The 115,343-nt window shown below is 61.5% G+C and carries 95 protein-coding genes and 1 pseudogene (1 of these 96 running past the window's edge); 38 read left to right on the top strand and 58 right to left on the bottom strand.

What is annotated here, in order from left to right; genetic code table 11:
• The 3 genes in view from ACZIRK_RS09470 to ACZIRK_RS09460 are tightly spaced (at most 46 nt apart) and all read right to left on the bottom strand, a layout consistent with a single transcriptional unit that may run on beyond the window.
• On the bottom strand, positions 1-293 hold the beginning of the coding sequence (locus ACZIRK_RS09470) for an ABC transporter permease (protein ID WP_463327234.1). Its footprint begins 526 nt before the window's first position; only the first 293 of its 819 coding nucleotides appear in the window; the start codon lies at positions 291-293; the stop codon falls past the left edge of the window.
• Positions 290-1,168, bottom strand: coding sequence for an ABC transporter permease (locus ACZIRK_RS09465; RefSeq protein WP_463327233.1), 879 nt, complete (start codon positions 1,166-1,168; stop codon positions 290-292). The genes ACZIRK_RS09470 and ACZIRK_RS09465 overlap by 4 nt, the downstream gene beginning before the upstream one ends.
• A gap of 46 nt (positions 1,169-1,214) precedes the next feature.
• Entirely contained in the window at positions 1,215-2,264 is a 1,050-nt protein-coding gene (locus ACZIRK_RS09460) for an ABC transporter substrate-binding protein (protein ID WP_463327232.1), read from the bottom strand.
• Between the two features lie 483 nt (positions 2,265-2,747).
• Between ACZIRK_RS09460 and ACZIRK_RS09455 the strand changes: the two genes are divergently transcribed.
• Positions 2,748-3,230 carry an N-acetyltransferase family protein gene (locus tag ACZIRK_RS09455; protein WP_463327327.1) on the top strand — a complete coding sequence of 161 codons (483 nt, stop codon included), beginning with the start codon at positions 2,748-2,750 and terminating at the stop codon, positions 3,228-3,230.
• A gap of 64 nt (positions 3,231-3,294) precedes the next feature.
• Here the strand turns inward: ACZIRK_RS09455 and ACZIRK_RS09450 are convergent, their stop codons facing one another.
• Complete coding sequence (locus ACZIRK_RS09450) at positions 3,295-4,017, bottom strand: isochorismatase family protein (RefSeq protein ID WP_456641196.1); 723 nt, start codon at positions 4,015-4,017, stop codon at positions 3,295-3,297.
• A 161-nt stretch (positions 4,018-4,178) separates the two neighbouring features.
• Here ACZIRK_RS09450 and ACZIRK_RS09445 point away from each other — a divergent pair, with 161 nt between their 5' ends.
• The gene (locus ACZIRK_RS09445) at positions 4,179-5,081 is read left to right on the top strand and encodes a LysR family transcriptional regulator (RefSeq protein WP_463327231.1); all 903 of its coding nucleotides are present in this window, start codon (positions 4,179-4,181) and stop codon (positions 5,079-5,081) included.
• 18 nt (positions 5,082-5,099) lie between these two features.
• Here the strand turns inward: ACZIRK_RS09445 and ACZIRK_RS09440 are convergent, their stop codons facing one another.
• The 9 genes from ACZIRK_RS09440 to ACZIRK_RS09400 form a co-directional block, all read right to left on the bottom strand.
• Positions 5,100-6,971 carry a gamma-glutamyltransferase family protein gene (locus ACZIRK_RS09440; RefSeq protein WP_463327230.1) on the bottom strand — a complete coding sequence of 624 codons (1,872 nt, stop codon included), beginning with the start codon at positions 6,969-6,971 and terminating at the stop codon, positions 5,100-5,102.
• A 12-nt stretch (positions 6,972-6,983) separates the two neighbouring features.
• Positions 6,984-8,276 (bottom strand): serine hydroxymethyltransferase, encoded by a 1,293-nt coding sequence (gene glyA / locus ACZIRK_RS09435; RefSeq protein ID WP_463327229.1) that lies wholly within the window; start codon positions 8,274-8,276, stop codon positions 6,984-6,986.
• Between the two features lie 10 nt (positions 8,277-8,286).
• Positions 8,287-9,660 carry an L-serine ammonia-lyase gene (locus ACZIRK_RS09430; protein ID WP_463327228.1) on the bottom strand — a complete coding sequence of 458 codons (1,374 nt, stop codon included), beginning with the start codon at positions 9,658-9,660 and terminating at the stop codon, positions 8,287-8,289.
• Between the two features lie 4 nt (positions 9,661-9,664).
• Entirely contained in the window at positions 9,665-10,237 is a 573-nt protein-coding gene (locus tag ACZIRK_RS09425; protein WP_463327227.1) for a sarcosine oxidase subunit gamma, read from the bottom strand.
• Positions 10,238-10,253: 16 nt separating this feature from the next.
• Entirely contained in the window at positions 10,254-13,250 is a 2,997-nt protein-coding gene (locus ACZIRK_RS09420; RefSeq protein WP_463327226.1) for a sarcosine oxidase subunit alpha, read from the bottom strand.
• Positions 13,247-13,570 (bottom strand): sarcosine oxidase subunit delta, encoded by a 324-nt coding sequence (locus ACZIRK_RS09415; protein WP_456641202.1) that lies wholly within the window; start codon positions 13,568-13,570, stop codon positions 13,247-13,249. Before ACZIRK_RS09415 ends, ACZIRK_RS09420 begins: the two co-directional genes overlap by 4 nt.
• 17 nt (positions 13,571-13,587) lie before the next feature.
• Positions 13,588-14,841: a sarcosine oxidase subunit beta family protein gene (locus ACZIRK_RS09410; RefSeq protein ID WP_463327225.1), complete on the bottom strand. Its 1,254-nt coding sequence runs from the start codon at positions 14,839-14,841 to the stop codon at positions 13,588-13,590.
• A 197-nt stretch (positions 14,842-15,038) separates the two neighbouring features.
• Positions 15,039-16,079, bottom strand: coding sequence for a CobW family GTP-binding protein (locus ACZIRK_RS09405; protein WP_463327224.1), 1,041 nt, complete (start codon positions 16,077-16,079; stop codon positions 15,039-15,041).
• Positions 16,076-17,734 (bottom strand): amidohydrolase, encoded by a 1,659-nt coding sequence (locus ACZIRK_RS09400; protein WP_463327223.1) that lies wholly within the window; start codon positions 17,732-17,734, stop codon positions 16,076-16,078. The genes ACZIRK_RS09405 and ACZIRK_RS09400 overlap by 4 nt, the downstream gene beginning before the upstream one ends.
• A 240-nt stretch (positions 17,735-17,974) precedes the next feature.
• On the opposite strand from ACZIRK_RS09400, the gene ACZIRK_RS09395 reads away from it, so the two are divergent.
• The 3 genes from ACZIRK_RS09395 to ACZIRK_RS09385 all read left to right on the top strand — a co-directional run bounded on the left by ACZIRK_RS09395 (position 17,975) and on the right by ACZIRK_RS09385 (position 21,562).
• Positions 17,975-19,801 carry a CocE/NonD family hydrolase gene (locus tag ACZIRK_RS09395; RefSeq protein ID WP_463327222.1) on the top strand — a complete coding sequence of 609 codons (1,827 nt, stop codon included), beginning with the start codon at positions 17,975-17,977 and terminating at the stop codon, positions 19,799-19,801.
• 36 nt (positions 19,802-19,837) lie between these two features.
• Positions 19,838-20,344: a prolyl-tRNA synthetase associated domain-containing protein gene (locus ACZIRK_RS09390; RefSeq protein ID WP_474417734.1), complete on the top strand. Its 507-nt coding sequence runs from the start codon at positions 19,838-19,840 to the stop codon at positions 20,342-20,344.
• 192 nt (positions 20,345-20,536) lie between these two features.
• Positions 20,537-21,562: a GlxA family transcriptional regulator gene (locus tag ACZIRK_RS09385; protein ID WP_130222725.1), complete on the top strand. Its 1,026-nt coding sequence runs from the start codon at positions 20,537-20,539 to the stop codon at positions 21,560-21,562.
• Between the two features lie 128 nt (positions 21,563-21,690).
• On the opposite strand, the gene ACZIRK_RS09380 is transcribed toward ACZIRK_RS09385, so the two are convergent.
• The 13 genes from ACZIRK_RS09380 to ACZIRK_RS09320 form a co-directional block, all read right to left on the bottom strand.
• Positions 21,691-32,754 (bottom strand): filamentous haemagglutinin family protein, encoded by an 11,064-nt coding sequence (locus tag ACZIRK_RS09380; protein WP_463327220.1) that lies wholly within the window; start codon positions 32,752-32,754, stop codon positions 21,691-21,693.
• Positions 32,755-32,916: 162 nt separating this feature from the next.
• On the bottom strand, positions 32,917-33,885 hold the full coding sequence (locus ACZIRK_RS09375; protein ID WP_463327219.1) for a FecR family protein: 969 nt from the start codon (positions 33,883-33,885) through the stop codon (positions 32,917-32,919).
• Positions 33,875-34,465, bottom strand: coding sequence for an RNA polymerase sigma factor (locus ACZIRK_RS09370; RefSeq protein ID WP_463327218.1), 591 nt, complete (start codon positions 34,463-34,465; stop codon positions 33,875-33,877). Before ACZIRK_RS09370 ends, ACZIRK_RS09375 begins: the two co-directional genes overlap by 11 nt.
• 69 nt (positions 34,466-34,534) lie before the next feature.
• Entirely contained in the window at positions 34,535-35,263 is a 729-nt protein-coding gene (locus ACZIRK_RS09365; RefSeq protein ID WP_463327217.1) for an STN domain-containing protein, read from the bottom strand.
• 751 nt (positions 35,264-36,014) lie between these two features.
• Positions 36,015-36,707, bottom strand: a complete 693-nt coding sequence (locus tag ACZIRK_RS09360; protein ID WP_130222713.1) for a response regulator transcription factor — start codon at positions 36,705-36,707, stop codon at positions 36,015-36,017.
• Between the two features lie 382 nt (positions 36,708-37,089).
• Positions 37,090-38,955 (bottom strand): tetratricopeptide repeat protein, encoded by a 1,866-nt coding sequence (locus ACZIRK_RS09355; protein ID WP_130222711.1) that lies wholly within the window; start codon positions 38,953-38,955, stop codon positions 37,090-37,092.
• A complete protein-coding gene (locus ACZIRK_RS09350; RefSeq protein WP_463327216.1) occupies positions 38,952-40,358 on the bottom strand; it encodes an HlyD family type I secretion periplasmic adaptor subunit in 1,407 nt (468 codons plus the stop codon). The genes ACZIRK_RS09355 and ACZIRK_RS09350 overlap by 4 nt, the downstream gene beginning before the upstream one ends.
• Entirely contained in the window at positions 40,321-42,699 is a 2,379-nt protein-coding gene (locus tag ACZIRK_RS09345; protein ID WP_474417730.1) for a peptidase domain-containing ABC transporter, read from the bottom strand. Before ACZIRK_RS09345 ends, ACZIRK_RS09350 begins: the two co-directional genes overlap by 38 nt.
• 103 nt (positions 42,700-42,802) lie before the next feature.
• The gene (locus ACZIRK_RS09340; RefSeq protein ID WP_130222707.1) at positions 42,803-43,918 is read right to left on the bottom strand and encodes a TIGR03118 family protein; all 1,116 of its coding nucleotides are present in this window, start codon (positions 43,916-43,918) and stop codon (positions 42,803-42,805) included.
• A 328-nt stretch (positions 43,919-44,246) separates the two neighbouring features.
• The gene (locus tag ACZIRK_RS09335) at positions 44,247-44,714 is read right to left on the bottom strand and encodes a RidA family protein (protein WP_130222705.1); all 468 of its coding nucleotides are present in this window, start codon (positions 44,712-44,714) and stop codon (positions 44,247-44,249) included.
• 42 nt (positions 44,715-44,756) lie between these two features.
• The gene (locus tag ACZIRK_RS09330) at positions 44,757-45,020 is read right to left on the bottom strand and encodes a hypothetical protein (protein ID WP_463327214.1); all 264 of its coding nucleotides are present in this window, start codon (positions 45,018-45,020) and stop codon (positions 44,757-44,759) included.
• The gene (locus tag ACZIRK_RS09325) at positions 45,011-45,625 is read right to left on the bottom strand and encodes an NAD(P)/FAD-dependent oxidoreductase (protein WP_463327213.1); all 615 of its coding nucleotides are present in this window, start codon (positions 45,623-45,625) and stop codon (positions 45,011-45,013) included. The genes ACZIRK_RS09330 and ACZIRK_RS09325 overlap by 10 nt, the downstream gene beginning before the upstream one ends.
• 398 nt (positions 45,626-46,023) lie before the next feature.
• Entirely contained in the window at positions 46,024-46,242 is a 219-nt protein-coding gene (locus tag ACZIRK_RS09320; protein WP_456641219.1) for a hypothetical protein, read from the bottom strand.
• Positions 46,243-46,448: 206 nt separating this feature from the next.
• Between ACZIRK_RS09320 and ACZIRK_RS09315 the strand changes: the two genes are divergently transcribed.
• Together ACZIRK_RS09315 and ACZIRK_RS09310 are read left to right on the top strand one after the other, a co-directional pair.
• Positions 46,449-47,114, top strand: coding sequence for a sensor histidine kinase (locus tag ACZIRK_RS09315; RefSeq protein ID WP_456641220.1), 666 nt, complete (start codon positions 46,449-46,451; stop codon positions 47,112-47,114).
• A gap of 102 nt (positions 47,115-47,216) precedes the next feature.
• Positions 47,217-47,873 carry a Crp/Fnr family transcriptional regulator gene (locus ACZIRK_RS09310; RefSeq protein ID WP_474417727.1) on the top strand — a complete coding sequence of 219 codons (657 nt, stop codon included), beginning with the start codon at positions 47,217-47,219 and terminating at the stop codon, positions 47,871-47,873.
• Positions 47,874-48,398: 525 nt separating this feature from the next.
• Here ACZIRK_RS09310 and ACZIRK_RS09305 read toward each other — a convergent pair.
• Together ACZIRK_RS09305 and ACZIRK_RS09300 are read right to left on the bottom strand one after the other, a co-directional pair.
• Positions 48,399-49,256 (bottom strand): SDR family oxidoreductase, encoded by an 858-nt coding sequence (locus tag ACZIRK_RS09305; RefSeq protein ID WP_130222697.1) that lies wholly within the window; start codon positions 49,254-49,256, stop codon positions 48,399-48,401.
• A gap of 96 nt (positions 49,257-49,352) precedes the next feature.
• Positions 49,353-50,135, bottom strand: a complete 783-nt coding sequence (locus ACZIRK_RS09300; protein WP_463327211.1) for an SDR family NAD(P)-dependent oxidoreductase — start codon at positions 50,133-50,135, stop codon at positions 49,353-49,355.
• Between the two features lie 165 nt (positions 50,136-50,300).
• Here ACZIRK_RS09300 and ACZIRK_RS09295 point away from each other — a divergent pair, with 165 nt between their 5' ends.
• From ACZIRK_RS09295 to ACZIRK_RS09285, 3 genes are read left to right on the top strand one after another with little or no spacing between them, the layout of a single operon-like run.
• Entirely contained in the window at positions 50,301-51,476 is a 1,176-nt protein-coding gene (locus ACZIRK_RS09295) for a zinc-dependent alcohol dehydrogenase (RefSeq protein ID WP_463327210.1), read from the top strand.
• Positions 51,477-51,494: 18 nt separating this feature from the next.
• The gene (locus tag ACZIRK_RS09290) at positions 51,495-52,037 is read left to right on the top strand and encodes a hypothetical protein (protein WP_463327209.1); all 543 of its coding nucleotides are present in this window, start codon (positions 51,495-51,497) and stop codon (positions 52,035-52,037) included.
• Between the two features lie 5 nt (positions 52,038-52,042).
• Positions 52,043-53,185, top strand: coding sequence for a DUF305 domain-containing protein (locus ACZIRK_RS09285; RefSeq protein WP_463327208.1), 1,143 nt, complete (start codon positions 52,043-52,045; stop codon positions 53,183-53,185).
• On the opposite strand, the gene ACZIRK_RS09280 is transcribed toward ACZIRK_RS09285, so the two are convergent.
• Together ACZIRK_RS09280 and ACZIRK_RS09275 are read right to left on the bottom strand one after the other, a co-directional pair.
• The gene (locus ACZIRK_RS09280) at positions 53,182-53,439 is read right to left on the bottom strand and encodes a hypothetical protein (RefSeq protein ID WP_463327207.1); all 258 of its coding nucleotides are present in this window, start codon (positions 53,437-53,439) and stop codon (positions 53,182-53,184) included. The genes ACZIRK_RS09285 and ACZIRK_RS09280 overlap by 4 nt on opposite strands.
• Before the next feature lie 11 nt (positions 53,440-53,450).
• Positions 53,451-55,760, bottom strand: coding sequence for an FdhF/YdeP family oxidoreductase (locus tag ACZIRK_RS09275; RefSeq protein WP_463327206.1), 2,310 nt, complete (start codon positions 55,758-55,760; stop codon positions 53,451-53,453).
• A gap of 173 nt (positions 55,761-55,933) precedes the next feature.
• Here ACZIRK_RS09275 and ACZIRK_RS09270 point away from each other — a divergent pair, with 173 nt between their 5' ends.
• The 6 genes from ACZIRK_RS09270 (at position 55,934) to ACZIRK_RS09245 (ending at position 61,629) form a co-directional block, all read left to right on the top strand.
• Positions 55,934-56,497, top strand: a complete 564-nt coding sequence (locus tag ACZIRK_RS09270; protein ID WP_463327205.1) for a c-type cytochrome — start codon at positions 55,934-55,936, stop codon at positions 56,495-56,497.
• Positions 56,494-57,507, top strand: a complete 1,014-nt coding sequence (gene coxB / locus ACZIRK_RS09265; protein ID WP_463327204.1) for a cytochrome c oxidase subunit II — start codon at positions 56,494-56,496, stop codon at positions 57,505-57,507. Before ACZIRK_RS09270 ends, coxB begins: the two co-directional genes overlap by 4 nt.
• Positions 57,504-59,417: a cytochrome c oxidase subunit I gene (gene ctaD, locus ACZIRK_RS09260; protein WP_463327203.1), complete on the top strand. Its 1,914-nt coding sequence runs from the start codon at positions 57,504-57,506 to the stop codon at positions 59,415-59,417. The genes coxB and ctaD overlap by 4 nt, the downstream gene beginning before the upstream one ends.
• On the top strand, positions 59,414-60,016 hold the full coding sequence (locus ACZIRK_RS09255; RefSeq protein WP_463327202.1) for a cytochrome c oxidase subunit 3: 603 nt from the start codon (positions 59,414-59,416) through the stop codon (positions 60,014-60,016). Before ctaD ends, ACZIRK_RS09255 begins: the two co-directional genes overlap by 4 nt.
• 328 nt (positions 60,017-60,344) lie before the next feature.
• Positions 60,345-61,238 (top strand): cytochrome c oxidase assembly protein, encoded by an 894-nt coding sequence (locus ACZIRK_RS09250; RefSeq protein WP_130222818.1) that lies wholly within the window; start codon positions 60,345-60,347, stop codon positions 61,236-61,238.
• Positions 61,222-61,629 carry a c-type cytochrome gene (locus ACZIRK_RS09245; RefSeq protein ID WP_463327201.1) on the top strand — a complete coding sequence of 136 codons (408 nt, stop codon included), beginning with the start codon at positions 61,222-61,224 and terminating at the stop codon, positions 61,627-61,629. Before ACZIRK_RS09250 ends, ACZIRK_RS09245 begins: the two co-directional genes overlap by 17 nt.
• A 14-nt stretch (positions 61,630-61,643) precedes the next feature.
• On the opposite strand, the gene ACZIRK_RS09240 is transcribed toward ACZIRK_RS09245, so the two are convergent.
• A complete protein-coding gene (locus ACZIRK_RS09240) occupies positions 61,644-62,561 on the bottom strand; it encodes a c-type cytochrome (protein ID WP_463327200.1) in 918 nt (305 codons plus the stop codon).
• Positions 62,562-62,824: 263 nt separating this feature from the next.
• Between ACZIRK_RS09240 and ACZIRK_RS09235 the strand changes: the two genes are divergently transcribed.
• The gene (locus tag ACZIRK_RS09235; protein ID WP_463327199.1) at positions 62,825-63,157 is read left to right on the top strand and encodes a DUF6894 family protein; all 333 of its coding nucleotides are present in this window, start codon (positions 62,825-62,827) and stop codon (positions 63,155-63,157) included.
• Here ACZIRK_RS09235 and ACZIRK_RS09230 read toward each other — a convergent pair.
• Both ACZIRK_RS09230 and ACZIRK_RS09225 read right to left on the bottom strand, forming a co-directional pair.
• Positions 63,154-63,882, bottom strand: a complete 729-nt coding sequence (locus ACZIRK_RS09230) for a Crp/Fnr family transcriptional regulator (protein ID WP_130222671.1) — start codon at positions 63,880-63,882, stop codon at positions 63,154-63,156. The genes ACZIRK_RS09235 and ACZIRK_RS09230 overlap by 4 nt on opposite strands.
• Before the next feature lie 291 nt (positions 63,883-64,173).
• On the bottom strand, positions 64,174-64,551 hold the full coding sequence (locus ACZIRK_RS09225; protein ID WP_130222670.1) for an NUDIX hydrolase: 378 nt from the start codon (positions 64,549-64,551) through the stop codon (positions 64,174-64,176).
• Positions 64,552-65,340: 789 nt separating this feature from the next.
• Between ACZIRK_RS09225 and ACZIRK_RS09220 the strand changes: the two genes are divergently transcribed.
• Positions 65,341-66,237 carry a Crp/Fnr family transcriptional regulator gene (locus ACZIRK_RS09220; protein WP_245474487.1) on the top strand — a complete coding sequence of 299 codons (897 nt, stop codon included), beginning with the start codon at positions 65,341-65,343 and terminating at the stop codon, positions 66,235-66,237.
• On the opposite strand, the gene ACZIRK_RS09215 is transcribed toward ACZIRK_RS09220, so the two are convergent.
• Entirely contained in the window at positions 66,234-67,157 is a 924-nt protein-coding gene (locus tag ACZIRK_RS09215) for a glycosyltransferase family protein (RefSeq protein ID WP_130222669.1), read from the bottom strand. The two genes, ACZIRK_RS09220 and ACZIRK_RS09215, sit on opposite strands and share 4 nt — an antisense overlap.
• A 77-nt stretch (positions 67,158-67,234) precedes the next feature.
• Complete coding sequence (locus ACZIRK_RS09210; RefSeq protein ID WP_130222668.1) at positions 67,235-67,543, bottom strand: hypothetical protein; 309 nt, start codon at positions 67,541-67,543, stop codon at positions 67,235-67,237.
• Positions 67,544-67,879: 336 nt separating this feature from the next.
• Here ACZIRK_RS09210 and ACZIRK_RS09205 point away from each other — a divergent pair, with 336 nt between their 5' ends.
• From ACZIRK_RS09205 to ACZIRK_RS09130, 16 genes are all read left to right on the top strand, one after another.
• Positions 67,880-68,974 (top strand): inositol-3-phosphate synthase, encoded by a 1,095-nt coding sequence (locus ACZIRK_RS09205; RefSeq protein WP_463327198.1) that lies wholly within the window; start codon positions 67,880-67,882, stop codon positions 68,972-68,974.
• A gap of 4 nt (positions 68,975-68,978) precedes the next feature.
• A complete protein-coding gene (locus tag ACZIRK_RS09200; protein ID WP_456641238.1) occupies positions 68,979-69,575 on the top strand; it encodes a histidine phosphatase family protein in 597 nt (198 codons plus the stop codon).
• Positions 69,572-70,675: a CgeB family protein gene (locus tag ACZIRK_RS09195; RefSeq protein WP_456641239.1), complete on the top strand. Its 1,104-nt coding sequence runs from the start codon at positions 69,572-69,574 to the stop codon at positions 70,673-70,675. The genes ACZIRK_RS09200 and ACZIRK_RS09195 overlap by 4 nt, the downstream gene beginning before the upstream one ends.
• A gap of 1 nt (position 70,676) precedes the next feature.
• Positions 70,677-71,486, top strand: a complete 810-nt coding sequence (locus ACZIRK_RS09190; protein WP_456641240.1) for a nucleotidyltransferase family protein — start codon at positions 70,677-70,679, stop codon at positions 71,484-71,486.
• Positions 71,483-72,250, top strand: a complete 768-nt coding sequence (locus ACZIRK_RS09185; protein ID WP_463327197.1) for a TIGR04290 family methyltransferase — start codon at positions 71,483-71,485, stop codon at positions 72,248-72,250. The genes ACZIRK_RS09190 and ACZIRK_RS09185 overlap by 4 nt, the downstream gene beginning before the upstream one ends.
• Positions 72,247-73,206 (top strand): glycoside hydrolase 5 family protein, encoded by a 960-nt coding sequence (locus tag ACZIRK_RS09180; protein ID WP_463327196.1) that lies wholly within the window; start codon positions 72,247-72,249, stop codon positions 73,204-73,206. Before ACZIRK_RS09185 ends, ACZIRK_RS09180 begins: the two co-directional genes overlap by 4 nt.
• Positions 73,194-74,402, top strand: coding sequence for a phosphopentomutase (locus ACZIRK_RS09175; protein WP_463327195.1), 1,209 nt, complete (start codon positions 73,194-73,196; stop codon positions 74,400-74,402). Before ACZIRK_RS09180 ends, ACZIRK_RS09175 begins: the two co-directional genes overlap by 13 nt.
• Before the next feature lie 209 nt (positions 74,403-74,611).
• Positions 74,612-75,727, top strand: a complete 1,116-nt coding sequence (locus tag ACZIRK_RS09170; RefSeq protein ID WP_463327194.1) for an NAD-dependent epimerase/dehydratase family protein — start codon at positions 74,612-74,614, stop codon at positions 75,725-75,727.
• The gene (locus tag ACZIRK_RS09165; protein WP_456641244.1) at positions 75,724-76,788 is read left to right on the top strand and encodes an NAD-dependent epimerase/dehydratase family protein; all 1,065 of its coding nucleotides are present in this window, start codon (positions 75,724-75,726) and stop codon (positions 76,786-76,788) included. The genes ACZIRK_RS09170 and ACZIRK_RS09165 overlap by 4 nt, the downstream gene beginning before the upstream one ends.
• Positions 76,785-78,071: a TIGR04295 family B12-binding domain-containing radical SAM protein gene (locus ACZIRK_RS09160; protein ID WP_463327193.1), complete on the top strand. Its 1,287-nt coding sequence runs from the start codon at positions 76,785-76,787 to the stop codon at positions 78,069-78,071. Before ACZIRK_RS09165 ends, ACZIRK_RS09160 begins: the two co-directional genes overlap by 4 nt.
• Complete coding sequence (locus tag ACZIRK_RS09155) at positions 78,068-79,180, top strand: glycosyltransferase family 4 protein (protein WP_463327192.1); 1,113 nt, start codon at positions 78,068-78,070, stop codon at positions 79,178-79,180. The genes ACZIRK_RS09160 and ACZIRK_RS09155 overlap by 4 nt, the downstream gene beginning before the upstream one ends.
• Positions 79,177-80,307, top strand: coding sequence for a CgeB family protein (locus tag ACZIRK_RS09150; protein ID WP_463327191.1), 1,131 nt, complete (start codon positions 79,177-79,179; stop codon positions 80,305-80,307). The genes ACZIRK_RS09155 and ACZIRK_RS09150 overlap by 4 nt, the downstream gene beginning before the upstream one ends.
• Complete coding sequence (locus tag ACZIRK_RS09145; RefSeq protein ID WP_463327190.1) at positions 80,304-81,392, top strand: CgeB family protein; 1,089 nt, start codon at positions 80,304-80,306, stop codon at positions 81,390-81,392. Before ACZIRK_RS09150 ends, ACZIRK_RS09145 begins: the two co-directional genes overlap by 4 nt.
• Positions 81,389-82,513: a CgeB family protein gene (locus ACZIRK_RS09140; protein WP_463327189.1), complete on the top strand. Its 1,125-nt coding sequence runs from the start codon at positions 81,389-81,391 to the stop codon at positions 82,511-82,513. Before ACZIRK_RS09145 ends, ACZIRK_RS09140 begins: the two co-directional genes overlap by 4 nt.
• A 13-nt stretch (positions 82,514-82,526) precedes the next feature.
• Entirely contained in the window at positions 82,527-83,591 is a 1,065-nt protein-coding gene (locus ACZIRK_RS09135) for a UDP-glucuronic acid decarboxylase family protein (protein WP_463327188.1), read from the top strand.
• Positions 83,592-83,761: 170 nt separating this feature from the next.
• Complete coding sequence (locus ACZIRK_RS09130; protein WP_474417714.1) at positions 83,762-84,799, top strand: YihY/virulence factor BrkB family protein; 1,038 nt, start codon at positions 83,762-83,764, stop codon at positions 84,797-84,799.
• A 156-nt stretch (positions 84,800-84,955) separates the two neighbouring features.
• Here ACZIRK_RS09130 and ACZIRK_RS09125 read toward each other — a convergent pair whose 3' ends face one another.
• From ACZIRK_RS09125 to hutI, 23 genes are all read right to left on the bottom strand, one after another.
• The gene (locus ACZIRK_RS09125; protein ID WP_463327186.1) at positions 84,956-85,675 is read right to left on the bottom strand and encodes a hypothetical protein; all 720 of its coding nucleotides are present in this window, start codon (positions 85,673-85,675) and stop codon (positions 84,956-84,958) included.
• Positions 85,672-86,064 (bottom strand): phage holin family protein, encoded by a 393-nt coding sequence (locus ACZIRK_RS09120; protein WP_463327185.1) that lies wholly within the window; start codon positions 86,062-86,064, stop codon positions 85,672-85,674. Before ACZIRK_RS09120 ends, ACZIRK_RS09125 begins: the two co-directional genes overlap by 4 nt.
• Entirely contained in the window at positions 86,048-86,671 is a 624-nt protein-coding gene (locus ACZIRK_RS09115; RefSeq protein WP_130222635.1) for a YtxH domain-containing protein, read from the bottom strand. The genes ACZIRK_RS09120 and ACZIRK_RS09115 overlap by 17 nt, the downstream gene beginning before the upstream one ends.
• Complete coding sequence (locus ACZIRK_RS09110) at positions 86,664-87,878, bottom strand: hypothetical protein (protein WP_474417712.1); 1,215 nt, start codon at positions 87,876-87,878, stop codon at positions 86,664-86,666. The genes ACZIRK_RS09115 and ACZIRK_RS09110 overlap by 8 nt, the downstream gene beginning before the upstream one ends.
• 483 nt (positions 87,879-88,361) lie before the next feature.
• The gene (locus ACZIRK_RS09105; protein WP_463327183.1) at positions 88,362-88,829 is read right to left on the bottom strand and encodes a metallophosphoesterase family protein; all 468 of its coding nucleotides are present in this window, start codon (positions 88,827-88,829) and stop codon (positions 88,362-88,364) included.
• A 4-nt stretch (positions 88,830-88,833) separates the two neighbouring features.
• Positions 88,834-89,055, bottom strand: a complete 222-nt coding sequence (locus ACZIRK_RS09100) for a hypothetical protein (RefSeq protein ID WP_474417710.1) — start codon at positions 89,053-89,055, stop codon at positions 88,834-88,836.
• Positions 89,039-90,994: an APC family permease gene (locus ACZIRK_RS09095; RefSeq protein ID WP_463327181.1), complete on the bottom strand. Its 1,956-nt coding sequence runs from the start codon at positions 90,992-90,994 to the stop codon at positions 89,039-89,041. Before ACZIRK_RS09095 ends, ACZIRK_RS09100 begins: the two co-directional genes overlap by 17 nt.
• A 254-nt stretch (positions 90,995-91,248) precedes the next feature.
• On the bottom strand, positions 91,249-91,527 hold the full coding sequence (locus ACZIRK_RS09090; RefSeq protein WP_130222627.1) for a hypothetical protein: 279 nt from the start codon (positions 91,525-91,527) through the stop codon (positions 91,249-91,251).
• Positions 91,528-92,410: 883 nt separating this feature from the next.
• Positions 92,411-93,961, bottom strand: coding sequence for a filamentous hemagglutinin family protein (locus ACZIRK_RS09085; RefSeq protein WP_463327180.1), 1,551 nt, complete (start codon positions 93,959-93,961; stop codon positions 92,411-92,413).
• Between the two features lie 227 nt (positions 93,962-94,188).
• Positions 94,189-94,947 carry an ethanolamine ammonia-lyase subunit EutC gene (gene eutC / locus ACZIRK_RS09080; RefSeq protein ID WP_456641260.1) on the bottom strand — a complete coding sequence of 253 codons (759 nt, stop codon included), beginning with the start codon at positions 94,945-94,947 and terminating at the stop codon, positions 94,189-94,191.
• 1 nt (position 94,948) lies between these two features.
• The gene (locus ACZIRK_RS09075) at positions 94,949-96,340 is read right to left on the bottom strand and encodes an ethanolamine ammonia-lyase subunit EutB (protein ID WP_463327179.1); all 1,392 of its coding nucleotides are present in this window, start codon (positions 96,338-96,340) and stop codon (positions 94,949-94,951) included.
• 9 nt (positions 96,341-96,349) lie between these two features.
• On the bottom strand, positions 96,350-97,138 hold the full coding sequence (gene hisN / locus ACZIRK_RS09070) for a histidinol-phosphatase (RefSeq protein ID WP_456641262.1): 789 nt from the start codon (positions 97,136-97,138) through the stop codon (positions 96,350-96,352).
• A complete protein-coding gene (locus ACZIRK_RS09065; protein WP_463327178.1) occupies positions 97,138-98,073 on the bottom strand; it encodes a phosphotransferase in 936 nt (311 codons plus the stop codon). The genes hisN and ACZIRK_RS09065 overlap by 1 nt, the downstream gene beginning before the upstream one ends.
• A 34-nt stretch (positions 98,074-98,107) precedes the next feature.
• Complete coding sequence (locus tag ACZIRK_RS09060; protein WP_463327177.1) at positions 98,108-99,073, bottom strand: phosphotransferase; 966 nt, start codon at positions 99,071-99,073, stop codon at positions 98,108-98,110.
• Positions 99,070-100,359 (bottom strand): allantoate amidohydrolase, encoded by a 1,290-nt coding sequence (locus ACZIRK_RS09055; RefSeq protein ID WP_463327176.1) that lies wholly within the window; start codon positions 100,357-100,359, stop codon positions 99,070-99,072. Before ACZIRK_RS09055 ends, ACZIRK_RS09060 begins: the two co-directional genes overlap by 4 nt.
• The gene (locus tag ACZIRK_RS09050) at positions 100,352-101,113 is read right to left on the bottom strand and encodes a DeoR/GlpR family DNA-binding transcription regulator (RefSeq protein ID WP_028161902.1); all 762 of its coding nucleotides are present in this window, start codon (positions 101,111-101,113) and stop codon (positions 100,352-100,354) included. Before ACZIRK_RS09050 ends, ACZIRK_RS09055 begins: the two co-directional genes overlap by 8 nt.
• Positions 101,114-101,182: 69 nt before the next feature.
• A complete protein-coding gene (locus ACZIRK_RS09045) occupies positions 101,183-103,024 on the bottom strand; it encodes an ABC transporter ATP-binding protein (protein WP_463327175.1) in 1,842 nt (613 codons plus the stop codon).
• Positions 103,021-103,941, bottom strand: coding sequence for an ABC transporter permease (locus tag ACZIRK_RS09040; protein ID WP_028161900.1), 921 nt, complete (start codon positions 103,939-103,941; stop codon positions 103,021-103,023). Before ACZIRK_RS09040 ends, ACZIRK_RS09045 begins: the two co-directional genes overlap by 4 nt.
• On the bottom strand, positions 103,941-104,921 hold the full coding sequence (locus ACZIRK_RS09035) for an ABC transporter permease (protein WP_028161899.1): 981 nt from the start codon (positions 104,919-104,921) through the stop codon (positions 103,941-103,943). Before ACZIRK_RS09035 ends, ACZIRK_RS09040 begins: the two co-directional genes overlap by 1 nt.
• A 72-nt stretch (positions 104,922-104,993) precedes the next feature.
• Complete coding sequence (locus tag ACZIRK_RS09030) at positions 104,994-106,577, bottom strand: ABC transporter substrate-binding protein (RefSeq protein WP_463327326.1); 1,584 nt, start codon at positions 106,575-106,577, stop codon at positions 104,994-104,996.
• A gap of 259 nt (positions 106,578-106,836) precedes the next feature.
• Complete coding sequence (gene hutU, locus ACZIRK_RS09025; RefSeq protein ID WP_463327174.1) at positions 106,837-108,507, bottom strand: urocanate hydratase; 1,671 nt, start codon at positions 108,505-108,507, stop codon at positions 106,837-106,839.
• Entirely contained in the window at positions 108,504-110,093 is a 1,590-nt protein-coding gene (hutH, locus tag ACZIRK_RS09020; RefSeq protein WP_463327173.1) for a histidine ammonia-lyase, read from the bottom strand. Before hutH ends, hutU begins: the two co-directional genes overlap by 4 nt.
• Complete coding sequence (gene hutI, locus ACZIRK_RS09015) at positions 110,090-111,304, bottom strand: imidazolonepropionase (protein WP_463327172.1); 1,215 nt, start codon at positions 111,302-111,304, stop codon at positions 110,090-110,092. Before hutI ends, hutH begins: the two co-directional genes overlap by 4 nt.
• Before the next feature lie 83 nt (positions 111,305-111,387).
• Between hutI and ACZIRK_RS09010 the strand changes: the two genes are divergently transcribed.
• From ACZIRK_RS09010 to ACZIRK_RS08995, 4 genes and pseudogenes are all read left to right on the top strand, one after another.
• On the top strand, positions 111,388-112,746 hold the full coding sequence (locus tag ACZIRK_RS09010) for a formimidoylglutamate deiminase (protein WP_463327171.1): 1,359 nt from the start codon (positions 111,388-111,390) through the stop codon (positions 112,744-112,746).
• Positions 112,743-113,486, top strand: coding sequence for a histidine utilization repressor (gene hutC / locus ACZIRK_RS09005; RefSeq protein WP_463327170.1), 744 nt, complete (start codon positions 112,743-112,745; stop codon positions 113,484-113,486). The genes ACZIRK_RS09010 and hutC overlap by 4 nt, the downstream gene beginning before the upstream one ends.
• 126 nt (positions 113,487-113,612) lie before the next feature.
• Positions 113,613-114,557: an ABC transporter substrate-binding protein gene (locus tag ACZIRK_RS09000; RefSeq protein WP_463327169.1), complete on the top strand. Its 945-nt coding sequence runs from the start codon at positions 113,613-113,615 to the stop codon at positions 114,555-114,557.
• An 89-nt stretch (positions 114,558-114,646) separates the two neighbouring features.
• Positions 114,647-115,261, top strand: a pseudogene (locus ACZIRK_RS08995) (ABC transporter permease); the annotation flags it as partial.
• Positions 115,262-115,343 lie beyond the last annotated feature (82 nt).

The raw sequence follows: 115,343 nt of genomic DNA, 5'->3' as shown, positions 1-115,343 counted from the left end.
AACTTGTATCTGCCGATTGCGAGCGCTGCGGGAACGCCCAGGCATAGCGCGAGCACCGACGCACTGATCGCCACCTGAAAGCTCAGGAAGAAGCCGCTCCTGAAGGCTTCGAGGCTCCAGGCCTGAACGAACCAGCTTCCCGTGTATCCCTCGGGAGGAAATGAAAGGATTTTGTTGCTGAAGAACGCGACCCATATCGTTGTCGCCAGCGGGACGAGCACGAACAGGATGGTGGCCCATACGAAGATCAGATAGGTCCACCTGAGCGGGCTCGCCTTGCCGATACTCGTCATCGGACGGCACCTATCCGTGCCGTCCGATTGAACATTACGGCGGACACGACCGTGAGCACCATCGTCAGGGAGATCAGCATGAACGCCAGCGCCGAGGCGAACGGCCAGTTCATGGCCGCCGATATCTGCTTGTAGATGGTCGGCGCCATCATGTAGAACTTTGGCCCACCGATGAGGATCGGCGTCGCATAGGCATTCATCGACAGGATGAAGCACAGCACGCAGCCTGCGAAGATACCCGGCATCAGAAGAGGAAGGACGATCCGGCGAAACGTTGTCAGCGCGGAAGCCCCCAGGTTGAGTGACGCTTCTTCCAGCGATACGTCGATATTGTGCATGACGCTGTTGAGCGTCACGATCATGAATGGCAATAGTACCGACGTCAGACCCGTGATTACCGCGCCGGACGTGTAGAGTAGTTGCAGCGTTTCGCCTCCCGGGTCGAGTTGTTGCAGCAGGAAATTCAATAAGCCCTTGTTATCGAGGATGATGATCCATCCGGCGGTCCTCGCCACGTTCCCCATGAACAGCGGCAAGACGATTGCGATGATCAGGTAGCGCTTCAGTATGGCTGAAGTCGTCCTCGCCATGAAATACGCAACAGCCAATCCACCGATGAGGCACAGCAACGTCGTGACTGCCGAGACCCAGAGGGTCGTCCACAACACCTGACGGTAGAATTCGTCCTTGAAGAACCTGACGTAATTATCCAGCGTGAACGCCTGGATGTACATCTGTGCCGCGTCGTACTGGTAGAAGCTCAACCGCAGCATCATGAGGAGCGGAAGCATCAACAGTAGCGAGACAAAGACGAAGGCCGGTCCCGACAAGGCATAAGGGGCAGCCCAGCGGGTGCGTCTTGCGACGGCAGGCATGCCGCTTGACTCTCGTGCAACTACTAGCGTGGTCATCTAGACGCGTTCAGCTCTTGAATTCTTTGTTCCACCAATCGAGCAGATCATTGCGGTTCTTCAGCCAGAATGCATGAGGCCGGTTATGGATCGCCTTCTTCTCTTGCTCAGTGAATTCGATCTGCTTGGCGGCAGCTTCGGGCAACACCGACTTGGTGTTTGATGGCGAATAGAATGACTTCTGGACCAGAGCCGTGAGCCCGTCCGGGTCTAGCAACGCATTGCAGTAGAATTTCGCTGCCTGAGGATTCGGTCCCTTCTTCGGCATCACCAGACCGAAGATGATGCCGATGCCGCCCTCCGCCGGATACGCGGAAACCACATCGACACCCTCCGAGGCGAATTGCAGGATGCGCGCCTTGTACTCGGGAGCGACGAGGATCTCTCCGTTCTTGAGCGCCTGCTCGATCTGCAGATGGTTCGGATAGATGCGCGGGCTGGCCGCTTTCTTCCATTCCATCATGCTGGCTTTCACGGCCTCGATATTGATGTTGTCGAGGGACTTTCCGAGCTTGAGTGCCGTGGACTCGATGTGGTGAAACCAGTGGGCGTCGCTTAGGCCGACGATGCCCTTGTACTTGGGGTCCCAGAGATCGGCAAAGCTCTTGGGAGCCTCCTTCAATTTCTTGGGGTTGTAGCCGATGATCCAGGCGCTGTATTGCCAAGGGACGAATGTGGGCGTTCGCAGGATGGACAGGGTATCCTTCAGTCGCGGGACGGCCTGTTCATCGATCGCATCAAGCGCTTCCAACGAAGCCAGTTCGAACGCGGTCGCGTCGTCCATGTGCGCGACATCCATAGGCGCACGCGGCAGCCTGCGGCTTGCAATGATCTTTGTTCTGCGTTGGTCAAACCCGTCGAGGTCGCGGACAACAGTGTAACCGGCTTTCTCGACAATGGGCGCTTCGAAGAACTGGACCGTGCGGTCGTTCCAGTCCCCACCCCAATTGGCGACGATGATTTGGCCACCTTCGGCGCGGACCCCGCCCGCGCTGGACATGAGCGCCATCGCGCTCGTCGCCCCCGCAAGAAACCCGCGCCGGTTCATCAGATAGCTCATGCGTCCCTCCGTGGTGCCACTCGCTCTTTGGCGCCATTGCCAAAGGCTGCGAATGCCCTCCCGCTTCCCCTCTTGCTCTCGTCTTTCGAAAGTCACAAAAATGTATACGTGCACTGCCAGCCGGGGCTTGTATGAATGCGACATGAAAATTGTAGCTGTTGGAAGACACGAGGGACGTCGCGTCGCACGGCCCTGGCAATGTGCAGTAAGTATGCAAACGGCCGCTTATCTACTAAGCAAATGGCGTGCGATCGCAGCGCAGTCGACTTGGCGTAGTTGTGCGATTCCGAAATAGCGCCCAGGTTGAGTTGCGTTCGCGAGCACCTCAAGTCACGGCGGGAAGTTGCTTCGCGGCGCCGCATGACGTCGAGGGCTAGAAGGACTCGGATCGCCATTCCCTGTATTAGAATGGCCTTTGCTCGAGCTTCATCGGCGAAGCTCGCTTTTCCCCCACTCGACATACCCACGGAACAATCACTCATGCTGCAGATAAGGCCGGCCACAGTTGAGGATAGCGCATCGATCTGGTCGATCATCGGCCCTGTCATTCGCGCCGGCGAGACCTACACACTCCCCAGGGACATGTCGGAAGCAGACGCTCTCCGCTATTGGATGGGGACGGATCGGCAAACCTTTATTGCGGTGCAAGACGGAAACGCGGTGGGGACCTACTACCTACGCGCCAATCAGGCCGGCGGCGGATCGCATGTCGCCAATTGCGGCTACATGACGAACGTGAGCGCTCAGGGAAAAGGTATCGCACGGCAGATGTGCGAACATTCCCTGCTGCATGCGAAGAGCCAGGGATTTTCCGCGATGCAATTCAATTTCGTTGTCAGCAGCAATGAGCGCGCCGTCAGCCTCTGGCATTCTCTTGGCTTCCGGGACGTCGGTCGCCTGCCACTCGCCTTCCGTCGGCCCTCAGGCGACTATGTTGATGCGCTTGTGATGTTCAAGTTGCTGTAGCGACTGAACCGTTCCGTATCAGCAACGGCGGGACGCTGTCCATCTCGCCGTTGCTGCGGGAGCGTTACTCGGCCGCCATGCGCGTCGATCCCACACTGTCCAGGTAATCGACGCATTCATCGACGCTGTGGACGTCAGCGAACTTGGCGTCGATGTCGTAGAGGTTCCAGGCGACCGCGCCGGGCACGCGATCACCGATGCACTCACGAACAGCAATGGTGCGAAAGCCGTCTGCGAGGCCATCGCAGATCGTCGTACGGACGCAGGCCGTCGCGGTCACGCCGGTTACCAGGATGGTGTCGACGCCGGCAGCGCGCAGAATTCCCCCAAGGCCCGTACCGTGAAATGCGCTCGCCCGCTTCTTCAGCAAGGTATATTCACCCTCGACCGGAGCGATTCGCGCGTCGATGGCCCAGAGTGCCCGATCGTTGAGATTGACGACCTCGATCGGTATTTTGCAGTGCCACAAGCCCATGTCGGTGAACGGTGCGTTGCGATCGGTGATCTCGTAGGCCGTAGTCACGTGGATCACCGGATGGCCGTTCGTGCGGCACGCCTTGAGGAGCCGCTGCATGCCCGGCATGATCTGGTTGTCCATCGCTTCCTGATCGCAGGTGAAGGGATTGCCGGGCCGCGTCCAGGCGTTGGCGAGATCGACGCTCACCAGCGCGGGACGCCTTCCAAATCCGATACGACGCTGGAAACCGCGCTCCTGATAGATCTTCGTGGAAGCATCGAAGGCCTGCTGCAACATGCGGTTAAGTTCGCGATTGTCGATGTCCTGCACGGTCAATCTCCTGGTTGTCCGGCCGTCCTGACCGACGGCTCCATGTCCCGACCCCGCCATCATGACGAAACACAGCGCGCGCGGAAGTGATCGTTCGCCAATTGTTGTTGCACGGCCTGCATCAATCGATATCCTTCACTCGTCCGTAGGGAAGGCGCCGAATGTGCGGAGACGGAGGTCTCGAACTCACGCAGTCGTTTGTGGTAGTCGCCGAGGAACTCAGTTTCCGACGCGGCGCCCAGCGCCTCAACATTGATCAGTCGGCTCTGACCCGTCGTATTCAGAGGTTGGAACAGCTGCTCGGCTTCAAGCTGTTCGAGCGCACCACCCGGGAAGTTTCGCTCACGCCGGCGGGCCGCTGCTTCTACGAAACAAATGTCGAGCTGTTGCGGGGTTACGAACGGGCAGTCGGCGCGGCGCGTCTTGTCGCGCAAGGCAAGACCGGAGAGCTACGGCTGGCTTACATGTCCTTCGCGGCAACGACGCTGATGCCGTCGGCAGTCTCTCGATACAGACGGCTCCATCCGCATGTCGCGCTGAACCTGCGTTACATGCGTACGCAAGGTCAGAAGCTGGCGCTCGCGCATGACGAGATCGACATCGGCTACATGATCGGGCCGTTCGACCATCCCGATTTCCAGGTCCTGGTGGTTTCGGTAGAGCCGCTTTATCTCGTCGCCCCGCGGGATCACGAGTTGACCCGTGCGCCAAAGATACGTCCAGCCGACCTTGCCGGGCAGGATCTTATCCTCGGAGATATGGGCGAGTGGGAAGCGTATCGCTGGCGCCTCAGCGACATCTTCGCGGCGGAAGGCTTGAGCATGAAGGTCTGCCTGGAGGCGTCGAATCCGATGGCCCTGCTCGGACTCGTCGCGGCCGGTCTCGGCATCACGATCTATCCAAAGAGCTTGATCGGATTCGCCGGTCACAATATCGATCTGCGTCCCATCGACGATCAAAGATTTTGTCTCGAAACGGTTCTAGCATGGAAAAGAACGAACAGGTCCAATGCGGTCCGTGCGTTCATTGAGCTGGCCGAACACGAATCTTCGTCTCTCGATTGATGTTCGGTGTCGCTCTACTCAACGGCCGAAGGCGTAGCCCTGCATGTAACGAGGGTTCGCCGCCGCCCGCAGAACTCTCCCTCTTTTCGACACCGCTGAAAGCCTTCCCAGGGACCATCCGTCGACGATCTCGATGCGATGCCCCCGGTCCGCAAGCTGCTTCTGCACATCCGTCGAAAGACGGCTCTCCATCGTCAGTGAGCCGGGTTTAGCACGTCGTGGAAAGAACGAGCTCGGCATGTGGTCGTTGTGAAACATCGGTGCGTCGATCGCACCCTGCAGATTGAGATTGTGATGCACGTGGCGCAGAAAGAAGACGGAGCTCCACTGATCCTGTTGATCGCCGCCGGGAGTGCCGAAACTCGCGTACGGCTCCCCGTCCCTGTACACCAGGGAAACGGAAAGGGTGGTCCGGGGGCGCTTACCGGGGGCAAGCGACGATGGAAGCCCCGGCTTGAGCCAGAACATCTGCGCTCGCGTCCCGAGCGCGAACCCTAGTCCGGGAATTACCGGCGAACTTTGCAGCCAGCCTCCGCTTGGAGTTGCCGAGACGATGTTGCCGTGCCGGTCGATCACGTCGAGATGGACCGTATCGCCGCGCACCGCGCCGCGGCGGCTGATCGCGGGCTCGCCGCTGTCGGCCGTGGAGCGGGCAACCGTAGGCTCGCCGGCGCCCAGCGCCGCGCTCCCGTCCTCGGCGTCGCCGATGGCATAGGGCACGGCATGATCGAACCCCTCGATCGAGCCGGGCCGGAAGTCGAGCGAGGCAGCACTCCCCACCAACTCTCGTCGCGCGTTCGCGTATTCCTCGCTCAGAAGCCTTGCCATCGGCACATCGACAAAATTTGGATCGCCGTAATATTTCTCGCGATCGGCGAATGCGAGCTTGGAGCACTCGGTGACGGTGTGAATGAAGTCGGCGCCGAGAGGATCCATCGAGGATAGATCGAATCCCTTGAGCAAAGCGAGCTGCTGGAGGAACACCGGCCCCTGCGTCCACGGTCCCGGCTTGAGCACTTGGAAAGCACCATAGCTCAGCGAAAGCGGATCCTCGTATGTCTCTTGCCAGAGCGAGAGATCCTGTCCGGAGATGATTCCGGCATGCCGCGATCCCGAGGTATCCATCACCGGCGTCCGGACGAACTGGTCGATCGCCTCGGCGACGAACCCCTGGTAGAACGCCTTGCGCGCTGCTTCTATTTTCTGTTCTCTCGTCCCTCGCGTTTCATCGGCAACCCGGACGATCCTCTCATACGTCGACGCAAGGTCCGGATTCGCAAACAGTGCGCCTGCCGGCGGAATGCCGTCCTTCAGATAGACGTCTGCTGATGTCGGCCACTCCTCCTGGAAAAGGGGAGCGACCGTTTGGATCGCAGCGGCGATCCTCGGAAGCATCACGTAACCGTCGCGAGCGTAGGTGATCGCGGATTCCAGGACGTCACCGACGTCCATTGTCCCGTAGTCGCGGAGCAGTCTCATCCAGGCGCCGAACGAGCCGGGAACGCATGCCGGAAGAAACCCGCTTCCCGGAATGATGTCGAGGCCGAGTTTGGCGAACGTCTCAATCGTGGCGCCTGCCGGCGCAACCCCTTGCCCGCACAGCACGCGCGCGCGTCCCGATTTCGCGTCGTGGAAGATGATCGGGACCTCGCCGCCGAACCCGTTGAGATGCGGCTCGACGACTTGCAGCGCAAAGCCGATGGCCACCGCGGCGTCGAAGGCATTGCCTCCCTTCTCGAGGATCCGCATGCCAGCGGCAGTTCCCAGCCAATGAGTCGAGGCAACCACCCCGAACGCGCCGACGATTTCCGGCCTCGTCGTAAATGCGCCCTCGCCGGCATCAGGACCGTAGCTGAGCCGGAAGTTCCCCAGTGCCAAATTGCTCGACATTCTCGCCTCTCTTCAGCCCAACGGATAGATCGGGAACGCCTTCGTCAGCTCTGCGACCTGTCCTTTCACGCGCTGCTCGACAGCCGGAGCCGCGTCGGTATTCGCGGCGGAAACGGCGTCCAATACATCCGCGATCAGATTGCCTACCGCCTGAAATTCTCCTTCGCCGAAACCGCGCGACGTCGTCGCCGCGGCTCCGAGCCTGATTCCCGAGGTGACGGTCGGCTTCTCCGGGTCGAAGGGTATCCCGTTTTTGTTGCAGGTGATGTTAGCCCGTCCGAGTGCGGTTTCTGCCGTCTTGCCGTTAAGGTTCTTGGAACGCAGATCGACCAGAAACAGATGATTGTCGGTCCCACCGGAGACGACGGAGTATCCCCGTTCCATGAGAGTGTTCGCGAGCGTCCTGGCGTTGCCGACGACGTCGCTGGCGTATCGGCGGAATTCCGGCGTCCGCGCTTCGCCGAATGCGACCGCTTTTGCAGCGATCACATGCATCAGCGGACCGCCTTGAAGGCCCGGGAAGATCGACGAGTCGATCTTCTTTGCCAACACTGCGTCGTTGCACAGGATCAGACCGCCGCGCGGACCGCGCAGCGTCTTGTGCGTGGTCGAGGTGACGATATGCGCGTGAGGAACAGGCGACGGATGGACGCCGCCGGCGACCAGACCGGCGAAATGTGCCATGTCGACCATGAGATAGGCGCCAACCAGGTCCGCGATACGACGGAATTCGGCGAAGTCCCAGAAGCGCGAGTAAGCCGACCCGCCGGCGACAATGACCTTCGGCCTATGCTCCAGTGCGAGACGCTCCAGCGCCTCCATGTCGATCCTCTGATCTTCCGGACGCACGCCGTAGCTCACGGCGTTGAACCACTTGCCGGACATGTTGGGCTTGGCGCCGTGGGTGAGATGGCCTCCCGCGGCCAAGTCCAGTCCCATGAAAGTATCGCCTGGCTTCATGAGAGCCATGAAGGCGCCCTGGTTGGCCTGACTGCCCGAATTCGGTTGCACGTTCGCGAAGGCGCAGCCGAAGAGCTTCTTGGCGCGCTCTCTCGCGACCTCCTCCGCCACGTCGACATGCGCGCATCCGCCATAGTAGCGTCGTCCCGGGTAGCCTTCCGCATACTTGTTCGTCAGAACCGAGCCTTGCGCCTGCAGGACCGCGCGCGAGACGATGTTCTCGGAGGCGATCAGCTCTATCTCTTCCTGCTGTCGCCGCAGCTCGTCTGCGATGGCGGACGCCACCTCGGGATCCAGGGTCGAGATGTCGGTGGTGAAGAACTTGTTCGACGCAGCTTGTCCCATGTGTGTTCCTTCAACATTCCGCCAGGTTTACCGCGAGTCCTCCGAGCGAGGTCTCCTTGTATTTGGATTGCATGTCCCGGCCGGTCTCGCGCATCGTCGCGATCACCTTGTCGAGCGACACCACATGCGTTCCGTCGCCCTGGAGCGCCAGCGAGGCGGCGCTGATGGCCTTGATGGCGCCGAAGGCGTTTCGCTCGATGCAGGGTATCTGCACCAGGCCGCCGATAGGATCGCAGGTCATGCCAAGATGGTGCTCCATGCCGATCTCGGCGGCGTTCTCGATCTGCTCGTTCGTACCGCCGATAACCGCCGCCAATCCCGCGGCCGCCATCGAGCAGGCGACACCGACTTCGCCCTGACATCCGACCTCCGCGCCGGAGATGGACGCATTCATCTTGAACAAGGTTCCGATCGCTGCAGCGGTCAGAAGAAAGCGGCGCAGTCCTTCGGTGTCGGCGTCGTGACAATGGTCGCGAAAGTAACGCAGCGTGGCCGGAATGATGCCGGCCGCGCCGTTGGTCGGCGCGGTAACGACGCGGCTTCCCGCGGCGTTCTCTTCGTTGACGGCTATCGCATACAGGCTGACCCAATCCATCACGGCGTGTTGCGCGCGATTGTTCGCTCCGGATGCCACGAGGAGCCTCCGATGGAGCGCAGGCGCCCGCCTCCGCACCTCAAGACCGCCCGGGAGTTCTCCCTCCGTCACCATGCCGCGGTCTATGCAAGACATCATGACCGCGACGATGCGATCAAGATGTGCCTCGACCTCTTCGCTTGGCAGCCGCGAGGTCTCGTTGGCCAGAACCATCTCGGCAATGGACAGGCCTGACGAAGCGCCCATCGTGAGAAGGTCGCGGCCGGAGCGAAACGGATAGGGCACCGGCGCCGACGAGGCGGGCGACGGCTCTCCCGCCTCCTCTTCCGGCACAACGAAGCCGCCGCCGATCGAGCACCATCGCTGTTCGAGGAACCGCTCTCCCGCAAAATCGAAGACCATAAGCGCCAGCGTATTTGGATGATGGACCGGAGGAGTGATGCCGTCGAATACGATGTCCGCCTCGGGATCGAAGGCGATCCGGTACTTGCCTGCGAAACGGAGCACCTTTTCTTGCCGGGCCGACGCCACGATCTTGTCCGCATCATCAGGATCGACCGCATCAGGACGTTCGCCGGCAAGGCCGAGAATGACGGCTTTGTCCGTGCCGTGCCCTTTACCGGTCCAGGCGAGCGATCCGAACAGATCGACCCGCACCCGCGCCACGCGTGGCAGCAGACCGGAACGCTCCACGGTCTCGGCGAAGAGGGCCGCCGCCTTCATGGGGCCGACCGTGTGGGACGACGATGGGCCTATGCCGATCTTGAAGAGCTCGAACGTTCCGATCATGAAATCACGTGGGTGACCTTGCCGACTGGTCGTGGAGGAATTCCTGGCGGGCTTCGTCCAGGAACGACCAGACGTAAGGCGAGAAAGAGCGCCAGACGTCCAGATGAAACACCTCCTGCTCCGTTCGGGAGAGCACTATCGGCGACTTGCCGAGAATGGTGCGCGTGCACATCCCGACCGGAAATGCTCGTTCGGAGAGATCGAGCGGGCAGCCGTGGTTGAGCACGTATTCGCTCATCGGTCCCCTTATCGCCATGGAGTCGGATCGATGACTGACGTCGACGAGGGAACAGGAATGGGAGGCGAGCTTTTCCGACATCGTTGAGAACAGCTCAGAAGAATCCACTCCGATCGCTTCCAGCAACCACTCGTCCGGACCCAACCAATAGGCGTTGCGTCCCGCCGCCTCGCGGAAGCGATTGGCGGTCTGGGGCAACTCGACGCCGAATGCCTCTCCGGCCGCGCCGATCGACGAGGGTCGTCCGCGAAACACCAATTTCGCCGCATCGGGCAGCACCGCTAGCGAAACCTGCGGAGAACTGGCGCTGTCGCGGCTGACGGCCGCCAGCGAGTTCACCCTGACGATCGTTGCCTCAACCATCGAGACGCTTCCCTTCCGGATCGTAGAATATCGGCTGGACGACTTCGACCGTCACGGGCCCGCTTGGCATCGGAACGCTCAGGCGTGAGCCGATGCGCGCCCGGCCGCCTTGCACCAAGGCCAGAGCGATCGAGCGGTCGAGCGCAACGCTCCAGTACGACGACGTAACGTGGCCGATCATCGTCATGGGGACAGGCTCGGACGGATCGGCGACGACCTGCGCCCCCTCCTCCAGCACGATGTTCGGATCGACAGTGAGCAGCCCGACCAGTTGTTTTCGATCGCTTCGGCTCATGGCGGGCCGCGCCAGCGAACGTTTGCCGACGAAGTCCTTCTTGGCCTTCCCGATCGCCCAGGCCAGCCCCACGTCATCGGGGGTCACGGTGCCATCAGTCTCCTGACCAACAATGATGTATCCCTTCTCAGCCCGGAGAACGTGCATCGTTTCGGTGCCGTAAGGCGTGATGCCGAACTCGCGTCCCGCGGCGTAAATCGCCTCCCACACCCCACGGCCATATCCCATGGGGACGTTGACCTCGAAGCCCAGTTCGCCGGTGAAGGAGACCCTGAAAAGTCGCGTCGGCACCCCGCAGATATGCCCCTCCTGCACGCTCATGTGCGGCATGGCCTGCTGGGAGATGTCGATGCCGTGCACGAGCGGCTCCAGCACCTTGCGTGCATTCGGTCCCTGGACGGCAATGACGGCCCATTGCTCGGTGGTCGACGTCAACCAGACGTCGAGGTCCGACCACTCCGTTTGCAGGTAGTCCTCCATGAGGGCGAGCACGCGGGCGGCGCCACCCGTCGTCGTCGTGACGTGGAAGCGATCTGGCGACATTCGCCCGATGACGCCGTCGTCCATGACAAAGCCGTCCTCGCGCAGCATAACCCCGTAGCGCAGACGCCCCGGCTCAAGCTTGGTCCATGCATTGGTGTACATCCGGTTCATCAATTCGGCGGCGTCCTTGCCGACAACCTCGATCTTGCCGAGCGTGGTAGCGTCGAAAATCCCGACCGATTCTCGTGTCGCCTTGCATTCGCGCCTGACCGCCGCGTGCATGTCCTCGCCCGGTCGCGGGAAATAATGAGCTCGTTTCCAAAGGCTCACATCCTCGAAGGCGGCGCCGTTCTCGCGCGCCCATTCGTGGATTGACGTTTTCCGAACCGGATCGAACAGCTCTCCTCTGGACTGGCCGGCGAACGCGCCGAAGGTCGTCGGCGTATATGGAGGGCGGAATGTGGTCAGGCCGACTTGGGAGACGGGCAACGCCAGTGTTTGCGAGACGATGCCCAACGCGTTCATGTTGGACGTCTTGCCCTGGTCGGTCGCCATACCCGTGGTCGTGTAGCGCTTGACATGCTCGATGGATCGAAAGCCTTCGCGCGTCGCGAGTTCGATGTCTTTTGCGGTGACGTCGTTCTGAAAGTCGACCCAGGCCCGTGTTCGTCGCGATTTGCCGCCGCTCGGCGGGGCACCGATGAAACCATCCCTGCCCAACGATTGAGTGAAAACCGAAAACTTGTGCTCGGCCGCCGCAGTTCCTCCCGACGCCTTTGCCGCACTGAGTCCTCCCGCGAACCCGTCGGCGAGAGATGCGCCGAGGTCGAATACGCCTCGACAAGCTCCGACGGAACGCTCGCGCTCGACCGAGGTGCCCGGCAGATATGCCTTCAGATCCTCGTCATAGACGAGCTTGCCGCGCGACTGCGAGAACAGGTGCACACTCGGCGTGAAGCCAGCCGACATCAGCAGAAGGTCACACGCGAAGGTTTCGGGATGCCCCGTGCTTCCTCCGGAAATTCGCGCCAGATCGGCATGCGAGATGCGCAGACGGCCGTAAGTGCCGGCGACCACCGTGGATGGACGCACGTCGATGCCGGCGGCTCGCGCCCGCTCGATCCATCGGCCATTCGGAGCTGATCTCACATCCGCTATCGCAGCGATCTCAACGCCCGCGCTCTTCAACTCAAGCACCGCGCGATAAGCGCTGTCGCAGGCGGTGAAGACAACCGCCCGGCTGCCGGGCAACACTCCATAGCGATTGAGATATGTCCGCGCCGCCTCGGCCATCATGATCCCGGGGCGATCATTGTCCGGAAACACCAGCGGCCTTTCGATGGCACCGGTCGCAAGGACCACTTCCCTGGCCCGCACCTGCCACATTCGCTCCCGCGGCTGCTTTGTGATTGCCAGTCCCAAATGGTCCGTGACGCGCTCACATAGCCCAAGGAAATTGTGCGGATACCAACCGAACGCGGTGGTCCGCGGCAACAGGACCACGTTCGTTCGCGACTTCAATTCCTGGATGGTCTGCTCCAGCCAATCGGCGGCCCCCTGCCCATCGATGGTTGCTTCCCGCTCCGACAGCAGCGAGCCTCCCATCTGGTCCTGCTCGTCGCAGACAAAGACCTTCACGCCTGATCGCGCCGCCGCCAGCGCGGCTGCGAGGCCGGCCGGTCCTGCACCGATAACCAGGACATCGCAATGCCCGTACACTTGCGTATAACGGTCGGCGTCGGCCGCTTCCGGGGCGCGCCCCAGCCCGGCGGCCCGCCGGATCATCGGCTCGTACAGCTTCTTCCACGCCGACGCCGGCCACATGAAGGTCTTGTAGTAGAAGCCCACCGGGAGAAATCGCGAGAACAGGTCGTTTGCGCCGCTGAAGTCCAGCGACAGGGACGGCCACCGGTTCTGGCTCTCCGCCACGAGGCCGTCGTACAGCTCGAGCTGGGTTGCGCGAAGGTTCGGCGTATAACGCGCTTCCTCGCTGCCGACGCCTACCAGCGCATTCGGTTCATCCGGCCCCGCGGACAAAAAGCCGCGAGGGCGATGGTACTTGAACGACCTGCCGACGAGATGGACGCCATTGGCGATAAGTGCCGAAGCGAGCGTGTCGCCTGCGAACCCGGAATATTTCTTGCCGTCGAAGTGGAACGACAGCGGCTTGCTGCGATCGATGCGGCCGCCCGCGGGAAGCCGGTATCTCATAGCGCCGCTCCGCTCCTGCTGGACCACTCTTCCAACCCCGGGTCGACCGGTTTGGGAGGCTCCTCGCCGATCTTGTAGGTCGCCACGATCGCATCGGAGACCGTATTCCGCTGTACGTTGAAGAAGCGCGCACAGCCGTGAATGTGCCTCCAGCGTTCCGCGTGCAGTCCTTTCGGATTGCTTCTTATGTACAGGTACTCCGCCCACGACTCGTCATCGAGAGCGGCCGGATCCTTCGGGCGAGCGATGTGAGCCTGTCCTCCGTAGGAGAACTCGAGTTCCGGCCTCGGACCGCAGAAGGGGCACTTGATGAGAAGCATGTGACTGGATTTCCAAACTAGTGGGCCACCGCCGCAGCAGCGGCTTCGTCGATCATCACGCCATCGCGAAATCGCTCGATCGTGAAAGGCGCGTTGATCGGGTGAGGATCATTCTTCGCAATCGTCCACGCGAAAACGTCGCCTGAACCTGGCGTCGCCTTGAATCCTCCAGTGCCCCAGCCACAATTAACGTAGAGCCCGGGCACCGGCGTCTTCGCCACGATGGGGGACCGATCGGGGGTTACGTCGACGATGCCCCCCCAGTTGCGCAACATCCGTAGTCTTCTGAACATCGGCACAAGCTCGCAGATGGCGTCGAGCGTATGGGTTGCGATATGCAGCGCGCCCCGCTGTGAATAGGATGTGTAGGCATCGGTGCCGGCGCCGATGACCATCTCTCCCTTGTCGGATTGCGAGATGTAGGCGTGAATGGTGTTTGACATCACCACGCAGGGAAAGGCCGGCTTGACGGGCTCTGAGACCAGAGCCTGGAGCGGAAAGCTCTCCAGCGGCAACCTTACCCCGGCCATGTTCATGACGACGCTGGTGTTGCCGGCCGCAACGACTCCGATCTTGCCGGCCCGAATGAAGCCCCTTGACGTCTCGATCCCTTCCACTCGGCCCGATGCGGCGCGGCGGATGCCGAGGACCTCGCAGTTTTCCAGGATGTCGACGCCACGCGCGTCCGCGGCTCTTGCGTATCCCCATGCGACAGCATCGTGCCGAGCGGTGCCGCCCCGCCGCTGCAAGGCGCCGCCAAGGATCGGATAGCGCATGGCGCCGCCAACGTTCAGCGCAGGACAGAACTCCTTGCACTCTTGTGGCGACAGCCATTCATTGTCGATACCGTTGAGCCTGTTGGCATGGACATGCCGCTTGAAGCTTTGGACGTCGTGAATGTTGTGCGCCAACATCAGGACGCCCCGCGGGGAGTACATCATATTGTAGTTCAGCTGCTGCGAGAGCCCTTCCCACAGTTTCAGGGCATGCTCGTAGAGCCTGGCGCTCTCGTCAAAGAGATAGTTCGATCGGATGATCGTCGTGTTGCGGCCCGTATTCCCGCCTCCGATCCATCCCTTCTCTACGACCGCGACGTTTGTTAGTCCGTACCGTTCGGCCAGGTAGAATGCCGTCGCCAAACCGTGCCCACCGCCTCCGACAATCACAACATCGTAGGCAGGTTTCGGCTCGGGCGAACGCCACTGCCGTGGCCACGTCTCGTGGCCCCCGAGAGCTTCGCGAAACAAGGAAATTGCAGAGAATCGTCTCATGGGTGCCCGTGCCAGAATAACTGCGATTTATTATCGCCTGCCGATACGATCTCGCCAGCATCCGCTCGCCGTGCTTGTTGGATGAAAGCGACATCCCGCCGATCGACGCCGTCGCCGGGGCGCGTCGGGCTTTCGGATTGGACGCTCTCGAACCGGGTGCGCCACACTGGGCGGAAGTGCGGCATCACCACCCCTGGTCATGGTATGAGCCGGGATACCTCGGCCTCATCCCACTGCTCGGAGAAGCCGATCAGGACGAGCCTCGAGGCATGCTGGGCAATCGATGAGGGAGCCGATACGGCTTCAAGGCTCTCGCGCTTGCCGACCCGCTGATAGACGAATCTTCGTTGTTCGTCGTCCTTGAAGCAAAAGATACCCTTTGCTCGTATGACATTCGGCGGAAGCTCGCGCAACGCCCGCATGATCGCGTCTCTGTCTGCCGGCGTCGACCAGCTACGCGTTGTCGAGGCGAATGAGGTGTGATGGCCGGTGTCTGAGCATCCGAATGTCGACGAGGGACTAGCGTTCACGCCCAGCACGATATCGGCAGGAATGTCGCCGTGCATCGCCTCGAGGACGGTGCGGCCCGGAGCCGCTGATTCGATCAGCCCCTTGATCATATCCCGCCGATCCTCGATGAGGTCGGATTTGCTCATCACGACGATATCGGCCGCAGACAACTGCGCCAGCATCGTCGGCCGGGTTCTCTCATCCCTGATGCGCTCGGGAAATGTTTCGCAATCCACCAGTGCGAGGATGGCGTCGAGCCGTATCGCAGGATTAGCCAATGCCACCTGCGCGATGCCGCGCGGATCCGCAAGCCCGCTCGCTTCAAGGACGATGGCGTCGGGAGGTTCCTCTCGCTCGACCAATCGCTGGATCGCGTTGACGAGATCACCGTTGATCGAACAACATGCGCAACCGTTGGTCAGGCCGATCGTATCCTCGCTTTGAAAGCGGATCAGTTCCTCGTCGATGTTTACGGCCGCAAAATCATTGACCAGTACGGCTATCCTCCTGCCCCCGGGCTCGGAGAGCAGACGGTTCACCAGCGTTGTCTTTCCCGCCCCCAGGAATCCGCTGACGATCGTCAAAGGCAGCGATATCGGGGCGACCGCGCGAGGAACGACCCTCGCGGCCTCAAAGATGCCCATCAACATGGCCAGCGTTTCTTTGCCGGCTGTCGGATTAACCGGCACAGCGACGTCGTCGGCTTGATCGCGGGATTCAGCTGTCATGCGGGTTGCGGCTTGCCGCCGAGAACCGTGCCCCAGATCTTGATGTCCTTGAGATCGACGGGATCGACCTCGAACGGATCAGCTTCGAGCACGGCAAAGTCGGCGAACTTCCCCGGCTCCAGACTGCCCAATCGCTGTTCGGCGCCCAGCACGTAAGCGGCATCGATCGTGATCGCACGCAGCGCTCGTTCGACGCCGATCCGTTCGCCCGGCGCCAGCACCGTCTTTCCATCCAGGGCGATGCGATTGACCGCGACCCAGGCTGCGGTCAACGGATGGAGCGGAACGAGGACCAGCGAGTAGTCGGAGTGAAGCGCGAAGATCACTCCTTCGCGCTCGAGGGACCCCAATCGCGCCACCGCCTCGGAGCGATCCGGCCCGAACCCCTCTTCGGCGTGAAGCTGACTGCGATAGTGCACGAAATAATTGTTCACGCTGGCGACGCCGCCGAGCGCCTTTAGCCGGCGGGCCTGGTCGGGCGTGCTGATGCAGTAGTGCTCCAAGGTGAAACGATGATCGAATTGCGGCTGCGCCTTCTGAAGCTTGGCCAGGGCGTTGAGCGACGCATCCACCGCTTCGTCACCGTTTGCGTGGCAGTGGATCTGGATACCCGCCTTCCAATACGGAAGCATCCGCTCGTGGAGCTCATCCCACGGAACATCATTGCGCAGGCCGTTGCTTCCGTCGAGATAACCAGGAAAATTCAGCCGCAGGGACATCGCCGGGAATGACCCGTCAGATAGAAACTTCACGCCATGAAAGAAGAGCTTGTCGCCACTCCTCTTCATCGCATCGAGAAGAAAATCTGCGCCTTTGCTGCCGTGATCGGCGTAGAGTGCGAGCTCGAGCGAAACAAGGCCCATGCGTAGCGGAAAGCTCTCGTCCGGAACCACCTTCGCATGGAGCGCCCATTCGTTCTCGAAGTTTCCCTTGCCGAAGATCATTTCGGCGGTCGTGGTGACGCCGGCCTTGCGCGCGATGTCTCCCATTCGCTTCAGGCCATCGGCGCCGCCACGCTCCGCGATCGCTTCGCGCATCGCGCCGAGCGCGAGACGTCCCGCCTCCAGCTCGACGAACTGTCCGTTCAACCTGCCGTCCGGATACCGCATCACGCCGTGCACATTGGTGTTGTCGGGAACCTTGGCCCGTTCCAGCGCCGCGCTGTTCAGGTAGATGAAATGTGGGGCATAGGAGATCACCCACATCGGCCGATCGAGGGAAACGGCATCAAGCTCGTCGCGATGCAGATGTCCGTCCTGCGATGCGGGATCCAATCCCCAGGCAATCAGTGGCGCATTCGGATCTGGGTCGGCGTTGGCGGCTTCGCGAAGCTTGGCTAGAACCTCGCCGCGGGTGCGCAAACCCTTGTTGATGCCGTGCGGTCCCGGCGAGTCGATCGGGCCGATGTAGTGCATCGCGAGATAACCGGCCGAGAACGCGAAGTGCGTGTGGGGATCGATGAATCCCGGCAGGATGACCTTGTCCGCAAAGGTATCGTCGATCTTGTAGGGGTACCGCTTCAGCCAGGGCTGCATGGTCTCGATCGTGCCGGTCGACAGAACACGACCATCTCTCACCGCCACGCATTGGGCGAAAGGACGACCCGGATCCATCGTAACAACCTTCCGCGCCCGATAGACCGTGATATCTCCCATTTGATCTCCCCTGAGTGTCTGGTCAGTTCGCCAATGAGCCGAGCGGCCCGGTTACTCGAACCGTGGAGCAATGTGCACTTTCGCACCCCTTCGCGGTTGGAAGCTTGCGACATCGCTCGCGTAACGACGCGACACGTACGGCCCCCCATCTTGCCTATGGACGTGTAGCCGTGATGATCGGCCCTCCTGCTCGTGCAGCTTGTCGCGGGCGTCAAAACGACAGGACTTCGGGATTTTCAGATGGCCGATAGCGACATGCGCGGAGATGCCTGGATGGTACCGCCGAGCCGGTACATCCGCGGCAGGCCCGGGACCCACAAGGTAACTCTGCCGAAGTCGATCTACTTGAAAATGAGGGATGGCTGCCGGCTCGCCGCCGATGTGTACCTTCCCGACGGGCCGGAACAGGGCGGACCCTGGCCGACCATCCTGATTCAAACTCCATACTACCGGCGCTTCGCTGTCGATCCCGCGGCCAAGGATGTCGAGCCGTCGCCGAACGTCGCCAAATATCGCGATACCTTCGTCCCGCGAGGATACGCGCTTGTCGTCGTCGACGTCAGAGGCACGGGAGCCAGCTTCGGTACGCGCGACATTTTCAGGTCTCCCCGCGAGCGAGACGACGCCTACGAGGTGGCCCAATGGATCCTCCAACAACCCTGGGCGAACGGCGCGATCGGCGCGACCGGGATATCCTATCTCGGGGCGGCCAGCGATTTCCTTGCTTCGACATCGCATCCTGCCGTCAAGGCGATCGCCCCACTGTTCTCTGTCTGGGACACCTATCTGGATAACTATTACCCCGGCGGGATACTTCTGACCAATCTCGCCGATGTCTACGATCGCCTGATGGCCGGCCTCGACCAGGATAAGCGCGATCTGCTCAAGGAGTTCGTCTACTACTCCAATCCCGCCTTCAGGGGACCGCATCCCGTCGATGACGATCCGGACGGCTCCGACTGCAGAGCGGCAATCGACGAACACTCCGGCAATTTCCGCATGCCGGAGCTGATGCGCGCCATAGAATTCAGGAGCGCCCCCCTTTCCCAATTCGCCGGGCACTCGTCCGATGCCATCAGCCCGGCGAACTATTGCAAGGGCATCAGGAGAGATGTGGCGGTCTATTCCGTCTCCGGCTGGATGGACGGCGCTGGCTACGCGAACGGAGCGATCAGCCGGTTTCTCACCTTGCCGAACCAGAACAAGTACCTTCTCCTCGGCCCGTGGGATCATGGCGCACGCATCAATTGCTCACGGTGGCGTGCGGACGAACTCCCGGAATTCGACATTCTCGCTGAGGTCTTGAGGTTCTTCGACGAGCACCTCGCCGGACATGACACCGGCCTCCGCTCGGAGAAGCCGGTGCACTATTTCTCTGTACATGACGAGAGGTGGCGCTGTGCTGATACCTGGCCGCCGTTCGACGCATCGAAAACGCTATTTCTGGCGCTCGACGGAAAGCTCGCCGATGCGGCAGGCAAAGCGGCGACCGACTCTCACGAGATCGACTTTGGTGCGGGAACAGGCAGACAGACGCGATACGAGCGGATCGCGGCGATCGACAGCCGGCAGTATTATACGGACTGGGATGGCCGTGACCGCTCCATGCTGAACTACACAGGCCCCGAATTGCCTCACAACACCGAACTGAGCGGCCATTGCCTGGTCAATCTCTGGATATCAGTTCCGGCACCCGATTTTGCAATCCACGCCTATCTCTCCGAGATACTTCCTGACGGAGAATCTCTCTACGTCAGCGAAGGGTGCCTTCGCGCGCTCCATCGGGCGGAAAGTCCCATGCCAAGCAACTATCAGACGCCTGGCATATTCCACGCTTGCACGCGAGATCAGGCGCGAGAGCTGGTGCCTGGCCAACCTCATTTGTTTCGTTTCTCATTGCTCCCTGTCGCCTGGTCCTTTCTGGCGGGGAGCAGGATCAGATTGTCTCTCGCGGGCGCCGATGCGGACCATTTCCAGCGCATCCCCGCGACAGGTCCACTGCGGATCGAGGTGCTTCGTGGTGGCGGCAATGCCTCACACATCAAGCTGCCATTGCGGCCAGCATGAGCAGCGGCTAGAGGAAAGCGGTCTATGAGCAGCAGCATGAACCAAAGCGACGAACTTCTGGCCTATCTCGAGAGCAACGGCATCGAGGCACGCACTTTCCGACACCCGCCGGTACACACCGTCGAGGAGTCGAAGAGCCTTCGCGGCGATATTCCCGGCTTGCACACCAAGAACATGTTCCTGCGCGACGGCAAGAAGAACTACTTTCTTTTCGTGACCGACGAGGACGCAGTCATCAATCTCAAGCAGTTGGCTCGAAAGATCGGAGCGAAAGGAGGCCTGTCGTTCGGATCGGCCGATGCGCTGCTGGAGTTGCTCGGCATCCAACCCGGCGCCGTCTCGGTGCTGGCGGTTGTCAACGACAAGGAACGAAAAGTCAGGGTTGTGCTGGACCAAAAATTGGTCGGCGTGGCAACGATCAATTGCCATCCCCTCAGCAACCAGAGGACGACGTCGTTGTCGCGGGAGGCGCTCGAGAAGTTCCTGGCCGTTACAGGCCGCGATCCGTCCTACATCGATCTGGACGACGACAGCCCGACCTGAGCGATCGATCTGCAGCGGCCCCCCGCTTGGGCAGGTCGCCGGCGCAGAGCCCGGGTTCGCGGCCTCCCGAATGGTCTTGTTTTTGCTTTCGTAATGCCCGCAATATGGCGCCCCGATCGCGAGGTTGGGGAGATGCGGTTCCACGACAAGGCCGAAGCCCCGGCCCTCGCGCGGATACGCTCGGAGGCAAGGATGGAGAGAACGATACGACCGCTTCGCGTCGGCTTTATATTGTCGAACAACTTCACGCTGACGGCGTTCTCGAACTTCCTGGATGTCGTGCGATTGGCGGCCGACGACGGGGACAACAGCCGTCCAATCCGATGCCAATGGCACATCATGTCCGCGGGCGGCGATCCGATCAGGTCCAGCAGCGGCGTGCTGGTCACGCCCACCTCCAAATTCATCGACCCGTCCGAGCTCGACTACATCGTTGTGGTCGGAGGCCTGCTTCACGACGGTCCGCAGATCGACGAGCGCACCGGCAAATATCTTTTGACGGCGGCCGAGTCCAGCGCGGCGATCGTCGGTGTCTGCACCGGCAGCTTCATTCTCTGGCGCCTGGGCCTCCTGCGCCAGAAGAAGTGCTGCATCAGTTGGTACCACTATCGCGACTTCCTGGAGGAGTTCGGCGACACGTTGCCGATTGCGGACCAATTGTTCGTTGTCGATGGGCGACGCATCACGTGCTCGGGCGGGATCGGCGCGGCCTATCTTGCGGCGCATATCGTCGAGTTGCGCCTTGGCCTGTCCAACGCGCAGAAAGCGCTTCACATCATGCAGATCGACCGGATGCGACCGGGCTCATCGGCTCAATCGGCTCCGCCTACGGAGTTCGTGGGCAACGATAGTCGGATCTCGCGCGCCTTGTTGATCATGGAGCAGAACCTGTCGTCCCCCCTTTCCATTGCCCGGCTGGCCGCTAAGGTCCGCCTCAGCACGCGTCAACTCGAGCGGCTGTTCAAGGACGAGACGGGTCAGTCTCCCCAGAACGCCTATCTGCGCTTGCGGTTGAAGCATGCACGCTGGATGATGAAGACCGAGATGACGCTTGCCGCCATCGCTGCGGAAACCGGATTTGTCGACGGATCCCATCTCAGCAAGGCGTACAAATCCACGTTTGGAAGCAATCCGTCCGAAGATCGCAAGAGATCCGTCCGTAGCGTCCTCGATCTCGAACCAAGCGCGGAAGGTCGTCGGGTCTATGACCCTGCCTGAGTTTGGTTTCTCAAGAGATTGATTGCTGCGCTCAGTCAGCGGCGTGTTGATCAGACTCCGCGGCCGAAGCCCCAGCCGCCGGTCGACAATACCCGGAGAGTCGCTGGTGATATCGGCCACATTTGGGGTCAGCGCACCTGCTTTTTCTTCTCGTAGATCAGAGCCTCGGTCTGCACATCCGACAGCGCACCGGCCCCCAATACTTGAACCGGACTTGTCTGATCGTAGTTGTAACTGCGCCGATCGTTCCTCCGACGCTCTTCTTCCTTACGACGTTCTTCCTCCTGACGCCGCTCTTCATCGCGTCGCAGCGTTTCCGAATCGCTCTCGCCGCCAAAGCCAAGCAGTTCGACGATGATGATCGACGGTCGCTCATTCGCGGGCTGCTGCGTCGCGTCCTTGGTCGCGTCGGCCGCCGCCTTGTCTTTGGTTTCGACCGGCAGATTGACGGCCGCGGGCGGCGCCTTCGGCACGCCCTTGGTCTCGCCACCGACCTTGATGTTGTCGGTGTTGAGCACATACATCGCCGCCACGGTGAAATTGCCGCTGACCCGGATTCCGGCGTCGCCCGCATCCACCGCGCCGACCGGAGCGATCAACGAGACGTCGCCGGCCTCGACACCGGTGAAGCCGATGATGGTGCCGATGCCGCTGCCGGAAATGTCAGCCTTTTCCATGACCTTCGTAACGGCGTCGGCATCGGTAACGATTTCCGGCGCCGACGGCACGCGCGTGGTCTTGGCGCCGCGGCCGGCGTCGATATCGCCGAGCGTCGACCAGATCACCTCGTCGCCGCCGGCGAAGGTGAGGATGCGCGAGCGGTTCACCGTCACACTGTCGCGCGCAAAGATGTTGATGTCACCATAACCAAGCGTGACCAGGCCGGCGCCCGGCGGCACCACCGTGCCCAGCGCCGCCACCTGTAGTCCGCCGCCCGGTGTCAGCGTCTCGATACCGCCGCCAGCCATAGTGAGGAACGCGGTGTTGCCGATCTTGATATCGCCGCTCCAGTCCTTGCCGGGGAACAGGGTCTCGATCGCGGTGTAGCCACGCTTGTAGCCGCCGTGGATCGGCCGATCATCCGCATCGAGCGTGTTCTGATCGTCGCCGGCAGCCTTCAACTCCTGAATATACACCTGGCGCAGGAAGCGCTGCTGCGTCAGCGCAGGCAACGACTGGAAGCGCGCCCAGGCGTCGAGCGGCGACAATGTCTCGCCGGTGATCTCCTGGATGAACGAGACCAGGCCGGACCTGACCTTGTGCGAAGATCCGCCGCGCGTGTCGAAGGCGTCGGTCAGATAGATTGGCAGCATGACGCCATCGATCGTCACCTTCAGGTAATCCGGCATCGCCGTGACATTGGCAGGATCGAGATAAGCTGCCGCCAGCGCATCGTAGGAGGGCTGCTTGCCTTTGAGGCCGGCCATCACGGAGATCGCGGCGCCGTCGCGCGGCAGTCCCCGAACCTCCGAGGTCTCGACCGGGCGGTTGTCGGCGTACGCGTAGTAGTTACCACGACTGTTGATCACGAAGCTCGTGCTATAGACGTCTCGCCCCGCCGCCAGTGCAATCATGCCCGGGCCTTGAATATCGATGTTGTAGCCGATGATATCGTTGCCGGCCTCGAGCAGCGAGACGTCAGAACGATGAACGTTACGCAGGTCGTAGCTGATATTGCGAATATCACCCCCGGCACGGAACCAAGTCTGCTCGTTGGTGGTGACCTTGCCGAGGCGCATCAGGTTGCCGGCGGCAACGATCGGCGAGCCCAATATAGTGCCGCTTCTTGCAAAGATACGGCTGGGCTCCTCGTCGCCCTCGTTAGGCAAGTGATCCGGATTGCGAACGCTTTCGATATAGCCGCGATGCGAATTGTAGCTGATCGGATTCTCGAACGTCATGACATTGAGCAACAGGGCATGAAATCCACTGTTCGCCGGCGATTGGAAATCGGGATCGAACGGAGACGTCACGAGCTGGATATCCGCGCCTGAGCCTCCGCCCACAGGCCTGAAAGGCGAAGGCATCATCTCGAGATTTGCCCGTGACATGCTGATTTCACCGAGCGTCACATCCGTTTCGGCGAGGATACGGAGTTCGGGATGGTTGCCGGGAGCCGTGTAGAAACGACTGCGGTTGGTCACCGATCCGTTGAGAGCAGCGATGCGCGTCATCGAGGGATAGAGATTGGTCGCCATCAGACCGATGATCGAATAGTCGATATCGCTCGTGTAGACAAAGCCGGACACATCGATGTCCTTGGAGAGAAATCTCCCCTGGTTGGCCAACGTGACGTTGCCGCCAACCGCCAGCAGGTCGAGCGCCGTCCGATCGGTGTAGCCGCTCATATGGGCGTTGTAGAAACTCTGACCGCCGAGCAACAGGGGGTCGGAGTTGAGCATCAGGGGATCCATGACCGTCTGCAGGAGCAGGTCACCAGCGGTCCTGACCTTCATCGTCGTGTCGCCAAGCGCAATCACGGGCGCGATGAAATAAGCATCGATCTGCGTCTCCGACTTCTGTACAGACACCGTGCGTCCGACGGTGAATTCGCCGGCGGTGATGGTGCCCGCGCCACGTCCCGCATAGTAATAGCCTGCGCGGATCGCGCCGCCGGCTTCGACCTCCATCAGGCCGCCGTTGCGGACTTCGAGAAGCTTGCGTTCGCCGCTCGACAGTCCGCCGCGGACGCGGCCATTGGTCGGCAGCGCCACCAGCAGGTTGACCAGATCACCGCCCGCGTTGACCGACACGTTGCCGCCGCCGAGCGCACCGACGCCCTGCTGGAAATTGCCGTAATCGACCCACCATGAACTCTGCTGGCCCGGCAGATAGACATAGCTGCTGTCGGTCGTACCGACCTTCTTCAGCCATTCCACGAACAACTGGTTGTCGTCCGGATTGGCCGGCAGCACCGACCCCACGCTGCCCTGCGCCGAAATTCTGAGATTACCGCCGTTGATGCCATAGGTCGCATTCACCGGCACGATGAAGTCGGCAAACGAGGTCTGGTCAGCTCGTCCCGCTGTGTAGATGACGGATTCGTTGTGCGCCAGAACCAGATCGCGGCCAGCCACGACATCGATATCACCGGTGCCGGTGCGGACGACCTTGCCGGCGGCGGCATCGCCAACAATGAGCGAACCGCTGCCTGATGGCAGAGCCGCCAGCGGAGCGACCGCAAGTGCGTTCGCAGATGTCAGATCGGCACCGGAGACGAGCCGCAGATCCCACGACGCGGCATCCTGCAGTACGCCACTCCGGTCCGCCGCCGAGAAGCCGTCGCTGAGATGGCCAAGGATGATGAGATTACCGGCCGCACGCAGCGTCAGCCCGCCGGCGCGGGCGTTGGCGCCGAAGTCGGCGAACAGATTCCAGTCCGTTTCGGCAACAAAGTCGCCCGAACTGCGAATCTCGATGCCGGGCATCACGGCAAGGCCGCCCGGGGCGTTAAGGCGTGCAGCAACCGCCGCGGCATGGCCAGCGAAATTGTTGGCATCGGCAATCGCCGCCGCGCGGACCGCGTCAACCGAGCTGCTGTCATAGACGCTGACGGCTTCGAGCACGGCGGAACGTGCGCCGACGATACTGGCCTGTAGATTGCCGACCGCGATCTCGTCGTGACCGGCCGACTGCAGCGCGCGGAAGCGTACACGACCACCCTCGGCGCCGGAAACGTCGATGCTGCCGCCGCGCAGATCCAACTGGCCGCCGCTGGCTTCCAGCGTCACGCGCCCGCCACCGAATTCGCCGGTGGCGCCAGCCTGGAGCCGGGCGGAGCTCAGCATCGTCAGCCCGTTGCCGGCGCTGACTGCGATCTTGCCGCCATACTCCGAGCGAGCATCGATCACGCCCGCCAGCGTGACTGAGCCCCGGTCAGCGACCAGCGCGAAGTCCGCGACGTTGGTGACGCCGTCGATCACCACATTGCCCGAACGTATCCGGAACTGCCGCGACGCGGAGAAGCCCGACGAGTTCAACGTCTGGCTCATGGTGGCAAAGTCCGGCAGCGTCGCGATGTCCAGCGCAAACGAACCGCCCTTCTCGCCGGCTTTCGCTTGGGCCTGGATGCGCCCATCGAGCACCACGGTGCCGCTGTTGGATGCAGCCATCGAGAGCTTGCCGGCCGCGCCCCCATCGGCATGCGCGGCAAGATTGAGCGTTCCGCCCGAAGTCAGTTGCACCGAGCCAACCGCCGTCAATGCGATGCTCCCTGCATCGGCGAATTGCGCGACGTCAAAGAACTCCTTCCTGAAGCCACCGACATCGATCAGACCGCCTTGGCCGATCACGACATTGCCGCCGGTCGCAGTCAGATTGACGGCACCTCCAAGCGCCACGATGCGCCCACTGAGATCGACGCTCGATCCTGTCAGCGAAAAACGGGTGCCGAGGCTGAGTTCGGGACGATCGATGGCGCTATCGCCGCCACCGATCACCCGAAGCGCGCTCTGGGTGAGGATCGATTGCGATGCGCCGCCGCGCCCGGTCACCACCGGACTAGCCAACGTCACGGTCGCCATATCGGCTTCGATGCTGCCGTTGCCCTGCCCGACGATCTGGCGGCCCGCATTCAGCGTGACCGCGTCGAAGCCCCGCAATACCTTGTTGCCGCTGCCAAGAACGATTTCGTCGGCGTTCAGTGTCAGCTGGAGATGACCAGCACCGACGGGGCTGCTGAAGCTGCCGCCGCTGTTGTCGAGTGCGATGCTGCGACCGCTGATCGCGATGGCACCATTGCCGTAACCAACCAGCCCGGCAGAATCCAGCGTCACCGCGTTCAGACCGGCACCGCCGAGATTGACGGAGGTGTAGACGTCGATCGTGCTGTAGCTGCGCAAGGTGAGAGACTGCGTATTGGCCAGTTGCGCCAGTGACACCGCATCGAGAACGAGGCCGGAGGTGCCGCCGCCGAAGCCGATCCGGCCGCTCGACAGTGACAGCGCCGCTCCTGAAAGATTCGCATTGCCGGCAACCACCGTGTTCTGCGTCGCATCGATCAGCAGCGCATTGCCTCCCGCAAGTGTCGCATTGGCGCCGATCGTCACGATCCCGCCCATCGTGATATCGACATTCTCGCGCAGCACCTTGACAGCATTGCCGGTGGAGACACGAAGCAGCGCACCGTAATCCTTCGACGGGCTCAACAGCACATCGTTGTCGGGATTGCCATCACTCACTCCGCCGATGTCACCGTAGACCGCCTTGACCTGCGGCGCCATCACGAGATCAACGCTGCTGCCTGGGGCTGTTCCCATTGCGAGGATGACGCTGCCGTCGCCGACGCGGATCGTGCCGCTCGCCGCAAAGAGGATTTCCGATCCTGTCAACGCGCTCGCCCCATCATTGCGAATGACGACGTCGTTCGCCGTCACATCGATACGCAGGCCTCTCGCGTCACCACTGCGAACGCCACCAATCAACAGGCTGCCGGCGCCGAAGTTGCTGAGCGAGTTCGCGTCGACCACCAGATAGCCGGTCAGATCGCTACGATCCTGACCGCTGCCGACGACCGCGATCCTGCTCCCGGCGATATCCACCAGACCGCCGCGACCGCCCGCGGCCGGTTGCGACCGCAGCAGACCTTCCAGCACGAGCTCGGTTGTCGCCTTGAACACCACCGATCCGCCGTCGGACGGAAGCCGCGGCGTGACGATATTGATGCCGGTAAGACGGTATTGCCCGAGCTTGAACGCATCGGATGCGAAGTAGGTGTTGGCGAAGGCTTCGTTGTACTCACTGTAGGTGCGCAAGGTCGAGCCCGACATCACCTGCCACGTCGAGCGGAGCTGCTCGTAGCCACCGCCATAGGCATCTGCACGGTAACCGCTCATCAGCACCGAACCATCCGCCATCGGCACGGAATTGGGGACCTCCTTGCCCGCAGATCCCTTTACGACGGACACCGCGTACGCCCCGGGCAGCAAGGCATAGCGCGCCGGCAGCAAGGCGTACCAACCAGCGGCGAGGCCATTGCCCCCGGCAAGCCAGACTTGATCCTGTGAAGCCGTCGATACATTCAGCCCCGGCATGATCGCGTAAAGTTCTGGCTGGGTCAGCACGTCGTGCGAGCCGCCGGGGCCGGGGACGTGCTCCCAAGCATAAAGATCGCCGCCACCGCGAATGTCGACAACCGAACCGGCCGCGAGCGTGACGCCGGGCGCATTGAGGACGATATTCTTTTCCGGCAGCTTGCTCAGCGTTGGCGTCGGATTGCCCGTGGTCGGTCTCGTGATCGGATCGATCCAGAACTCGTCGTTGCTCAAGGTCCCATAAGGAAGCACGAGACCGTCGCCGGACACCGACGTGATACTTCCAGCGCCCAGTGCGATGCTGTCCGTCGCGGTGAAAGTGATGCGGCCAAATGGCGCGCGCACCACGCCATTCTGCGCGATCACTGGCGCCTCGAGGTTCAAAGTGCCAGCAGCTGACAGCGGCAGCCCTGTATCGCCGTTGCGCTCGATGACCAATTGCGTGCCGGCTCTGATCGAAGCAACGATGCCGGTGGCCGGATAAACCTGCCCGACCTTCAGCTCGAGACGGCCGTCTGCATCGAGCGACGAGGTGCGGTTTGACAGCAGATCGGTCAGCAGGCCGCCCATCCTGAGATCGCGCGCCACCAGTTGCGTTTCAGCGAATCCGGTAAAGGCCGTTCTGGTGATGTCGATCAGATCGGCGGTTAGCGCGATCTTGCCGGCGCCGGCCGGTCCGGCGGAACCGGATGCTCCGAGGAGCGCGATATAGGGCGCGGTCAGCTTGGTCGTTCCTGCGCCGCCGCTGATGATCGCGCCGCCGATCGAGATTGATTTGCCGAACGAAAGATCGATGCCGGGCGCCACCATGAATCCGCTGGTGTTCGCCTTGAGATTGGCGAAGCCGCCATTGTTCACCGTATCGGCGGAGATCTTGGTGACCTTGATCGCCGCGGTCGGCAATACCACACGCTGTGTGGCGTCCGCGTCGGTATAGAAATTGCGCTCAAGGAGCGCGAGCTGCGCCGCGCTGGCCGGCATCACCGACGCCAATGGCTGGGACAGCCCGCTCGGCGTGGTGTCGGCGTCGAGATCGACAATGCCAAGTCCGCCGCCGCGGATCAGGCTGCCGGTCGCCGTCAATATCTGGCTGCGAACCGTGCTGTAGCGGAACGCTGTATCACTGCCCGAGCTATACTCGTGATAGACGTCGAGGTTGCCACGCGTATTGAACGATATGATCGCACCGGTATCGCGATCGATATAATAGAGAGTCGTCGGCAGCAACACCGGTTCGGTCGGCTCGGACAAGCTGCTGACCGCGATGTCGATGGTTCCGCCGATGGCGCCGGCGCCGCCGGAACGGCCGAGGAAAGTGCCGGCGATCAGATCGTTGGCGGCGCCGCTCAGATTGAGCGCAATCGTACCGCCGTTGCTGGCGAGGCTATAGGTCGAGACCGCGCCCCGTCCCATCGCCAGGTCGAAGGTGCCGCTCGCGCCCGAGACATCGATCAGCGAACCAGCTTCGATCTTCATCACCGCCGCATTAGCAAGGCTGACACCGCCTCCGGCCAGCACCGTCCCGGAGCGTAGACCTCGCGCGTCGATCTCCGTCACCGATGTGCCGCGTGCCAGCAGTTGCGCTCCTGCCGTGAGCGCGAGCTCGCCATTGGCGGACACGGAGATCGAGCCCGCCGGCGCGTCGATCACGCCACGCACGATCACGTCGCCGGGGATGGTGGTATCGGTAGCGGGATCCTTATGACCGATGGCAGTCAGCGTGACGGAGCCGCGGACATCGGTCCGCACCACGGAGCCGGCGCCGACCGCGACGCTGTCGCCGATCACTGACAGAGAAGTTGCCTTACGATCCAGCCGGTCCGCCGTCGGGAGCAACGCGAGCTTGCCAATTGCAGTAATCGGCGTGCCCGATGCAAAGGCGGAAACATCGACGCCGGCGAGATCGACATTCAACGGAAGCTGCGAAATCGTGGCGCCGTCCGCGACGGTAATGTTTCCCGTACTCGTCAACGACAAGGCGCGGAAGCCACGTTCGCTGTAGAGCGTCTCCGACAGCCGCAACACGGCGGGATCCGCCGGAGCGGTGCCGCCTACCTGGACCGATCCTGACGTAATAATCGTGACTGAGCCGCCCGAACCAGCCGCGTAGCCGCGCAGATCGAGTTCCGACAACTGATTGGCATCCGTGACCGACAGCGTGATGGCGCCGGCATCGCCGAGTTTCAACTTCGGCTTGGCGCCGCGCGTGTCGTACCAGCCGCCGCCGGACACGTCCAAGGTGATGCCCGGCGCGAAGTCGCCGGTGAGCTGGATCGTGCCGCCCTTGATCACGGGAAGCTGCGCCCCGCCCGGGCCATTGATCCATTCGCCACTGACATCGATCGCGGCGCCGCGACCGAAGGTCGCCGTCTCCGCGCCGGCAAACCAGACATTGCCGCCAGCAATGCGAATGCTGCCGTCAACAGCAAAGCTGGCCGGATTTTGAGTGCCGACATTGGCAATCACGTTGAACGTCGTGCCCGGTGCAAGCTCGAGTTTCTCGTCCTTGCCGAGCGTGAAACTGTTGGCGACATAGAAGGCAAGCTTCGACATGCCGGCTTCGGCCAGCACATCGGAATCGAGATAGGTGGTCTTATCGCGAACCGATAGATCTCTATCCTGAGTGCCGTGGTACCATTTCGCATCCAACGGGCTGCTCGCGGCAAAGTTGGCAGGCAGCTTCTCCGGCTCGGCAGCGATGATGAGATTGCCCAGCAGCCACTGGCGATGCTCGTCGGCGTTGCCGCCGATCGTGAACGTGCCGGCGGTGGCGAGCTGGCCGGACGCCGCCTGCCGTTCCCCCGTGATGACCCCGCCCCAGTAGCTACCCTCGAGCACCATGGCTTCCGCAGCGAAGAACTGGATCGAACCGGCATCGCGGCCTTCGGTATAGCCCCGCTCGAACCGCGTGCCGTTGCTGCGGTCCAACGGGTTGCGCCAGGTCTCGGTGATGCCGGCACGCGCATGCCTGCGAGTGAAGCCCCCCGCGAGACCGACATAGAGACGATCGGGCGTCGCCGCACCGATATCGTAGACTCGACCGTCCGCCCCCAGAATCTTGGTCGTGGTGATCCAGCCGTCCGCATAGCGCACCGAGCCACCTGAGACGTCGAGCAATGAACCTTCGCGGGTTATGATCGAGCCACTCGACTTGATGAAGATCGAACCTGCCTTGGTGGACAGCTCACCCAGCGTTGTCTTGCCAACTCCGATCCAGCCGGAGAAATCGCCGAGCGGCGTGCCAACCCATTTGCCGGGCGAACCTGCGATCCAGTTGACATCGGCCATGGGCCCGTCCCCGAACAAGCCGCTGACGCGTTTGTCGACGCTGACTGTCAGTCCGCGCAGCCACGAGTCACGATACAAAGGCGAATCGCGCAGTTCGTTGATACGAAATTCACCGGTGACGACGTTGCTCTCCATGGTGAGCAAGACGTCCTGCAGACCCGCGACGCTGAGGTAGGCATCTTCGCCGATATACACGCGGCTGCCGTCGCGCTTCACCGGCTCCCCTGTGATGGGAACATCGCCAGACAGGGGCGATGTGCTGGCAACGATGCTGATGGTGCCGGCCGGCACGATGACGCTGGCCCGGGCCTCGATATCGATGAATTTTCCGCGCATCTCGATGCGACCGGGACTGTAACGCGTCGCCAGCGACGTCAGCTCGATGTCACTGGTATCAGTGAGGTCCGGCATCGCCGTGGTGACGCTGCCTGATCCCAGAATTAACGTACCAGTCGACCAGTAGCGCAGTGGCGATCCGACAGGCATCGAGCTGCCGTAGGACGTCATGCCCTCACCCCAGGCGCGCAGCCGGATGGAGCCTTCGCGGTTGTTCAACGCGGTTGAGGCCTCGAGCGCGCCGTTCTGCACGATCTCGCGAGACATCAGGGTGATGTTGCCGTGGTCGGCCCGCACCATGCCATTATTGACGACGTTGTAACCGACAGAAGCGCCACGCGCCGCCATCTCCGGGAACACGATGTTCTTCAGGCCCAGCGTGTAGTCGTTGTCGCCGACCCAGTTTCCCTGACCGGTCACTGTCGCCATATGGTAGTAGTCGAACATCCAGCGCATCGGCGCCGAGACGGCGACGTCAAGACCGCGAACGCCAGACTGATCGGTCGTGAGGTAGATCTGTTCGCCCGCCGCCATGATGACCTGGCCGTCGGGCGCCGAGATGCGGCCGGAGTTGAGGACATGCGGCGCAAAGATCAGGGCCTTGCCGCCGCTCGCCATTGTGATCTGCGCACCGGCCTCGATCCGCACATCGCCTGGAGCGTCGCCGATGATCGCGCCTGCGACCTGGCTGGGATCGTTGAGCCCGACAAATTGGTTCGGGTTTTGTTGTCCGAGATAGCCGAACTGCGGCTTAGCAATACTGCTGCCCGATGGATCGTCGAAGACCATGAGCTGTTTGTTGATGCCGGCGCGGAACTGTTCATCCGACAGGCCCAACGATGAGGCGACGAAAGTGTTGACGTTGATCTGGCTCGATCCGCCGAAGATGATGCCGTTTTTGTTGATGACGTAGACTTGTCCTTCGGCCTTGATCGTGCCGAGGATCCGGCTTGGAGCCAGCGTCGGATCGGTGACACGATTGAGCGCAATCCAGTTGGCGGCGTCGGCACGACCGGCGGTCTGGTTGAAATACAGATCGGTCTCGCGGCCGACATTGAAGCTGGACCAGTTCAGGATTGCTTTTTGCTCGGTCTGCCTGACGGTCACCGTGGTGCGGCCTCCGCTCTGCGACTGCGTCGGCAGATCGGCGCCGGTCCAGACGCCCGGGACGGCTCCGGCCCCCGGCGCGGTCACCAGTCCTCCGGGCGTCAGTCCGTTCGGGACCGTGCTTTGTGCCGCCAGCGCCGCCGCACGCGCGGCGGCCTGACTGTCGCGCAGTGCCTGCAATGAAGCCGCCGCGCGCGCCATCGACGCCAGCGCCTGCTTGGCCGCGAGCGACGACTGCTGAGCGGCCAACTGCGCGGCCGTAGCAGTGGCTGCCGTAGCCGAACTCGAACCCGCGCTTGTGCTCCCCAGGCTGCGCGCCTGCGCCCCCGCAATGCTGCCGAGCAGCAGCGCAGCGGCACTAACCCCAACGAGCAAGTTATTCTTGAAGGTGGCGCGGCGGGATCGGTCGGCGGCAGGCTGGACGGACATGGCTTGATCTCTCGGCAAAGACTTTGACGTGAAGCTGATTTCACGTGGATGACGTCACTCGAAGCGACGCTTTTCCTCTGCGTAGAGACATGCCGAAGCGCGGCACCGAAAAAAAATTAAGAAATAGTTCGAGCTCAGGAATTCCCAAGCAATCGACGGCGTTTAGCTCAGCAGGACGATGCCGCCCGGCAAGGATGTGACGGTCGCGCCAAACAGTTTCTCGACTTGCTCGAGGACCGCATCGGCGTTGCGAACCCGGAAATTGGCGCTGAACAGCCGCGCGCCGAGCGCAGAATTCACGACGATGATTTTTCCGGAACGATAACGATTGATTTCGGTGATGACTTCACGTAGCGGCTTGGAGTGGAAGATCAACAGATCGTCTTGCCAGGCGGTCACGATCGCCGCATCGACGAACGCGGGCTTGCCCAAGCCTGATCGATCATAGGTGATCTGCTCGCGGGCGCGCAACGACGCTGTCGCCGCGCCGTACGAGACCTGAACGTTCCCCTCGACACAGGTCACGCAAACCGCGTGCCCATCATTCCGTATGTTGAATTTCGCTCCAATTCCGCTGGTTTGGCCTTGACTGGACGTCACGACAAAGGCCGGCCCCGCGCCGGATGGCGTCGCGACCAGCGCCTCGCCCGAGATCAGCTCGATCCCCGCGGCCTCCTTCGCAACCTGTCGCAGCGCAATGCTGGTTTGGGTATTCATCTCGACGAAGGTCGCGTCGGCCACCACAATACGCCGCCGCTCGCCGGTGTGCGTCCGATAGTCGGCCGCCATTTCCGACCAGGATGGCCAGAGGCCGAGCGGCGGCTGCACGACGAAATATGCTGCGCTCGCGGCGATGGCGGCGGCCCCGCCGCCGAGCACGGCACGACGTGACATCGAGATAGAGGAGAACGTCCGCGCGGCCGGGCGTTTCCCCTCAAACGCCTCCGGCCCCAAGGCCTCCCACATCCGCGCGGCCTTCATAAACGCGGTGCGATGCGCCGGATCACACTCGATCCACACCTTGCCGTCCCGCACGTCAGCAGGTCCTGCCTCCCCCGAGGTGAAACGGACCAGCCAATCGTGCGCTTCGCGCTCGATCCGGTCCAGCTTTTCGCGTGGGCTATCGGTCATCCCTGTCATCAATACGCTTGTTGGCCTCCTGTCCATGCGATTGCTGAACGGGCTGAGGGCCGAATCTTTGCACGAGTTGCCGATCCAGACGAAGCGCGCAATGGGCTAACGCATGCTTCAACTCGATCTCAACCAATCTTTGTGATATCTCTAACTGTACTGCAATTGCGTGCAGGGTTTTTCCTTCAACGCGCGCTGCATGCAGGATAGCGCGCCGTCGCGGGGTTAATTCCCGGATCGCCTGTTGAAAGGCTTCGAGCTCGATCTTCGCTTCCAGACTTCGTTGGGGACCGGGCGCTTCATCGGCAATGTCGAAGGCGATCTTCGCGTCATCGAGCGAAACCGTGTATTTTTCCGAGTGCAGTTTCCTCAGGGCGATATTTTTGGCCATGCGCAACAAGTAAGAGCGCGGCCGCTGCACCGGCGGCAGATCCGCGCCCCGGCAAAGCTCCATATACGTGTCCTGCAAGGCGTCACCTGCAAGCTCCACCGAATTCAATCGACGGGCCAACCTGGCTCGCAAATCATCATAGCAGAGTGTCAAAAAACGGCGCAATTCGGCGCGGCTGCTGTGGGTCATGCGGGATCGCGACGCTGGACCCTTGTCCCGCAAGCGTCGTACGCGCCCCCTGCCTCGCGCAGCGACATACTAGCGCCCGGCCTTCTGGTCGACGGGTGATGCGCAGAGCCTCGCATCGGCCGCTGCTCCCGGCAGCGCAACCATGGTGATCGGCTGCGGCATCTGCGCCGGTGGCGGTTCGGTCACGCGTGACTTGCCAAGCGTCGCCAACAGCATCCGGTGACTTGCCTGTTCGCCGGCCGATCCGTCCAGTTCTGCGTGCTGCACCAATCCCGACGAACTGATCCACAGCTTGATCACCAGCCGATAACTCACGGGACGCGTGTCGGGATACCGGCACAGAATGCGCAGGATGTCGTCTTGCACCACGGCGAAATAGCGCTGATATTGGCCATCCCGGGCGATCCGTGCCGTGGCGAACGCATGCGCCGTATCGTCGCCGGGATGAATCAGCAGGTAGCTGTTTTCGCGCGCGCGCAGTGGGACGAGTTCTGTCCCTGCGAGCAGGTCTCTGAGAGCATCGTCACGCGTAAGGGCGCCGGTGACCGCAGAGGATCGCTGTCCGATGGCCGCTGCGCCGTCGTAATATACCTCGGTCCCGGTCGCCGCGCAGAACGCGTCTATGGCAGACGCCAGAGGTTGCGCGGGGATGTCGAAGGAAGTCGCTCCCGCCGGCGATGCATGCGACAGAGCCAGAACCATCATCAAATGCGCGACAACAACGGCAAGATCCCGTGTGATCACGCACTTCCACCTGCTGACGATGTTGATGAAATGCTGGTTCACCTTGGCAAACACGAGACTCACGGATGGCTGCGGATCGGTCCGTTACGAATTGAACCAGAGGCCGGTCAATCAGAAACTCTCCCCAACTTACGACGCTGCGCAAGACGGTATTGTGACACGCTTAGACTACGGACCTAGTGTCACCCAATGCTAAACGCCGTCGTTGACTCGAAAGGCGTCGTCTCATCCCGAACTAATCATCGATTTGGATGCTCGATGCGCGACGCAGTATCAGGCCTTGCAGCGGTAGATTTGCACCTCTTGTGCGAGATGTGCTGACATGATGCCGCCCGCAACGGGCCTCACTGATCCCTACATGGGGCGATTGTTTGGAGCACCTGAACGACATAGCGCTGTCGTCGAGGTCTTGAAGATCGAGAGCTTCCGGCGATACGGCGAAGGCGATCGGCGAGACTCACGAAGTCAAGTGTGATCCGGCCGCGCGGATCATCAGCCGCGCGAGGCTGTCGAAAGTTGAAAGAGGAAAGCCGAACTATTCCGATCGCGGGCAAGATTGCTCGCGGGCTTGGGCTAAGCCTTTCTTTGATCGCTGGAGGCGCTGAAGCATCCGGTGGCGCGATCCGGGTAGTGCCATCCAGCGCTCGATTGACGTTCGTAGACAAAGCAAACGGCTTTGAGCACGAGTTGCCTTCACCGCCTTCAGATATTCCAGGTATCGAGGTGCTGCGCCACGAGATCGCGCGTGAAAAGGCTGGTGTAGGTCGTACACCTCGACCTCGGTCCGAGACCCAACTGTGAAGTCTCAAGCAGAGGGCCGGACACAGAATCCCACACCGCGAACTGTATGAATGATTGGATAGGCTTGTTCGCTGTCGATCTTTCTTCGCAGACGTCCGACGTAGACATCAATAAGATTCGTCGCAGGATCGAAATGCAGACCCCAGACGTGCTGCAGCAGCAGACTTCGAGTGATGACTTCGCCGGTATGGCGAGCAAGATACTCCAGGAGTCTGAATTCCCGGGGCCTTAGCCCGATCTGTCGGCCGGCCCGGGACGCGGTTCGAGCCACGAGATCCATCTCCAGATCGCCGACCCGCAGTACGGTTTCCTGGTGAACAGAAGTGCCACGCCGCGACAGCGCATCAACACGAGCAAGCATTTCTGCGCAGGCGAACGGCTTCACGAGGTAGTCGTCGGCGCCTGCACGCAGACCGTCCACGCGATCAGCAACTGCACCGAGCACACTGATGATCAATACGGGAGTCCCGATTCCGTCTTGCCTGAGACGGCGGATGACTTCGATCCCGTCGATGCCCGGCAAAATGCGATCGACGGTCATCACGACATATTCGGCGGCGCGACCAAAGCTTAGCCCCTTCTCGCCGTCGGACGCGATCGTGACGTCATAGCCAGCGGCACCCAGGCAGCTACCAAGCTCCCTGGCGGTCCACCAATCATCCTCGATGACGAGAACACGACGCGCGCAGTTCGGCATGACATCACCTCCACCGCGGGTTGCGGGCTTCGGGATCGTGTCGGTCGCATTGAGACGTCAATGCACTAACACCGCCGCTGGTGGACAATTCCGCAAGCACTTGGAGAGGACCGATCATTTAGGACATTGGTGGGATCGAGTGGGTACGAAGCCTGACCATTCGCAGTAGCCGCGGTTCGATTCACGCGTTCAGCCTTACAATTGGATCGAGTGTGCCGGCGTGGCTTTGCTCGAAAGGGCGAACTGTTAGTGCTAGACGCTTGGCCGGCCGCTCAGTCGATCAGTGGTGGCGCGGTGCACTCGGTGAATTGCCGCGACAATGGTATGATAATACCTACAATACGTATAGCGATTTTTCACGCGCAGACTGTTTAAGGCTGCATCAGTGATCCGCGAGATCCGTGACATGACGTGCCTGTTCGCATGGTTGCGTCGGCAGCATGGGGCGAATGGATGCGAGATCGAGCTCTGCGTCCGCCAGCCCCTGAGCTGCCGCACGCCCTAGCCATAGACGTGCCGCTTCCGGATCGCGCTCGCCGGCCAGCCCGCGCGCTAAATATCGACCCAGCATTTTCTGAGCTTCCGCATGCCCCCGCTCAGCGGCCGCTCGGAACCAGTGCTTCGCGACCGTACGGTCGGTCGGCACGTCATATCCACCGCCATTCAGCAAGCCTAGCGCGAACATGGCGCCAACATGACCCTTGCCGGCAGCCTTCTCGAACAACACCGTTGCCGCGAGAGGATCGCGCGGTCCGCCCCGGCCGTTCACCATCATTTCCGCCAGGGCCGCTTCGGCGTCGGCGATGCCGACCGCGGCGGCGCGCGAAATCCACGCGCGGCCCGCTTCGGCGTTTGCCTCGATGCCACGTCCATCGACAAGCATGCGGCCATACCAGTACTGCGCGTTCGCGACTTCGTCAGCCGCTCGGCGCAGATACTGAGTCGCCTGCCACTCGTCGCGCTCAACGCCAACGCCATCCGCCAGACAGAGCCCGTAGTTGAGTGCCGCCACCAGATCGCCGGCCGCGGCTGCCTGCTCGAGCCAATGGCGCGCCTTAGCCAGATCTTCGGGGTTCCCATCACCGACACCTCGCAGCAGAAGGTTCGCGAGATCCACCCGGGCCTGCAGATCGCCGGCGTCAGCGGACATCCGGAGCCAGCTCGCCGCCTCTCTCGGATCGCGCGCCACCCCGGCGCCGGTCAGATAAAGCAAGCCAAGCGCCCGCGCCGCCGTGTGGTGGCCGGCCTCTGCCGCACGGCGGAACCAGATCGCCGCCTCTGCGTAGTTGGGCGGCAGCGAGCCGCCCCTGACGTATAAGTCGCCGACAAGCGCCGCCGCATCCGGATCACCAGCTAACGCCGCCCTGCGCAGCCACGACTCGCCTTCTGCCGGGTTTGGCTTGACTCCAAGCCCGCACATCAGTGCGCGTCCCCAGCTTGCCTGGCCGGAGCGATGGCCCTTGACGGCCGCCTGCCGGTAGAGCTCGGCCGCGACCGCGAGGTCGCGTTCCGTTCCGACCCCGCGTTCGGTCATCACACCAAGCAGATAAATCGCCGGTAGCAACCCTGCCTGTGCCGCACGCCGGAGATTTTCGACCACCTTGCGCCGCCCTTCGTCATCGGTGACCGACCGCGCCAGCGACTGTGCGTATCCCAGCGCGCCCTGAGGACAACCGGCTTCGGCAGCGCGCTGATACCACCCGCGCGCCTCCTCCAGGTTGCGCATCGATTCCGGGCCGGAGCTCAAAACGTAAGCAAGCACAGCCTGTCCGTCTGCGGAGCCATGCTCGGCTGCCCGCCGCGCCCATTTTTCCGCCGCCACAAAGTCGGGTTCTAGCGCCACCTCGCCTGAGAACAGGCCTGCTACGGAGGAGCTGCCTGCAACGGCTTGCCGGTTCGCTGCGGTGCCAGAGCCGTGGATGTGCAGCACGGCGAGCAACCACTGGGCTTCGACGTGGTCCTGAGCCGCGGCGCGCGCGAGCCAGCGTACGCTCTCGGTGAGGCTGGCCGGGACGCCCGAACCGCACAGATAGCAGCGCCCGACCCAGTATTCGGCCTCTGCGTTGTCGGCGCCGGCGGCACGGGCGAACAGCGTAAACGCCTGCGTCATGCGGGACTGCTTGTTCAGGTGAATTGCGCGCCGCACTGCCGCCGATGACGACAGCAGGCTGATGACACGATCGAGAACACTCAACCGCGTTGTACGCGCGTTCTTGCGTCTCGTGGCGTCTTTGTCGGCGCGTCTCATGGCTCGCGCATCCCCTCCGACATCACTGGTAGACTTCGGCCAAGGAGGTAAGCCATGACGGTGCGCTTGCCGACCTTGATGTCGGCGGCAACCGGCATGCCCGGCATAATGTGAAAGCCAGCCGGCAAGTCGTGAAGCATCAACCGGTCGAGGGTGATGCGCGAACGGTAGAAGGGCTCGGTGTTGGCAGGGTTCACAGGAACCGAGCCAGAGCGAGCCTTCGTGTTGTCTTGCGTGGTAAAACTGTCGGCGCTGATAGTGCGAACCGTTCCATACGCCAAGCCGTACTGTGTCGAGGGAAGGGTGTCGAATTTGACCGCTACCGCGGCACCGATGTGGACGAAGCCGTTATCACGCCCTGCAATGTTCGCTTCGATCTCGAGCGGAGCATCGACGGGCACCAGCGTGATCAGTTGCTCGCCCGTTTGCAGCACGGAGCCTTCTGAAACCTTGGCAACCGTCAGCACTGTGGCGTCTCGTTCGGCGTGCAGTTCGATCAATTGGCGCCGCAACAGCGCCTTGTTCAGCGATTCCCGGGCATCGCTCAGCTTTCGAGATCCTTCCGACAGCGCCTGGGCGATCTGGACGCGCCAATTCTGCAAATAGGCGTCACGCTCGGCAATCATGGCGGCGAGTTCGGCCTTGGCACTCTCGCCCGTCTTGACGGCGGTGGACAGACTGCGCTCGATCTCGAGCCTGTTGTCGGTCGCGATCAAGGCGTTGAGCTGACTGCCGACTTGCAGTGCCTCCAATTTCTTGCGCATGGATTCCACCATTTGCGCGACGGCCAACCGCTCGCGGAAAGCCGTCGCGTCCGCGGTCGACCGCGCCGCTGTGGCTGCCTGGGCATCGATCTTTTGACGATACGACTCCAACTTTGACTTCCGTTCCGACTCGCGCTGCGCATAGATCGCAGCCTGCAGCAACATCGGCGGATCAACTCCGGAATATTGGAAGGACCGGTCCTCCACCTCCGCCTGCATGCGCGCCACCTCGGCTTGCAGGCTAAAGACCTGGGCTTGCGTCGCGCCGACGTCGGCGCTGGCGAAGGTAGGGTCAAGCCGAGCAAGCATGTCGCCCCGATGAACGCTTTGCCCTTCCGTCACGTCGATCGAGCGAACAATCGATGTTTCCAGCGGTTGCACGACCATCATCGGCGCCTTGGAGACAACCTTTCCTTGCGCCGTCACGACCCTGTCGATCGGGATCAGCCCCATCGCCACGATGCACGCGGCGAACATGCTGCCGATCATCCAGATCGTCCCGCGCGCCGCGACTGGCACAGGGGCGGCGATGATGGCCTTGGTCGGCGATTGGAATTCCAGGAGCGCCGGAAGCGTCGAATCCTCCGGTCGGCTCGTGAGACTAGCTGCGCCGGACGGGCGAGTGGGCAAGAGCGACATGACATGGCCCTCGACTGTCGAGATGGCGGCTCTGTTGCATCCAGAGCTGGCGGTAGATGGCGCAGCGTTCGAGGAGCAAGCGGTGCGGCGCGATGTCAACCATCTTGCCTCTTTCCAGGACAAGGATCTGATCACAGTCGATCAACGACGACAGGCGATGCGAGATGATCACCATGGTCCGGCCGCGCGCGATGCGAAGCAGACTGGCGTTCAGGAGCGCCTCGCTCTCCGGGTCCAGCGCGCTGGTCGCCTCGTCCAGGATCAGGATTCGCGGATCATTGATCAGTGCGCGTGCAATTGCAATCCGCTGTCGCTGTCCGCCTGAAACGTTCGGCGAGCCTTCCTCGATCTGCGTCTCGTAGCCATTCGGCATACGCTCGATGAATTCCTCGGCGCCGGCGAGGCGCGCGGCGAGCACAGCGTCGTCCAACGTCAACCCGGGCCGTCCGGCGATGATATTGTCGCGTATCGAGCCGCGGAACAGAAAGTTCTCCTGCAGCACGACACCGAAGCTCTGGCGCAGGTGACGCAGATTGATCTCGCGCACGTCGTTGCCGTCGATCTTCAGGAAGCCGTTGTAGTCGCGGTTGATCCCTTGCAACAGCCGCGCCAGCGTCGATTTGCCGGATCCGCTGCGCCCAACGATGCCAAGCATCGTGCCGGCCGGTACCTCGAAGGTGACGCGGTCGAGCGCGGGAATCTTCGTGCCTTCATAGGTGAAGCTGACATCCTCGAACGAGATGGCGCCGGCAAATCGCGGCAGGAGCCCGCCAAATGCTGCCTCCGCCTCCGGCGGCCGATTCAGCACGGACGCGACTTCGCCGATCGCGGCTGAAACCCCTTGGTAATCCTCAATCAGACGCGCCAGCCCGACGAGCGGCTGGGCGACGCGCATGCTGAGCATCATGAAGGCGAACAGCGCACCGACCGCATAGCCGGTATTGTCCGCCAGGGCCATGTAGGCGCCCACCAGCACGATGCCGACTGACATGAAGCGTTCGATCGGGGCGACGATCGTCTGTGGCCAGTTCGTCAGCTTGCCGAAGGCGAGGCGCCACGCCGCGGCATCTGCGACACGCGCGTCCCACAGCGCCTTGCGCTGCGGCTCCAGGGCGAGCGATTTTATCGTCTTGATGCCGAAAACGGTCTCGCCTAGCGCCGATGCCTTCTCGGTCTCGGCGCGAACTACCCTGCCGAACACGTGTCGCAGCGGCCGCAAGAATGAAAGAATAACCAACATGATCGACGCCGCGCAGGCCAGAACCATCGATGCCAGGAAGGTGTTGAGATAGAATAGGAATGGCAGCAATACGATGAGCGTCGTCAAATCGAGGAACGTGCTCAGCAGCTTGCCGGTGAGGAATTCGCGGACCTTGTACACTTCCACAATCTTGTGCATCGTTTCGCCGGCGGGGTGCCGCTCGAAATAGTCAAGCGGCAGCCGCAGCACGCGGTTGAAGACATGCAGGTTCAGTTTTGCGTCAAGTCGCATGCCAACGACGAGAACGATCAGCCGACGGGCGTAGCCGAGGAGGACCTCGAACACGGCTGCAATTGCGAGCAGCGCACTGAGCAGCGCGAGCGTCGAGTAGCTATTGTGGGTCAGAACCTTGTCCACCACGTTCATGACCAGCAATGGCGGAAAGATCGTCAGAAAGCTCAGCGTCAGCGATGCAAGCCCCACATCGCGCAGCGATCGCCTCTCCTGCAGCACCAGGCCGGCGAGCCAGCTCAGGCCAAACGCCCTGTCAATCTCCGGCTGCCCCCGCCGCGCGCGCAGCAGGACCGCCTCGCCTGACCAGACCCGCTCCAGCCGCAGCCTGTCCACGGCAATGCCGCACTCGCTCGCGCCAGCGCGAGGATCCCTGAGGATGACCACATTGTGCTCGGCATTCACGCCGACCAACAGTCCGGCGCCACCATCGGTGAACAACAGCACCACCGGCCCGGCGTCCTGCAACCGCATCAGTTGACGCCATCGCAGCCGTACCGCTCGTGCCCACATGCCGGCGTTCTGCAGCCAGGCCGAAAGCGCTGCAGCGGACGGCATTTGTTCACCATGGATGCAGGGAAACTCGCGCGGATCGAGCTCCATGCCATGGAATCTGGCCGCATTGATCGCGGCCGCCAGGCGCGGGTGAATCTCGTCGCCGCCGGCACTGCCATGGCGTGCCGCGCCATTCCTCGCCGCACGACATCCCTCGCCGGGACTGGCTGCGGATACCAGCCCCGCGCTATGGGTGCCCAAGCCGAAAGTCTGCCCGCTCAAGAGCTCCACGAGCGGCCCCTTCCAATCCATCTTCAACCCAACGGGCGAGGCATTCGCCTCGGCGAAGCACACGTTGTCGCCGCTTCAAGCTTCGGCGGAAGCGTGCGTCGTCCTCGTTTGAGTCACCCGTGCAGCGCGCAAAGCCAAGCGCTATCGCTAAGCGCTGGCCCGGCCCTCAGCCGTGCGGATGCGAGCCCGGCATCGACATGGTGGATCGATCCGGTTCGGGGATCGCCGCCAAGCTGCCAAACAGGCCATGCGCTTCGTTCTCCACGCCGGCCGTAAAGTAGATCTTGTTGGGATCGCTGTTGGCACTGCCGTTGCCGGGAACGAGGGCCCAGAGATCGCCAATGGTGATTGGCGCACCCTTGGCGTCGAGCAACTTGCCCTCAAAATGATCGTTCTTCAAATCGAACGCATTGATCGTGCCGTCACCAAAATTCCCGACAAGAAGATCGTTGGCGAATTCTCCAAAGGTAGAGGGCGCGATCGCAAGGCCCCACGGAGAATCGAGCGGCCCGCGCGACGCCACCCTGTCGAGCAGGTGCCCTTCCAGATCGAACTCGTCGACAAAGCCGTGGCCAGCACCAGCAACGTCATCATGCTTATCCGCATTCTGCAGCGCGAACGTAACGAACAAGTGGCCGTCAAGAACCTGGACGTTGAAGGGCGCATAGCCGTGCGGCAGATGCCGATCGGTGAAGCTGTTCACCTGCTTGAAGTTCTGGTCGAAGACATCGACCGTTCCGTTGTGGAAGTTTGCGGCGAAAAGGAAGGTGCCATCATCGTTGCTGCCGATCGCAAGGCCCTTGTAGACGGCGCCATCGCTCGAATTATCGACCGCGATGACCGAGCTTGTGGGGTCCACCTTGGGATTCCAGCCGGATATGGTGCCGCTCTCGGTTGCGAAGATGAACAGCGAGGACGCCGTCGTTGCATTGCCGTTGATGTCGAGGCCGCTGATGTCGAAACCGCCTCCGCCGTTGAACACCTGCCCAGTGGGATCGGAATGGTCCTGGCCGGGGAGCGCCGCGACCGTTACAAGCTTAGGCCCGGCCGGCATTCCAGCGCCATCATAAATTGTCGTCACACCCGTCCCGTTGTCCGAGACCCAAAAAGGACTGGTCGCGCTGTGGGCAACGCCCCAGGGATTGATGAGGTTTGGATCGATCGTCGGCGCGGCGCCAGGAGTATCCGAGACCAGATTGGTCTGCGTGAAGGCGACCTCCTCCTGCTCTTTGTGATGGTGATGATGGTTATGATGGTCATGATCCAGACTCATTGCGTCCATGGTTTCCTCCAGTTTCGTAACGCGCGTGTCTTCCGCCCCGGTCAACGGCACGTTGATCTGAAGCCATCCCCTTTCGGAAATGACAGCGCTTCTGGAAATGGGAAATTCTGAACGCCCGTGGGGCACGAGCGACAACTTATAATCTGTTCGGACGTCACGCCGACTCAAATGACCTTTTTGTTAGTTTTTTCACGATCGGGTGACAGTTGGCAGATGCGGGTGGTTGATCCTGCTTTGGTGGGGGCGCATCACGGCTCGAACCTGGGACCCGCTGATTAAGAGTCTGCGGCTTGGTCATTTGACCAAGCCGCTCCATGACAACCCGACACTATTTCTTCAGTGGCGCATAGAACGTTCCATCGACCTCGGCGATGTCATCCTGATCGAGCTTTCGAACCTCGAGAACAGTACGTGGCGGATAGGGCCCTTTACCCCAAAGATCTTCCTGCACCTTATTCACCACAGGACGTAAACGCACGACATCAGATACATAGATGGTCAAGCGTCCCGCATCTCTTAGTGACGCACCTTCGGCAGCGGCGACCTGCTGCATATTGACGAACATCTGGCGGATACGTGCCTCCTCGCCATCAACGAGCTTGTTGGTGGCAGGATCGATACCGCGCATGCCGCCGACAAACACAAAATCGCCAGCGCGTGCACCTGCGCTCCACGATCCGGTCGGCTTCACACCTCCGTTGACGGACGGGATGATCTTCACTCCGTCAGCACAAGCCGGACTTCCTATGAGAACACAAGCCAGAACGGTGGCGAGCAAGCGTGAATCAACAGTCATGTATATCCTCCAGGTAAGCAAAGAAAACTTGGCTTTCGCGCCTCAGCAACCGAGAACGATTGCATCGATCAATTTTCCAACCACGGACCTCGTCGTCGCTGCCAGAAATGGCGCGTCGATAAAGCGGTGCTCGGAGGCATACATCGCCGTTTGTGCAGCAAGGTGCGATGCGATGCCTTGCAGGAACTGCTGCTGATACCGAGCCGCTTTCGTCCCGTCGTTTTGCGTAAGAAATCCGACAACGCTTTCGGCTGCCTGAATTCCGCTCCACAGGGCGGTAGCAAGTCCGTTCGCGCCTACCACCATCCTATCGCCACAGCCTCAACAAGCGTAACCGAGATGGCCTCAACGTCCTCATCAAGCGTGAAGACGCTGTAGCAGGCCACGAGCTTGTCGAGGCGACGGAGCATCACTGCCGGACCTGCGGTCACAGCGGAGCGGTCTGAACAATCGACCAACAGCCGCGTATTCACCGATGATCCGTCAGCAAGCTCAACGGCGATTCCGGTTTCAGATCTCGAGAACTGCCGGGCTCCACAAAAAACGCGACTTACGCCATCGACTTCAAGTGTTTCCGCCATCCGCGCCTCAAGCCGATAACGATCGATGTGCCAGCCCGACATTTCTCCCTGGTGGAACACGCTACGACGCAGCGCTCTATTACCCCACACGGAATAGCTGCCCCGACTGACCAACGCCGTCTCTGCATCAAGCAGGCCATGCCATCCTAGTGTTTCCAGATGGGGGCCCGCCCGAAACGACAGCGTTTCGCCGCATCGATGAGCGCTGAGATCGAAGCAACCGCTACGCTGGACATCACGAACCCGCACATGAAATGGAGCGGCTATCGCACTGGTCCAAAGCCGACGATCCGCGTCGAGCCTTACAGGACCAGCGAGATCGTCGACCATCCACTCGAAGATGGCGACGGTCGATCGCGAAGCGTTCCTTTAAAGAGAACCTCTGGCGGAGCATCACCAGAGGTCTTGGAGATTTACGTGAATAGAAAAGTGCCTCCTTCTCGCTGGTCAAGACTTATAGGCGTCGCCGCCGACGCTAGAAGTTGCGCCGTGCCTGGAAATGAAGTGACACGGTATTCTGCCCGGCGAAGGTGTATGATTGCGGTATTGGTGCTGCGGGAGCAAAGACAGAACTGCCCGTCATCGACGTATTGACGTGGGCCCACAACACTTCACTCGAGAACGTCAGGTTCTTCACTGGGGTCCAGCGCGCGAAACCAAACGGGGGCACAACTGCAACCGGGCTTTGGGCCCTTAAGCGCCGCATGAATATTGGGCTAAGGCCAGAGCTACTCGGCAGCTTTATTTGGCATAACGGAAAAATCCTTCGACCTCTGGCCGTCTACGGCTTCCGCAAATCCTTCGGCGGCCAAGCCCCGTTTGAGCAACTCTCGGATTGCGGCGGCCCTGCTCGGCATCCGCTTTGCGAATCGCCACGTATCGATGATCCGCAGTTCCGCTCCCGTCAGCATAATTTGGAGCCGCTCGGCCCTGTTGAGCTCACCCATCTGACTTTCCCCGTCAGCCGCGTACTCCTTCAACCCATGAAGCCTAAAATAAGTTCCTAGCTAATTCTACTCACTTAATGCCGAGCGGGGATTAAACAGTCATAGCTACAAAGACTTTCTTTGAGGAAATAACCTATTGAACTTACTACAGTTTTGTTGATTTCCAACGTCCTCAGGCGCACGCTATCGTTTGGAGGACGAGAAAGATGTCAATTCTGATTCAACATGAGTTTGTCGGGCTGGCTGAGGCCGATCACCGGATAGGCAACAACTTAGCTAGCTTGAGCGGGGTTATTCGCCTTCAGCGCAACACTATCTCAAAGGGCGGCAAGACCTTTACGACTCCGCAAGTCTGCATGTTGCTCGATGACATCAGTGCGCGCATTGAGGTCATGGCGAAACTCCACAAATGCTTGGCTGTGACCATAAACAGCAACGGAGTAAGACTCGGCGATTTCTTGCGAGAAATTTCCGAAACGATCAGCACGCTTGGCTCGGAAGGAAGAATGGACCTAACGGTCGAAAACGCTTGCGACGGCGACATCGACCCGCGTCATGCGCTTCATGTTGGACTTATCACCGCAGAGCTCCTGACAAATGCCAGCAAGTATGCGCATCCGTCGGGTCTAGTTGTTAAGGTCAATGTACGCTGCGAAACGAGGAACGATGGCTCATTGATCGTTGAAGTGACAGACGACGGGGTCGGTTTCCCGGAGAATTTCGATCCGTCCACCGATGGAGGACTTGGATTTAAGCTAATGCGATCTTTAGCAAATGGGCTCAATGCAGAACTTCAATTTGAACACGACAGCCTTGGTGTTCGTGCGCGGCTGGTAAAGCCGAAGCAAATGCAATGCCAGCCCAAAAACTGATCGAGCGACTGCAAGTTTCGATCGGTTTGTCCGAGGACGACCGAAGCAAGCTAGTCAACATGCCGGAGACGGTGAAGACGTTTCGCTGATGGCGAGTATGTCTTGCGCGAAGGCGAAAGAGCATTCCACTGTGCAGTCGTGATGAACGGATTTCTTGTTGGTCAAAAGATTGTGGGGACTCGAAACCAGATACTGTCAGTTTACGTGCCGGGCGATATGCCCGACTTACATACGTTGCATCTATCGCGCATGGACCATGACCTATGTAGTGCCGGCCAATCTACGATTGCCTTTGTACAGCACGATTTTCTCAGCGACCTGCTGATGAATTCTGCCACGCTGACGCATGCTTTCTGGCGTGAGACATTGGTCGATGCCGCAGTCTGCCGCGAATGGGTCGCCAACTTGGGATCGCGCGACGCGTTATCCAGAGTGGCGCATGTTTTCTGCGAGCTTGCGACCCGGCTCGAAGTCGTAGGGCTTTTGCAGGAGGATCAGTTTCGTCTTCCGTTCACTCAGCAGAATCTCGCTGATATTTGCGGCCTTTCGACTGTGCACATCAACCGCACCATACAGGAGCTTAGGCGTGGCGGCTTGATCGAATGGAAAGGCCGCGTCGTGACCCTGTGCCGGCGCAAGGAGCTTGAGCTCGTGGCCGAGTTCCTGCCGGACTACCTTCACCTGTCGGAGGCCAAACAACCTGAGAGTCGCATGCGACATGCGCATTCTAAGACGGGGCCAAAGCGGGCAATGCTCTGATCGAGCAGAACGTTCTGCATATCGCGGATAGCGAGGATCGGAAGTATAAGCGCGCCCTTTTCCGCATGCATAAAGGAAAGCCCCGTAAATGAACGGGGCTTCCTCGGTTCTCATTGCTTGTCGGTGGCTCCAGGCTTCGAGCCGCCGCTCTGGGAAGAGCCAGTGCCACTCAATGACGTAGGCCCGCCGGAAGTACCGTTTGCTCCGCCGGGCCCGGTGGACGAGCCTGCGGTGCCCGTTCCTTGTGAGCTGCCCGTGGTGCGGCCAGCGGAGCCAGCCGTACCGCCCGTTCCAGAAGACGAGCCGGCGGATGCACCAGCGGAGCCGCCACCCGCACCACCGCCTCCTCCTCCGCCTCCCTGAGCGAACGCGATCGACGTTGAAAGCGCGAGAGCGGCAGCCAAACCAATTGTAGCCAACTTCATGTTGATGTCCTTTCCAGTTAGAGGCGCGTCAACTGCTCGCGCATGACAGCGTTCCTAAGCGCAGCGGTCGCTAATGGTACCGCCGGCCGTTCCCCCAAGATCAGATGAACGGTTTGCCGCCTGTGACTGCGATGGTGGTGCCGGAGGTGTAGCTCGACAGGGGATCGGCCAGCATTACATAGGCGGTAGCGAGTTCAGCCGGCTGCCCTGCCCGCTGCATCGGCACCTGCTTGCCGAAGTTCTTCACCGCCTCTTCCGGCATGGTGGATGGGATCAGGGGAGTCCAAATCGGACCGGGAGCAACCGCGTTCACGCGGATGCCCTTTTCAGCGAGCATCTGCGCCAGTCCGCCAGTGAAATTCTGAATTGCTCCCTTGGTCGTCGCATAGGCCAACAGCATGGGATTCGGCATGTCAGAATTCACCGACGCCGTGTTGATGATTGCACTGCCGGCCTTCATGAGCGGCACCGCTGCCTTCGCGAGATAGAACATCGCGTGAATATTCACTTCAAAGGTGAGCCGCCACTCCTCGTCACTGATATCGCCAATATCGTTGAATGTCGCCTGGTGCGCGGCGTTGTTGACGAGGATATCGACGCCGCCGAGTTCGCTTGCCGCGCGGCTGACCACTTGCCTGCAGTGCTCCGCATTTCGGAGATCGCCTTCGACAAGGACCGCCTTGCGCCCCTCCTTCTCGATGAGTTGTTTTACTTCTTGAGCGTCTTCCTTCTCGTTGAGATAAGCGATCAGGATATCTGCCCCCTCGCGCGCGAACGCGATGGCTACCGCGCGACCAATACCGCTGTCGCCGCCGGTTACGATGGCCTTCTTTCCCTGCAACCGGCCTGACCCTTTGTAGGTGGCCTCGCCGTGGTCCGGAGGAGGCTTCATAGCCTGCGTGGACCCCGGCATGGATTGCTTCTGGATGGGATATGGCGGCTTTGGATAGTCGATCATGTGTATCTCCGGTCGAGGCGTGCTTGGTTCCTGAATCCAACCAGGACGATCTGTGGCGCGCTGAACTGTGGCCGCGAAATTCCGCCTTACGCGTCGCTACGATTTCGCCGTGCCCGGCTCGGCCATCTTGCGATGTTGCCGCGCCAGCACGCCAGCGGGCAGCACGTTGGCAACGGCCGATTGGATCTTGTTCTTGATGCCTGTGACGATGTCGCCCTTGCCGCTCATCATCGCCTCGAAGCCGGCCTTCGCGACTCCAGCCGCATCGTCCTTCTTAGCTGTGCCGACGCTGGTATCCATCATATCGGCGCGGCGGAAGAACTCGGTTTCGGTCGCACCCGGCATTAGGCAGGTCACGGTGACGCCGGTGCCGCGCAGCTCCTCGCGCAGCGCAAATGAGAATGAATCCAGAAATGCCTTACTGCCATTGTACACCGCCTGGAAACTGCCCGGCATGAAACCCGCGATCGAGCCGGTGATCAAGATGCATCCAGCGTTGCTGCGGCGCATATCATTGCCAACGCGGCGGATGAGATAGACGGTCCCGATGATGTTGGTATCGATCACCCGTCTGACCCGGTTGAAATCCTGATCGAGGAACGCATGGCCGAGCCCGACGCCGGCATTCGCAAGCAAGGCATCGACCCGACGCCCCTTGGTCGCTGCATAGAGCCGGTCGACGCCCTCTGTGGTCGACAGATCGGCGTCGACCGCATCCACCTTTCCACCATGGCCGCGAAGCTCTTCGGCCGCGGTCTCGATCGCGGGCTCGTCAGCCGCGATCAGGAGATCGAAGCCTGCGCGGGCGCAGCACCTGGCAAGTTCCAGACCGATGCCGGTGGAAGCGCCGGTGACGACGGCAAATTGTCCCTGAGACATGTGAACTTCCTCAACTTGTGCGTTTGCCAATCAACCACCATCGCGAACCGCCGTTCCTATTACTTCCGCAGTCCGCCCAGCCGGCTCAGCAAAAACCGAAAGGCAGCTAGCAACCATCGTCGGTGATCCGACTTTGGAATTTCGTTCGGATACCGGAGGCAAGGCATGAGAGCGCTGGTCTGGCACGGCAAGGAAGATATTCGTTGCGACACCGTCACCGATCCCGGGATCGAGGATCCGCGCGATGCCATCGTCAAGGTCACGAGCTGCGCGATCTGCGGCTCCGATCTTCACCTGTTTCACAACTTCATCCCGGGCATGCTGCCGGGCGACATCATGGGACACGAAATGATGGGCGAAGTCGTGGAGGTCGGCCACGGCATGGATGGAAAGCTGAAGAAGGGCGACCGGATCGTGGTACCCTTCACTATCGTTTGCGGACAGTGCGAGCAGTGCAGACGCGGCAATTTCTCGGTATGCGAGACCACCAACCGCAAGCGGCATCTGGCCAACAAGGTATTCGGTCACACGACTGCCGGCCTGTTCGGCTACACTCATCTGACCGGCGGCTATCCCGGCGGCCAAGCCGAGTATCTGCGCGTTCCCTTCGCCGACACCACGCACATCAAGATCCCCGACGCCGTTTCCGACGAGCAGGCACTTTTTCTGGGCGATATCTTCCCCACCGGCTGGCAGGCCGCCGCTCAATGCGACATCGAACCTACCGATACGGTGGCGATCTGGGGATGCGGCCCGGTCGGTCAGATGGCGATCCGCAGCGCGCTTCTACTCGGCGCGAGGCAGGTGATCGCAATCGATTGCGTCCCCGAGCGGCTGAGCATGGCGGAAGCAGGCGGCGCGACCACCATCAATTTCGAATCCGAACGCGTGGTCGAGCGCCTCAACGAACTCACCGACGGCAAAGGTCCGGAGAAATGCATCGACGCGACCGGCATGGAAGCGCATGTGATGGCCTCGCAGCCGGATACGCTGCTCGACCGCGCCAAGCAGATGCTGATGCTGGAGAGCGACCGCCCGCACGTGCTGCGCGAGATGATCTATGTCTGCCGGCCCTGCGGGGTGATTTCGATTCCGGGCGTCTACAGCGGTCTTTCCGACCACGTGCCGATGGGCGCCCTGATGAACAAGGGACTGACGCTTCGGGCCGGCCAGACTCACGTCAACCGCTGGACCGACGACCTGCTGCGGCGGATCGAGGAAGGTCAGGTCGATCCGTCCTTCGTGATCACCCACACCGTCGATTTGGCGCAAGGGCCCGAGATGTACAAGGTATTCCGCGACAAGCGGGACAGCTGCGTCAAGGTCGTGTTGAAGCCCTGAATATAGCGAGGCGAGAACATGTATTACGTTGCCAACATCATGCGATCCAAGGGCGACCCGAAGATCGTGCGCAGCGGTCCGAGCTCGATCGAGCCGGCTGACCGCCTCGCGCGAAGGCTTGGCTGGTTCAGCATCGGTCTTGGTGCGATGGAAGTGCTCGCGTCGCGGCGGATTACGCGCGCATTGGGGATGCGGGGAAGCGAAAGCCTCGTCCGCGCCTACGGCTTCCGCGAGCTGTTCAGCGGCGTCATGTCGCTTTCCGTGGACAAGCGTGCCGGCATGTGGAGCCGCGTTGCCGGCGACGGGTTGGACGCCGCTACACTGCTGTCCGGGTTCAGATATGACAACCCGAAGAAGCACAATGTCGCGCTCGCGCTCCTGATGGTCGGAGGGATCGCCTTCCTCGATTACAAGGCCGCGCAGCAAACGGCGCCGCGCTCGCCGAGGCGTGGCGGGGGACGGCGCCTCTATGCCGACCGGAGTGGCTTCCCGAAGGGGTTAGAGGCCGCACGAAGTTCCGCGAAGAACCTCCTTGGCCGGGCAGCTGTCGGAGCGTCGTAGATGAAATGGGCGTGACGCCTTGCGGCAACACGCGGACGCGGACGGCACGCAGAACGAAATCGCACTGGCTCGCGGCGGCCGAACTTGGCCTGATCAGCAGCACGTTCTCGACCATCGTCAGCCAGCTGTTCGCCGCTCGCATCGGCCGCGATGCCTCGGTCGACTGGATGACGGTAGCTGCGATCCCCGCGCGAGACCGGGCGATCAGCGCCGAGCCGTCCTGGAGCGCGATCCTGGCTGGGATCGCGTTCCATCAATGGGCGGACTTCTCGTGGGCGATGGTGTTCTTCGGCCTGCTCGGGCGCTGGACGGCCGAGCTTCGGCCGCTGACCATCCTCATGCTCGCGCTACCTTGGGCAGTGTTCTCGTCAGCGACGGAATGGTTCGTGCTGGTCCCACTGCTTCCGTTCTGGCAGCCGCTGTTCACGTTGCAGCAACCCTACTGGATTGGCCTGCTCGTTCATGGCGCTTCCGCCTTCATGTATCCGCTGTTTGCTTGGCTGCGCTGGCCGCCGGGCGAAGCCCCCGAGAGCGACGCTCGGTTCGGCAAAGTATGGCTGAGCGGATCACTGGCGATCGTCATCGTGCTCGCCGGCATAACACTATTGTCCAGCCTCGGGCGCGAGCTGCCTTGGATCGGCCGCGACAAGGTGTGGGATCAAACCTACATCCGGCACATGACCGCCCATCACGCACAGGGCATCGAACTGGCCCGCTTGGGCATCAAGCGCGCCCAGGACCCACATCTGCGGTCGCTTGCCATGCTGATGGTCGCGAGCCAAACCGGCGAGAACAGGATTTTCGACAATTGGTGGCAAAGCTGGTTCGACACGGCCATGCCGGGCTGCTCGGCCGAGGAGCGCTCCGACATGCCGGGCTACCTCACCTCCGTGCAGATGCAGCAGGTCAGCGCCGCTTCACCGGACCAGTTCGATGCACTGTTCGTTGAAATGATGGCCCTGCATCACAAGGGCGCGGTGAAGATGGCCGATCAGCAATGGCGCAGCGACGGCGACCCGCGCCTGCGCATCATGGCGCATGCGATCCGCCACGAGCAGCAAGGCGAGATCGCGCTGATGCAGGGCGCAGCCGGCATCGCGGCCGTCACTGCGGCGTTTCGAAACATGTTCGCCGACAACGTGAACTAGAGCATTTTCTGTTCTGATTGAATCAGAACCGAAGCTCTAGATTCTTGTTTTGACGCGTTTTCTTCACGCGAACCGGTGTCCACTTCGCTCGAAAACGCTCTAGCGTAAGGCTCCGGCTTGCGGCGCGACGGCTTGACGACCTTGTCAGTGTTGCGGTCGGTATCGTCGAGCGGCGGGCCGTCATCGGGCCTTGGCGGCATATGGTGGCCGCCCTGCTTCTCCTGGATGCGCTTCTGCTCCTCTTTGTCGGACATGATCACCCTCCTCACGCCGCACGCACATCGGCCCTGACCCGCACTGGAATCGACTTCGCCGCCGGCGTCTTGGCCTTTTTCTCGTGATGCCAAAGCGGCAATAGCGGATTGCATTCGGGATAGTAGCCCGCAATACACCCTTCCGGGATGTTGTAGGCGACAACCCGAAGCCCGCCGACCTCCCGCTTGACGCCGTCGTTCGCGGCCGTGGCGAGCGTGACAACGCTTCCCTCCTTCAACGCAAAGCGATCGATGTCGTTGGGATGCATCAGCACGACATAGCGCGATCCGTGGATACCGCGGAAGCGGTCGTCGTAGTTATAGATGGTGGTGTTGAACTGGCCGTTGCTGCGCAGCGTGATGAGCTGGACGATGTCGCGATCCTCAGGCCGCATGTCGATATCGGTTGCAAGCGAATCCGGCGTGATGAAGTTCGCCTTGCCGGTCTTCGTGTTCCATCGGCGCTCGCGAGCGCCGAGCGGGCGATGGAAGCCGCCGGGTTTCCAGAGCCGCGCGTTGAAATCGTGGAAGATGTCGGGATAGGTCGCCGCGATCGCATCGCGGATCCGGCTATAGTCCGCCACCCATGCATCCCATGGAATGGTCGAGCGTGTGGGTGCCGCAGCCTTCGCCAATTCGGCGATGATTCTTGGCTCGGACAGCAAGTCGGAGCTCGCCGGCCTCACCTGCCCCCAGGAGCCATGCATGCAGCCGGTGGAATCCTCCATCGAGACCGCCTGCCGCCCACTCTCCTGCTCGTCGATCTCGATGCGGCCGAGGCATGGCAGGATATAGGATATCTCGCCATGCACCAGCGCCGTGCGGTTGAGCTTGGTCAGGATGTTCACCGTCAGGCGCAGCCTGCGCCAGGCAGGCTCGACCCGTCGGTGGTCGGGAACGGAACGAACCAGGTTGCCGCCGAGCAGCACCACAGCGCGCACAGAACCGTCGATGATCTTCTCGCAAGCTTCGACTGTCGTCGTACCTTTCTGCGCAGGCACATTGATGCCGAACAATTCCCTGATCTTGTCCTTCGGCACCATGTCCGGCTTCTCGGTGATCCCGACGGTGCGCTGCCCCTGGACGTTGGAATGCCCGCGTACCGGGCAGATACCGGCGCCAGGACGTCCGATATTGCCGCGCATCAGCGCGAGGTTGACCATGGTCTGGACAGTTTCAACGCCCCGTTCGTGCTGGGTCAGGCCCATGCCGTAGATAAACATCACTGATTTGGCATGCGCGTAGACTGTGGCGGCAGCTTCCAAGGCATTGCGTGTCAAACCAGAGCGGCGCTCGATCTCTACCCATTCGCAATCCTTCACGGCGGCGGCGAATTCGTCCCAGCCATGCGTATGCTCGCGGATGAAATTCCAATCAATGACCGGATCGGAAGGGCCGGCCTTCTCGTCGAGCGCCAGCAGCACCTTGGCAATGCCGATGATTGCCGCGGTGTCGCCGCCGGTCTTGACTTGATGATATTGCGAGGTGATGCGGGTTGGCGATCCCATCAGCATTTCGCCGGGCGCCTGAGGGTTGACGAACTCCTCCAGACCCCGTTCTCGCAGCGGATTGAACGTCACGATCGGCACGCCACGACGCGACGCCTCCTGCAGCTCGTGCAGCATTCGCGGGCTGGAGGTGCCGACATTCTGTCCGAAGAAGAAAATGCAGTCGGTCTTGCTGAAGTCGTCAAGCGTACAGGTGCCGACCGGTACACCAATGCTCTCCGGCAATGCCACCGACGTCGTCTCGTGACACATGTTGGAACTATCGGGCAGGTTGTTGGTGCCGTAGGCACGTGCGAACAGCCCGTACATGAAGGACGCCTCCAGTGAGGCTCGGCCGGAGGTGTAGAACACCACGCTATCGGGCTGCAGCGCCTTCAGTTCGCGGCCAATCTCGCGGAACGCCTCCTCCCAGCCGACCGGCACATATTTGTCGCGCGCAGCATCCCAGCGCATCGGGTGGGTCAAGCGGCCGGCAGCCTCGAGGTGGTGATCGTCCCAGGCCTCGAGCTCGGCGAGCGGCTTGTCGGCGAAGAATTCCGGTGTCACGCGTTTGTGCGTGATCTCCCACGTGGTCGCCTTGGCGCCGTTCTCGCAGAACTCGAACACGCGCGGATCGGCCGGCTTCGCCCAGGCACAACTGACACACATGAAGCCGTCGGGTTTGTTCTGGCGGAGCAGAACGCGCGGGCCCGTGAATGGCACGTGATCGCGCGCGAGACTCCGAGCAAGGGATCGTACCGACCCCCATCCGCCAGATGGGTGCTCATACGGCTCGACTTCGAGGTCTGCGCTCAGTTTGCGTTTGGTGGACATGGCTGTTCCTTGGCAGAAGCTTGTCTCGCGAATTTTCCCATTCAAGCTCCATCGGCGAGGTTCGTTCCTAACCTCTTCACTCCCTTGGCATTTCCCGGCGTCGTTTACAGGAACTTTGCTCCACGACATCGATTACGAGTCCGAGGTTTCCTGTATTCTCAGCAGATTGAACCATGCGGATGGCCACGCTCCTGATCGGCATCGCGATAGCTGTGGCCGGATGTCAACGGGAGGAACGACAACTCCGGCTCGATCCACCGGTCGCGGAGGCGCTCGACAAAGTAGCGCTGATGCCGAACGGCATCGGCGGTGCGCCACCTAATGTGTATTTTGCGCTGGAGAAACCTTACGAGGCCAATGCCTACAATCTCAGCCAGGGCAAGCGGCTTTATTCATGGTTCGGCTGCAAGGCCTGCCACCGCAATGGCGAAGGCGGCATCGGCCCCGGCTTCCTCGACGGCTGGTGGTACTACGGCCCCGAGATGGTCTCGATCTTTGCCTCGATCCGCGATGGCCGGCCACACGGCATGCCGGCCTATCGCGACAAGATGACCACCGATCAGATCTGGCAGCTCGCGGGCTACGTGCAGACGATCGGCTCTTATGCCGGCAAGACTGCCGCCCCGAGCCGCAACGACGAGAAGCATACGCGGCCTGCGGAAAACCGCGCGCCGGCGAAAATCCTGTTCGACCCGGGACCGACGCCGCTCCATCCAGATCAAGGGCCGACGCCGTGATACGACACGCGACCAGGCTTGTATGCGTCGTTACACCTGCGCTCCTGCTGGCCGGCTGCAGCGGCTGGCAGTCGGCGCTGGATGCGCATGGCGCACCAGCGATGAGCCTGAAGCAATTGATCATCTTGGTCGTAGCGGTGTGCTCCGTGGTCTGGATGCTGGTGATGATCGTGCTGATCATCGCCTTGTCGCGCAATCGCCGGGAACGTCCGTTGCCGATCGCACCGCAGCCTTCGACGCAACGGCGCATGACAATCACTATCGTCGCCGCGGTCGCGGCCACGACCGTCGTCATCAGCGGATTCACCGTCATGAGTTTCTTTGCGACGCGCGCGCTGGGCGTTACCGCCGACGACGAGCTGACGATCAAGGTGCGCGGCCTGCAGTGGTGGTGGAGCGTCGAATATTTTGGCGCGAGCCCGGAGGAACGGTTCGAAACCGCCAATGAGATTCACATTCCCGTCGGTCGCAACGTACGTCTCCGGCTCGAGGGGCTCGATGTCATCCACTCCTTCTGGGTGCCTAGCCTAGCCGGCAAACAGGACCTTGTCCCGGGCCGCGCCAACGAGCTGCTCATTCGCGCCGAAAACCCTGGCATCTATCGCGGGCAGTGCGCGGAATTCTGCGGAATGCAGCATGCGCACATGGCCTTCCTGGTCATTGCGGAAGGCGAGGCTGAATTCGACAGGTGGACAAGCGCACAGCGGCAGCCGGCCATCCAGCCATCCGAAGAAGAGCTCGCCGCAGGCCAGCACGCGTTTCTCGCGAAGCCATGTGCGGCTTGCCACACGGTTCGCGGCACGGCGGCATCGGGCACAACCGGTCCCGATCTGACCCATATCGGCGGCCGCAAATACATCGCTGCCGGCCTGTTCGAGACAACACGCGGATCGCTCGCGGCGTGGATCGCCGACCCGCAAACAATCAAGCCAGGCAATAATATGCCCACGGTGCCGCTCACGCCCGAGGAGCTGCGCGCGGTGTCGGCCTATCTGGCGAGCCTGAAATGAAGGCGAACATAACCGGACCGGATACGCGCGACACCGATCTCGAGCGAAGCCGGCTGAAGGCCAAGCTCGCGGAAATCTGGAAGACGCCTTGCGGATTGTGGGGTGCGCTTGCAACGGTCGACCACAAGATCATCGGCCGACGCTACATCCTGACGGCCTTCGTGTTTCTCGCGCTTGGGGGCATTCTCGCCGCGCTGATGCGGATCCAGCTCGCACAGCCGGAAGCGCGCTTGATGGGGCCAGACCGCTATAACCAGATCTTCACGATGCACGGTGCGAACATGATGTTCCTGTTTGCTGTGCCCGTGATGGAAGCGATGGCGGTGTATCTGGTGCCGCTGATGGTCGGCACGCGCAACATCGCCTTTCCTCGGCTGAATGCGTTCTCCTACTGGATCTATCTCGCCGGAGGTGCGCTGCTCTGGCTCTCCTTTGCGCTCGACATGGCTCCCGACGTCGGCTGGTTCGCCTATGTGCCACTCTCCGGCCCGCAATACGGCGCCGGCAAGCGTGCCGACATCTGGGCACAGATGATCACGTTCACCGAGCTCTCGGCGCTAGCCGTGGCCGTCGAGCTCGTCGTGACGATCTTCAAGCAGCGCGCGCCGGGCATGACGCTCGACCGCATTCCCGTGTTCGTCTGGGCAATGCTGGTAACCGCGTTCCTTGTCATCATGGCGATGCCGGCGATCATGGTCGCGAGCACCAGCCTGATTCTCGACCGGCTCGTCGGCACGCACTTCTACAATCCCGCGGAAGGCGGTGACGTGCTGTTGTGGCAGCATCTGTTCTGGTTCTTCGGCCACCCCGAGGTTTACATCATCTTCCTTCCGGCGGCCGGCATGGTCTCCACGATGATCGAGCCGTTCGCCCGTCGTCCGGCATTCGGTTATCTCGCGTTGGTGATGGCCCTGATCGCAACCGGCATCCTGTCGTTCGGGCTATGGGTACACCACATGTTCGTCGCTGGATTGCCGAGGCTGGGCAACAGCTTCTTCACAGCTTCCAGCATGGCCATCGCGATCCCGGCCGGCATCCAGATCTTTTGCTGGCTCGGGACATTGTGGGACGGCAAGCCCCTGTTCGCGACGCCGTTGCTGTTCATCATCGGATTCATCGTGACCTTCGTCATCGGCGGACTGACCGGCGTGATGGCGGCCTCCGTGCCCTTCGACACCCAGGTCCACGACACTTATTTCGTCGTGGCGCATTTCCATTATGTGCTGATCGGCGGCGCCGTCTTCCCGCTGCTCGGCGCCGTCCACTATTGGTTTCCCAAGATCACGGGACGGATGATGAGCGAGACACTCGGGAAATGGTCGTTCTGGCTGATCTTCATCGGATTCAACCTCACGTTCTTTCCCATGCATATCCTTGGCCTGCAGGGCATGCCGCGCCGGATCTATACCTACCAGCCGGACATGCCATGGCATGGCATGAACCTGTTTGCCAGCCTGAGCGCAATCATCCTGGTCGCCGGTTTCCTGCTTTTCTTTCTCAATGCCATTGGCAGTGCCCGCTCCGGGGCGGCAGCTCGCGACAATCCGTGGGACGCGCCGACGCTGGAATGGGCGACGGCTTCGCCGCCGCCGAGCTACAATTTTGCGCGCATACCGGCCGTGAGCAGCTCCCATCCGCTCTGGGATCGCAGCGACATCCTTGCCGTCGCGAGCGGCTTGCGCACCGATCGGCGCGAACTGGTCGTCACCTCGCTGGTCACCGCCGAGCCGCAGGCGCGTGAGGCTTCGCCGCGGAATTCGATCTGGCCATTGTGGGCGGCGATCGCAACGACGGTGATGCTGATCTGGTCGATCTTCTCACCTTGGGCGGTGGTCTGGGGTTCGATCCCGATCGCGATCACCCTCATCGGCTGGTTCTGGCCGAAGGGCACGCCGGAGGACGAGTCATGAAGGAGAGAGTTGCGCTCGATCTCTCAAAGCTCCCCCTGCACGGCAGGGGCACCGCCAGTGTCACTTGGTGGGGCACGCTCGCCTTCATGCTGATCGAGGGCACCGGCTTTGCGCTCGTCCTCGCGGTCTATCTCTATCTCATGAGCCTGGCTGCGACCTGGCCGATCGATGCGCCGAAGCCCGACCTGCTGCCGGGCACGCTGGTGACGCTGATCCTGCTGGCAAGCCTCGTCCCGAACGTCTTGATGTCACGCTTGGCGGAGCAACAGGACCTCCGCAAGATCAGGATCGGAATGGTTGTGATGTCACTCTTCGGCGTTGCGCCGCTGATTGTGCGTATCTTCGAATTTCCCGCACTTGGGATTAGCTGGGACACCAACGCCTATGGCTCGATCGTCTGGACGCTGCTGGGCCTGCACACGACGCACATCGTGACCGATCTCGTCGATACGCTAGTGCTCGCCGCGTTGATGTTCACCCGCCACGGCAACAATGCAAGGCGGTTCGGCGACGTCCAGGACAACGCGATGTATTGGAACTTTGTCGTCGCCACCTGGCTTCCGATCTACGGCTGCATCTACTGGATCCCGCGGCTATGAGCACGTCAAGGATTGTATCCCATCTTCTGCTCTGGGCCGGCCTCTGGCTCGCGCCGCTCGTCTGGGCCGTGAACATGCAACTCGGACAAATCCTGCCCTATGCTGACTGCCGCTCGCAACTGCATGCGTCCGCCATTGCCTCGTTCATAGGTTCCATGATCGCTGCCCTTGCGGGGCTTGCCTCATGGCGATCAGCGAGACCAGCATCTGCGCAGACTGCGGCATCCGACGAGACGGCTTCCTTTGTCGGCGTGCTCAGCAGCCTTGCCGCACTTGTCTTCACTTTTGCCCTGCTTATACAGGGCATTGCTTCGACGGTGCTGACCGGATGCGAAAGATAGCCTCTTCCCTGCTCATATTGCTGTTGGCAACCCCGGCGGATGCCCATGGCGTCGAGCAGTCTCTCGACGGCGCGAGCTGGACCTTCGACTGTTGGATCATTGTCCCTCTTCTCGCATTCGGCGGAATGTACGCCATTGGTGCGCTTACGCTGTCGCAGCGGCGAGGATGGAACGGCGGCGCCCGGAACTGGCGCGATATCGCCTGCCTCGTCGGCTGGCTTTCCCTTGCTGCCGCCCTGGTTTCTCCGCTGCACTGGCTCGGCGAACGTCTTTTCACGTTTCACATGGTGGAGCACGAGATCATCATGGCCGTGGCGGCACCGCTGATTGCCATCGCCCGGCCGGTTGGGACATTGTTGTGGTCGCTGCCGCGACGGACACGTCTGAATATGGGTCGCCTGATGCGGCATCCAGTCACCCGTACGACATGGAACTGGCTGAGCGCTGGACGCAACGCCACCTTGCTGCATGGCGTTGCGATCTGGGCATGGCATGCCCCGGTGCTGTTCGACGCCGCGGTCGACAACCTGCTGCTGCATCGACTACAGCATCTCAGCTTCTTTGTGACGGCGGTGTTGTTCTGGTGGTCAGTATTTCGCCGCAGCGAGACAGGCGCGGCGGCCTGGCACGTGTTCGTTACCATGCTGCACACTAGCTTGCTCGGCGCGCTGATGGCGCTGGCACCGCGCGTGCTCTATCAGCAGCAGACGGCCGCGTCCGCGGCTTGGGGCCTGACGCCGCTGGAGGATCAGCAACTCGCCGGGATTATCATGTGGGTGCCGGCAGGCACGATCTACGCTGGCGCCGCGCTGGCGCTGATCGCGATCTGGATCAAGGGAGCGGGAAAGACTGCAGGACAAGCCGATGTCGTCGCTCCCTAGACCTCGCGTGTGGGTACTCGTACTTACAGCAATCTGCGTCGCTGCAGCTATCGCGGCGCAGCTTGCGTGGAACTCCCAACATCAGACGGAGAGGGTTGCCCGTGCGATGACCGGTGGCGATCTTTCGCACGCGCCGGAGATCATGCGCCGTTACGGCTGCACGGGATGCCACACGATCCCGGGTGTTGCCGGCGCCGACGGCCAGGTCGGCACGCCGCTCGCCGGTCTGCGCGGCCGTGTTTACATTGCCGGCGTCGCGGCGAACTCGCCCGACAACCTGGTTCGGTGGATCGTGGCGCCGCAGGCCTTTTCGCCGCGCACGGCGATGCCGGCCACCGGAATCACCGAGGCTGAGGCGGGCGATGTCGCCGCCTATCTCTACGCCCGGTAACATGAGGAATAGAGTCATGGGGTCGGCGTCGGCCGTGCCGGCAGCGATTTGATGTAGAACGCGATCGCCTCGCGATCGTTCTCGGGCAACATCGCTGTGTTGGTGACGACATCGGCCATCGACGACCCGACGCGGCCATGGCCAGGCGTTTTCCCGGTTCGGAGCATCTCGATCAGATCCTGTTCCGGCCACTGGTCGAGGCCTTTTGGCGTGATGTTCGGGTAATAACCCGCCCCCTCCGGATCCTGACCGCCGGCATAGCGTGTCTCTGCCTTGATGCCGCCGAACATGTCGCGCGAAGAGTGGCACTCGGCACAATGTGCGAGTGCTTCCACGAGATATCGGCCCCGATTCCATTTCTCGTCGCGAGCAGGATCAGGCGCGAGCGGGCCAGGCCTGAAATAAAGAATTTTCCAGAATCCGATGAAGCGGCGAACGCTAAACAGCGAGACCAGCTCGTGCGGAGGCGGCCGCCCTTTGACCGCAGGCAACGTCCGCAGATACGCCATCAGGTCCGCGACATCTTGCGGGTGCATATGCGTAAAGCTGGTATAGGGAAATACTGGATAATAGTGCGTTCCGCCCGGGGAAACGCCGTTGAGCAGCGCGTCAGCCAAGTCCTTTGTTTGCCAATTGCCGATGCCGTCCACCGGATCCATTGAGATGTTGGGCACACGAAACGTCCCATAGGGCGAGGCGAGAGCGAGTCCTCCGCCCAGGTGCAGTCGATCAGCCTGACCCGGGGATGCGTGGCACGAGGCGCAATCGCCTGCAGCAAAAACCATCTTACCGCGGACGGCATCCCCAGTTTTCTCCTGAAAACGGGCAAGGTCCGCGGAAGCGAAAGGCTGTGGCGCGGTGATCAACCAGGCGCCAACAGCGAGAACCACTGCGGTCGCAATTCCTGCGCTAAACCATATGCGCGCGCGCATCTAACCCTTACATGATTGTCTTCCCGGCTGCACTAACGCGCCCGATTTCCTCGCCGTTCCCTGGCGTCTCGATCTGCCACTATGGCGGCACCGAAGTGATAGCCCGTTGTAGGGGGTAAATTGGATGTAGGGGTAAATAGGAACTTCGGGTTTCGTCGAAGCGCCCGATGTTGCGAACCTCCTGTCGATTGATTTCGTCGATCTCCTGGTTCGGGAAAACTTGGCCGCCGGTCGCCTGATTGACGTGCGAGGGCCGCCGCCCCTTGGCGGCGCTGCACGATGGTCGCAGTTCAGGCCTGGACCTGTACGCCTCACCGGAAGAAAGGGAACGGCAGGTCCATATGCGCGTTCACGCTCTCGTCATGCCGCACTACTTCTTTCATATTTCGAATGGTCATCCATTCAAAGACACATCAGGCGAAGAGCTGCCGGACGACAATGCCGCTTGGCAAGAAGCGCTGAGGACCGTGCGGGATATCGAGGTGAATTTGGATCTCGATGGCGCGAACGTCTGGTCCGTTGAAGTCAAGCGCGAAGACAGGTCGATCTTTCAGATCCATGTATCCGCGCGCAGGACTGATCTTGATCCAAGTTAAAGATCGGGGTGTTGATGCAGATAGGTTGGGTCGAACCCAGCGAGCTGCTCCAATTTCTTCCGCTCTAGGAGATGGAAATTGGCCCGGTTGACAGTGAGAAGCCCCTCTTTCCGCAGATCCTGAAGCACCCGGTTGACATGCACGGTCGAGATTCCGAGGCAATCGGCCAGCTCTACCTGCGTAATCGGAAGCTCAAATCCTCCGTCTCGGGTCCGGCCTACAGCCTCGAGGCGCCGGAAAAGCTCAATAAAGAAGTGCGCCATTCTGGCAGTAGCCGATCTGCGCCCGACGTTGACGATCCATTCCCGGAAGATTGCCGCGTCGATCAATGTTTCCCGCCAAAGCGCCGATGCCACGTTCGGGCGCTCTCGGTTCAATTGCCTCAAAGCATCATGCGGAATGAAGCCGAGCTCACAAGGCGTGAGCGTTACGAGATCATGGTCCATGACCTTGAGGTGGAGGCTCTGGAGATCGGGAATCTCACCGGGAACATGCAATGACAGGATCTGCCGTAGCCCGTCGAAAGTCGTTTTCGAGCGAAACGTAAAACCTTCAGCGAGCAGGCAGCATTCTGCCGGGCGCTCGCCATCGGCGACGATGATCTGACGAGCATCAAGCTCACGGAAGCGAATCGGCAATCTCTGAATCGCCTGGATGTCCTCCCCATCCAACACGTTGGAGGCTGTCAACTTCGTGAGGAGCGCGGTCGCTACTGGTGCCATCATCAATCTGTCCAGCGAGAAGAATGTCAAACCGGGTGCACGCCAAACCTATCTCTGGGCGGTGCCTGAGCGCAGCTGCCGCGGCGGCGGTCCCGGCCGATCCCCGACTAACGCTGGTTATGAAAGCGAGTCTTTAACTTATCATCGTCCTTTCAATCGCGAGCTCCGGGGAACTGCACATCAATCTTAACATGAGTTGGAATCCGAAGGTTCCGAATGGGGCCCGGAAGGATTTGGCCGCAGGTATCGGTCCAAAGATGCCATGGGATTGAGCAACTCGCCCGACTATTCGATCTACTTCGGAAAAAGTATGTCGCGAACATAGCGCGAGGTCGGCGTCAAGCGGGCGGCTCCCGGCTTGAGCCACGCCACTCGATCGATTTCCTTCTTGTCGCCGATCGTCAGCTTGCCTTTCGCGTTCTTGGCAATAAAGATTGCGTCGCTCATCCTCCGGCCAGACCGCTTGTTCTTGGCCTTCAGTTCTTTCCAGAGCCGCAATCTGCCGACTTTGAGGCCCGGAAGCTCCTCCTTGATCTCCCGGCGCAGGCATCCTCTTTCGGTTTCGCGCGGCCGCTTACGCCCACCGGGAAACATCCACAAACCATCGGACCGACGCCTGACCAGGAGAACGCGGCCGCGCCTGGTCGCAACAAGTTTGGATGACTTCGCCATTCCCAGCTATCCCGCTCCTGCTGCGAACCGTCAATCAATTCTAGCGGGAACGCTACCCTGGAGGGAACAAGCAAAGACGAGAGCGCGAGGCTTTGCGAGCGACGGCGTCGACAACCTCGACAATCGGGCGCGAAAGGCCCCAGCTCAGGAGCTGAGGCCCCAACACGGCGCCCTCGTGTGCCTAGCCTTGGGTAAGACCAGACCGAGCAACTTGGCCTGCTCCGCTAAGCCACGCATTATCATTTGTTGGGTGATGAAACATTGATCCCGCGATCGAGCCGCATTCCACAGCTTTTGCTGAAGAAAAAAGCCCCCGCGGCGCGGCGGAGGCTCTTCAGAGCTTGGAGTGGAGGTGGCTCTAAATCCCTATTGAGGCGGCTGGAGTCCCGGGACGAAGCCCACTCATCGATGTAGGCCGCGTGTCGGCCCGGCGTGCTCTTTTCAGCAGCTCGTCCCGCTTCTGGCGGGCATCTGGGCTGCCTGTTTCATGACCTCGTCTGCGGTACGTTAGCGCTCCGAGCGTCGTCTTGCCGCCGCGCAGCCTGGATAAGCTGCTCGGCGATATATTTCCGGCTGGTGTGGTCGCCGCCATTCGGCAGTTCGGCGCAAGTAATCTGTTTTGCGCGATTGCGCCTGCGCTTGACCTGCCTATAGCGAAACCATTCGCCGAGGCGGCAAGGTACATTCAACTATGTAAATACCCCTTAGGCGCGAAGATGTGCCACCTGGGCTGATCAGCGAAGGGCGCGGCGCGTCCGATGTCGTTGGTCTCGATGGAAAATAGGAACTTTGATCTTCATCACGAGTCGCTTTGCAACGGACTCGTTGTTCACCTTCGGGCATCACAGGTTATCCAGTCAGCCACGAGCCGGTGCGGAACGCGGTAGTCATATGCAAACCGGATTTTCATTTTCGAAATTAGTCGACCGCCTTGCGAGCATTGTCGAACTGTCACCCGATGATCTCGACTTGCTCGCGAGAATGCCGAGCAGCATTAGCCATCTTGGACCCCGCCATCATCTGGTCCACAGGGACTGTCAGCCCGACCACTGCCATCTGCTTCTGCAAGGCTATCTTTGCTGGCGGGATCTCGAGAGCCCCGATGGCCAGATCACGTCGATCTACGTGCCCGGTGACGTACCTGACCTTCACACCATCTATGACGGCCGGGTCGATCGCGAGCTGCTCACGCTTGGCCCGGCCGTTGTCGCATCCGTGTCTCACAGGTATTTTCGAGAGATATCTGCGCTATCATCGTCGCTGTCGCGGGCGCTGCTGCGTCTGCTGCTCACTGATGCCTCTTGTTTGCGGCATTGGATCGTCAATCTGGGCAGCCGTGACGCACTGACGCGGGTCGCGCACCTGCTTTGCGAGATCACAATCCGCCTCCGCGCGGTCGGTCTGGCAAAAGACTTCCGAATTCCTTCGCCCTTCACGCAATCGGATCTGGCCACAGCCTGCGGCATTTCCGCCGTTCATGCCAACCGGATCGTTCAAGAATTGCGCCGAAGCAATCTCCTGCAATGGCATTCCAAGACGATCACGGTCACTGACTGGAACGGCCTCGTTCGTCTTGCCAGCTTCGATCCGGATTATCTACGGCTACGCGACTACGACAGCATCGAGCAGCAGTCGGCACCGACCGTTGCCATGGACCGCTTCGGGGCCGACACGTTAATGACCTAAGCTCGGGGATTGGCCAAGTACGGCCGGTTTCGTTCCTTCGCGCTTGCCAGATCGGCGAGCGCGAGCCCGACCTCTTCGATGACGCCGGACCATTCTCCGGGAGCCGACTGGTGAAACAACCGCAGGCTCGGATACCAGAACGTCTTTTTGCCGAAGGCAGGCCATCGCCAGTCGCAATCGCGGTGCAGTAGCACCCAGGCGTCGCAGCCAAGCGCCCCCGCGAGGTGAGCAATCATGGTGTCGACGCAGACGACCAGGTCCAATTGCTCGATCGTTCGGCCAAGCATGCCGATATCCGGTGTACTGATGTCCACTGCACCGATGCCCGCGGCCTGCGCGGCCGCCGGACCTTGCTGCAGCGAATAGAGGTTCACGTCGTTCCCATTGAGACGCTGTAGCAAGGTGGCTGGGATCGCACGCCGCTTGTCCCACTCGCCAACTTCCCAGACCAAGCCAACCGCCAGTCGGTCGCCGGTCCGGGATATCGCTCGGCTATCACGGCCATCCGACGTCAGATAGGGCCTCCGCATCGCGATCGAGCCATATTCAGCCCTGATGGCATGGGGCACTTCCATGATCTCGATGTCGACGTCAAACTCGGCATCGGGCGCTCCATCATTGAGCGGCATGGCGCGGTCGACGCCGTCCATGCGCTCCAACAGTGCCAGCAGCTCGGGCTGGCACCAGAGTGTCACTTCACGCGCAACGGCGCGAAGCGCCGGCATGAAGCGAACGAACTGGATGGTATCGCCGAGACCGTGGTAGCAGCGAACCAGCACCCGCTTGCCGCACAGCGGCTCGCCGCGCCAGATCCGTTGCAGATGGCGCGGCCCCGTATGCTTCTCGGGCCAGATCTGACAGAAGCGCGCCAGGTCGCGATCGTTGATCGCCCAGGCACGTTTGAAATCGGCCGCCCGCATCGCCTCGATCCAGCTGCCTTGCGCCACGTCCGCGGGCAATGAACCGGCCGGATCAATTGACGCTGCGGATGCAGAACTCATCCGGCGGAGGAGCGCCGCACGAATTTATGAAACCGGCTCGGCTTGCCGTCGCTGGTCTCGTCCTGGTACAGGAACGCCAGTTCGGACTCGTCGAACTTGCGGAAGAACTCGTCCCAGCTGATCTCGTCGAGCCCCTCATCCTTAGGGGCGAAATCGATGCGCAAGATGCCGGCGTGCCCGTCCTCTTCGGTCGCCTTGACCGTCGCCGGATGGCCACCTCGCTCTTCCGCCCAGTCCCGGATCACCTCGTGATCTGTGGTCGTATGCGCTTTTCCTTCCGCCGTCCTGGTATGGCTTGCAGTCATTGGCAGCTCCTCATTTGTCGAACTTGGCGGACAGGGCCAGCTTCCGCATCAGGCTGTTCGTCATGAACTCTCCGATCGCGGATTGGTTCTTCCGAGTACGCGACTGCGGCTCATCGCGGACGATGTCTCAGGATCATCTTCTTCATCTTCATCCAGGATACGCTTCGTTCCTGCGCGATCCTAATCTGGGTTAAGCTTTCTCGATTTTGTTTGACCGAAACCGTGCTCGTGTCGCACCGACAGCTTTGCGGCAGGAACGAACATACCTTTCACACGTTCGCCGACCTGCTTACGTCCGCACCGCGTAGCGGCTTGCTCCCCGGAGGATCGCGATCCATGCATTCACGTCTTCAAGACAGGCGGCGCGTTCGCGTCGGTCTCGTGGGAGTTGGAAATTGCGCAAGTTCCTTCGTCCAGGGTCTGAACTACTATCGGCATGCCAAGTCGAACGAGCCGGTCCCCGGACTGATGAACGCAGATGTCGGCGGCTATCACGTCAGCGATATCGAGATTTCTTCAGCCTTCGATGTCAACGCTAACAAAGTCGGACGCGATGTGTCAGACGCCATCCTGGCAATGCCAAACAACACGCACCGCTTTTCGGATGTTGCAAGAACCGGCGTTGTCGTGCAGCGCGGTCCCGTGCTCGACGGCGTCGGCCGCTACCTGGAAGATGATATTCCGATCGCCGACACGCCTGAGGCCGATGTCGCCGACGTTCTCGCGAGATCGCGCACGGATGTTCTGGTCTCCTATCTGCCGGTCGGCTCGCAAGCGGCGAGCGAGTGGTACGCAGAGCGCGCGATCGATGCCGGCTGCGGTTTCGTCAACTGCATTCCCGTCTTCATCGCCTCCGACAGCATCTGGCAGCGCCGCTTCGAGGAAGCGGGTCTGCCGATCATTGGTGACGACATCAAGAGCCAGGTCGGCGCCACGATCCTACATCGCGTGCTGGCCAACCTGTTCCGGGAACGCGGCGTGCGGCTGGATCGCACCTATCAGCTTAACGTCGGCGGCAATACTGATTTCAAGAACATGCTCGAGCGGGAACGCCTGACCTCGAAGAAGATCTCGAAGACACAGGCGGTCACCAGCCAGTTCGAGGTGCCAATGGATGCCGACAATGTGCATGTGGGGCCAAGCGATCATGTTCCCTGGCTCACGGATCGCAAGCTCGCTTTTATCCGCCTGGAAGGCACGACTTTTGGCGGAGTTCCGTTGACCGCCGAGGTCAAGCTTGAAGTCTGGGACTCGCCCAACTCCGCTGGAGTTGTGATCGACGCCGTCCGCTGCGTCAAACTCGCAATGGACCGCGGCCTCTCGGGAGCACTGACCGGTCCGTCGAGCTATTTCATGAAATCTCCCCCCTGCCAGTTCACCGACGAGGAAGCACGCCGCCAGACGCGTACTTTCATCGATGACAAGGCGTGAGCCAATGGTGCAGACCATTCACCTTGTTCGCCACGGTCATCATGCGCTGCTCGGGCAAATGCTTTGTGGCCGGATGGCCGGCGTTGAGCTCGATGACTTCGGCTGTCGGCAGATGGCGTGCTGCGCCGAGCTGATCCGGCACGCCCCTTCCGCGGTTCAGGCGAGCCCGCAGCCGCGCGCGCGACAATCAGCGGCCATTCTAGCCTGGCGTTTCCGCCTGCCGGTCGAGATCGTACCGGCGGTCGACGAGATCGACTGTGGCGACTGGACCGGTCGGCCATTCGCGGCGCTCAAAAACGATCCGGCCTGGGCGCGGTGGAATGAGGAACGAGGCGCAAGCTGTCCGCCAAACGGCGAAAGCATGCATATCCTGCAGCAGCGGGTCGTCGAGCATGTGGAACAGCTCGGTCGCGACCGGACCGAGGGCACGGTCGTCATCGTCAGCCACGCCGAACCGATCCGCGCCGCACTGCTGCATTATTCGGGAACTCCGCTCGACAACTTTCTCTCGATCGAGGTCGATCCTGCCAGCGTCAGCACTCTGGTCGTCGACAAGGCGGGGATCCGCATCGCGCAAATCAATCAACGGGTGCCGGCGTGAAGATCGTGATTTTCGGTCTGACGATCTCATCGTCCTGGGGCAATGGCCATGCCACGCTGTGGCGTGGCCTTTGCAAGCATCTTGTGCGATCCGGCCACACGATCGTGTTCTTCGAGCGCGATGTCCCTTATTATGCCGGCGCAAGAGACATGTTCGAGTTGCCGGGCGGGCGCCTGGAGCTGTTCTCAGCGTGGGACGATATCCGCGCCAAGGCGCGTGACCATATCCTTTGCGCCGATGCGGCGATCGTCACCTCCTATTGCCCCGATGCCATCTCGGCGACCGAGCTGATCCTGGATCAGAGCCACGCCATTTCGGTGTTCTATGATCTCGATACGCCCGTCACGCTCTCCAAGCTGCAGGCCGGAGAGGCGGTACCTTATATCGGTCGGGGTGATCTCGGTAGATTTGACCTTGTCCTGAGCTTCACGGGCGGCCCCCGTGTATTGGAGGAGTTCCGCCACAAGCTAGGCGCGCGCAATGTACAACCGCTCTATGGGCACGTCGACGCCGACGTGCATCGGCCAGTGCCGCCGCAACCGCATTATCGCGCCGCGCTCTCCTATCTCGGGACCTATTCGGAAGATCGCCAGCTCGCGCTAGAAACCCTGTTCGTCGAACCGGCGCGCGCAAGGCAGGACCTTCGATTCCTGATTGGCGGCGCGCAATATCCGGACAGTTTTCCATGGTCCCCCAACATCTATTTCGTTCGGCACCTACCGCCGTCCGAGCACGCGCCGTTCTTTGCCTCGTCTCGGCTGACGCTCAACATCACGCGCCGCGCAATGGCTGAAATGGGCTGGTGTCCGTCAGGCCGCTTGTTCGAAGCGGCGGCGTGTGGCGTACCTCTGCTCAGCGATAGCTGGGACGGTTTCGAGGCATTCTTCGCTCCAGGCGAGGAAATCCTGATAGCGCATGATGAACGCGACACTCTTGCCGCGCTCGAGGCGGACGACGCGGAACTCCTGCGTATCGCCAAGCGCGCACGCGAGCGGGCGTTGGACCAGCATAGCTCCGGGAAACGCGCCAGCGAACTCATTGCGCTACTGGAGCAAACGGGGCGCCGAGGCGCACGCCAAACGGAAGCCGAGGAGATCTGAGATGTGGGGCATCGTTCCGGCCGCCGGCCGCGGCAGTCGCATTCAGCCACTGGCGTTTTCGAAGGAGTTGCTGCCGGTCGGGAGCCGGCGCGACAACGGCGCCGACCGCCCCTGCGCCGTCTCCGAATATCTCATCGAGCGCCTGATCCTCGGCGGGGCCGACAAGATCTGCTTCGTCATCTCCCCCGGCAAATCCGACATCCTTGAATATTTCGGCGACCATTACGACACCGCTCAGCTCGCCTATGTCGTGCAGCCGGAAGCTTCGGGACTTTGCGACGCGGTGTTCAGGGCGAGCACCGTCATCGGACATCATGACAGTGTCATGGTCGGGCTGCCCGACACCGTGTGGTTTCCGAAAGGGGCGCTGAAGACGCTGCCGGATGTCGATCTGTCCTTCCTGCTGTTCCCCGTCGAATGTCCCGAATTCTTCGACGCGGTGGTGCTCGACGGCGACAACGTACGGCAGATTCAGGTCAAGCAAGCCGACGCGACTTCGAACTGGATCTGGGGTGCATTCAAGATGTCAGCTACCGGATTTCGCGATCTTCGGCTGCTCTGGAAGCAGCGGAGCTGCCGCGACGAATATTTTGGGACACTGGTGAACGCCTACCTCGATGCCGGCGGGCACGGCATCGGCGTTAAATCGGGAGAGTCCTATGTCGATGTCGGCACTGTGAACGGCTACCGCGCCGCGATGGCATTGCTGGCAAACGGCGACGGGGGCGACGGCCGATCGAAACTATCGGCCGGTTCACCGAACGATGCCGTTCGATCATACGTAAACGCGAACAGTGAAGGGGTCTTATGACCAGCGACACGCTCTCTCAAGAGGAAATCCGGCGCCGCGTCGACGCGCTTGGCCCGTGGTTTCATAACCTTGACCTAAGGGGCATCAGCACGGCGCCGGCGCATTTCCTCGGCGATTACCCCGCTGTGAAATGGCGACGGTTCTCCCGCGTCATACCGGAAAACCTCGAAGGAAAAACCGTACTCGATATCGGCTGTAACGCCGGCTTCTATGCCATGGAGATGAAGCGACGCGGCGCCGATCGCGTGCTCGGGCTCGATACCGACGAGGAATATCTGGCGCAAGCCCGGTTTGCCGCGGAAGTGAATGGGCTCAAGATCGAGTTTCGCCAACTATCTGCCTATGACGTCGGCCTGCTCCGGGAGAGATTCGACCTCGTGATTTTCATGGGCGTGCTCTATCACCTTCGCCATCCGCTGCTCGCGCTGGATCTGATCCATGAGCATGTCGCTAAGGATCTTATGCTGTTCCAATCGATGCTGCGCGGCGACAATCGCATCGATCCCGTCGACAAGAACTACGATTTCTGGACAGCGGACCAGTTCGATCGTTCGGGGTATCCGAAATTGCACTTCATCGAGAACAACTACGCTGATGATCCAACCAATTGGTGGGTGCCGAACCGCGCTTGCGTCGAGGCGATGCTGCGCAGCGCCGGGTTCGTCATTGTAGCCCATCCCGAAGATGAGGTCTATTTCTGCCGGAGGGCGACACGGCCCCAGGACGAGGGTCCAGTCTATCCATCGCAGGGCGCAATCCGATGATTGAAGCGGCGAAGATCTGGAACGAGCCGAATAACAAGTCGCATTGGGATATCCTGATCGATCCAGACTGGGTGAAGTTCGCCGAGCTCGCTGTCGCTGCGGGTAAGGCGATCCGCGCCGTTCATCCGGTACTGCCGCGGGTGCTCGGCGGCATTTCGCCGATAGACCCCTCCTTTATGCGCAACATGCAGACGCGCGGCGTACTTGAGCATTTCGAGGCGGTCGCCGTACACGGCTTTCCGCTTGACTGGAACCTGTGGCAGATCGACGAATGGCCGAATAAGCTTGCGGAAATCAAGGCAATCGTCTCGCTGCCAGTGTGGGTGACGGAAGTCGGCGTCTCCTCGTTTGGAGCCGAGGAGGTGCAAGCCTGGGGGCTCAAGCGCACCGCGGAACTACTGATCGGCCGCGCGCCGCGGATCCACTGGTACAGCCTCTACGATCTGCCCTCCACCTGGGAGGCGACGACGCGGCACAGGGAAGCCGAAGGCTCTTCTTATTACCGGCATTTCCACATGGGGCTGCTGCGCGAGGACGGCACGCCGAAGGCGGGACTGGAGCTATTCGCCGACTATTCGCATGCGATGGGACTATGCCAATGGTTTCACTTCGACGATCATCGCCTCCATGACGCGGTGCGCTGGATGCGCCGGCTCGGCGTCAGGCATCTGCGGACCGGCCTGTCCTGGGCTGACAGCTTTCGGCCCAACGCGACTGACTGGTTCGATCGCCAGATGGACGCGCTAGCAGAGTTTGACGTCACCCTTACCTTCTGCTTCACGCCGGAACACCGCGGCATCGCCCCGCACCATACGAGCCCGCCACTTGACCCAAACGAATTTGCCGACTTCTGCGCTGGAATGGTCGAGCGCTATGCGGCCAAGACGGGGCTCAAGACAGGGCTCATGGCTTCTCCGGCACTCATCGAAGCAAGAGAGCAGACATGCGGGCCCTGATCCTCGTGATGGACTCCGCCGGGATCGGTGCCGCTCCGGATGCGAGCCTTTACGGAGACGAAGGAGCCGATACGGTCGGCCATATCGCACACGCCTGTGCACTTGGTCACGCCGATAACGACCGACGCGAAGGCCCCCTTCGCATACCCAACCTCGTCGATCTCGGGCTCGGGGAGGCATGCCGTCTTGCGACCGGCCGTGTGCCGCCTGGGCTCGATGGCATCGACGCTTCGCCTCGGCAGTTTGGCTGCGCCAGCGAACTGTCCAAGGGCAAGGACACGCCCTCCGGCCACTGGGAGATCGCCGGCGTACCGGTGCCGTTCGACTGGGGATATTTCCCAAGGACCATCCCCTGCTTTCCTTCAGATCTCGTCGAACGTCTGTGCGAGGAAGCGGCCCTGCCCGGCATCATTGGAAACCGACACGCCTCCGGGACCGAGATCATCGATTCGCTCGGCGTGCAGCACATGCAGACCGGCGAAGCGATCTGCTACACTTCCGGCGACAGCGTCTTCCAGATCGCAGCCCATGAAGGACCCTTTGGACTCCGGCGGCTCTACGAGGTGTGCGCGATTGCGCGTCGGCTGCTCGATCCCCTGAACATCGGCCGCGTGATCGCGCGCCCCTTTGTCGGCACGTCGAAAGGCGACTTCAGGCGAACGCCGCATCGGCGGGATTTCTCGGTTCCCCCACCCGAACCGACCCTTCTCGATGCCTGTGTAGCAGATGGCCGTGATATCGTCTCGATCGGCAAGATCGACGACATCTTTGCCCACCGCGGCACCGGCCGGAATAAACGCGGCGACAACAACGACGCGCTGTTCTCTTGCACGTTGGACAGCTTGAACAGCCTTGCGGACGGCGGGCTTCTGTTTGCCAATTTTGTCGATTTCGACACCGTCTACGGGCACCGACGCGATGTCGCCGGCTACGCGGCGGCGCTCGAGGCATTCGATGCCCGGCTGCCCGAGCTGACGGCGCGGCTGAAGAGCGACGACCTGCTCGTGATCACCGCGGACCATGGCTGCGATCCAACCTGGAGCGGCACCGATCACACGCGCGAACAGGTGCCTATCCTGCTCCGCAGCAGCACCCAAAGATCACCGATCGGCAAGCGCGTTGGCTTTTCCGATATCGGCGCAACGGTCGCGGCGCATCTCGGGCTAGCTCCGCTTCGGCATGGCCTTCCGTTTTGAGCAATCCGCCCACGATTTTCACTCATGTTATTGATCGAAGTTAGAGAAAACATTGTTTGTACATTTTTGAGGAACGAACATTCGTTGCACCGCTTCTGACTCCAAATGTGACTGGCGCGTCGGTCGATCGGCCATCGGAGCGCGCACCCACTTTCATCCCTGGCTGGTCGCAAGACCCGGTCTGACATTTGGCAAGGAAGCGAAGGCGAATGACACGAGTATTGATTACCGGTGGCGCTGGCTTCATCGGCTCCCACGCGGCGGACGCGCTGCTTGTCGCTGGCTACGAAGTCAGGCTGTTCGACAACCTCTCGCCCCAGATTCATGGTGCGCAACGCGAGCGTCCCTCCTATCTCGATCGGGAGGCTGAACTTGTCGTCGGAGACATCACCGACGCGCTTGCCGTCGAACGTGCCTTGCGCGGCGCCGATATAGTCCTGCACCTGGCCTCGGCAGTCGGTGTTGGCCAGAGCATGTATGACATCGACTCCTATGTGCGGACCAACGAACTCGGCACCGCGACCTTGCTGCAAGCCTTGACGAGACGTCCGGTCGAACGTCTCGTCGTCGCCTCCTCCATGAGCATCTATGGCGAAGGCCTTTACCGCGCCGTAGATCATCATGCCGAGCTGGCGCCGGATGAACGGCCGATTGACCAGCTCCGAAACGGTGAGTGGGAATTACGGGACGCCGCAGGCCACATCCTCGACCCCGTGCCGACGCCCGAAACCAAGCCGCCCTCCTTGAGCTCGATCTATGCGCTGAACAAATATGCGCAGGAACGCATGTGCCTTATTACAGGCAATGCCTATGGCATTCCGACCATCGCTCTGCGCTTCTTCAATGTGTTCGGCCCGCGCCAGGCGTTGTCGAATCCCTATACAGGCGTGCTGGCGATCTTTGCCGCACGCCTGCTCAATGGCCGCCGTCCGCTGGTGTTCGAGGATGGTTTGCAACGGCGCGATTTTGTTCATGTGAAGGATGTCGCCCGCGCCTGCCGGGTCGCGATCGAGACCGATCGGATGAATGACGTGTTCAACGTCGGCTCGGGCCAAAGCCGCACGATCGTCTCGGTCGCGCGCGATCTCGCCCGGGTCATGGAACGCTCGGACATTGCGCCAGAGATCACCGGCAAATATCGCGCCGGCGATATCCGGCACTGCTTTGCAGATATAGCCAAGAGCCGCGCTCTGCTCGGCTTTGAGCCAAGCGTCAGATTTGAAGACGGCCTTGCGGAGTTGGCTGATTATCTGGCGGACCAGATCGCCGATGACCAAGCCGAGCAAGCCGCGGCGGAACTGTCGCGACGAGGATTGGTCGCATGACGAACAGAGACAACAGGCCTGTGCTGATCACCGGCGGGTGCGGCTTTATCGGCTGCAATCTCGTCGACCGGCTCGCCGACCGCGGTAATAGTGTCCTCATCCTGGACAATCTCGCCCGCGCCGGCGTCCGCGAGAATGCGCAGTGGCTCAAGTCCAGACACGGCGACCGGGTCAACATCGTCGTCGCCGATGTCCGCGATCCTATTCCTGTCATCGATGCCGTGAGGGAAGCTCGTGCCGTGCTTCACCTTGCGGCCCAGGTCGCCGTCACCGACAGCGTGGCGGATCCGGTCGGAGATTTCGAGATCAACGCCCGCGGCACCATCAATGTGCTCGAGGCCGTGCGCCTTCACAACAAATCCGCGCCGATGCTCTTTGCGTCGACGAACAAGGTGTATGGCCGGCTGATCGACGACACACAGATCATGCGAACCGGCGCCCGCTATGCGCCCGTCAGCAAAACGCTCTCGGACGGAATATCCGAAAACGCTCCGCTCGACTTTTATAGCCCCTATGGTTGCTCCAAGGGAACGGCCGATCAATATGTCCGCGACTATGCCCGCGTGTTCGGCCTGCAGGCTGTCGTCATACGCATGAGCTGCATCTACGGACCGCGACAGTTCGGGACCGAGGACCAGGGCTGGATCGCGCATTTCCTCCTGAGCGCCATCCGCGGCACCCCGCTGACAATCTATGGCGATGGCCTTCAGGTCCGCGACGCGCTGCACGTCTCGGATGCCGCCGATGCGTGGCTGACTGCGCTGGACCGGATCGCACTGGTGCGCGGCCGCGTGTTTAATCTGGGGGGAGGCCCGTGCAACTCAGTGAGCCTGCTTGAGCTGATCGATCGCATCACGCAACTGACCGGTCGCAAGACGAAATACACATTTGCGGATTGGCGACCTGGCGACCAGCCCTGGTACGTCACCGATACGCGAGCGCTCTCCACCGCGCTTGGCTGGATGCCGAAGATCTCCCTACAGCAAGGGCTGTACACCCTGCACGCATGGCTTGACAGCCGTTTTGGACAATCGATGCCGAACAGGGAGGCCTCAGCATGAGGCGTGTCGCCCTGATCAATCCAAACTGGAATTTCGACGGCAGCATCTATTTCGGTTGCCGCTCTCCGCACCTGCCCCTGGAACTCGGGATCTCCGAGCACTATCTGCGCGAAGCCGGGCATCCGACGCTATTGCTCGATGCGCACATGTTCGGCCTTTCGCTCACGGGAATCGAGGCGGAACTCCACGCGTTCAAGCCAGATATGGTCGTGGTCACCACGGCGCCAACGTATCTGTTCTGGCGCTGCGCGCCGCCCGAACTGCGCGTTCCGCAGGAGCTTACACTTTCACTGCGGGGACTTGCACCGAAGTTGGTCGCCGTCGGGCCGCACGGGTCGACCACGCCGAGGGCGGCGCTGAAGAAGCTTGGCGTCGACGTCGTCGTGATGGGCGAGTGCGAGCACTCGCTTCTGCGGCTCGCCAATGGTGAGCGCGATTTCGCTGGGCTGTGCTTCACTGACGGCACTTCAATTCGCATCAACGGCGGACCTCAGGCGGTCAACTTCAAGGACCAGCCGTCGCTGCGCTGGCCGACCGAAATGATCCGACGGCATCATCATCACCATCATCGCTTCGAGGCGGAGCCGACCGGCCGCGGCGCCGAGGTCGAGGCATCGCGCGGCTGTCCGTATAACTGCACGTTCTGCGCCAAGGAAAATTTCCGCAACGCCTATCGCAAGCGCCCTGCCGCCGTCGTTCTGGAAGAGATCGACCGCTTGCGAAGCCAGGGCATCGAGTATCTCTATTTCATCGACGAGATCTTCCTGCCGAATGCCGAATTACTGCAGGGCCTGACTAGCCGCGGGCTCAAATTCGGCGTGCAGACACGGATCGATCTGTGGCGTCCCGAAATGCTGGAGCTGCTCGGCCGTGCCGGCTGCGTATCGATCGAGGCGGGCGTCGAGAGCCTGACGCCGGAAGGACGGGCAGCGCTGGCAAAGAACTGCAAGATGACCACCGACCAGCTTGCCGATCAGCTGGTCGAAGCGCGCCGGCATGTGCCGTTCGTGCAAGCCAACCTGATCGAGATGCCGGAGGATGAGGATCCCGTCGTCCAGCGCTGGCGCCGCCGGATGCAGGATGCCGGCGTGTGGGCCAACGATCCGGTGCCGCTCTATCCATATCCCGGTTCGCCGGATTACCGGAAGCTTTGGGGCGAGCCTGATGATTTCGCCTGGGAGCGTGCCCACCAGCACTACCTTGCGATGTTCGACCAATTCAGCGACGTCCAGGAGGAACGTCCCGTTCCACTCGCCGCGCTCGAGCTGCAGGTTGCATCATGAGCCGATCCGCGAATCTCAGGATTCTGATGACGTCGGATACCGTCGGCGGCGTGTGGACCTATGCTTCCGCGCTTGCGACAGCGCTCGCCGCTTCCGGCGCCGAGGTTCATCTTGTGACGATGGGGCCGCGCGCGAGAGTGGACCAGCGCGCAATGCTGAAGGATGATCGCGTGCACCTGATCGAGACCGACCTTGCACTCGAATGGCAGGATCCGGAAGACAGCGATCGACCGGTCGCCCAGCGCGCCTTTGCCGAGCTGGAGGAAGAGGTCCGGCCTGACGTCGTTCATCTCAACAGCTTCCGTGAGGCGGCGTTTGAGTGGCATGCGCCGGTGCTCGTGGTGGCGCACTCCTGCGTCAAGTCATGGGGACTCGCCTGTCACGATACCGCATGGCTCGATAGGCCGGCCTGGCGACGTTACACGGCCGCTATCGTCGCGGGCCTGAGCCGGGCGCAAGCGTGGGTCAGCCCGAGCTGTGCGTTCTACGACGTCATTTCCGATCTGTACCACCCCAGCGCGCCCGGCTTGGTGATTCGGAACGGCATCGCACCTGCTTCTCCACCACACAAGAAGGAAGACTACATCCTTGCGGCGGGCCGGCTATGGGATCGCGCCAAGAACATCGCAACACTGACCGACGCAGCGAAAGGCGTCCGTTGGCCGCTACACATCGCGGGCCCCGCCGATGATGCCGCCTCAGCCAGCGTTTCTTGGCTAGGCCATCTTTCCCACGACGAGTTGCGCGCCCGCATGCAACGTGCGGCGATCTTCGCAAGTCCGGCGCTCTACGAGCCGTTCGGCCTTTCGGTCCTGGAAGCTGCCTCCGCAGGATGTGCACTGATCCTATCCGACATTCCGACCTTCCGCGAGCTATGGAGCGGCGCTGCCGTATTCGTTGATCCGACGAGCAGAAAAGGCCTACGTCGCGCCCTCGATGCGTTATGCGCGGACGACGACAAGAGAGCACAATTGCAACGCGACGCCTGGGCGCGCTCGCAGCGCTACCCCCTGGCGAGGACGGCGAGCGCCTATCTGCAACTGTACACGAATCTGGCGGCCAACGCGCGGCGGCCCGTTTCAAGGCATGAGCTGGAGATGCACGCATGAAATGCATCCTCTTCTGTCATGCGTTCACATCCTGCTGGAACAATGGCAATGCCCATTTCCTCCGCGGCATCGCCCGCGAGCTCGGCGCGCTCGGTCACGAGGTCGTAGTCTATGAACCTGCTGATGGCTGGAGCCGGACGAATGCGATCCGTGACAGTGGTTCGAATACCCTTCGCGAGGTAGCGGATCTTTTTCCCAGCGTCGATATCCGCCAATATGACGCCTCACTCGACCTCGACGAGGCGCTGGATGGCGCTGGGCTTGTGATCGTCCATGAATGGAATCCGCCGGAGCTGATCGAAGCGATCGGCCGCCGCCGCGCGCTCGGCGCACCCTACGCGCTTCTGTTCCATGACACCCATCATCGCGCCGTCACCGCCCCCGACGAGCTTGCGCGGTTCGACCTCAATGGATTCGACGGCGTACTCGCCTTCGGCGAAGCACTTCGTCAGATCTATCTGCGGCTCGGATGGGCCGAGCGTGCATTCACCTGGCACGAAGCGGCTGATACAAAGCTCTATCGCCCGCTGCCGCATATCACGCGAACCCATGACGTGGTCTGGATCGGCAATTGGGGCGATGGCGAGCGCGCTGCCGAACTCAACGAGTTTCTGGTTCGGCCAGTATTGGAGTTGAGCGCCCAGACACGCATCTACGGCGTCCGCTATTCGGAAGCCGCGCACCGCGCGATTGAGCAAGCCGGCATCGAATACCGCGGCTGGCTTCCGGCGCATCGCGCGGCTGCGGCCTTTGCTACCGCGCGTTCCACTGTGCATGTGCCGCGTGGCCCCTATGCACGATCGCTGCCAGGCATTCCAACGATCCGAATGTTCGAAGCCATGGCCTGCGGCATTCCCATCGTCTCGGCCCCTTGGGACGACATTGAGAATATGTTCCCGCAGAACGCCTATCTGCGAGCCGAGAACGGAGCGCAGATGACCCGCGTGCTGGCGACGCTTCTGAACGACCAGGCGTTCGCGGCTGAAACCGCCGAAATCGGTCTCCGAGTGATCCAAAGCCGTCACACCTGCGGCCATCGCGCTATGCAGCTTCTCAACATCGTCGATGGGATTCAAGGCGCGCGTCCGTCATCGCAGCCCGCCGAACACGAAGGAGCCATCGCATGAAGATCTGCTTCTTCGGTTCGAGCCTCGTCTCGTCCTACTGGAACGGCGCCGCGACCTACTACCGCGGCATGCTGAAGGAAATCGCAGCGCTCAGGCATGACATCACCTTCTTCGAGCCCGATGCATTCGAGCGACAGGCTCATCGCGATATCGACGATCCATCGTGGGCCAAGGTAGTCGTCTATCCGGCGACGCCGGAGGGATGGCAGCGCTCCCTGGAGGTCGCCGCTCGTTCCGCGGACCTGCTGATCAAGGCGAGTGGCGTCGGCGTGTTTGACGTCGAATTGGAAAAGGCGATTGTTGAGATTCCATCAAGCGCGATCCGCATCTACTGGGATGTCGACGCGCCAGCCACGCTGGATGCGATGTCGAGCCATCCACGCCATCATCTGCGCAAAGCGATCCCGCGTTATCACATCGTACTCACCTACGGCGGCGGGGATTGCGTCGCGGCAGCTTATCGCGCGATGGGCGCCCGGGACTGCGTTCCTATCTACAATGCGCTGGATCCGGCGACGCATTTTCCGGCGCCGGCCGACACCAAATTCGAATGCGATCTCGGTCTGCTTGCCAACCGCCTGCCCGACCGCGAGCAGCGCATCGATCAATTTTTCCTCGATGTCGCGACCCGGACGCCCGGCAAGACCTTTACTTTGGGGGGATCCGGCTGGGAGAGCAAGGAGGCACCGTCCAACGTTCGCAAGGTCGGGCACGTCGGCACCAGCGATCACAACGCGTTCTTCGGCTCTGCTCTTGCGACGCTGAACGTCAACCGCAACAGCATGGCCCGTTACGGGTTCTCGCCGCCGACCCGTGTGTTCGAAGCGATCGGCGCTGGCGCGTGCCTGATCACCGACGACTGGGAAGGCATCGACCATTTCCTCGAACCGAATCGTGAAGTGCTGGTGGCAGCCAACGGTACCGAGGTGGCAGAGCACCTGAATTCACTGAGCCCGGAGCGCGCACATGCGATCGCGGAGCGCGCAAGGGCACGCATTCTCAGCCTTCACACCTACCGCCACCGAGCGCGCCAATTCGATGACCTTTTCGTGGGAATGGACAAGAGAATCGAGGCAGCAGAATGAATCTCAACATTGTGGTCATCGGGCTCTCGGTCACGTCTTCCTGGGGCAACGGTCATGCCACCACCTACCGTGCCTTAATCGACTCCATCGCGAAGCGCGGCCACCGCGTCACGTTCCTCGAGCGGGACGCTCCATGGTACCGCGATCATCGAGACCTTGCAAAGCCGTCGACATGGACCGTCAAGCTCTACCAGTCGCTGCCGGAGCTTGCCCGACGGTTCGGCAAGCTGATCCGCGATGCCAATCTGGTGATCATCGGCTCCTACGTGCCGGACGGAATCGCGATCTCCGAATGGGTGACGACGCATGCGCGGGGAATAACGGCCTTTTACGACATCGATACGCCGGTCACGCTCGCTGGACTCGATCGAGGACTAGGCTACATCTCCGGCGCCATGATCCCGCGCTTTGATCTCTATTTGTCCTTTAGCGGTGGACCGGTGCCGAAAATGATCGAGGATGACTTTGGCAGTCCGCTCGCCCGCGTCCTCTATTGCAGCGCCGATACGAGCCTCTACCGCCCGCGGGAGGCGCAAATCAAGTGGTCGCTGGGTTACCTTGGCACCTATAGCGAAGACCGGCAGCCGCTGCTGGAGCGACTGCTGCTTGCGCCTGCCGGAATACTGCCGGATCAACGATTCGCAGTCGCGGGATCGCAATATCCAGAGCATCTCGCCTGGCGCGAAAATGTCGAACGGATCGAGCATCTCGCGCCGACCCTGCACGCGCAATTCTATTCGGAGCAGCGCTTCGCCTTGAACGCCACCCGCGCCGACATGCGCACGCTCGGTTTTTCACCGAGCGTGCGGCTGTTCGAAGCCGCCGCCTGCGGAACGCCGGTTATCTCCGATCGATGGCGCGGGATCGAAACGATTTTCATGCCATCGATGGAGATCCTCCTGGTCTCCGAAACGCGCGAGGTGGTCCAGATCCTTCGCGAGATGCCTGAGGAACGCCGGCGGACGATCGCCGAAAACGCGCGCAGGCGCATCCTGGCCGATCACACGCCCGAACATCGCGCCCGGCAGTTGGAAGCCCATTATCTCGAGGCAACCGCGCGGCGCTGCCGCAAATCCACCCGGCCGTCGATCAGCCCGCAGATGCAGGTCACCGAGATATGAGAGAGGAGATGCCATGACGTTTCAGGTCCGCCTTCGGCCTTCCCGCCGCACCAAAACCGTGCTGATCGCCGGGGGCGCCGGCTTCATCGGTTCGCATCTCTGCGATTCGCTGCTGCAGCGGGGCGCGACTGTGATCTGCGTCGACAATCTGTTCACCGGCACGGTCGACAATATCCGCCCATTGCTCAATCATCCGAACTTTCGGTTCGTCGAATGTGACGTGCGCGATCCGCTTAGTATCAATGACGACATCGATCAGATCTATAGCCTTGCCTGTCCGGCTTCACCGCGTCACTATCAGGCGGATCCGATCGGTACGATGAAGACCTGCGTCGTCGGCACCATGAACTTGCTGGAACTCGCGCGGAAGAAATCGGCCCGCGTCCTGCAGGCCTCGACCAGCGAGGTCTATGGCGATCCCGAGGTGCACCCGCAACCCGAATCCTATGTCGGCCATGTCAACACGATCGGTCCGCGTGCCTGCTATGATGAGGGAAAGCGTGCTGCGGAGACATTGATGTTCGACTATCACCGAACCCATGGCCTCGAGGTGAAAGTCGCGCGCATCTTCAACACCTATGGGCCGCGCATGCTGGAGAACGACGGGCGCGTGGTGTCGAATTTCATCGTGCAGGCGCTGCGCGGCGAACCGATCACGATCTATGGAAAGGGAACGCAGACACGAAGCTTCTGCTTTGTCGACGATCTCATTCGCGGGCTCGAATTGCTGATGGAGAGCCCGCCCTCCATCAGCGGGCCTTGCAACCTCGGCAACCCGCAGGAAATCACCATCGAGTCCGTGGCGCGTGAAGTTCTCGCCTATACCAATTCGGCCTCGCCGCTGCGTTTTGAGCCGCTGCCGAAGGATGACCCCAAACGGCGCAAGCCGGTGATCGACACTGCCGAGCGGTCGCTAGGCTGGCGTCCGCGTATCGCGCTGAAAGAAGGCCTGCAGGCAACCATCGCCTATTTCGCGTTGCGTGTTGCGACGGCGATGCCAGTGCTGGTGCCAGCGCACGCCTCGCGGAACCCCCCACATGCAGCGCGCGCTCGATTGACCATCGCCAGCCAGCAGTGACGCCGACGGCGGCTTGAACAGGTGAGCGCGAGGTGCAACGCAGCGGATCGATGGCAACAGACGGGATGCTCTCCTGGCGCCATCCTGTGGCGAATCTTCCTTCCACCAGAATAGGCGTTCAGGAACGATGTCCGTCCGCCACGATTGAATCGGAAACGTTTCGATGCGCCATGTCCAGTATTCGCTTTCCAGATCCGCCGAGAGACAAGGCAGGTCAAGCAGGTGAAGCCCGCGATCGGCTCGGAGAGCCGGCGGAACAGGATCATCGTGGCCGCGGCGCGACGTCTCCCTGGCAAATTCCATGGGCGGGATGGAAGGACATCCTGCTCAGGACCTACGAACAGATCAATAAGGACAGGGTTCTGGCCGTCGCGGCGGGTGTCGTGTTCTACGGACTGCTTGCGCTCTTCCCCGCGATCACAGCAATCGTATCCTGCTATGCGCTGTTTTCTTCGCCGACGGCCATCAATAACCATCTGGCCGCGTTGGCCGGCCTCCTACCGCAGGGCGCCTTGGACATCGTGCGAGATCAGGTCGATCGCGTAGTTGCGAAGGGGAATACCAAGCTTGGGTTTGCCTTTGCGTTCAGCTTCTTTCTCGCGGTGTGGAGTGCAAACGGGGGCATGAAGGCAGTCATCGATGCGCTCAACGTCGTGTATGAGGAGGACGAGAAGCGCGGCTTCTTCAAGCTGAACGCCGTCTCGTTGGCGTTCACCTTCGGAGGCATCATCGCCGCACTTGTTGCCATCAGCGGGGTGGTAGCTCTGCCCGTCATCCTTGGGACATTCGGGGCGAGCTCGGTTGCCGATAACCTACTACGCATTGGCCGCTGGCCTGTCCTCGTCCTGGCCATGCTGTTCGGACTGGCTGTACTATATCGATATGGGCCAAGCCGACGTTCCCCACAATGGCGGTGGCTTACGGTCGGAAGCGTCTTCGCGACGTTGAGCTGGCTGGCCGGATCTGCGGCCTTCTCCTTCTATCTTGCAAATTACGCCAACTACGACGCGACCTACGGCTCGCTGGGGGCAGCGATTGGCTTGATGATGTGGATGTGGATGTCGACCATCGTCATACTGGTGAGCGCAGAACTCAACGCTGAAGTCGAACATCAGACGGCACGAGACAGCACCGATGGTTCAGGCAAGCCGCTCGGCGCGCGAGGCGCACGCATGGCGGACACGGTAGGAGAACAAAAGACGAGCTGACATCTGCGTAGCAACGGACGCCTCGTTGCTAGGAACCTACGACCTATCGCTGGCAATCTCCTAGTCGGTTACGGTCTCGGCGCCCCGTGTACGGGCGAGTTCTGTAGATAATGGGTCAGCGACCACCCGCTCTCGGCCGCTCGCGTCTCCTCGATCCTAGCGCATCGCGTCAGCCTTCGCGGATGCCCCCTGCTCCGCTGCGTCGACCACGCGCTCGAACTTCGCGGCCATCTCGTTTGCAGCCGAGTTGGCTCCCTCGATCGTAAGACCCTGTTTGCGCGCCTCGTCAGCCGCAGCGTGAACTGCCTTTCCGGCTGCTTCACCCGCTCGAGCTACCTGCTCGGCCGTGAACTCGTGAGCTTTTTCCTTCACCGCCTCGCTCGCTTCGCCGAGGTACTCCGCTTCGGCCTTCGTTGTCGGGAACGCTGAAGCGATGCACGCGCCCGCGGCAATACCGACAGCCCCAAGCGCAAGTGGTTGTCTTCGAAACAGATCAGCCAGGGCGGACCCCACGCTTTCGATTGTCCCAGCCGCCCCATCAGGAACCGTCTTCGCATATCCGGAAAGCGTGTCGGCCTGCCGGCGGCCCAGGTGCGCGGTGCGATCGATCACTCCGGCAGCACTGTCCTGAAGCGTTTCGGCGGCCGAGCCGACGCTGGACCTAACGGTCGACCCGGCGCCTTCCAGGACACCTTGTGCAGTATCCGTGGCACGATCAAAACCCGAACGCACTGCGTCCGTCGTACGACCCAGTTCACCGCGGCTGAATAGCCATACCACCCCCATGCCGATCAGCGCAGCCGAGAGCGGGTTCCGGCTCGCCGCGTCGCCGAGGCCGCGCAGAAAATCCGATCGTGTCTCTGAAACGTCCCTCATCGCATCATCTCCTTCGCTGCCGCCTTGTCACGTTGAACCTGCTCTATCGTGACCGTTGGCTTGAGGGCATCACCCGAGAGCCTGCTCAGCCCAATCCAGACTAGCCCCGCCGAGACTAAAGCTGAGACACCCCCGACGAGGAGATAGGCAATCGGGTCGGAAAGCCCGGCATGCATCAGGCCAGCAGCTGCTGACATCAGCAGCAACACCAGGGCTGGAATGAAAATGACCGCCCCGGCGCCGATCATCGCTCCTGCCCGACCCGCCTGGCTAATTTTTTCCGAGAATTCAGCCCGGGCAAGCTCGAACTCATTGCCGATCAACTTTGCAAGCTGGCTGACGGCATCACCGACAAGATCTGGAATCGAACGGCTAGCTTGAGATGCCATCGCGGTACCCTCGAGTTTCGGACTGACGGCTTATTCCATCCCGTTGACCAACCCCGGACGTTACGCGCGGGCCGGTGTCCCCTGAATGTTCGGCTGAGCTTTTCAGAAACCGCACCATGCCGAATCCCGCAAGCGCGGCTATTCCGAGGAATGCCGTCGGCTGCCGGCGTGCAAAAGTCCTCGCGTTGCGCAGGAGATCATCGAAATCGCCGTTCTTCAGCGAGGCCGACACGGTTTCGACCTGCGACGCCGCCTTGCGCATGTAGGTGCCGGCAACTGGCAGGTCGCCGTCAAATTCGCTGGCTGCCCTTCGCATCGCTTCGGCAATGTTGCTGACGTATTGAGCGCCGGCATCTTTCCGATCGTCAACCGTTTCCTTGACCCGATCGGCAGCCTGCGATCCCAAATCCTTGGCGGCCTCGACGAACTCCGAGGCCTGGTCCTTGATGGCATCCGCCGAGGAACTTGCCATCTCCGCTGCCCGATCCTTGAGGTCGCGCCCCGCAGAGGCAGCTTGCTCGCCCGCGCTCTTCGCGGCGCGACCTGCTTCCTGGAAATCCTGTTCCGCAGGATCGGAACTCTTTTCGGTAAAAACCTGGTCAGCCATGACTATCTTCTCCGTGGAAACCTGATGATTGACTGTCCTCTGGTGGTTCGAAGGCTGTGGTCACTGCAGCCTCTGCCACTCGGCGGACGCGTTGCCCCAAGTCATTCGCTCCCTCACGCACGCCATCCGCGCTGAGCCCCTCCGCTTCGGCCTGGTCCGCCGCGCGCCGGGCGGCTTCTCCGGCAGCGTCTTTTGCGGCTTCGAAACCGTGGGACGCAGCGGTTTGTACGCGACGCTTGACCGAGCTGCTGGTCTCACCGACCATGTCGTCCTCCAGCTCGGTTCGCGGAAGCGCGCTGGCGATCACGCCGCCGATGAGCAGCCCGATGCCAGCGACCAGAAGCGGATTCTGCTCAATCGTCTCGCGGAACGTTTTCGTTGCACGATCTCCCAAATCGGAGGCGGTCTCCCGTCCCGATCTCAACGTCTCGCTTGCCGAATCCTTGGCCGCCCCTGCAAGCCTCTGACCTGTCGAGGTCGCGCCGTCTGCAATGTCCCTCACGGAACCAGCAGCAGCGCCAATCTTTCCGGCCATGTGATCTCTCAGTTCGGCTCCGCTGCTCCTGACCGAGGCGCTGGTCGATTCTGCTGCCCCGCGTAGCCGCTCAGAGCCCGACATCAGCGCGGTCTGAGCGGAGCTGCCCGCCTCGCGTTCGTGCTCGGCTCCGGCGGAGGTCACCCGATCAAGACCGCCCATGACGGCTTCTTTAGCGCTATTAGTGGCATCGGCGATTTGGTCGCTGAAGCCGCGTGCGCGACGGACAACGTCGTCAGACAAATCAGCGGCGATGGCCGAAGCCTTCTGCGTCGCTGCCTTGCCGCTGTTGGAACTCGCCAGGTAGAGGCCGGCGCCGATCATCCACACCGGGAACGGCACCGTTCGAGCAAGGCGAAACAACGGATAGGCAAGACTGGCGCCTACGGCGACTGCCTGCATCGGGTTCTCCCGTGCCGCGGTGGTGACATCGCCGAGCAGTTGCTCACCGCGGGAGCGGACGAAGCCTGAAACCTCGGCTTTGATAGCGGCCGGACTGATGCGCCCCCGTATGTCCTGAGCCGTGTCCGTGACGCTATGGCGAAGCTGTTCGACCGTCTGCGTAAGGCTGGCCCGAGTCTGCTCGGTCTCCTGCCTGATCTGTTGAAGCGAACGCGCGTCAGTTTGAGTCATGTTTGTACACCTAAATTCATCTGGAAGCCGAACCTGCATTCACCGCGTTGGTTCCTCGATTAGCAGCTTCATCTCGTCGCAAGCGAAACGACGATAGACAGGCAGATGCTGCGGTACGAGGAAAAATCATTGACCAGCTCGCTTACCCCAGACAGTCCCGCCAAGGTGGCCGAGACTGTCTGGTCGGATAGACTCTTGGCAATAAGAATACCGAGAGAACGACCTTACTCGTTGCCGGCCCTTTCGTTCCTATGGGTACGATCGTGGGAGAGGATCACGTTGAGGGTGCCTGCGCGCAAGTTCGTCCAGCGCCTCGCAGGCTCTCCGTTGCTACGTCAGATCGGCCTGATGCTCCGTTGAGCCGCCGCAAGTGACAGCAGCGTTGTCCCAAGAGCGCACGGTCCTCTTTCCTAGGAACTCCGGATGGTCCTCACAAATTTGAACCTACGAGCTTGATTGGAGGAGAGAGGACCTCGTTGGGGAAGACGACAGTGACGTTTGGCAGAGGCGCTTTGCTGGCGATTAGTCCGCACAAGCGAGACGGTGAATTACAGGCCGAAGGCCACTTGCGGTCAGCTCAAGAATGGCCAGGGTCACAGGCAACTTAAAGCGCCGGGGCCCAGCGCTTCCGGGATTGAGATAAAGCACTCCGTCAATGGTCTCGATCTGCGGTCGATGCGAGTGGCCGCAAACGACCACGTCAATACCGCACAAACCAGGATCGAGCCGTAATTCCTGGAGGTTGTGCAGGATGTAGATGGACCGCCCGCCGAGCCTTATCCTCTGGGTGTCAGGATAGCGCTCCGCCCAGTCGCCGGTATCGACGTTCCCTCTGATCGCAGTCACAGGCGCAATCCGGCGGAGCCGGGCGATCACGTCTGGGCGACCGATATCGCCGGCATGGATGATATGCGCGACCCCGGCGAGCCGTGGCTCAACCTCGGGACGCAGCAGGCCGTGGGTATCCGAGATGACTCCGATCCTGAGCAATGCGTCAGTGTCCTCGTGCGGTGCCCTTGTTCGGGTCGAATGACGTGGCGCTATCCTTGCCGTTATAGAACAATGCGACGCCAACGACAGCCAACACAAAGCAACCGCCCGCCTCGCTCAGCTTCGTCGCCAGCCCATTATGATCGATCGGAACGAGCATCGCATCTGCCGTAAGAGTGCGAACGAAGAGCATCTTGCTTGCCGCATGCTCAAGCGGACCGATCACCTCTGGCGGCGCTTCGCTCCTTGCCGGGCTCATTGTCCAGGTCCAACCGCCACGGAAGGTTGATCACGGTCACATCAGGCTGTCCGAGTCCGATTAGTCGAGAGCGCAGCCGGAGGGCGCGATGCGTATGCAGCAGGTGTTGGTACCAACGTCGTTTAACCACTTCTGGGATCAGCACCGCGAGTCGCCTACCGGGAAATTTGTCTCTGATCTCATCGATCACCCTCAACATCGGCTGCTGAATCGCGCGGTATTGCGCCTGGAGAACGACAAGGCGTGGAGGCAGGAGTCCCGCTTGCTCTGCCGGCACCTCGACATCTCTTCGCCATTGGTCGCGAAGAATTCGCTGTTCATCCGCGACATCTGGACCCGATAGCTGTAGGAGATGAACGGCGACGACTTCCGGCGAGATGCTCAACGCAAATTTCAAAGCGTTGTCGCTCAGCCTGTTCCAACTCTCGAACGCGACAACGACAATAGGCGGAGCCAATCCGCTGAGATCCAAAGGGGCGGGATCGCGGAGCTGGGTGGCAAGCTCGTCATAGTAGGCGCGTATCGTTTTGAGCAGAACGATGACGAGCGGAAGCACCAAAATGGTGATCCAAGCTCCCTCTATGAACTTGGCCGCGATGATCACGATGAGAGCAGTACCTGTCGTGATCGCACCGATCGCATTGATCACGAGATGGGCTTTCAGTTCCTTCTTGGGTGCTTCCTCCTCGGCAATGGCTCGGCGCCAATGCCATACCATGCCAGTTTGCGAGATGGTGAAGGTGAGAAATGCACCGATCGCAAACAGTGGGATGAGCCTGTCGGTTATGCCGCCAAAGACCGTCAGGAGAAATCCCGATGTGAACGCCAGATATAGAATGCCGACGTCGAAGACCAATCGTCGGCCCGCAACTGCGAAGGATTTGGGCAGGAAGCCGTCTTGGGCGACTACGCGGCAAAGGCGAGGGAAATCCACGAAGCTCGTATTGGCCGAAAGAGCCAGCACGCACAGCAGTGAACCGATCGCGACATAATAGAGAGCGCCGTTTCCCACAATGGCGGCCGCAAGCTGGGACAGAACACTGCGGTAGCCCTCCTGCTCCTGATCCATAGCGCCGATGCCATAGGCGCGAGTGAGAAAGGCGATGCCGATCAGCAGCGTGCCGAGGATGACGACGATCGCCGTCAACGTACGGTGACCGTAGTTAATCGTCGGCTCACGAAAGGCGGTCATGCCGTTGGACACAGCCTCCACTCCCGTCATCGCCGTGCAGCCGCTTGCGAAGGCGCGCAGCAGTAGCCAGAGACTCGCGGTTTCGATTGCGTGTCCCATTGGGGGCGGCGGGACAGCCGGCTGGGGCGATCCGCTGGAGATCATGACTTTATAAGCTCCGACAGCGAGAATGATGCCGAAGGTGGCCACGAACAGATAAGTAGGCAAAGCAAACATCCGGCCAGCATCGAGCGTGCCGCGGAGGTTCACAATCGTCACGAGCGCGAGAATACCGAGACACAGCGGGAGAATGTAGGCGTGCAAGATCGGCACCGCCGAAACCAGCGCGCCAACTCCCGCCGCGATGCCGACGGCAACGTTCAAGACGTAGTCGACCATCAGAGCCGCTGCGGCGAGCAGACTAGGATTGGTACCGAGGTTGTCCTTGGCAACGACATACGCACCACCGTTGTTCGGGTAGGCTCGGATGGTTTGCCAGTACGAGGCAAACAAGATCGCAAGGAGGACCACGATCGGCGCCATGACCCAGCCGATAAAGGACGTCGCGGCTGCTCCGAGCGGAATGAGGATGGTGAGGGCGGCTTCAGGACCGTAGGCGGATGAGCCAAGTCCATCGAGTCCCATTGCCGGAAGGCCCTCAAAGGCCCCGATCTTGCGCTCCTTGAACTCCCGGTTGGCCAAGCGTCGTCCGAGAAGAAGATCAAGCGCGCTCACACTCACTATCCCGACCAACAAGATACATCATACCATTCTTCAGCTTACCCACCGAGGGACACAGCCGAAGTCGAGGGCGCCCCGCGGCCTGCCGTATTCGCAAGGTCAGACGCTCCGAACACCAAGACTCGTAAATTCCGTAGGTTCCTAATGGGTGGAGTGTTGCTGACTCTGAGAAGAGCAGCGCACGAATCTCGAGATGGCGCTTTGCGGCCGTCGCAGGCGAAGACAGCGCTGCTTTTTCGAGGACTTGCTTAGCGAGATTTTTCGCCCGTTCCGGAGGGCGAAGTGCGGCTCGTGCCACTGCTGGATCCCGTCGTCGGCTGGTCGGCGGGTCGTCCAGGGGCGTGGGCGGAAGCACCCGGCTTCTCCTGCTCGCCGACATAGCCTGATTCACCGGACTGACGGGTCTTGGCGCCCTTGTCCGCCTCCTCCTGCATCTGTGGGTTCGGCACGGTCTGCTGCTGCGCCATGGTCGGCAGCGCGATCACGGCTCCCAAACCGACGACTAGCGCGAGAATTGAGGTTCTCATGAGATCTCCTCCCATACTGACTCCACGCTCAAACCCGCAAAGCGGCGATCGTTCCCGGGAGCTGGAGCTATTTGCGACGGCACGGCAGGCCATTTCGACGGCGAATGATCCGGCGTAAACTAGGACCGATCCGCGCCGGAGTTTCCGGACAAAAACCGCATCGCGGCGGGGATCCCGGATCACCTGTCGTCGTCATGTTCTTCAAGCCCAGCGCCATTGGCCAGCCGCGCGGATGCTCTCAGGAACGGGCGAAACGCGGGTGTGTTGAGCTCCGGTTCTGGGAGTGACGCCCTCAATGGAGGATTGTAGTCGCCCTTGGTACAGGCCGAGAAGTTGATGCCGACGAAGTACGCCGCTGACCGCACTGACGATCCCGGAGAGCCGTTCAACTGGCTTTGCCCCGGGCACCCACAACATCATTGGAAGAAAAATTAGCGCTGCTCGCTCTGCGCGCGATGCCAGCTAGGAGAGCCGGCGATATCGGCGCAGCATCAGGTCAGACGCTATTTCAGCTTGCCGAGCTTTGCGAATAAGCTGCTCTCTCTCGCTCCCAGCTGGCCTGCTTTCGGCCATTTTCCGCGGATGCTGCACCTCGCCCGCGAGCAACTCTTCCAAGGTGGTGTTCTTAAAACGACGCCGCTTTAACATGGCGCAGCTCCCTCGTATGCAGGGGGGAGCGCGATCGGTCTTTCGACCACCGGCGCCCACCATGCGTAGTGTCATGCCAGTGATGGAGGATAACTCGCAAGCCGCCGGTTTGTTCGCATGGCGGTACGCCAAAAGACCGCGCGGCACATCAGCGCGTCGAGCTGGCAACCTGAGAGATCCGGGCCCGATCGCGTCTCAACGGTCAAGATCTCGTTCAACTTGCCCGCTCTTTCATCTACTGCGCCTCGAGCGCGCGCCGCTCATTCGGCGTCAGCTTTTGCACCTGATCTGCAGTGAGCTTCCCGATGCCGACGAATTGAACCGGATTTCCAGGATCGTAAGCCGGCGACTGACCGCTGCGTTCGGGTGCCCGACGCGACGTGTTGTCCTCGTCCTGCCGCGGCTCGCCGTCACCGCCGCCGTAGCCGAGAAACTCAACAATGATCACCGAAGGCCGATCCGAGGGCGTTTGCTGGGTCGCATCCTTGACCGCGTCCGCTGCCGCCTTGTCCTTAGTATCGAGGGTCAGTGGCGCGATCTTGACGTCGTCCTTTGGGACCCCCTTCACCTCTCCCTTCACGGCGAGATTGTCGATGTTGACGACGAACCGCGCGGCGACGTTGAAATTGCCCGACACGCGAACACCGGCGTCCCCGAAGTTCACGGTGCCGACCGGCAAGATCAGGTCGACTTCGCCGGGCTGGACACCGGTAAAGGCTTCGACGGTGCCGATGCCCGATCCGCTCATGTCCGCCCTCTCGATCACGCGGGTCACCGCGTTGGCGTTGGTGTTGACGTCGGGCGCGGCCACCACACGGGTGGTCTTGGCGCCACGGCCGGCATCGATGTCGCCGAACGTCGACCAGATCGTCTCGTCGCCGCCGGCGAAGGTAAGAATGCGCGAGCGGTTCACGGTGACGCTGTCGCGCGCGAAGATGTTGATGTTGCCATAGCCGAGCGTGACCACGCCGTCGCCGTCCGGAACCGGCGTCTGCAGCGAAGCGAGTTGAAAGCCGCCGCCGGGTGTCATCACGGTGATGTCGCCGCCCGACATGGTGCGGAAGTAGACCGACGGACTGACGACGCTGCCCTTCCAGCCGCTGCCTGGAAACAGGGTGCAGATGGCGGCATAGCCGCGGTTGTAGCCGCCGGTCAGCAATCGATCGTTCTGGTCACGACCGGCCTCGCGCAGCTCCTGCATGTAGACCTGCCGGATGAAACGCTGCTGGATGAACGGCGACAAGGTTTGAAACGCCGTCCAAGCCTGCGTCGGCGACAAGGTCTGACCGGTGACGTCAGCGACGAACGAGACGAGCCTGAGCTGGATCTGCTTGCCGTCGCGTGTGTCGTCATAGGCATCCGTCAGGTACAGCGGCACGATCTGGCCGTCGACGGTCGTGGTGAGATAGGCGGGCATTGCGGCGACCTTCGCCGGATCGAGATAGGCGGCGACGAGCGCCGTGTAGTCCGGGGACTTGCCGTTCAGGCCGGCGATCACGTCGATCGAGGCGCCGTCGGCGGGAAGGCCGCGGATGTCCGTTCCCGTGATCGGGCGATTGTTGCTGTCGAACCGGCGATTGCCGATGCTCACCGTTCGCGGATTGTAGACGTCGCGTCCGGCGGTCAGCAGCACCGAGCCGGGCCCCTCCACCGAGAGGTCGGCATTGATGATGTCGTTGCCGGCCTCCAGCCATGTCGTGTCGGTTCGGTGAAGGTTGCGCAGGTCCAGCGTGACATTGCGGATGTCCTTGCCGGCACGTAGCCAGGTCTGCTCGTTGGCCCACATCGTCACGCTTCGGGACGTCGTCGTGGTGGCAACCGGGCCGATGATCGAACCCGAGCGGGCACAGATCCGGCTCGGCTCGTAGTCGTTCTCGTTGGGAAGATGCGCCGGATTGCGGAAGCTGGCGAGGTAGAGGTCGTAGGCGCCTAGGCGATTCGATCACGTCATCAACTCGGATGAGATTTTCGGTACACACACCCAACCAAATCCGCACGGCAAGCCCGTCGGCGTTAGCTGGTCGGCAAGCGCGCCACGGCATCCTTCAAGGCGACTCCGCTGGTACCTGCCTTCAGCATATCCAAAACCAGCGACACCACGGCATCCGCGGCGTTGTCGGCGCTCAGCCCGCCGTTTCGAATATTCGAGATGCAGTTCCTCCTTGAATCGGGCGTACCCGCCTTCGGCAAGCATGTCATGTAGGCGCCTAGACTATCCGCTGAGGAAAGGCCGGGTCGCTCTCCGATGAGCACAATCGAAACCCGAGCACGGATGATTTCCGCCACGGGATCACCGAGCGCGACGCGCGCGAGCGATGCCAAAATCAGCGGTGCCATGGAAAGCTGCCGAGATGAAAGACGTTCGACGATCGCTTGCACAAGCGGCACGGCATTGATGTTGATGGCGCTAGCCGACAATCCATCCGCCACCACGATCACGACATCACAACCCGGATGGATACCTGCGAGGCGCTCCGCGGACTCCGGAGAGAGTTTTCGGCCCAGATCAGGGCGTCGGATATAGGTGCCGCGATCGACGGCCTGGCTTTCGACATCGACCGTTCCCGGACTTAGATCAGCAAGGTTGGCTCGAAGTGAAGCCCAATCGACTGCAGACCAGACGGCCTGACGCGCGCGTGCATGATCGAGTAGAAACAACTGCGCGGCGCGCGTTGGCAGCCCGGCACCAAATCGACCCAGAAGCACGCGCGCTTCCGTCATGTGCCGCAAGTCGACCGACCCTGCCGTTTCCTTTGCCAGATCATCCTTCACGTCACGCTCCGAGCAGCCTGGCATCCGCAATGCGATCAGCGAGCCTCGGCGGGGCGTCCAAGAGGCGGCCGGCCATGTCGGTCAACCCGATATCCACCAGCCATCGCTCGAACTCCGGTGCCGGCGGACGCTTCAGGATTTCTCGGCAATAGACCGCGTCATGATGCGCGAGTGACTGGTAGTTCAGCATCACATCGTCCGCGCCGGGAACGGTGATGACGAAGTTGACGTTGGCCGCGCAAAGCAGGGTCAGCAGCGCGTCCATGTCTTCCTGATCGGCGTCGGCGTGGTTGGTGTAGCAGACGTCCACTCCCATCGGTAAGCCGAGCAGCTTACCGCAAAAATGATCTTCCAGGCCGGCACGAATGATCTGCTTTCCATTGAAGAGATATTCCGGGCCAATGAATCCAACCACGGTATTCACGAGCAAGGGCCTGAATTCGCGCGCAACCGCATAGGCGCGGGCTTCCATGGTCTGCTGATCGACGCCGAAGTTCGCCTCGGCCGAAAGTGCCGCCCCCTGTCCGGTCTCGAAGTACATCAAATTCGCATCGATCGCACCGCGCCCGAGGTCACGTACAGCCTCATGTGCCTCCTTGAGCAGCGCCAAACTGACGCCGAAACCGTCATTCGCCTTCTGCGATCCGGCGATCGACTGGAACACGAGATCCACCGGAGCCTTCGCAGCGATTGCCTTGATGGCAGTCGTCACGTGACCCAGGCAGCATGTTTGCGTCGGAATCGAAAGGCGCATGCGCAGTTCGTCGAGGAGCGAGACAATGCGCACATAGTCATCCACGGTGTCGGTTGCCGGATTTACCCCGATCACCGCATCCCCCGACCCCATCAGGAGCCCATCGATTGCGGAGGCGGCAATGCCGTAGGAGTCATCGGTCGGATGGTTTGGCTGATTGCGCGTCGAAAGCCGCCCCCTCAGTCCAATTGTCGACCGGAAGCGGGTGACGACCTCCCGCTTGGACGCCACTGAGATCAGATCCTGCAAGCGCATGATCTTCGAGACCGCGGCCACCATCTCAGGCGTCAGGCCGAACGTCACCGCCTCAAGCTGCCGCTGGCCCGTTTCCGGCTTGAGAAGCCATTCGCGGAATTCACCAACGGTCAGCGACGAGATGATCTCGAAAGCCGCCGGGTCATGGCGATCGACAATCAGGCGCGAGACTTCGTCCCAGTCGGCGGGGATCAATTCCTCGGCGAGGAATGTCTTGAGGGGAACGTCCGCCAGCGTCATCTGCGCGGCAAGCCGCTCGACCGGTCCGTCCGCAGCGATGCCGGCAAGCTGGTCGCCCGATCGCTCGGGCGTCGCCTTGGCCAAGAGATCCTTGAGGTCAGCGAAACTGAAGACCGTCTGCTCGATCGTCGTCTTGTAGGGCATGATCGCTTGCTATCGGTTGATGAGGGCCAGCGCTTCCGCGTGAAGTTTCGGCGTGGCAGACGCCAACACGCGCCCCTCGGAATGAATTGAAAGCGGGCTTCCCTTCCAGTCAGTGATGCATCCCCCCGCCCCCTGCACGATCGGAACCAGGGCCATATAGTCATATGGCTGCAGTCCCGTTTCCAGAACGATGTCACAATGTCCCGACGCGAGCAGACCATAGATGTAGCAATCACCCCCAAAACGCCGCAGCTTGGCGGATCTCGAAAGCCGCTCGAACACTTCTGCGTCCTCGTTCGCGAACATATCGGGTGACGTCGTATAGAAACGGGCATCTGCGATGGCTTCGCAGGCGCTCGTCCGGACCAATCTGCCGCCGAACAACGTCAGACCGGGCTTCGCCATCCACCGCTCGCCGGTGGCCGGGGCGTCGATCAAACCACAGAAGGGCTGCCCCTCATAAGTCAGCGAGATCAGCGTACCGAACAAGGGAAAGCCAGTGATGAAGCTCTTGGTGCCGTCGATCGGATCGATGACCCATGTGAAGGCGTTGCCGCGCTTGACCCCAATCTCCTCACCGATGATGCCGTGGTCGGGATAACGCGCCTCGATCCGTTCCCTGAGGTGCAGTTCGACGGTTCGATCGGCAATCGTCACCGGACTCGCATCGGGCTTGGAAATGACATCCAGTGGGGTGCGGAAATAGGACAGCACGATGGGCCTGACCGCGTCAGCGAGCTCGGCGGCGAAGGAAAGGTAGACATCCGCATCGTCTACCGCCACGGCAAGTTTGACCATCACAGCGCCTTCAGGAATGACGGCCAGCGCGGGTCATAGATGATGGAACGCGCGCGCATGTGCTTCCATATGCCATATTTGTAAAAATCAAAATCCAACGTCGACATCCGGTTCTGCACCAGCGCCCAGGTGCTCCACTTGATGTCGGCGAGCGCCTTGTGGACGATGAAGCGCGCGTGCCATCGCTTGTCATAGCGGCCGAAATATTCCTCGATGATTTCCTGCTCGACATCCTCCGAGAAGAAGTGCTCGCTGCTCCAGATGGCCAAGTCATAAAGCCGTTCGTTGTTGGATGCATATTCGAAGTCGATTAGCTTGATCGACTTGTCGTCCCCGACCAGGAAATTCCCTGGCATTGGATCGTTGAAGCAAGGCACGAGATCGAGCCCGGACGCCTCGAGAGCCGCCCGGGCCTGCTTATACTGACGGTAGAGCCAGGCATGGTCCTCGGGCCAGTAGCCGCCGAGCTGCTTCACCTGCTCATAGTGCTCCTCAATCATGTCGAATACGGTCTTGGTCAGCGGAAGTGGCGGCGCCTCGTGCAAGCGGCGATACATGCTCACCACGGTGGCGCGAAAGGCGGGATCGACGAAGTCGCGATGGGTGGAGGCTCGCCGGTCATCAAGGAATTCGGAAATCTCGATGTCCAGGTGGTCGAGAAAGTCAAACGTCCTCGGCCCGACATCCATTGCCTCGGCCTGTTTGCTTGCCGCCCGCGCCGCGCTGCGATCGATGAACATCTCGGTGCCGCGCCCCGGTATCTTCACAAAGTATCCAACCGGATCGCCATCGACCCGCACGAGAAAATTGGTGTTGCTGATGCCGCCGGAGACCGGCCGATAGGACAAGCGGCAGGGCTTCCAGGCCTCCACCTGAACAATGGCCGCCTCGAGCGTTCGCTCGGCATCTGACCTGGCCGCACCGATTTCAAGCATAACCTTGTCTCACTTTCTCTGGCTCGAAAACGCTCTAGAGAGATCGGACCCGTTCCTCGAAGCCGGGGTGCCCGAGCAGCATCCGGCAGCGCAGGAAACGCCATCCCGCATATTTCAGGAATTCGAGGCCCTGGCGGGGTGACCGTGCATCCTGCAGCAGGCTGCGGAGCGCCCAATAAAAGTCGTCGGCAGCGGCGTAGATCCTGCACCGGTTGAATGCCCTCTCACTGAAGTTGCCGTCATGCATCTCCAAAAGTGGCTTCATCTGGCTTTCGAACTGGTAGAGCTCATTCATCTGCACGCCGAGCTGGTAGTAGGGATCGATGTCACCGGCCATGTCGAAGTCGACCAACATCATCGCTTCGTTCGGACCGAGCATGACATTGGACGAATGGGGGTCTCCGTGCGCTGGTTTTAGTTCGACGCCCGCCGCAGCGATCGCGTCACGCATCGGAGCCATCCATGCCAGCATCCATTCCACATCGCCCGGGAGCATGTTGCTGGCCTCCGAAACCAGCGGCCAAAGCCGATCGATGCCATCGAAGACAGACCAACGTCGCCCGAATGGCTCGCCTGTGGCGATCGTCTTCTGCATCTCGATGAGACGGGCAGCCGCACTCTCGTGCATCAGGTCGTCGATCTTGGCAGTTCGCCAGCCTTCGCCGAGCCGCGCGAACAGCACGGCCCTTTCGTCCGGTACTCGTGCGACAGGCTCCGGCGACAGACCGAGTCTGTGAAGACGACGCGCCGCTGCAAACCCCGCGTCGTCGTCGACCAGCTCTGCGACCTCGTCACCTCCCAGCCGAAGAAAGAAGCTTGCCTCCTGGCCATCAGGCGCTACGTCGAACGAGGTCGACTCGACCGCGTGATAGGACGGCGATGCAACCGGCGCCGCAGATGCTGCATAGGTCGCGCTCGCGGCATCGATTATCGGAAAGCTCTGGATGGCTCGCTCGGCGCGCGCCTCCAGGGCCGTCTGCGGCTTCCCGAGCGCTTTCATGCTGCAGCTCCTTTTGGATTAGCCGCCTGCAGCCCTTCGCTGGCAATCGCGTAGAGCATGTCCGCCAGCACCTGCGTCCCAAAAGCCTGATCCTCGGCGCTGGTGAACTCGGTCGGATGATGGATCACGCCGTCGCGCGAACGCACTGCCAGGACAATTGAGGGGCAGACACTGGACATTGCCACTGCATCATGGCCACCGATCGTATCCAGATGGCGCGCCGTTTCGCCGTAATTCGCGACCATTCGTTCGGCCAGCGAAATCAGTCCCGGGAAGAAGCGGCCCGCCTTGCGCCGATCAATCGCCCTGATTTCATAGGTCACACCGGCTTTCTTGGCCGCCGCCTCCATCTTGATCTTCATCATCCGCTCAGCCTCGGCGAGGACGTCGGGCGAGCCCGAACGCAACTCGATGAAGAGAACGGCTTCCGATGGAACGGTGTTTGGGGAGTTGGGAAAGACCTCCAGCCGACCGACCGATGTGTGCAAATCCGACCCGTGCTCGCCGGCGATCTCCTTCAAATCGGCGATCAGGTAGGCGGCACCGAGCAGCGCGTCCCTGCGCTCAGCCATCGGTGTAGGCCCAGTATGCGCCTGGCGGCCGAGGAAAGCGAGACGGTACTTCGTTGCGCCCCAGAAACGGGTGAAGATGCCGAATTTTTCACTCGCCTCAAACAGCACCTTGTCGCCTTCGATATGAAGTTCGATAAGAGCGTCGGGCAGCGCAATTTTATCTCCGCCCGCATAACCGATCTGCTCAAGCGACTGGCGAACGGTGACGCCATCTCCATCCGCCCGGTCGAGCGCCCATTCAAGCTCGGCCGCTCCGGCGAACACGCTGCTGCCCAACAGGCTTGGCTGGAAACGCGCGCCCTCCTCGTTGGTCCAGTTCACCACCCGAAAATTGCAGGCCGATAGCTTGTTCTCTGCCTTCAGACGCTCTGAGACGGCAAGCACGGCCTCACAGGCCGAGACGACACCGAGAGCGCCGTCGAAGCGACCACCATTGGGCTGGCTGTCGACATGTGAGCCGACCATGATGACCGGCGCATTCGCGCCGGCAAGCGACAAGCTGCCGAACTGATTGCCTATGGCGTCGACGGCCTGGACAAACCCGTTGCTCGCGAACCAGCGGCCAAGCCAATTACGCGCTGCGCCGTCCTCTTTCGAGAGGGTCAAGCGGTTCATGGATCCATCCGGCCCACCGCCGAACGCCGACAATTCCTCCATCATTGCCTGAAGACGCGATGGATTGATGGGAGCGTGCTTGGAGACAACGTCAGGCATAGATGATTTCCAAGTTGGATTTGAGGAATTGGTCGGAAAAGTCCTTGGTCAGGACGGCCCCGGTGATGACAGCATGTACGTCGCCCAACCCGAATGTATGGATCGAACCGAGGCGGCCGAATTTGGAGCTGTCGGCGACGATTACCGATCGCTTAGCTTGTGCGCGCGCAACGCGCCGCGCGATCGCTTCGTCCTCGCCATAATCCATAAAACCGCGTTCGACATGGACGGCGCTGATTGCGATGATTGCGAGATCGAAAAAGTGCTCCTTCATCGCAGTCACGGTTTCTGGCCCAAACGTCGCCTGATAATCAGGGCGCAGCCGTCCTCCAAGCACGCGCACGCTGGGGGTCGACAGATAGTAGAAGTGCGCCGCCACCGCGAGCGAGTTGCTCACAATCGTAAGATCTTTGCGAGCCTCAAGGTGCTTCACGCAGGCAAGGGCCGTCGTCCCCTCGTCAACAAAGATCTTCATGCCATCCTTGACCAGAGCCGCGGCGGCTTCACCGATCCGCGCCTTCTCCCTCGCGCCAACGCGCAAACGCTCGGCAAAAGGCTGGTCGCTCTCCTGCCGGTCGATCACCGCACCGCCATAAACACGGCGGGCGAAACCTTGCGTCTCGAGCTCCCGGAGATCCCGCCGTATCGACTCCTGACTGACCTTGAGGTGGTCGACCAATTCCCTGACGTGGACCCGCTGCTTCTGCCGCAGCATGTCGCGGATCAATTCAAGACGATGCTCCGTGAAGCTCATGAACGTTCCCCGATTGCCACGGCACTGCTGGCCGCTTCCAAAGCCGACTTGTTGTTCACGACCCCCTCATTACACGCTGGCGTGCATCCCTTCGGCAGCGCCGGAGACATCGAGCGACGGCATCACCAGATGACACGCAGCGAAGTCCTGCCGCTCCCGCACCGTCAGGCTCGGATGAAGGCGGCTGCATTTGTCGATGGCCTGCGGACAGCGCGACCTGAAGCTGCAGCCCGCGGGAACGTCGAGCGGGCTTGGCGGCTCCCCCTCCAGCAGACACTCGTCCGGTTGATAGCGACGCCGCTCAAGCGTCGGCATGGCGCTCAGAAGTGCCCTCGTGTACGGGTGTCCCGGGTCGAAGAATAGTCGCTCATTGTCAGCGAGCTCGAAGACCTCGCCGAGATACATCACCGCCACGCGATTGCAGGCTTTCCTCACCATCGCCAGATCGTGCGAGATGAAGATGTAGGTCAGATCGTATTCCTTCTGGAGCGTCTGGAACAAGTCGAGCAGCTTGAACTGCTCGGTTTGATCGAGGGCGGACAGCGTTTCATCCATGATGAGAATTTCCGGCTCCAGCACCAACGCACGGGCGACGTTGACGCGTTGTCGTTGTCCAGCGCTCAATCCCAGCGGAAGCTCCTCGTAAAGTTCGGCCGGCACCCCCACTTCGCCCATCACCTTCAGGACGCGTTCGCGAATCCTGCCTTTGTCGCGCCAGCCATGCGTACGCAGCGGATCCTCCAGCATCCTCCCGATCGAGGTCCGGGGCGGCAGCGAGCCGAACGGATCCTGTAGCACCATCTGCAGCTTGCTCCGGAACTCGAGCAGCGCCCGGCCCTTGAGCGTTGCGATGTCCTTGTCCGCGCAGAGGATTTGTCCTGAGCTCGGCAATTCGAGCCTCGACAGAAGCCGCATCAGGGTCGACTTTCCGCAGCCGGACTCGCCGACAATGGCAAAGCTGTCGCCGCGGCGCACGTCGAAGGTGACGTTGCGAACGGCGCGAACCAGGTTGAAGCCACCAAAACCGCTTTTCTTTCTAACCTTGTAGGTCTGCGAGGCGTCGCGCAAGCTGACAACCACCTCCCGCTGGTCGTCAAGGCGGGGCGTTGCGGCCGCCTCGACCCATATTTTCGGGGTCTGGCGCACCAGTTCGCGTGTATAGGGATATACGGGCCTGCTGATCAGATCTTCTGTCGACTGCTCCTCGACGATGCGCCCTTCATCCATCACCAGGATCCGCGAGCAGGCTTCACGCGCCACTGGCAGGGACGATGAGACGAACAGCACCGCGGTGTTGAAGGTGACCGTCAGCTCCTTCATCAGCCGGATCACCTGAGCAGCGACCGTCACATCGAGCGGCTGCGTGACGTTGTCGGCGACCAGAAGTGCGGGATTGGTCACCAATGCATCCACGATCAGCGCTCGCTGCATCATGCCGCCCGAGAACTGGGAGGGATAGTCGTGAAAGCGATTTCGCGCCGATGGGATGCGAACCGCATCGAGGAGTTCGATGACACGACGTTCGGCATCCCGACGTAATGTTCTGGGCACGACGGCCCGCATCTTCTCGACAATCTGGGCGCCGACCGGCAGGGTTGGATCGAGCGCACCCATGGGATTGGCGCCGACATAGGATATCCGCTGGCGCAACAGGCGCATCTCCGCGCCGCGCATGGCATAGATGTCGCGTCCCTCGAACAGCACCTGACCCGATCGCTTCGTGAGCGGCGGCTCGAGCCAGTTGACCACGGCCTTGGAAAGTACGGTCTTTCCGGAACCGCTGGCGCCCACCACGCCGACGATCTCGCGGGGAGCGAGGCTGAGGGACACATTGTCGAGAATGACTTTGGCCGTGCCGCCGCTACCCGCGGCGACCGTCAGGTTCTTGAGGTCAAGAAGCGGCTGCGTCATGCTTCGGAGCCTCCGTGAATCGCATTCCGTGCACGTTCGAGGGAAGCGCCGATCAGGTTGACGCTGGTGAGTGTCAGGCCGAGGAAGAGACCCGGCATGGTGGCGATCCACCACGCGTTCAGCAGATATTTCCGTCCGTCCGCTATGATATTGCCGAACGTAGGCGTCGGTGGCTGCACGCCGAGGCCCAGGAAACCGAGCGTGGATTCGAAGATCATCATGCGCGCAACGTCGAGCACCGACGTGAACAGGACCGGCGGCAGCAGCAACGGCAGCAGCAGCGCGAGGATGATCCGAAGATCGGTCGAACCGCCGATCTTTGCGGCGCGGACATATTCGCGCTGCCGCTCGGTCATCACGATGCTGCGCATGATGCGGGCATAGACCGGCCAGTTCGAAACTCCGAGCACCAAAACGATCGCGGGGATGGTCGGCCGCGAAACGCCGAGCACGGAAATGGCGAGGATAATCATCGGGATCGATAGCTGGGCATCCGTCAGCCTCATGACGATGGCATCGGTTCGTCCGCCGAAGTAGCCCGAAATCGTGCCAAGCGCGCATCCGATCGCCAACATGACGATGACGGAGGCGACGCCGATCAGGAAGGAGTAACGCAGGCCGACCAGTGAGCGGACGAGCATGTCGCGGCCGATCTGATCCGTGCCGAGCGGGTGCGCCCAGCTCCAGTTTCCGCCCAGAAACAGCGGTGGCAGAAGGCGCGCCTTGACGTCCATCTTCGTCGGGTCGATGCCGCTCAGTTCAGGATAGAAGGCGGTCGCCAGGGCAAGGACAACGAACAGTCCGAGGCCGACGCGAAATCCCGGCGTCGATGCAGCCTTGTCGAAGATGCGTCGGATGACGGAGCGTTGGGCCGGCGTGTGCGCCATTGGTGCGCCGGTGGCGGTAGCGATAGACATCAATATTCGAGCCTTGGATCCATCGTGGTTGCAATAAGATCGACAATGATGTTGATCAGCACAAAGATGGCGCTGGTTACGATGGCAATCCCTTGAATCAACGGGAAGTCGCGCTGCAACACCGCGTTGATGGTCAACAGACCAAGCCCGGGATAGTCGAAGATGTATTCGACGATGATCACCCCGCCGAGCAGGCTCGAAAACTGCACCCCGAGCAGATTGAGCAGCGGTACCGAGGCATTGCGAAGGGCATGGTTTGCAATGATGCGGCTGCGGCCGAGGCCACGGACATGCCCCACCGCCACGTAGGGTTCCATCATCTGCGCCGAGACGGAACTGACGAGCGTCCGGATCAGGACCGGCGACAATTCGACCGCAAGCACGATGGCTGGGAGAATCGTGTAGGCAAACCCCTGATATCCGATCGCCGGCAGCCAACCGAGCTTGACTGAAAACAGCAGCGCGAGAACGATTCCCAGCCAGAAATTCGGCAACGATATGAACACCGACGAGGTGTAGAATGCCAGCTTGTCCGGCCAACGCCCGACCGCGAGGCCGCCAGCAATCCCTATGATCCCGGAGAAAACGAGGGCAATCGCCAACGTCACTGCGGCAAGCTGCAGCGTCATAGGCAAGGCTTCGAGGATCAGGCTTAGCACCTTGGCCCGTTCACCGCGCGTCGTATCGTTGAAGTTCGCGCCGCCTGTCGCAGCGCCGTTCGCGGGACGAACGAAGGACTGCCCGAGATTGCCCCGAACGACGCTGCTCATATAGCGGCCGAACTGAACGATGATCGGGTCTCGCAACCCCATGTCGGTCGCGATCTTCTCGATCAGGGCCTCGGGAGCCATGCCGCCGGCCATCAGTCGCACCGGATCTCCCGGCACCACCCTCAGCAAGGTGAAGATCAGCAGCGAGACAAGGAATATGATGATGACGCCTTGAATCAGGCGCCGCATCAGGAAGTTCAGGACGAACATTCTTCAGCTCCGCGTCGGAGGACATGTCGGACCGCGCACCGCCTGCTCGCGGCGCGCGGTGACCGTCCATGGTCAGGCAACGGGCCTCGAAGCATCCATCGAACCATCCGGATAGATATAGAGACCTTCGAAATTCTTCTGCATCGCGTGAATCATGACGGACGTGAAGAGCGAGAGCGCCGGCATCTTGGAGGCGATCAGGGGCATCGTCTCGGTCTGGAGGATCTTCTTCCGTTCCTCAAGCGTCGGTGCGCTACGCTCCTTGTCGAGACTTGCGTCGATCGCGGTATCCTCGATGCCGCAAATGCGATGCGACGAGGAGTGGAAATGCGTGCGGAGAATCAAATCGGGCTCGGGCGAGCCGGTCGACCATCCGCAGTCCACCATATGACCGGGTCCGCCGCCGGGACGATGGTACAGGCGTTCATTCCAGGCGGCTGGCTCGAGCACGGTCAGGCTGACATTGAAGCCCTGCTCGTTGAGCATCGCGGTGATGATCTCGCCGTATTCCTTGGTCTTGGGATAGAAGCCCACGGACGTGATGTATTCGAGCGGCGGCAACCCCTTGCCGTTCGGGAAACCGGCCTCGGCGAGCAACGCCTGGCACTTCTTTGGGTCGAACTTCGGATAATTCTCGAGATCAATGTAACCGAACTTGACCGGCGACACGAAGTTGGACGACGCGTGCCCCGCGGATCCCAGCACTTCGAGGATGACGTCACGGTTGATGGCGTGACAGGCGGCGAGGCGGATACGGGGATCATTGAACGGCGGCTTCGAGCAGCGAAACCAAAGATACTTGTTCTCGACCGAAACGACCTGGTTGATGCGGATGTTGGGATTGCCCTTGACCGCATCCACCTGCTCTGGCTCAAGGCGTTCGACGATCGAAGCCTGACCATTCATGAGGGAGAGCATGCGCGTCGTGGAGTCGCCGGTGAAAGTGAAATTGATCCCCGCAATGGCCGGCTTGCCCTTGAAGTAGCCATCGAACGCCTTCATCACGGTGTCGTTGCCGCGCTGCTCGACGAATTTGAAGGGACCAGTGCCATTCAGCCGCTGTGAGAGCACGCCCCCAGGTCCGCCCGCGATATCCTTTGCCGACATGATCGGCAGGAACGCCGCAAGGAACATGAAGAGGTGAGCCGGGTAACCGCCTTTCGACGTATCGACGATCACCGTGTAGTCATCAGGCGTCTCGATCTTCAGCGTTTCGGTGGGGCCAGGATACCATTGCGCGGGGCGATCCGGCTTGGATCCATATTCGAAAGTGGCCTTGACGTCCTCCGCCTTGAACGGTTTGCCATCATGGAAGACGACGCCTTGACGCAGCTTGATTTGCAGGCGGTTCGGATCGAGCAGCTTGATGTCGGTTGCCAGTTCATAGACGACCTCGCTCGGGTTATCGAGCTTCATCGGTGTGCGGGTCAGAAAACCCATCACGAAGCCTTCGATGTTTTTCTGCGAAAGCGTGGTGTGAGCGGTTGGATCCCAATTGCCCGTGATGTTCTCGGCCGACAGGAAGGTCATGGTCTTCCCGGCCTGCGCGCGCGCCTGTGAGATGAAAAAGTCTGGATTGATCTGCATGTAGCCTGCGGCGACCGCGGCTCCCGCCGCCCCCTTTAGAAAGTGGCGACGGTCAAATTTCGGATGCATCGACATTCCCCTTTTCCACATGAACCGACAGATCGGTCACAACGGTCATGCAGGAGGCGTGCCAAGGGCGTATTTTGCCTATTTTAGATGATCCATGTGTGGATTTTGACCGATTTGGCGGCAACCCTGTTTCGGCGCGTGCGGAGTCTGGACACGCCTCTGCCTTCTGGCGGGCGGTTCGCCTACGGTGCAGGCAATCGGATTCGCGAGTTGCGCGAAGTGGCTGGCGCCGACCGTTGTCGCCAGCGCCAAGCATGCCCTATGGCGCCAGGCCCGGCAGATCGAGCCCGTTCGCGCGGGCACACGCAATCGCGCTTTCATAGCCCGCGTCGGCGTGCCGCATGACGCCGCTCGCCGGATCGTTCCAGAGCACCCGTTCAATGCGGCGGGCAGCCTCCGCCGTTCCGTCTGCAACAATCACCATTCCGGCGTGTTGCGAATAGCCGATGCCGACGCCTCCGCCGTGATGCAGCGAGACCCACGTCGCGCCGCTGGCACAATTCAGGAGAGCATTGAGCAGCGGCCAATCCGATACCGCATCGGAACCATCGCGCATCGCTTCCGTTTCGCGGTTCGGACTGGCAACCGAGCCGCTGTCGAGATGGTCGCGGCCGATCACGATCGGCGCCTTTAGTTCGCCGCGCGCCACCATCTCGTTGAAGGCGAGACCCAGGCGGTAGCGATCGCCGAGACCCACCCAGCAGATCCGCGCCGGCAACCCCTGAAACTTGATGCGGGCTTTCGCCATATCGAGCCAGTTATGCAGGTGCTTATCGTCGGGCATCAGCTCCTTGACTTTGGCATCCGTCCTGAAGATGTCATCCGGATCGCCTGACAGCGCGGCCCACCGAAACGGCCCAACGCCTCTGCAAAACAGTGGACGGATATAGGCAGGGACGAAGCCCGGAAAATCGAATGCGTTATGCAGTCCCATATCTTTCGCCATCTGACGAATGTTGTTGCCATAGTCCAGCGTGGGAATACCCTGGGCGTGGAAATCCAGCATGGCCTGAACGTGATCGACCATCGACGTCTTGGCCGCGGCTTCAACCGCCTTCGGATCGCTGGCGCGTCTTGTCTCCCACTCGGCAAGCGACCACCCCTTGGGCAGGTAGCCATTGATGGGATCGTGCGCGCTGGTCTGGTCGGTGACGATGTCCGGCCTCACGCCACGCCGCACCAGTTCCGGAAAAATCTCAGCCGCGTTGCCGAGCAAGCCGACCGAGACCGGCTTATTACCCTGCGCGCTCGCCGCCACGATCGAAAGTGCCTCATCAAGCGTGTTCGCTTGTCGATCAAGATAACCCGTGCGCAGCCGCATCTCGATGCGGCTCGGCTGGCATTCGATCGCCAGCAGCGAGGCGCCCGCCATGGTCGCGGCGAGCGGCTGCGCGCCGCCCATGCCGCCGAGCCCCGCCGTAAGGATCCACTTGCCTGCAAGACTGCCGCCGTAGTGTCGTCGTCCGACCTCGACAAACGTCTCATAGGTTCCCTGCACGATGCCCTGGCTGCCGATATAGATCCAGGACCCGGCCGTCATTTGCCCGAACATCATCAGGCCTTGCCGGTCGAGCGCGTTGAAGTGATCGAGCGTCGCCCAATGCGGCACCAGGTTCGAGTTCGCGATCAGAACGCGCGGCGCGTCCGGATGCGTGCGGAAGATCCCGACCGGCTTGCCCGACTGAACCAGCAAGGTCTGGTCGGCTTCCAGCTTGCGCAAGGAGGTGACGATCCGGTCGAAGCTATCCCAGTCGCGTGCGGCACGACCGATTCCGCCGTAGACGACGAGTTCGCTTGGACGTTCCGCGACTTCCGGATCGAGATTGTTCATGAGCATGCGGAGCGGTGCCTCCGTCAACCAGCTCTTGGCACTGATCTCGCCGCCCCGGGGCGCGCGGATCGTACGGTCGTTGTCTACTCGACGGCTCATGACAGATCGCCCTTATCGGCAAGATTCGAAACAAGGATCGGGAACGGGATGTCCGGCAGCGCGGAGAGCGCCGCAGCCGGCAACGCACCGGATTCGACCAGCGCGGTCGCCTTCGCAAGATCATCGGCCATGTAACGATCAGCGCTCAAAGCCGGCACATGCGCGCGCAATTCAGCAATGACCGCCGCGAGCGGGGCGCTGGTCGAATGCGGCGTGCGAAGCGTGATGCCTTGCGCTGCGACCGAGAGCTCGATACCTAAGATCGTCGCCAAATTGTCCGCCATATCGGACAGCCGGCGCGCGGCGTGCGCAGCCATCGAGACGTGATCTTCCTGATTGGCGCTGGTGGGGGTTGAGTCGATCGAGCAGGCCGACGCACGCTGCTTGTTCTCGGCATAGAGCGCGGCCGCCGTCACTTCGGCGATCATGAAGCCGGAGTTGATACCCGGCTCCGGCGTGAGGAACGGCGGCAAGCCGAAATTCAGCGCGGGATCGACCAGCGTCGCGATCCGCCTTTCGCTGATCGCACCGATCTCCGAAAGCGCAAGCGCAATCTGGTCCGCGGCGAAAGCCACTGGTTCGGCGTGGAAGTTGCCGCCCGAGACGATCTCGCCAGTCTCGACGAATACCAACGGATTGTCGGTGACGGCATTGGCCTCGATCTCCAACGTTCGCGCCGCTTGCGTAAGCAAGTCGAGCGCGGCGCCAGCAACCTGCGGCTGACAGCGCAGACAATAGGGATCCTGCACCCGCTCATCGCCCTCGAGATGCGACTGGCGAATGTCGCTGCCGGCAAGCAGCGCCGTCAGGGCGGCGCCGGCAGCAGTTTGGCCGGCATGTCCGCGCAACTGCTGCACCTCCGGCCGGAACGGCGCGGTCGAGGCCATGGCGGCATCGACCGAAAGAGCGCCTGTCACCAAAGCCGCGCAGGCCAGGCGATGGGCGCGCAGCACGCCGGAGATGGCGTAAGCCGTCGAGAACTGGGTGCCGTTGATGAGGGCGAGCCCCTCCTTCGGTCCGAGCGTCAACGGCGCAAGACCGGCGGCGGCGAGCGCGTCGCGGCCCGGAACAAGCCGTCCATCGAGGATCGCCTGCCCCTCCCCGATCATGACGGCCGTCATATGCGCAAGTGGCGCCAGATCGCCGGATGCGCCGACCGAACCCTGCTGCGGCACCAGCGGACAAACGCCGCGCGCCAGCATCATCTGCAGTTGCTCGATGACCTCGCGGCGCACGCCGGAAGCGCCTCGCCCGAGCGAGACGATCTTCAAGGCCATCATCAGCCGAACGATCGGCTCGGGCGAGGGACGCCCTACCCCGCAACAATGAGAGACAATGAGATTGCGCTGAAGCAGCGCGGTCTGATCGGGAGCAATGTGCGTCGAAGCCAGCTTTCCGAATCCGGTGTTGATGCCGTAAGCCGGCACGTCCGCGTGAGCAGCTTGCGCAACGATACGAGAAGCCAGTTCGACCCGAGCCCAGAAGGATGGTTCGAGCAAGACTGCAGCACCTGCGAGCACCCGGGCGAAATCGTCGAGCGTGACCCTTCCCGGCTTGACGACGATCGGCGCCGCCGGATCACTCATTGCGCCCTCCATACGCGGCTATGCAGGGGGTTGAAGCCGATCCGGTAGACGAGTTCAGCGGGCCGCTCGATGTCCCAGATCGCGAGATCACACCATTTGCCGACTTCGAGCGTACCCGTGTCGCTTAGAAGGCCTAGCGCGCGCGCTCCCTCGCGCGTCACGCCGGCAAGGCATTCGGCAACGGTCAATCGAAACAGCGTCGCCCCCATGTTCATCGTGAGCAGAAGCGACGTCAGCGGCGAGCTGCCGGGATTGCAGTCGGTCGCCAACGCCATTTTGACTCCGTGGGCACGGAAAAGCTCGACCGGCGGTTTCGTCGTCTCGCGAATAAAATAGAACGCGCCTGGCAACAGGACGGCGACCGTGCCTGCCGCCGCCATCTCCTGAGCCCCGGCCTCGTCGGTGTGCTCCAGATGATCGGCGGACAGAGCTGAATATTCCGCTGCAAGCGATGCGCCGCCGAGGTTCGATAATTGATCGGCGTGAAGCTTGATCGGCAAACCCAGGGCTTTGGCCGCCTCGAAGACGCGCGCCGTTTGATCGCGCGAGAACGCGATGCCTTCCATGAAAGCATCCACGGCGTCTGCAAGTCCCGCCTCCGCCACCGCAGGCAGCATTTCCTGGCACACGAGATCGATGTAACGATCTTTGTCGCCGGAAGCTTCCGGCGGAAGTGCATGTGCACCAAGAAAAGACGTCCGGACCGCGATCGGTCGGACACGGCCAAGCGCACGCGCGGCCAAAAGCTGCCGCATCTCGGTCTCGGTGTTGAGGCCGTAGCCGGACTTGATTTCGATCGTCGTGACGCCCTCGCGGATCAGCGCGTCGAGCCTCGGCAATGCGTCGGCGACAAGCTCGGCCTCGTTCGCGGTCCGCGTGGCCGCAACGGTGGCGACGATGCCGCCACCGGCACGGGCGATCTCTTCATAGCTTGCGCCCTCAAGCCGCAATTCGAATTCGTGGGCGCGGTTGCCGCCGAAAACAAGGTGGGTGTGGCAATCGACCAATCCGGGCGTGACCCATCGGCCGGCGCAGTCGATCCGCTCGGTCGCGTCGGCATCACGCTGGAAATCGGATTGCGTGCCTGCATAGACGATCCGGCCATCGCGGGCAGCGATCACGCCGTGCTCGATGACGCCGAGACCCGGCAGATCCTCGCGCATCGTGGCGAGCCGCGCATTGTGCCAGATACGATCGTAGCGCTCTGCCATGTGCCTTCCCCCGGGTGCCGGAAGCTTGACATATATGTCTAGACATATAATCGTGTTGACGCTCTGTCCAGTCGGCACGAAACATGACAAATCTGCACTTCGCATCCGCGCTGCTGCCGTCGGGCTGGGCCGATGACGTGCAGGTGGTCATCACGGATGGGCTCGTCGCCAAGATTGCGGTCGGCGTGGCGCCGGGAGCGCGGGATGAGCAGCATCGGCTGGCAGTTCCGGGGATAGCGAGCCTGCACAGTCACGCGTTCCAGCGCGCCATGGCGGGCCTTGCCGAGACGCGTGGCAACACGGCGGATACCTTCTGGACATGGCGCGAGACGATGTATCGCTTTGCGCTCGAAATGACTCCGGAAGACGTCGAGAGCGTCGCGACCTTGCTTTATGTCGAGATGCTCGAGCAGGGCTATACGCGGGTCGGTGAGTTCCACTATCTTCATCATGATCGTGACGGCATGCCCTATGCCGACCTCTCCGAGATGGCGACACGAATTGCTCAGGCTGCCGAGGGCGCAGGCATCGGCCTCACGCTCTTGCCGAGTTTCTATGCGCACAGCGCCTTTGGCGGCGCCGCGCCGCATGCAGGCCAGCGCCGATTCATCTGTTCAATCGACCAGTTTGCTACGCTGCTTGACGCCACGCGCAAGGCGGTCAGTACGTTACCCGGAGCCAATGTCGGCATTGCCCCGCACAGCCTGCGCGCCGTGACCCCAACCGAACTATCTGCGATCGTGCCGATGGCCCAAGGCGCGCCGATCCATATCCACGCCGCCGAGCAAGTCAGGGAGGTCAAGGATTGTATTGCCTGGTCGGGCCAGCGGCCGGTCGAATGGCTGTTTGACCACGCGCCCGTCGATCAACGCTGGTGCCTGATCCATGCGACCCACACATCGCCGACGGAAGTCGCCTCGCTCGGGAGCATCGGCGCAGTCGCTGGCCTGTGCCCGGTAACTGAAGCGAGCCTCGGCGATGGTATTTTCCCGGCGCGCGAATTTGTTGATGCCGGGGGCCGGTTCGGCGTCGGCACCGATTCCAATGTCCTGGTTGGCGTTACCGATGAATTGCGTCAGCTCGAATATGGTCAGCGCCTGAAGCACCGCGCACGCAATGTGCTCTCCGACGGCCCCGGCAGCTCGACTGGTCGCACGTTATTCGAGAGCGCGCTCGCGGGCGGTGCACAGGCGCTGGCGCAGACCGGCGCGGGAATAGAACGAGGCGCGCGCGCCGATATCGTGACCCTCGACATCACGCATCCATCTCTGGCCGGACGCCGCGGCGATGCCATCCTCGACGGCTGGATTTTTGCGACCGGCGCCGGAGCCATCGATTGTGTCTGGGCAGGAGGAAACAAGCTCGTCGAGGGCGGACGTCATCGGCTCCGCGAGCGAGCGCGCGCGCAGTTCAACGCGACCGTCCGGAGGCTTCTGGCATGAGTCTCCACGCTCACGACAACGAGCTTCCGGGCACGGACAAGCTAACACTCTACAGGCAGATCCGACACGATATAGAACGTCGGATCCTGACTGGTGAATGGCCTCCGGGTCATCGCATTCCCTTCGAGCACGAGCTGATGGCGCGTTATCGCTGCTCGCGAATGACCGTGAACAAGGCGCTGTCGGAATTGGCGCAAGCCGATCTGATCGAGCGAAGACGGCGGGCCGGCACATTTGTACGTCGCCCGCAGCATCTGTCGGCGGTGCTCAAGATCGCCGACATTCGCGCGGAGATTACCGCGCTTGGCCGCAGCTATGCTTATCAGCTTATCCATTGCTCCCGCCGCGCCGCGAACGCCGCCGATCGCGCGCGTCTTGGCGTCCGTAGGACCGGCAAGGTGATCGCGATCGCTTGTCGTCACAGCGCCGACGACGTGCCGTTTGCCATTGAAGACAGGCTGATCGATCTCGACACGGTGCCGGAAGCCGCCGCGGCGGACTTTACGACCGAGCCACCCGGCTCATGGCTGTTGCACCATGTTCCTTGGACCGAAGCCGAGCACACCATCAGCGCCACGGTGGCCGATAAGGGCACTGCAGCCGAACTGGACATTGCCGTCGGCGCGCCCTGCTTAGTGATCGATCGATACACATGGCGCAGCGCACGAACGGTCACCGCCGTGCGCCTGCTCTATCCGGGGGACACCCATCGGCTGGTAGCCCGTTTCAAGGGCGGCTGAAAGAATGTCCGGCACGGCACAATTCATGCAACGCGATGCACACGTGACTGGTGCGGGAGCTCGTCGCAGCGGACGTGAAGCAACCAACGGGACGCAATCCATAGTACGGCAGGAGGGAAGAGCATCATGCGTAGTTTAAGAGCATTCACAGCAGTTTTTGCCCTGCTGGTATCCGCACCGGCGGTTGCCGACGATGTGAGGGTCGGCATCGGCATCTCGGGATGGACCGGCTTTGCGCCGCTCACGCTTGCAAGCCAGGCCGGCATTTTCAAGAAAAACGGGCTCGACGTCACGCTGAGGAAAATTCCGCAGAAGGATCGGCATCTCGCCATCGCGTCCGGAGACATTCAATGTGCGGCGACCACAGTCGAGACCTGGATCTCCTGGAATGCGAACGGCGTCGCGACCAAGCAGATCTTTCAGCTTGACAAGAGCTTTGGCGCCGACGGCATGGCCGTGCGCAACGACATTGCCTCGATCAAGGATCTGAAAGGCAAGACAGTCGCGGCGTCCGCGCCGGGCACCTCACCCTACTTCGCACTGGCCTGGATGCTTCGAAAGAACGGCCTCTCGGTCAAGGACGTCACGATCGTGAATCTGGAGCCAGCCGCGGCGGCACAGGCGTTCGTTTCCGGCCAGAACGATGCGGCAATGACCTATGAACCTTACCTCTCGACCGTGCGTGGCGCACCCGACAAGGGCAAGATCATCGCCACCACTCTCGACTACCCGATGGTGATGGACACCTTCGGCTGCACACCGAAATTCCTGACCGACAATCCGAAAGCCGCTCAGGCCCTGGCTGACAGCTATTTCGAAGCCCTCGACATGATCGCAAGGGATCAAGCGAAGGCGTACGAGATCATGGGGGCCGACGTGAAACAATCGGGCGAGCAGTTCGGCAACTCGGCAAAATATCTGCGCTGGCAGGACAAAGCAGCGAACCAGAAATTCTTCACGGGCGAGTTCCTGACCTTCAACAAAGAGGCGGCAGACCTGCTGCTCGAGATCGGCATCATCAAGTCTGCCCCGAAGATCGAAGATCTTTTTGACGCGAGCTTCATCAAATAGAACCGCTGCGCGCCCGCGCCAGTTCCGCTTCGCCGCTTGTGGAGCAAAACTGGCGCAGGATCGACACGTCGCCTGGAAATACCGCCGTGATGCGTCCTCTAAGTCCGGTAACGTCGAAGCAACGCGTGGCCTATGGCCTTGCATTCTTCGTGCTGTTCGTTGCCCTGTGGGCCTGGGCGACCTTCGGCGGCTATGTTTCGAAGACATTTCTCGCCAACCCACTGATCATGGTGCAGGAAGGCTTCGAGCTGCTCACCAAGCATGGATTTCTGTTTGATATCGGCATGACGATCTGGCGTGTTGTCGGCGGCTTCGTGCTGGCGGCTCTCGTTGCCGTGCCGCTAGGCGTTCTCATGGGCGCTTACAAGCCGATTGAAGCCTTTCTCGAGCCGTTCGTTTCGTTCGCGCGTTATCTGCCGGCCTCTGCCTTCATCCCTCTTTTGATCCTGTGGGCCGGTATCGGCGAACTGCAGAAGCTCATGGTGATTTTCATCGGATCGGTGTTCCAGATCATCCTGATGATCGCCGTGACCGTGGGCAGCACGAGACGCGATCTGGTCGAAGCGGCGTACACGCTGGGAGCCGGCGACGGCGGCATCATCCGCCGCGTGCTGCTGCCCTCATCCGCTCCCGAGATCGCGGAAATTCTTCGGCTGGTTCTAGCATTACAGTTGTCTTTTTGTTTTGAAGTGCGCGCGCTGGGCGGCGGCCTGGTGAGCTCTACGCCAAAGTGACCATGCGATGATGTGTGCGGGTTGGATTCGCTTTCGAGCGAGTCTGATGGCG

The sequence above is a fragment of the Bradyrhizobium sp. Leo114 genome (assembly GCF_055229415.2).
This window is presented reverse-complemented; position numbering and strand designations above follow the sequence as displayed.

What these genes read in the sequence shown, in the direction of transcription:
- ACZIRK_RS09215 (WP_130222669.1), bottom strand. Translation starts at nt 67,157, where the DNA reads ATGCGGGCGGCCGATTTCAAACGTGCCTGGGCGATCAACGATCGCGAC.
- ACZIRK_RS09165 (WP_456641244.1), top strand. Translation starts at nt 75,724, where the DNA reads ATGACGAACAGAGACAACAGGCCTGTGCTGATCACCGGCGGGTGCGGC.
- ACZIRK_RS09390 (WP_474417734.1), top strand. Translation starts at nt 19,838, where the DNA reads ATGAACCAAAGCGACGAACTTCTGGCCTATCTCGAGAGCAACGGCATC.
- ACZIRK_RS09035 (WP_028161899.1), bottom strand. Translation starts at nt 104,921, where the DNA reads ATGTTCGTCCTGAACTTCCTGATGCGGCGCCTGATTCAAGGCGTCATC.
- ACZIRK_RS09285 (WP_463327208.1), top strand. Translation starts at nt 52,043, where the DNA reads ATGGGCGTGACGCCTTGCGGCAACACGCGGACGCGGACGGCACGCAGA.
- ACZIRK_RS09350 (WP_463327216.1), bottom strand. Translation starts at nt 40,358, where the DNA reads ATGTCGCTCTTGCCCACTCGCCCGTCCGGCGCAGCTAGTCTCACGAGC.
- ACZIRK_RS09395 (WP_463327222.1), top strand. Translation starts at nt 17,975, where the DNA reads ATGGCCGATAGCGACATGCGCGGAGATGCCTGGATGGTACCGCCGAGC.
- ACZIRK_RS09055 (WP_463327176.1), bottom strand. Translation starts at nt 100,359, where the DNA reads ATGCCTGACGTTGTCTCCAAGCACGCTCCCATCAATCCATCGCGTCTT.
- ACZIRK_RS09300 (WP_463327211.1), bottom strand. Translation starts at nt 50,135, where the DNA reads ATGTCTCAGGGACAATTTGCCGTCGTCACCGGCGCTTCCACCGGCATC.
- ACZIRK_RS09385 (WP_130222725.1), top strand. Translation starts at nt 20,537, where the DNA reads ATGGAGAGAACGATACGACCGCTTCGCGTCGGCTTTATATTGTCGAAC.
- ACZIRK_RS09225 (WP_130222670.1), bottom strand. Translation starts at nt 64,551, where the DNA reads ATGGCGAAGTCATCCAAACTTGTTGCGACCAGGCGCGGCCGCGTTCTC.
- ACZIRK_RS09465 (WP_463327233.1), bottom strand. Translation starts at nt 1,168, where the DNA reads ATGCCTGCCGTCGCAAGACGCACCCGCTGGGCTGCCCCTTATGCCTTG.
- glyA (WP_463327229.1), bottom strand. Translation starts at nt 8,276, where the DNA reads ATGGGACAAGCTGCGTCGAACAAGTTCTTCACCACCGACATCTCGACC.
- ACZIRK_RS09440 (WP_463327230.1), bottom strand. Translation starts at nt 6,971, where the DNA reads ATGTCGAGCAATTTGGCACTGGGGAACTTCCGGCTCAGCTACGGTCCT.
- ACZIRK_RS09295 (WP_463327210.1), top strand. Translation starts at nt 50,301, where the DNA reads ATGAGAGCGCTGGTCTGGCACGGCAAGGAAGATATTCGTTGCGACACC.
- ACZIRK_RS09415 (WP_456641202.1), bottom strand. Translation starts at nt 13,570, where the DNA reads ATGCTTCTCATCAAGTGCCCCTTCTGCGGTCCGAGGCCGGAACTCGAG.
- ACZIRK_RS09160 (WP_463327193.1), top strand. Translation starts at nt 76,785, where the DNA reads ATGAGGCGTGTCGCCCTGATCAATCCAAACTGGAATTTCGACGGCAGC.
- ACZIRK_RS09245 (WP_463327201.1), top strand. Translation starts at nt 61,222, where the DNA reads ATGTCGTCGCTCCCTAGACCTCGCGTGTGGGTACTCGTACTTACAGCA.
- ACZIRK_RS09120 (WP_463327185.1), bottom strand. Translation starts at nt 86,064, where the DNA reads ATGGCATCTCAAGCTAGCCGTTCGATTCCAGATCTTGTCGGTGATGCC.
- ACZIRK_RS09175 (WP_463327195.1), top strand. Translation starts at nt 73,194, where the DNA reads ATGCGGGCCCTGATCCTCGTGATGGACTCCGCCGGGATCGGTGCCGCT.
- hutU (WP_463327174.1), bottom strand. Translation starts at nt 108,507, where the DNA reads ATGAGCCGTCGAGTAGACAACGACCGTACGATCCGCGCGCCCCGGGGC.
- ACZIRK_RS09065 (WP_463327178.1), bottom strand. Translation starts at nt 98,073, where the DNA reads ATGCTTGAAATCGGTGCGGCCAGGTCAGATGCCGAGCGAACGCTCGAG.
- ACZIRK_RS09110 (WP_474417712.1), bottom strand. Translation starts at nt 87,878, where the DNA reads ATGCAGGTTCGGCTTCCAGATGAATTTAGGTGTACAAACATGACTCAA.
- ACZIRK_RS09135 (WP_463327188.1), top strand. Translation starts at nt 82,527, where the DNA reads ATGACGTTTCAGGTCCGCCTTCGGCCTTCCCGCCGCACCAAAACCGTG.
- ACZIRK_RS09355 (WP_130222711.1), bottom strand. Translation starts at nt 38,955, where the DNA reads ATGAGACGCGCCGACAAAGACGCCACGAGACGCAAGAACGCGCGTACA.
- ACZIRK_RS09040 (WP_028161900.1), bottom strand. Translation starts at nt 103,941, where the DNA reads ATGTCTATCGCTACCGCCACCGGCGCACCAATGGCGCACACGCCGGCC.
- ACZIRK_RS09405 (WP_463327224.1), bottom strand. Translation starts at nt 16,079, where the DNA reads ATGACAGCTGAATCCCGCGATCAAGCCGACGACGTCGCTGTGCCGGTT.
- ACZIRK_RS09275 (WP_463327206.1), bottom strand. Translation starts at nt 55,760, where the DNA reads ATGTCCACCAAACGCAAACTGAGCGCAGACCTCGAAGTCGAGCCGTAT.
- ACZIRK_RS09360 (WP_130222713.1), bottom strand. Translation starts at nt 36,707, where the DNA reads ATGCCGAACTGCGCGCGTCGTGTTCTCGTCATCGAGGATGATTGGTGG.
- ACZIRK_RS09410 (WP_463327225.1), bottom strand. Translation starts at nt 14,841, where the DNA reads ATGAGACGATTCTCTGCAATTTCCTTGTTTCGCGAAGCTCTCGGGGGC.
- ACZIRK_RS09155 (WP_463327192.1), top strand. Translation starts at nt 78,068, where the DNA reads ATGAGCCGATCCGCGAATCTCAGGATTCTGATGACGTCGGATACCGTC.
- ACZIRK_RS09075 (WP_463327179.1), bottom strand. Translation starts at nt 96,340, where the DNA reads ATGCCCTACAAGACGACGATCGAGCAGACGGTCTTCAGTTTCGCTGAC.
- hutI (WP_463327172.1), bottom strand. Translation starts at nt 111,304, where the DNA reads ATGGCAGAGCGCTACGATCGTATCTGGCACAATGCGCGGCTCGCCACG.
- ACZIRK_RS09460 (WP_463327232.1), bottom strand. Translation starts at nt 2,264, where the DNA reads ATGAGCTATCTGATGAACCGGCGCGGGTTTCTTGCGGGGGCGACGAGC.
- ACZIRK_RS09270 (WP_463327205.1), top strand. Translation starts at nt 55,934, where the DNA reads ATGCGGATGGCCACGCTCCTGATCGGCATCGCGATAGCTGTGGCCGGA.
- ACZIRK_RS09320 (WP_456641219.1), bottom strand. Translation starts at nt 46,242, where the DNA reads ATGGGTGAGCTCAACAGGGCCGAGCGGCTCCAAATTATGCTGACGGGA.
- ACZIRK_RS09445 (WP_463327231.1), top strand. Translation starts at nt 4,179, where the DNA reads ATGTGCGGAGACGGAGGTCTCGAACTCACGCAGTCGTTTGTGGTAGTC.
- ACZIRK_RS09240 (WP_463327200.1), bottom strand. Translation starts at nt 62,561, where the DNA reads ATGCGCGCGCGCATATGGTTTAGCGCAGGAATTGCGACCGCAGTGGTT.
- ACZIRK_RS09330 (WP_463327214.1), bottom strand. Translation starts at nt 45,020, where the DNA reads ATGGTGGTAGGCGCGAACGGACTTGCTACCGCCCTGTGGAGCGGAATT.
- ACZIRK_RS09230 (WP_130222671.1), bottom strand. Translation starts at nt 63,882, where the DNA reads ATGATGGCACCAGTAGCGACCGCGCTCCTCACGAAGTTGACAGCCTCC.
- ACZIRK_RS09150 (WP_463327191.1), top strand. Translation starts at nt 79,177, where the DNA reads ATGAAATGCATCCTCTTCTGTCATGCGTTCACATCCTGCTGGAACAAT.
- ACZIRK_RS09185 (WP_463327197.1), top strand. Translation starts at nt 71,483, where the DNA reads ATGACCAGCGACACGCTCTCTCAAGAGGAAATCCGGCGCCGCGTCGAC.
- ACZIRK_RS09340 (WP_130222707.1), bottom strand. Translation starts at nt 43,918, where the DNA reads ATGGACGCAATGAGTCTGGATCATGACCATCATAACCATCATCACCAT.
- ACZIRK_RS09210 (WP_130222668.1), bottom strand. Translation starts at nt 67,543, where the DNA reads ATGACTGCAAGCCATACCAGGACGGCGGAAGGAAAAGCGCATACGACC.
- ACZIRK_RS09115 (WP_130222635.1), bottom strand. Translation starts at nt 86,671, where the DNA reads ATGGCTGACCAGGTTTTTACCGAAAAGAGTTCCGATCCTGCGGAACAG.
- ACZIRK_RS09125 (WP_463327186.1), bottom strand. Translation starts at nt 85,675, where the DNA reads ATGAGGGACGTTTCAGAGACACGATCGGATTTTCTGCGCGGCCTCGGC.
- ACZIRK_RS09280 (WP_463327207.1), bottom strand. Translation starts at nt 53,439, where the DNA reads ATGTCCGACAAAGAGGAGCAGAAGCGCATCCAGGAGAAGCAGGGCGGC.
- ACZIRK_RS09050 (WP_028161902.1), bottom strand. Translation starts at nt 101,113, where the DNA reads ATGAGCTTCACGGAGCATCGTCTTGAATTGATCCGCGACATGCTGCGG.
- ACZIRK_RS09170 (WP_463327194.1), top strand. Translation starts at nt 74,612, where the DNA reads ATGACACGAGTATTGATTACCGGTGGCGCTGGCTTCATCGGCTCCCAC.
- ACZIRK_RS09140 (WP_463327189.1), top strand. Translation starts at nt 81,389, where the DNA reads ATGAATCTCAACATTGTGGTCATCGGGCTCTCGGTCACGTCTTCCTGG.
- ACZIRK_RS09400 (WP_463327223.1), bottom strand. Translation starts at nt 17,734, where the DNA reads ATGGGAGATATCACGGTCTATCGGGCGCGGAAGGTTGTTACGATGGAT.
- ACZIRK_RS09190 (WP_456641240.1), top strand. Translation starts at nt 70,677, where the DNA reads ATGTGGGGCATCGTTCCGGCCGCCGGCCGCGGCAGTCGCATTCAGCCA.
- ACZIRK_RS09045 (WP_463327175.1), bottom strand. Translation starts at nt 103,024, where the DNA reads ATGACGCAGCCGCTTCTTGACCTCAAGAACCTGACGGTCGCCGCGGGT.
- ACZIRK_RS09375 (WP_463327219.1), bottom strand. Translation starts at nt 33,885, where the DNA reads ATGACCGATAGCCCACGCGAAAAGCTGGACCGGATCGAGCGCGAAGCG.
- hisN (WP_456641262.1), bottom strand. Translation starts at nt 97,138, where the DNA reads ATGGTCAAACTTGCCGTGGCGGTAGACGATGCGGATGTCTACCTTTCC.
- ctaD (WP_463327203.1), top strand. Translation starts at nt 57,504, where the DNA reads ATGAAGGCGAACATAACCGGACCGGATACGCGCGACACCGATCTCGAG.
- ACZIRK_RS09205 (WP_463327198.1), top strand. Translation starts at nt 67,880, where the DNA reads ATGCATTCACGTCTTCAAGACAGGCGGCGCGTTCGCGTCGGTCTCGTG.
- ACZIRK_RS09180 (WP_463327196.1), top strand. Translation starts at nt 72,247, where the DNA reads ATGATTGAAGCGGCGAAGATCTGGAACGAGCCGAATAACAAGTCGCAT.
- ACZIRK_RS09430 (WP_463327228.1), bottom strand. Translation starts at nt 9,660, where the DNA reads ATGATCGGAACGTTCGAGCTCTTCAAGATCGGCATAGGCCCATCGTCG.
- ACZIRK_RS09305 (WP_130222697.1), bottom strand. Translation starts at nt 49,256, where the DNA reads ATGATCGACTATCCAAAGCCGCCATATCCCATCCAGAAGCAATCCATG.
- ACZIRK_RS09060 (WP_463327177.1), bottom strand. Translation starts at nt 99,073, where the DNA reads ATGAAAGCGCTCGGGAAGCCGCAGACGGCCCTGGAGGCGCGCGCCGAG.
- ACZIRK_RS09130 (WP_474417714.1), top strand. Translation starts at nt 83,762, where the DNA reads ATGTCCAGTATTCGCTTTCCAGATCCGCCGAGAGACAAGGCAGGTCAA.
- ACZIRK_RS09325 (WP_463327213.1), bottom strand. Translation starts at nt 45,625, where the DNA reads ATGGTCGACGATCTCGCTGGTCCTGTAAGGCTCGACGCGGATCGTCGG.
- ACZIRK_RS09010 (WP_463327171.1), top strand. Translation starts at nt 111,388, where the DNA reads ATGACAAATCTGCACTTCGCATCCGCGCTGCTGCCGTCGGGCTGGGCC.
- ACZIRK_RS09200 (WP_456641238.1), top strand. Translation starts at nt 68,979, where the DNA reads ATGGTGCAGACCATTCACCTTGTTCGCCACGGTCATCATGCGCTGCTC.
- ACZIRK_RS09255 (WP_463327202.1), top strand. Translation starts at nt 59,414, where the DNA reads ATGAAGGAGAGAGTTGCGCTCGATCTCTCAAAGCTCCCCCTGCACGGC.
- ACZIRK_RS09030 (WP_463327326.1), bottom strand. Translation starts at nt 106,577, where the DNA reads ATGCATCCGAAATTTGACCGTCGCCACTTTCTAAAGGGGGCGGCGGGA.
- ACZIRK_RS09085 (WP_463327180.1), bottom strand. Translation starts at nt 93,961, where the DNA reads ATGTGGGCCAACGAGCAGACCTGGCTACGTGCCGGCAAGGACATCCGC.
- ACZIRK_RS09370 (WP_463327218.1), bottom strand. Translation starts at nt 34,465, where the DNA reads ATGACCCACAGCAGCCGCGCCGAATTGCGCCGTTTTTTGACACTCTGC.
- hutH (WP_463327173.1), bottom strand. Translation starts at nt 110,093, where the DNA reads ATGAGTGATCCGGCGGCGCCGATCGTCGTCAAGCCGGGAAGGGTCACG.
- ACZIRK_RS09315 (WP_456641220.1), top strand. Translation starts at nt 46,449, where the DNA reads ATGTCAATTCTGATTCAACATGAGTTTGTCGGGCTGGCTGAGGCCGAT.
- ACZIRK_RS09420 (WP_463327226.1), bottom strand. Translation starts at nt 13,250, where the DNA reads ATGAGATACCGGCTTCCCGCGGGCGGCCGCATCGATCGCAGCAAGCCG.
- ACZIRK_RS09290 (WP_463327209.1), top strand. Translation starts at nt 51,495, where the DNA reads ATGTATTACGTTGCCAACATCATGCGATCCAAGGGCGACCCGAAGATC.
- ACZIRK_RS09335 (WP_130222705.1), bottom strand. Translation starts at nt 44,714, where the DNA reads ATGACTGTTGATTCACGCTTGCTCGCCACCGTTCTGGCTTGTGTTCTC.
- ACZIRK_RS09000 (WP_463327169.1), top strand. Translation starts at nt 113,613, where the DNA reads ATGCGTAGTTTAAGAGCATTCACAGCAGTTTTTGCCCTGCTGGTATCC.
- ACZIRK_RS09380 (WP_463327220.1), bottom strand. Translation starts at nt 32,754, where the DNA reads ATGTCCGTCCAGCCTGCCGCCGACCGATCCCGCCGCGCCACCTTCAAG.
- ACZIRK_RS09250 (WP_130222818.1), top strand. Translation starts at nt 60,345, where the DNA reads ATGCGAAAGATAGCCTCTTCCCTGCTCATATTGCTGTTGGCAACCCCG.
- ACZIRK_RS09145 (WP_463327190.1), top strand. Translation starts at nt 80,304, where the DNA reads ATGAAGATCTGCTTCTTCGGTTCGAGCCTCGTCTCGTCCTACTGGAAC.
- ACZIRK_RS09090 (WP_130222627.1), bottom strand. Translation starts at nt 91,527, where the DNA reads ATGAGAACCTCAATTCTCGCGCTAGTCGTCGGTTTGGGAGCCGTGATC.
- hutC (WP_463327170.1), top strand. Translation starts at nt 112,743, where the DNA reads ATGAGTCTCCACGCTCACGACAACGAGCTTCCGGGCACGGACAAGCTA.